The 110,106-nt window shown below is 60.6% G+C and carries 124 protein-coding genes and 9 pseudogenes (1 of these 133 cut by a window edge); 100 read left to right on the top strand and 33 right to left on the bottom strand.

The window, feature by feature from the left end; translation table 11 throughout:
• Positions 1 to 73 precede the first annotated feature (73 nt).
• A complete protein-coding gene (locus tag CJU94_RS37240; protein ID WP_095423593.1) occupies positions 74 to 1,129 on the bottom strand; it encodes a PRTRC system protein D in 1,056 nt (351 codons plus the stop codon).
• 1,513 nt (positions 1,130 to 2,642) lie between these two features.
• On the opposite strand from CJU94_RS37240, the gene CJU94_RS37245 reads away from it, so the two are divergent.
• From CJU94_RS37245 to CJU94_RS37255, 3 genes are all read left to right on the top strand, one after another.
• Positions 2,643 to 4,127 carry a phage integrase N-terminal domain-containing protein gene (locus tag CJU94_RS37245; protein ID WP_095423594.1) on the top strand — a complete coding sequence of 495 codons (1,485 nt, stop codon included), beginning with the start codon at positions 2,643 to 2,645 and terminating at the stop codon, positions 4,125 to 4,127.
• The gene (locus CJU94_RS37250; RefSeq protein ID WP_095423595.1) at positions 4,108 to 4,902 is read left to right on the top strand and encodes a hypothetical protein; all 795 of its coding nucleotides are present in this window, start codon (positions 4,108 to 4,110) and stop codon (positions 4,900 to 4,902) included. Before CJU94_RS37245 ends, CJU94_RS37250 begins: the two co-directional genes overlap by 20 nt.
• A gap of 297 nt (positions 4,903 to 5,199) precedes the next feature.
• Positions 5,200 to 5,766, top strand: coding sequence for a hypothetical protein (locus CJU94_RS37255; protein WP_095423596.1), 567 nt, complete (start codon positions 5,200 to 5,202; stop codon positions 5,764 to 5,766).
• Between the two features lie 42 nt (positions 5,767 to 5,808).
• Here the strand turns inward: CJU94_RS37255 and CJU94_RS37260 are convergent, their stop codons facing one another.
• Complete coding sequence (locus tag CJU94_RS37260) at positions 5,809 to 6,705, bottom strand: hypothetical protein (RefSeq protein ID WP_244221205.1); 897 nt, start codon at positions 6,703 to 6,705, stop codon at positions 5,809 to 5,811.
• A gap of 207 nt (positions 6,706 to 6,912) precedes the next feature.
• Here CJU94_RS37260 and CJU94_RS37265 point away from each other — a divergent pair, with 207 nt between their 5' ends.
• Complete coding sequence (locus CJU94_RS37265; RefSeq protein WP_095423597.1) at positions 6,913 to 7,482, top strand: hypothetical protein; 570 nt, start codon at positions 6,913 to 6,915, stop codon at positions 7,480 to 7,482.
• Between the two features lie 157 nt (positions 7,483 to 7,639).
• The gene (locus tag CJU94_RS37270; RefSeq protein WP_157763881.1) at positions 7,640 to 8,419 is read left to right on the top strand and encodes a hypothetical protein; all 780 of its coding nucleotides are present in this window, start codon (positions 7,640 to 7,642) and stop codon (positions 8,417 to 8,419) included.
• A gap of 143 nt (positions 8,420 to 8,562) precedes the next feature.
• Here CJU94_RS37270 and CJU94_RS37275 read toward each other — a convergent pair whose 3' ends face one another.
• From CJU94_RS37275 to CJU94_RS37285, 3 genes and pseudogenes are all read right to left on the bottom strand, one after another.
• Complete coding sequence (locus CJU94_RS37275; protein ID WP_095423599.1) at positions 8,563 to 8,925, bottom strand: hypothetical protein; 363 nt, start codon at positions 8,923 to 8,925, stop codon at positions 8,563 to 8,565.
• A 274-nt stretch (positions 8,926 to 9,199) separates the two neighbouring features.
• A protein-coding gene (locus CJU94_RS37280; RefSeq protein ID WP_095423477.1) for an IS5 family transposase occupies positions 9,200 to 10,017 on the bottom strand; the annotation gives its coding sequence in 2 pieces (ribosomal slippage) (positions 9,200 to 9,669 and positions 9,669 to 10,017; 819 coding nt in all).
• 88 nt (positions 10,018 to 10,105) lie between these two features.
• Positions 10,106 to 10,774: pseudogene (locus tag CJU94_RS37285) on the bottom strand (transposase); the annotation flags it as partial.
• A 107-nt stretch (positions 10,775 to 10,881) separates the two neighbouring features.
• Here CJU94_RS37285 and CJU94_RS37290 point away from each other — a divergent pair.
• Positions 10,882 to 11,910 (top strand): IS110 family RNA-guided transposase, encoded by a 1,029-nt coding sequence (locus CJU94_RS37290; RefSeq protein WP_095423600.1) that lies wholly within the window; start codon positions 10,882 to 10,884, stop codon positions 11,908 to 11,910.
• Positions 11,911 to 12,216: 306 nt separating this feature from the next.
• Here CJU94_RS37290 and CJU94_RS37295 read toward each other — a convergent pair.
• Positions 12,217 to 12,435, bottom strand: a pseudogene (locus tag CJU94_RS37295) (transposase); the annotation flags it as partial.
• A 235-nt stretch (positions 12,436 to 12,670) separates the two neighbouring features.
• Between CJU94_RS37295 and CJU94_RS37300 the strand changes: the two are divergent.
• Positions 12,671 to 13,042 (top strand): YciI family protein, encoded by a 372-nt coding sequence (locus CJU94_RS37300; RefSeq protein WP_095423601.1) that lies wholly within the window; start codon positions 12,671 to 12,673, stop codon positions 13,040 to 13,042.
• 366 nt (positions 13,043 to 13,408) lie between these two features.
• Here the strand turns inward: CJU94_RS37300 and CJU94_RS37305 are convergent, their stop codons facing one another.
• Positions 13,409 to 14,542 carry a TDT family transporter gene (locus CJU94_RS37305; RefSeq protein WP_095423602.1) on the bottom strand — a complete coding sequence of 378 codons (1,134 nt, stop codon included), beginning with the start codon at positions 14,540 to 14,542 and terminating at the stop codon, positions 13,409 to 13,411.
• A gap of 107 nt (positions 14,543 to 14,649) precedes the next feature.
• On the opposite strand from CJU94_RS37305, the gene CJU94_RS37310 reads away from it, so the two are divergent.
• On the top strand, positions 14,650 to 15,546 hold the full coding sequence (locus CJU94_RS37310) for a LysR family transcriptional regulator (RefSeq protein ID WP_095423603.1): 897 nt from the start codon (positions 14,650 to 14,652) through the stop codon (positions 15,544 to 15,546).
• A gap of 571 nt (positions 15,547 to 16,117) precedes the next feature.
• Here the strand turns inward: CJU94_RS37310 and CJU94_RS37320 are convergent.
• From CJU94_RS37320 to CJU94_RS37345, 6 genes are read right to left on the bottom strand one after another with little or no spacing between them, the layout of a single operon-like run.
• Entirely contained in the window at positions 16,118 to 16,552 is a 435-nt protein-coding gene (locus CJU94_RS37320) for a c-type cytochrome (protein WP_095423605.1), read from the bottom strand.
• A gap of 15 nt (positions 16,553 to 16,567) precedes the next feature.
• Positions 16,568 to 17,809, bottom strand: coding sequence for a molybdopterin-dependent oxidoreductase (locus CJU94_RS37325; protein WP_095423606.1), 1,242 nt, complete (start codon positions 17,807 to 17,809; stop codon positions 16,568 to 16,570).
• Between the two features lie 13 nt (positions 17,810 to 17,822).
• Positions 17,823 to 20,114, bottom strand: coding sequence for a heavy metal translocating P-type ATPase (locus tag CJU94_RS37330; protein WP_095423607.1), 2,292 nt, complete (start codon positions 20,112 to 20,114; stop codon positions 17,823 to 17,825).
• Between the two features lie 18 nt (positions 20,115 to 20,132).
• A complete protein-coding gene (locus tag CJU94_RS37335) occupies positions 20,133 to 20,720 on the bottom strand; it encodes a c-type cytochrome (RefSeq protein ID WP_095423608.1) in 588 nt (195 codons plus the stop codon).
• Positions 20,717 to 21,313, bottom strand: a complete 597-nt coding sequence (locus CJU94_RS37340) for a cbb3-type cytochrome c oxidase subunit II (protein ID WP_095423609.1) — start codon at positions 21,311 to 21,313, stop codon at positions 20,717 to 20,719. The genes CJU94_RS37335 and CJU94_RS37340 overlap by 4 nt, the downstream gene beginning before the upstream one ends.
• Before the next feature lie 2 nt (positions 21,314 to 21,315).
• Entirely contained in the window at positions 21,316 to 22,980 is a 1,665-nt protein-coding gene (locus CJU94_RS37345) for a cbb3-type cytochrome c oxidase subunit I (RefSeq protein ID WP_095423610.1), read from the bottom strand.
• 655 nt (positions 22,981 to 23,635) lie between these two features.
• On the opposite strand from CJU94_RS37345, the pseudogene CJU94_RS37350 reads away from it, so the two are divergent.
• Positions 23,636 to 23,854: pseudogene (locus CJU94_RS37350) on the top strand (transposase); the annotation flags it as partial.
• Between the two features lie 306 nt (positions 23,855 to 24,160).
• Here CJU94_RS37350 and CJU94_RS37355 read toward each other — a convergent pair.
• Positions 24,161 to 25,189 (bottom strand): IS110 family RNA-guided transposase, encoded by a 1,029-nt coding sequence (locus tag CJU94_RS37355; protein WP_095423600.1) that lies wholly within the window; start codon positions 25,187 to 25,189, stop codon positions 24,161 to 24,163.
• A gap of 107 nt (positions 25,190 to 25,296) precedes the next feature.
• Here CJU94_RS37355 and CJU94_RS37360 point away from each other — a divergent pair.
• Positions 25,297 to 26,523: pseudogene (locus tag CJU94_RS37360) on the top strand (IS1182 family transposase); the annotation flags it as partial.
• Between the two features lie 121 nt (positions 26,524 to 26,644).
• Here the strand turns inward: CJU94_RS37360 and CJU94_RS37365 are convergent.
• Positions 26,645 to 27,427, bottom strand: a pseudogene (locus CJU94_RS37365) (Mu transposase domain-containing protein); the annotation flags it as partial.
• A gap of 77 nt (positions 27,428 to 27,504) precedes the next feature.
• Positions 27,505 to 27,783 (bottom strand): hypothetical protein, encoded by a 279-nt coding sequence (locus CJU94_RS41520; protein ID WP_167397613.1) that lies wholly within the window; start codon positions 27,781 to 27,783, stop codon positions 27,505 to 27,507.
• Positions 27,784 to 28,047: 264 nt separating this feature from the next.
• On the opposite strand from CJU94_RS41520, the gene CJU94_RS37370 reads away from it, so the two are divergent.
• The 8 genes and pseudogenes from CJU94_RS37370 (at position 28,048) to CJU94_RS41150 (ending at position 37,152) form a co-directional block, all read left to right on the top strand.
• Positions 28,048 to 28,815 carry a site-specific integrase gene (locus CJU94_RS37370; protein WP_244221207.1) on the top strand — a complete coding sequence of 256 codons (768 nt, stop codon included), beginning with the start codon at positions 28,048 to 28,050 and terminating at the stop codon, positions 28,813 to 28,815.
• Positions 28,812 to 30,152 carry a tyrosine-type recombinase/integrase gene (locus CJU94_RS37375; RefSeq protein WP_095423611.1) on the top strand — a complete coding sequence of 447 codons (1,341 nt, stop codon included), beginning with the start codon at positions 28,812 to 28,814 and terminating at the stop codon, positions 30,150 to 30,152. The genes CJU94_RS37370 and CJU94_RS37375 overlap by 4 nt, the downstream gene beginning before the upstream one ends.
• Entirely contained in the window at positions 30,139 to 31,143 is a 1,005-nt protein-coding gene (locus CJU94_RS37380; RefSeq protein ID WP_095423612.1) for a tyrosine-type recombinase/integrase, read from the top strand. Before CJU94_RS37375 ends, CJU94_RS37380 begins: the two co-directional genes overlap by 14 nt.
• Before the next feature lie 96 nt (positions 31,144 to 31,239).
• Positions 31,240 to 32,160: pseudogene (locus CJU94_RS37385) on the top strand (Mu transposase domain-containing protein); the annotation flags it as partial.
• A gap of 18 nt (positions 32,161 to 32,178) precedes the next feature.
• Positions 32,179 to 32,937 carry an IS21-like element helper ATPase IstB gene (gene istB, locus CJU94_RS37390; protein WP_095423613.1) on the top strand — a complete coding sequence of 253 codons (759 nt, stop codon included), beginning with the start codon at positions 32,179 to 32,181 and terminating at the stop codon, positions 32,935 to 32,937.
• Between the two features lie 239 nt (positions 32,938 to 33,176).
• Entirely contained in the window at positions 33,177 to 35,501 is a 2,325-nt protein-coding gene (locus CJU94_RS37395) for a P-loop ATPase, Sll1717 family (RefSeq protein WP_095423614.1), read from the top strand.
• 599 nt (positions 35,502 to 36,100) lie between these two features.
• Complete coding sequence (locus CJU94_RS37400; protein WP_208645442.1) at positions 36,101 to 36,544, top strand: hypothetical protein; 444 nt, start codon at positions 36,101 to 36,103, stop codon at positions 36,542 to 36,544.
• A 377-nt stretch (positions 36,545 to 36,921) separates the two neighbouring features.
• A complete protein-coding gene (locus CJU94_RS41150) occupies positions 36,922 to 37,152 on the top strand; it encodes a hypothetical protein (protein WP_157763882.1) in 231 nt (76 codons plus the stop codon).
• Between the two features lie 82 nt (positions 37,153 to 37,234).
• On the opposite strand, the gene CJU94_RS37405 is transcribed toward CJU94_RS41150, so the two are convergent.
• The 3 genes from CJU94_RS37405 to CJU94_RS41155 form a co-directional block, all read right to left on the bottom strand.
• Positions 37,235 to 38,152: a hypothetical protein gene (locus tag CJU94_RS37405; protein ID WP_095423615.1), complete on the bottom strand. Its 918-nt coding sequence runs from the start codon at positions 38,150 to 38,152 to the stop codon at positions 37,235 to 37,237.
• Positions 38,153 to 39,265 carry a type IV toxin-antitoxin system AbiEi family antitoxin gene (locus CJU94_RS37410; RefSeq protein WP_095423616.1) on the bottom strand — a complete coding sequence of 371 codons (1,113 nt, stop codon included), beginning with the start codon at positions 39,263 to 39,265 and terminating at the stop codon, positions 38,153 to 38,155.
• Between the two features lie 512 nt (positions 39,266 to 39,777).
• Positions 39,778 to 39,927, bottom strand: a complete 150-nt coding sequence (locus CJU94_RS41155; RefSeq protein ID WP_157763883.1) for a hypothetical protein — start codon at positions 39,925 to 39,927, stop codon at positions 39,778 to 39,780.
• A gap of 35 nt (positions 39,928 to 39,962) precedes the next feature.
• Between CJU94_RS41155 and CJU94_RS37420 the strand changes: the two genes are divergently transcribed.
• The 8 genes from CJU94_RS37420 (at position 39,963) to CJU94_RS41160 (ending at position 45,368) form a co-directional block, all read left to right on the top strand.
• The gene (locus CJU94_RS37420) at positions 39,963 to 40,337 is read left to right on the top strand and encodes a hypothetical protein (RefSeq protein WP_095423618.1); all 375 of its coding nucleotides are present in this window, start codon (positions 39,963 to 39,965) and stop codon (positions 40,335 to 40,337) included.
• Between the two features lie 8 nt (positions 40,338 to 40,345).
• A complete protein-coding gene (locus CJU94_RS37425) occupies positions 40,346 to 40,918 on the top strand; it encodes a hypothetical protein (protein WP_157763884.1) in 573 nt (190 codons plus the stop codon).
• Between the two features lie 139 nt (positions 40,919 to 41,057).
• A complete protein-coding gene (locus CJU94_RS37430; protein ID WP_095423620.1) occupies positions 41,058 to 41,351 on the top strand; it encodes a hypothetical protein in 294 nt (97 codons plus the stop codon).
• A 1-nt stretch (position 41,352) separates the two neighbouring features.
• Entirely contained in the window at positions 41,353 to 41,991 is a 639-nt protein-coding gene (locus CJU94_RS37435) for a hypothetical protein (protein ID WP_095423621.1), read from the top strand.
• A gap of 20 nt (positions 41,992 to 42,011) precedes the next feature.
• The gene (flhC, locus tag CJU94_RS37440; RefSeq protein ID WP_095423793.1) at positions 42,012 to 42,551 is read left to right on the top strand and encodes a flagellar transcriptional regulator FlhC; all 540 of its coding nucleotides are present in this window, start codon (positions 42,012 to 42,014) and stop codon (positions 42,549 to 42,551) included.
• A 50-nt stretch (positions 42,552 to 42,601) separates the two neighbouring features.
• On the top strand, positions 42,602 to 44,023 hold the full coding sequence (locus CJU94_RS37445) for an Eco57I restriction-modification methylase domain-containing protein (protein ID WP_095423622.1): 1,422 nt from the start codon (positions 42,602 to 42,604) through the stop codon (positions 44,021 to 44,023).
• Between the two features lie 518 nt (positions 44,024 to 44,541).
• On the top strand, positions 44,542 to 45,186 hold the full coding sequence (locus CJU94_RS37450) for an ATP-dependent DNA ligase (RefSeq protein ID WP_244221165.1): 645 nt from the start codon (positions 44,542 to 44,544) through the stop codon (positions 45,184 to 45,186).
• Positions 45,187 to 45,197: 11 nt separating this feature from the next.
• Positions 45,198 to 45,368, top strand: coding sequence for a hypothetical protein (locus CJU94_RS41160; protein ID WP_157763885.1), 171 nt, complete (start codon positions 45,198 to 45,200; stop codon positions 45,366 to 45,368).
• Positions 45,369 to 45,563: 195 nt separating this feature from the next.
• Here the strand turns inward: CJU94_RS41160 and CJU94_RS37455 are convergent, their stop codons facing one another.
• From CJU94_RS37455 to CJU94_RS37465, 3 genes are all read right to left on the bottom strand, one after another.
• Entirely contained in the window at positions 45,564 to 45,809 is a 246-nt protein-coding gene (locus CJU94_RS37455) for a hypothetical protein (RefSeq protein ID WP_157763886.1), read from the bottom strand.
• 137 nt (positions 45,810 to 45,946) lie between these two features.
• Positions 45,947 to 46,189: a hypothetical protein gene (locus CJU94_RS37460; protein ID WP_244221166.1), complete on the bottom strand. Its 243-nt coding sequence runs from the start codon at positions 46,187 to 46,189 to the stop codon at positions 45,947 to 45,949.
• Between the two features lie 135 nt (positions 46,190 to 46,324).
• A complete protein-coding gene (locus CJU94_RS37465) occupies positions 46,325 to 47,284 on the bottom strand; it encodes an SOS response-associated peptidase family protein (RefSeq protein WP_095423625.1) in 960 nt (319 codons plus the stop codon).
• Positions 47,285 to 47,449: 165 nt separating this feature from the next.
• Here CJU94_RS37465 and CJU94_RS37470 point away from each other — a divergent pair, with 165 nt between their 5' ends.
• The 21 genes from CJU94_RS37470 (at position 47,450) to CJU94_RS37570 (ending at position 58,234) form a co-directional block, all read left to right on the top strand.
• Complete coding sequence (locus CJU94_RS37470) at positions 47,450 to 47,824, top strand: hypothetical protein (protein WP_095423626.1); 375 nt, start codon at positions 47,450 to 47,452, stop codon at positions 47,822 to 47,824.
• Between the two features lie 30 nt (positions 47,825 to 47,854).
• Complete coding sequence (locus tag CJU94_RS37475) at positions 47,855 to 48,436, top strand: hypothetical protein (protein ID WP_095423627.1); 582 nt, start codon at positions 47,855 to 47,857, stop codon at positions 48,434 to 48,436.
• Between the two features lie 92 nt (positions 48,437 to 48,528).
• On the top strand, positions 48,529 to 49,173 hold the full coding sequence (locus CJU94_RS37480; protein ID WP_095423628.1) for a hypothetical protein: 645 nt from the start codon (positions 48,529 to 48,531) through the stop codon (positions 49,171 to 49,173).
• A complete protein-coding gene (locus tag CJU94_RS37485) occupies positions 49,167 to 49,409 on the top strand; it encodes a hypothetical protein (protein WP_157763887.1) in 243 nt (80 codons plus the stop codon). The genes CJU94_RS37480 and CJU94_RS37485 overlap by 7 nt, the downstream gene beginning before the upstream one ends.
• Before the next feature lie 31 nt (positions 49,410 to 49,440).
• Positions 49,441 to 49,863 (top strand): hypothetical protein, encoded by a 423-nt coding sequence (locus CJU94_RS37490; RefSeq protein WP_157763888.1) that lies wholly within the window; start codon positions 49,441 to 49,443, stop codon positions 49,861 to 49,863.
• A complete protein-coding gene (locus tag CJU94_RS42650; RefSeq protein ID WP_095423631.1) occupies positions 49,860 to 50,015 on the top strand; it encodes a hypothetical protein in 156 nt (51 codons plus the stop codon). Before CJU94_RS37490 ends, CJU94_RS42650 begins: the two co-directional genes overlap by 4 nt.
• A gap of 16 nt (positions 50,016 to 50,031) precedes the next feature.
• Positions 50,032 to 50,340 (top strand): hypothetical protein, encoded by a 309-nt coding sequence (locus CJU94_RS37500; RefSeq protein ID WP_095423632.1) that lies wholly within the window; start codon positions 50,032 to 50,034, stop codon positions 50,338 to 50,340.
• Between the two features lie 22 nt (positions 50,341 to 50,362).
• The gene (locus CJU94_RS37505; protein WP_095423633.1) at positions 50,363 to 50,650 is read left to right on the top strand and encodes a hypothetical protein; all 288 of its coding nucleotides are present in this window, start codon (positions 50,363 to 50,365) and stop codon (positions 50,648 to 50,650) included.
• Between the two features lie 47 nt (positions 50,651 to 50,697).
• The gene (locus CJU94_RS37510; protein ID WP_095423634.1) at positions 50,698 to 51,120 is read left to right on the top strand and encodes a hypothetical protein; all 423 of its coding nucleotides are present in this window, start codon (positions 50,698 to 50,700) and stop codon (positions 51,118 to 51,120) included.
• A 91-nt stretch (positions 51,121 to 51,211) separates the two neighbouring features.
• Positions 51,212 to 51,535: a hypothetical protein gene (locus CJU94_RS37515; RefSeq protein ID WP_244221167.1), complete on the top strand. Its 324-nt coding sequence runs from the start codon at positions 51,212 to 51,214 to the stop codon at positions 51,533 to 51,535.
• An 18-nt stretch (positions 51,536 to 51,553) separates the two neighbouring features.
• The gene (locus tag CJU94_RS37520) at positions 51,554 to 51,880 is read left to right on the top strand and encodes a DUF4326 domain-containing protein (RefSeq protein ID WP_095423635.1); all 327 of its coding nucleotides are present in this window, start codon (positions 51,554 to 51,556) and stop codon (positions 51,878 to 51,880) included.
• Between the two features lie 56 nt (positions 51,881 to 51,936).
• Entirely contained in the window at positions 51,937 to 52,761 is an 825-nt protein-coding gene (locus tag CJU94_RS37525) for a hypothetical protein (protein ID WP_095423636.1), read from the top strand.
• A 4-nt stretch (positions 52,762 to 52,765) separates the two neighbouring features.
• Positions 52,766 to 53,380: an NADAR family protein gene (locus CJU94_RS37530; RefSeq protein ID WP_095423637.1), complete on the top strand. Its 615-nt coding sequence runs from the start codon at positions 52,766 to 52,768 to the stop codon at positions 53,378 to 53,380.
• Between the two features lie 112 nt (positions 53,381 to 53,492).
• The gene (locus tag CJU94_RS37535; RefSeq protein WP_095423638.1) at positions 53,493 to 53,840 is read left to right on the top strand and encodes a hypothetical protein; all 348 of its coding nucleotides are present in this window, start codon (positions 53,493 to 53,495) and stop codon (positions 53,838 to 53,840) included.
• A gap of 123 nt (positions 53,841 to 53,963) precedes the next feature.
• On the top strand, positions 53,964 to 54,176 hold the full coding sequence (locus CJU94_RS37540; protein WP_095423639.1) for a hypothetical protein: 213 nt from the start codon (positions 53,964 to 53,966) through the stop codon (positions 54,174 to 54,176).
• A 155-nt stretch (positions 54,177 to 54,331) separates the two neighbouring features.
• Entirely contained in the window at positions 54,332 to 54,694 is a 363-nt protein-coding gene (locus tag CJU94_RS37545) for a DUF7662 domain-containing protein (RefSeq protein ID WP_157763889.1), read from the top strand.
• A gap of 206 nt (positions 54,695 to 54,900) precedes the next feature.
• Entirely contained in the window at positions 54,901 to 55,341 is a 441-nt protein-coding gene (locus tag CJU94_RS41165; RefSeq protein ID WP_157763890.1) for a hypothetical protein, read from the top strand.
• Between the two features lie 15 nt (positions 55,342 to 55,356).
• Positions 55,357 to 55,560, top strand: a complete 204-nt coding sequence (locus CJU94_RS37555; RefSeq protein WP_157763891.1) for a hypothetical protein — start codon at positions 55,357 to 55,359, stop codon at positions 55,558 to 55,560.
• Positions 55,561 to 55,853: 293 nt separating this feature from the next.
• Positions 55,854 to 56,354, top strand: a complete 501-nt coding sequence (locus tag CJU94_RS37560) for a hypothetical protein (protein ID WP_095423643.1) — start codon at positions 55,854 to 55,856, stop codon at positions 56,352 to 56,354.
• Positions 56,355 to 56,575: 221 nt separating this feature from the next.
• Entirely contained in the window at positions 56,576 to 57,571 is a 996-nt protein-coding gene (locus CJU94_RS37565) for a hypothetical protein (protein ID WP_095423644.1), read from the top strand.
• Between the two features lie 270 nt (positions 57,572 to 57,841).
• Positions 57,842 to 58,234 (top strand): hypothetical protein, encoded by a 393-nt coding sequence (locus CJU94_RS37570; RefSeq protein ID WP_095423645.1) that lies wholly within the window; start codon positions 57,842 to 57,844, stop codon positions 58,232 to 58,234.
• A 179-nt stretch (positions 58,235 to 58,413) separates the two neighbouring features.
• Here the strand turns inward: CJU94_RS37570 and CJU94_RS37575 are convergent, their stop codons facing one another.
• Positions 58,414 to 59,745: a Y-family DNA polymerase gene (locus CJU94_RS37575; protein ID WP_095423646.1), complete on the bottom strand. Its 1,332-nt coding sequence runs from the start codon at positions 59,743 to 59,745 to the stop codon at positions 58,414 to 58,416.
• Positions 59,706 to 60,146: a LexA family protein gene (locus CJU94_RS37580; RefSeq protein WP_095423647.1), complete on the bottom strand. Its 441-nt coding sequence runs from the start codon at positions 60,144 to 60,146 to the stop codon at positions 59,706 to 59,708. Before CJU94_RS37580 ends, CJU94_RS37575 begins: the two co-directional genes overlap by 40 nt.
• A 202-nt stretch (positions 60,147 to 60,348) precedes the next feature.
• On the opposite strand from CJU94_RS37580, the gene CJU94_RS37585 reads away from it, so the two are divergent.
• From CJU94_RS37585 to CJU94_RS37615, 7 genes are all read left to right on the top strand, one after another.
• Entirely contained in the window at positions 60,349 to 60,984 is a 636-nt protein-coding gene (locus tag CJU94_RS37585) for a hypothetical protein (RefSeq protein WP_095423796.1), read from the top strand.
• Positions 60,984 to 61,622 (top strand): RES family NAD+ phosphorylase, encoded by a 639-nt coding sequence (locus CJU94_RS37590; RefSeq protein ID WP_095423648.1) that lies wholly within the window; start codon positions 60,984 to 60,986, stop codon positions 61,620 to 61,622. The genes CJU94_RS37585 and CJU94_RS37590 overlap by 1 nt, the downstream gene beginning before the upstream one ends.
• A 246-nt stretch (positions 61,623 to 61,868) precedes the next feature.
• Entirely contained in the window at positions 61,869 to 62,072 is a 204-nt protein-coding gene (locus tag CJU94_RS37595; protein WP_095423649.1) for a hypothetical protein, read from the top strand.
• Between the two features lie 13 nt (positions 62,073 to 62,085).
• Positions 62,086 to 62,568 (top strand): hypothetical protein, encoded by a 483-nt coding sequence (locus CJU94_RS37600; RefSeq protein ID WP_244221170.1) that lies wholly within the window; start codon positions 62,086 to 62,088, stop codon positions 62,566 to 62,568.
• A gap of 253 nt (positions 62,569 to 62,821) precedes the next feature.
• Entirely contained in the window at positions 62,822 to 63,334 is a 513-nt protein-coding gene (locus tag CJU94_RS37605) for a hypothetical protein (protein ID WP_095423650.1), read from the top strand.
• A 71-nt stretch (positions 63,335 to 63,405) separates the two neighbouring features.
• A complete protein-coding gene (locus CJU94_RS37610; protein ID WP_095423651.1) occupies positions 63,406 to 63,687 on the top strand; it encodes a hypothetical protein in 282 nt (93 codons plus the stop codon).
• An 80-nt stretch (positions 63,688 to 63,767) separates the two neighbouring features.
• Entirely contained in the window at positions 63,768 to 64,976 is a 1,209-nt protein-coding gene (locus CJU94_RS37615; protein WP_095423652.1) for a nuclease-related domain-containing protein, read from the top strand.
• Between the two features lie 222 nt (positions 64,977 to 65,198).
• On the opposite strand, the gene CJU94_RS37620 is transcribed toward CJU94_RS37615, so the two are convergent.
• Complete coding sequence (locus CJU94_RS37620; RefSeq protein WP_095423653.1) at positions 65,199 to 65,606, bottom strand: hypothetical protein; 408 nt, start codon at positions 65,604 to 65,606, stop codon at positions 65,199 to 65,201.
• Between the two features lie 617 nt (positions 65,607 to 66,223).
• On the opposite strand from CJU94_RS37620, the gene CJU94_RS37625 reads away from it, so the two are divergent.
• The 10 genes from CJU94_RS37625 to CJU94_RS37670 all read left to right on the top strand — a co-directional run bounded on the left by CJU94_RS37625 (position 66,224) and on the right by CJU94_RS37670 (position 70,799).
• Positions 66,224 to 66,493, top strand: coding sequence for a hypothetical protein (locus CJU94_RS37625; protein ID WP_095423654.1), 270 nt, complete (start codon positions 66,224 to 66,226; stop codon positions 66,491 to 66,493).
• A 35-nt stretch (positions 66,494 to 66,528) separates the two neighbouring features.
• On the top strand, positions 66,529 to 66,729 hold the full coding sequence (locus CJU94_RS37630) for a hypothetical protein (RefSeq protein WP_095423655.1): 201 nt from the start codon (positions 66,529 to 66,531) through the stop codon (positions 66,727 to 66,729).
• Between the two features lie 82 nt (positions 66,730 to 66,811).
• Positions 66,812 to 67,339, top strand: coding sequence for a hypothetical protein (locus CJU94_RS37635; protein ID WP_095423656.1), 528 nt, complete (start codon positions 66,812 to 66,814; stop codon positions 67,337 to 67,339).
• Between the two features lie 39 nt (positions 67,340 to 67,378).
• Positions 67,379 to 67,816 carry a hypothetical protein gene (locus CJU94_RS37640; protein WP_095423657.1) on the top strand — a complete coding sequence of 146 codons (438 nt, stop codon included), beginning with the start codon at positions 67,379 to 67,381 and terminating at the stop codon, positions 67,814 to 67,816.
• A gap of 38 nt (positions 67,817 to 67,854) precedes the next feature.
• Positions 67,855 to 68,457, top strand: coding sequence for a hypothetical protein (locus CJU94_RS37645; RefSeq protein WP_095423658.1), 603 nt, complete (start codon positions 67,855 to 67,857; stop codon positions 68,455 to 68,457).
• Between the two features lie 71 nt (positions 68,458 to 68,528).
• Positions 68,529 to 69,047 (top strand): hypothetical protein, encoded by a 519-nt coding sequence (locus CJU94_RS37650; RefSeq protein ID WP_157763892.1) that lies wholly within the window; start codon positions 68,529 to 68,531, stop codon positions 69,045 to 69,047.
• 37 nt (positions 69,048 to 69,084) lie between these two features.
• The gene (locus CJU94_RS37655) at positions 69,085 to 69,507 is read left to right on the top strand and encodes a hypothetical protein (protein WP_157763893.1); all 423 of its coding nucleotides are present in this window, start codon (positions 69,085 to 69,087) and stop codon (positions 69,505 to 69,507) included.
• A gap of 70 nt (positions 69,508 to 69,577) precedes the next feature.
• The gene (locus CJU94_RS37660) at positions 69,578 to 70,060 is read left to right on the top strand and encodes a hypothetical protein (RefSeq protein ID WP_095423661.1); all 483 of its coding nucleotides are present in this window, start codon (positions 69,578 to 69,580) and stop codon (positions 70,058 to 70,060) included.
• Positions 70,057 to 70,407: a hypothetical protein gene (locus CJU94_RS37665; protein WP_095423662.1), complete on the top strand. Its 351-nt coding sequence runs from the start codon at positions 70,057 to 70,059 to the stop codon at positions 70,405 to 70,407. The genes CJU94_RS37660 and CJU94_RS37665 overlap by 4 nt, the downstream gene beginning before the upstream one ends.
• A gap of 26 nt (positions 70,408 to 70,433) precedes the next feature.
• A complete protein-coding gene (locus tag CJU94_RS37670) occupies positions 70,434 to 70,799 on the top strand; it encodes a hypothetical protein (RefSeq protein ID WP_095423663.1) in 366 nt (121 codons plus the stop codon).
• Between the two features lie 270 nt (positions 70,800 to 71,069).
• On the opposite strand, the gene CJU94_RS37675 is transcribed toward CJU94_RS37670, so the two are convergent.
• Positions 71,070 to 71,887 (bottom strand): IS5-like element ISRme6 family transposase gene (locus CJU94_RS37675; RefSeq protein WP_095422244.1). Its coding sequence is split into 2 segments (ribosomal slippage): positions 71,070 to 71,539 and positions 71,539 to 71,887, totalling 819 coding nucleotides; the frame shifts between segments, so codons are not numbered across the junction.
• A gap of 143 nt (positions 71,888 to 72,030) precedes the next feature.
• Here CJU94_RS37675 and CJU94_RS37680 point away from each other — a divergent pair.
• From CJU94_RS37680 to CJU94_RS37690, 3 genes are all read left to right on the top strand, one after another.
• Positions 72,031 to 72,858: a hypothetical protein gene (locus tag CJU94_RS37680; RefSeq protein WP_095423664.1), complete on the top strand. Its 828-nt coding sequence runs from the start codon at positions 72,031 to 72,033 to the stop codon at positions 72,856 to 72,858.
• A gap of 171 nt (positions 72,859 to 73,029) precedes the next feature.
• Positions 73,030 to 73,284, top strand: coding sequence for a hypothetical protein (locus CJU94_RS37685; RefSeq protein WP_157763894.1), 255 nt, complete (start codon positions 73,030 to 73,032; stop codon positions 73,282 to 73,284).
• Positions 73,285 to 73,774: 490 nt separating this feature from the next.
• Positions 73,775 to 74,149 (top strand): VirB8 family type IV secretion system protein, encoded by a 375-nt coding sequence (locus CJU94_RS37690; protein ID WP_095423666.1) that lies wholly within the window; start codon positions 73,775 to 73,777, stop codon positions 74,147 to 74,149.
• A 493-nt stretch (positions 74,150 to 74,642) separates the two neighbouring features.
• On the opposite strand, the gene CJU94_RS37695 is transcribed toward CJU94_RS37690, so the two are convergent.
• Entirely contained in the window at positions 74,643 to 76,139 is a 1,497-nt protein-coding gene (locus CJU94_RS37695; RefSeq protein WP_095423667.1) for a hypothetical protein, read from the bottom strand.
• Positions 76,140 to 76,821: 682 nt separating this feature from the next.
• On the opposite strand from CJU94_RS37695, the gene CJU94_RS37705 reads away from it, so the two are divergent.
• Positions 76,822 to 77,022: a hypothetical protein gene (locus CJU94_RS37705; protein WP_095423669.1), complete on the top strand. Its 201-nt coding sequence runs from the start codon at positions 76,822 to 76,824 to the stop codon at positions 77,020 to 77,022.
• Positions 77,023 to 77,284: 262 nt separating this feature from the next.
• On the opposite strand, the pseudogene CJU94_RS42085 reads toward CJU94_RS37705, so the two are convergent.
• The 3 genes and pseudogenes from CJU94_RS42085 to CJU94_RS37715 form a co-directional block, all read right to left on the bottom strand.
• Positions 77,285 to 77,425 (bottom strand): annotated as a pseudogene (locus tag CJU94_RS42085) (spermidine synthase); the annotation flags it as partial.
• Positions 77,426 to 77,441: 16 nt separating this feature from the next.
• Positions 77,442 to 77,717, bottom strand: a pseudogene (locus CJU94_RS42365) (carboxymuconolactone decarboxylase family protein); the annotation flags it as partial.
• 59 nt (positions 77,718 to 77,776) lie between these two features.
• A complete protein-coding gene (locus tag CJU94_RS37715; RefSeq protein WP_208645443.1) occupies positions 77,777 to 78,592 on the bottom strand; it encodes a LytTR family DNA-binding domain-containing protein in 816 nt (271 codons plus the stop codon).
• A gap of 404 nt (positions 78,593 to 78,996) precedes the next feature.
• On the opposite strand from CJU94_RS37715, the gene CJU94_RS37720 reads away from it, so the two are divergent.
• The 11 genes from CJU94_RS37720 (at position 78,997) to CJU94_RS37770 (ending at position 89,852) form a co-directional block, all read left to right on the top strand.
• Positions 78,997 to 79,608 (top strand): OmpW/AlkL family protein, encoded by a 612-nt coding sequence (locus CJU94_RS37720; protein WP_082201373.1) that lies wholly within the window; start codon positions 78,997 to 78,999, stop codon positions 79,606 to 79,608.
• Between the two features lie 179 nt (positions 79,609 to 79,787).
• Positions 79,788 to 80,654, top strand: coding sequence for an FAD binding domain-containing protein (locus CJU94_RS37725; RefSeq protein WP_025496443.1), 867 nt, complete (start codon positions 79,788 to 79,790; stop codon positions 80,652 to 80,654).
• A gap of 26 nt (positions 80,655 to 80,680) precedes the next feature.
• Complete coding sequence (locus CJU94_RS37730; protein ID WP_025496442.1) at positions 80,681 to 81,202, top strand: (2Fe-2S)-binding protein; 522 nt, start codon at positions 80,681 to 80,683, stop codon at positions 81,200 to 81,202.
• 17 nt (positions 81,203 to 81,219) lie between these two features.
• Positions 81,220 to 83,631 (top strand): aerobic carbon-monoxide dehydrogenase large subunit, encoded by a 2,412-nt coding sequence (locus tag CJU94_RS37735; protein ID WP_025496441.1) that lies wholly within the window; start codon positions 81,220 to 81,222, stop codon positions 83,629 to 83,631.
• A gap of 58 nt (positions 83,632 to 83,689) precedes the next feature.
• Complete coding sequence (locus CJU94_RS37740) at positions 83,690 to 84,304, top strand: SRPBCC family protein (RefSeq protein ID WP_025496440.1); 615 nt, start codon at positions 83,690 to 83,692, stop codon at positions 84,302 to 84,304.
• 14 nt (positions 84,305 to 84,318) lie between these two features.
• Entirely contained in the window at positions 84,319 to 85,212 is an 894-nt protein-coding gene (locus CJU94_RS37745) for an AAA family ATPase (RefSeq protein ID WP_051223913.1), read from the top strand.
• Positions 85,206 to 86,408 (top strand): vWA domain-containing protein, encoded by a 1,203-nt coding sequence (locus tag CJU94_RS37750; RefSeq protein WP_025496829.1) that lies wholly within the window; start codon positions 85,206 to 85,208, stop codon positions 86,406 to 86,408. Before CJU94_RS37745 ends, CJU94_RS37750 begins: the two co-directional genes overlap by 7 nt.
• Positions 86,405 to 87,460 carry an XdhC family protein gene (locus CJU94_RS37755; protein ID WP_035477365.1) on the top strand — a complete coding sequence of 352 codons (1,056 nt, stop codon included), beginning with the start codon at positions 86,405 to 86,407 and terminating at the stop codon, positions 87,458 to 87,460. Before CJU94_RS37750 ends, CJU94_RS37755 begins: the two co-directional genes overlap by 4 nt.
• A gap of 53 nt (positions 87,461 to 87,513) precedes the next feature.
• Positions 87,514 to 88,128 (top strand): nucleotidyltransferase family protein, encoded by a 615-nt coding sequence (locus CJU94_RS37760; protein ID WP_244221171.1) that lies wholly within the window; start codon positions 87,514 to 87,516, stop codon positions 88,126 to 88,128.
• Positions 88,125 to 88,811, top strand: coding sequence for a hypothetical protein (locus CJU94_RS37765; RefSeq protein WP_025496592.1), 687 nt, complete (start codon positions 88,125 to 88,127; stop codon positions 88,809 to 88,811). The genes CJU94_RS37760 and CJU94_RS37765 overlap by 4 nt, the downstream gene beginning before the upstream one ends.
• A gap of 21 nt (positions 88,812 to 88,832) precedes the next feature.
• Complete coding sequence (locus tag CJU94_RS37770) at positions 88,833 to 89,852, top strand: XdhC family protein (protein ID WP_025496591.1); 1,020 nt, start codon at positions 88,833 to 88,835, stop codon at positions 89,850 to 89,852.
• A 131-nt stretch (positions 89,853 to 89,983) separates the two neighbouring features.
• Here CJU94_RS37770 and CJU94_RS37775 read toward each other — a convergent pair whose 3' ends face one another.
• Complete coding sequence (locus CJU94_RS37775) at positions 89,984 to 90,904, bottom strand: LysR family transcriptional regulator (RefSeq protein WP_025496590.1); 921 nt, start codon at positions 90,902 to 90,904, stop codon at positions 89,984 to 89,986.
• A 321-nt stretch (positions 90,905 to 91,225) separates the two neighbouring features.
• Here CJU94_RS37775 and CJU94_RS37780 point away from each other — a divergent pair, with 321 nt between their 5' ends.
• The 5 genes and pseudogenes from CJU94_RS37780 (at position 91,226) to gap (ending at position 94,763) form a co-directional block, all read left to right on the top strand.
• Positions 91,226 to 91,483 (top strand): hypothetical protein, encoded by a 258-nt coding sequence (locus CJU94_RS37780; RefSeq protein WP_025496589.1) that lies wholly within the window; start codon positions 91,226 to 91,228, stop codon positions 91,481 to 91,483.
• 3 nt (positions 91,484 to 91,486) lie between these two features.
• Positions 91,487 to 92,251, top strand: a complete 765-nt coding sequence (locus CJU94_RS37785) for an HAD family hydrolase (RefSeq protein ID WP_025496588.1) — start codon at positions 91,487 to 91,489, stop codon at positions 92,249 to 92,251.
• A gap of 22 nt (positions 92,252 to 92,273) precedes the next feature.
• Positions 92,274 to 93,041, top strand: a pseudogene (locus tag CJU94_RS37790) (transketolase-like TK C-terminal-containing protein); the annotation flags it as partial.
• Positions 93,028 to 93,756: a phosphoglycolate phosphatase gene (gene gph / locus CJU94_RS37795; protein WP_095423671.1), complete on the top strand. Its 729-nt coding sequence runs from the start codon at positions 93,028 to 93,030 to the stop codon at positions 93,754 to 93,756. The pseudogene CJU94_RS37790 and the gene gph, both read left to right, overlap by 14 nt.
• Positions 93,753 to 94,763, top strand: coding sequence for a type I glyceraldehyde-3-phosphate dehydrogenase (gene gap / locus CJU94_RS37800; RefSeq protein ID WP_095423672.1), 1,011 nt, complete (start codon positions 93,753 to 93,755; stop codon positions 94,761 to 94,763). The genes gph and gap overlap by 4 nt, the downstream gene beginning before the upstream one ends.
• A gap of 133 nt (positions 94,764 to 94,896) precedes the next feature.
• On the opposite strand, the gene CJU94_RS37805 is transcribed toward gap, so the two are convergent.
• Positions 94,897 to 96,111, bottom strand: coding sequence for an NAD(P)/FAD-dependent oxidoreductase (locus tag CJU94_RS37805; protein WP_167397616.1), 1,215 nt, complete (start codon positions 96,109 to 96,111; stop codon positions 94,897 to 94,899).
• Between the two features lie 250 nt (positions 96,112 to 96,361).
• The gene (locus CJU94_RS37810) at positions 96,362 to 97,087 is read right to left on the bottom strand and encodes an FCD domain-containing protein (protein ID WP_425272250.1); all 726 of its coding nucleotides are present in this window, start codon (positions 97,085 to 97,087) and stop codon (positions 96,362 to 96,364) included.
• A 140-nt stretch (positions 97,088 to 97,227) separates the two neighbouring features.
• On the opposite strand from CJU94_RS37810, the gene CJU94_RS37815 reads away from it, so the two are divergent.
• From CJU94_RS37815 to dmpH, 16 genes are all read left to right on the top strand, one after another.
• Positions 97,228 to 98,079 (top strand): alpha/beta fold hydrolase, encoded by an 852-nt coding sequence (locus CJU94_RS37815; RefSeq protein ID WP_095423674.1) that lies wholly within the window; start codon positions 97,228 to 97,230, stop codon positions 98,077 to 98,079.
• Positions 98,080 to 98,220: 141 nt separating this feature from the next.
• Positions 98,221 to 99,420 carry an aromatic ring-hydroxylating oxygenase subunit alpha gene (locus CJU94_RS37820; RefSeq protein ID WP_244221172.1) on the top strand — a complete coding sequence of 400 codons (1,200 nt, stop codon included), beginning with the start codon at positions 98,221 to 98,223 and terminating at the stop codon, positions 99,418 to 99,420.
• Positions 99,417 to 99,911, top strand: coding sequence for an aromatic-ring-hydroxylating dioxygenase subunit beta (locus CJU94_RS37825; protein ID WP_157763896.1), 495 nt, complete (start codon positions 99,417 to 99,419; stop codon positions 99,909 to 99,911). The genes CJU94_RS37820 and CJU94_RS37825 overlap by 4 nt, the downstream gene beginning before the upstream one ends.
• Positions 99,912 to 99,969: 58 nt before the next feature.
• A complete protein-coding gene (locus CJU94_RS41175) occupies positions 99,970 to 100,197 on the top strand; it encodes a hypothetical protein (protein ID WP_157763897.1) in 228 nt (75 codons plus the stop codon).
• A gap of 12 nt (positions 100,198 to 100,209) precedes the next feature.
• A complete protein-coding gene (locus CJU94_RS37830; RefSeq protein WP_095423676.1) occupies positions 100,210 to 100,581 on the top strand; it encodes a 2Fe-2S iron-sulfur cluster-binding protein in 372 nt (123 codons plus the stop codon).
• Positions 100,582 to 100,694: 113 nt separating this feature from the next.
• A complete protein-coding gene (locus tag CJU94_RS37835; RefSeq protein ID WP_095423677.1) occupies positions 100,695 to 101,639 on the top strand; it encodes a catechol 2,3-dioxygenase in 945 nt (314 codons plus the stop codon).
• A 77-nt stretch (positions 101,640 to 101,716) separates the two neighbouring features.
• Complete coding sequence (locus tag CJU94_RS37840) at positions 101,717 to 102,043, top strand: non-heme iron oxygenase ferredoxin subunit (RefSeq protein WP_095423678.1); 327 nt, start codon at positions 101,717 to 101,719, stop codon at positions 102,041 to 102,043.
• Positions 102,044 to 102,112: 69 nt separating this feature from the next.
• Complete coding sequence (locus tag CJU94_RS37845) at positions 102,113 to 103,366, top strand: aromatic ring-hydroxylating dioxygenase subunit alpha (protein WP_095423679.1); 1,254 nt, start codon at positions 102,113 to 102,115, stop codon at positions 103,364 to 103,366.
• Between the two features lie 10 nt (positions 103,367 to 103,376).
• On the top strand, positions 103,377 to 103,844 hold the full coding sequence (locus CJU94_RS37850; RefSeq protein ID WP_095423680.1) for an aromatic-ring-hydroxylating dioxygenase subunit beta: 468 nt from the start codon (positions 103,377 to 103,379) through the stop codon (positions 103,842 to 103,844).
• A gap of 153 nt (positions 103,845 to 103,997) precedes the next feature.
• A complete protein-coding gene (locus tag CJU94_RS37855; RefSeq protein ID WP_095423681.1) occupies positions 103,998 to 104,483 on the top strand; it encodes a bacteriohemerythrin in 486 nt (161 codons plus the stop codon).
• Between the two features lie 164 nt (positions 104,484 to 104,647).
• Positions 104,648 to 105,079, top strand: a complete 432-nt coding sequence (locus CJU94_RS37860) for a GlcG/HbpS family heme-binding protein (RefSeq protein ID WP_095423682.1) — start codon at positions 104,648 to 104,650, stop codon at positions 105,077 to 105,079.
• 18 nt (positions 105,080 to 105,097) lie between these two features.
• Positions 105,098 to 106,558, top strand: a complete 1,461-nt coding sequence (locus CJU94_RS37865; protein WP_095423683.1) for a 2-hydroxymuconic semialdehyde dehydrogenase — start codon at positions 105,098 to 105,100, stop codon at positions 106,556 to 106,558.
• A 2-nt stretch (positions 106,559 to 106,560) separates the two neighbouring features.
• Positions 106,561 to 107,343 carry a 2-oxopent-4-enoate hydratase gene (dmpE, locus tag CJU94_RS37870; RefSeq protein ID WP_095423684.1) on the top strand — a complete coding sequence of 261 codons (783 nt, stop codon included), beginning with the start codon at positions 106,561 to 106,563 and terminating at the stop codon, positions 107,341 to 107,343.
• A gap of 57 nt (positions 107,344 to 107,400) precedes the next feature.
• Positions 107,401 to 108,315: an acetaldehyde dehydrogenase (acetylating) gene (locus tag CJU94_RS37875; RefSeq protein WP_095423801.1), complete on the top strand. Its 915-nt coding sequence runs from the start codon at positions 107,401 to 107,403 to the stop codon at positions 108,313 to 108,315.
• Positions 108,316 to 108,334: 19 nt separating this feature from the next.
• Positions 108,335 to 109,381 carry a 4-hydroxy-2-oxovalerate aldolase gene (dmpG, locus tag CJU94_RS37880; protein ID WP_095423802.1) on the top strand — a complete coding sequence of 349 codons (1,047 nt, stop codon included), beginning with the start codon at positions 108,335 to 108,337 and terminating at the stop codon, positions 109,379 to 109,381.
• A protein-coding gene (gene dmpH, locus CJU94_RS37885) for a 2-oxo-3-hexenedioate decarboxylase (protein WP_095423685.1) crosses the window boundary here: on the top strand, positions 109,378 to 110,106 show its 5' portion. 60 nt of this gene lie beyond the right edge of the window; only the first 729 of its 789 coding nucleotides appear in the window; its start codon is at positions 109,378 to 109,380; the stop codon falls past the right edge of the window. The genes dmpG and dmpH overlap by 4 nt, the downstream gene beginning before the upstream one ends.

Raw genomic sequence — 110,106 nt, forward strand, 5'->3', positions numbered from 1 at the left:
AGAACGGCGTGATGCGCGGGAACCGTGATCCGAAGTCGCATGGCGGAAGGAGGGCGTGCCATGGTCCAGTTCCTCAGGCTGCAGCTCGGCTGCTCGCGTCTCGCGCCGCCCAGAATTCGCCGGCGTATTGGAATCCGCGGACGTTGCTATAGACCGGATCGGCATCGGTGTGGATTTGGCTGTGCGACTTGCCCAGCTCCTTCTTGACATAGTCCGCGAAGAGATGCGCGCCGCCACCGGTGATCAGGATGTTGTCGATGTCGGAAATGTTTCCGATCGACAGCAGCATTTCGTTGATCGCGTCTTCAACGATCTGCGTCACGATCGGGCGCATTGGCGTGATGTCCACCTGTTTGCCATTGATATTCAGCGGGGCGTTGACGCGGAGAGCGTTATCGATTCGCTGCATCGTCCGCGGGTTCAGCGTGAGATCCGGAGCAATGTGTTCGGCCACGGCGCTGATGACGGCCCACACTGATTTTGGCGTTGCGCTGCAGCGGCCGGTCAGCGGGCGGGCACCTTCGGTGACGAACCAGTCGAGCGTGCCGTAGCCGGCGTCGATGACCAGGTTCGTCTGATATTGCATCGTTTCCAACAGCTTGCGCGGGACCGCGTAGTTATAGAAGGCGCCGCTCGGCTGCGGGAAGACCTTCACGCGGCGCACGTCGACCTTGAGGTTCTGGTCGGGCTTGACGGGATTCGGGACTTCGTGAACACCGGTCAGGAGGCCCTTGAGTTCGTCGGCGTAGCGATCGTAAGTCGTCAGCGGGAGACCTACGACCATGTAGTCGACTGCCTGCAGGCGCATCTTCTGAAGAGCGCCGAGAAAGAGTGCGCGATAGATGCGGGTCGTCGAGTAGGCTGCGGCGACCTCGCGCTTATAGATACCCTTCGATTCCGCGAGGGCATCGGCGCCGACGGCATAACTCTCGCCGTCGACCGCGACGACGATCCGATCGGCCTTGCTCATCAGGCCACCGGTGAAATCAGATTGAGTGGCTCGCGGGGCGAGGGAAGGGAAGAGACCGACTTGGGCGTCGCTGTCGATGTTGCGCTGGGAGGTGGTGTACTTGGTGTTGCCGTAGCCGACGTCGATGGCACGAACAATGGGCGGGGTTGCCTTGCTCATATAGGTTCTCCACAAGAAGTACGCAAAGCATATGTGCTAATCAGCTTCGTGGCAAGAAGTTTGGCCAGAAATCGGCCAGTTATCGGCCACGTGTGGACGATACATGGCCTATATCCGGCCAATAAACGGCCGGAAACGTGGATTGAGAGACAGAGGAGAGCTTGAAAAGGCGGCGGTCTGGGCCAGAAATCGGCCACTTATCGGCCAAACGTGGCCGATTATCCGACGGTTGTTTGCGACGTTGGCGAGATGATCGACGATAACGGTGCGCCGCCCTCTCGTTTTTGTGTCGGCTTGAGATCGGTAGTGAAAAGAGAGTGTCCTGTCATGTGCGTGAGACACATGAGCACGTGGCTTTCGGCGTTTTTTTGGGATAGGTAAGGGGGTAGAGAAACGATTTAATTCTTGACAGGAAGCGTTGGCCTATCTAATCTGCGAACCATCGATCGCACCACACAGTGCGTTGATCGGCAGCTGGGCCGTATCTAGCCACCGACGCCAGGCACGTACGCAGCGTCGGAACCGGACGCGCAACGCGTCCAAAAGCAGGACAGTCGAGGCATCAGCCTCGCCCGAAATCCGATGAGGATCGCTCGGGCAAAACGCAACTCGTGTATCCCTCGCGGATTCACACGGCTCGCAAATCAGCGACGCCGGGCATCGCCCCCGCTAGGACCTTTCATCTCGACAACGACTTCTGATCGCACGAAGACCTCCTGCGCGAATTGCGCCGGCTTGGTCCGGCAAGCGTCACGCATCGAGCGTGCGATCAGCGTCAACGTCAGCACTGGAAGCCTCTGGCTCAACAAAAGCTCTCGCCGCTTACATTCCGTCAGGAAGCGTACGGCGTGACTTTCTCGCAATACGGAATCGGTACACACCACCGACCCCAAATGTGTGATTGCTCCGCATGGAGCAGCCCGCCAGCCGCCTGACACACGGGCGGAATCCACTGGCACGAAGCGCGTGCGCTTCTAGTCATTCCGATGACTCCCATTCCGCTGGACGCGGCTTCGTGCGAAACGCATGGAAGCCGACCTCCTCGTTTTCGAGCGCCCGTTGAGGCGTATCGCGGGCGGGCCGGGTATCTGGCAACTTGCTCGAACCTCGTCACGGGTTCGGAGGCCGCAAGGGGAAGGAATGGGAGTAACCAGATTCGTTTGGGAAGCGCTTGGGGCGCTAACCGAGAGTCAGGAGGAAGTCGTACCTCTCAAAAACGCGACAAAGGCTCCCCGCTTAGGACACAAGCGGGGATGGCGCGACAGCGCATCTGTACGGCCGAGGGATCGGTTGTGTGGGTCCAGTAGTTTCTAACGTATGGCACTGCTACCCCCGTCGCTCCGGAAGGCGACAAGAAGCACTCCGTAGGAAAAGAAGCAGAGATCCGGTCTCAAGCCTGGAGGGATTGGAACGCCTATGTACCGATTCCTGCGGGAATGAGACCGGTTGAAGGATCGACGCGCTCACTCACCGACCGTGAGAGCACACCAAGACAACAGTCAGGAGCACACGAATGACGGACCTCTTCGACAAGAACGGTAAGGTAGCAAACGTACCCAAGCACGGTGGGCACGCTTCAATTCGTCCTGGGAACTGGAAGAAGCAACTGGCTGACATTCTCAAGCAACGGGAGAACCTGCGGACGGTTCGCGGCGACCGCCGTGCAGCCGACAAGACGCGTGAAGCCCGTGCCAATATCCTCTATCAGGGCTTCCAAGATCTGCGCATCCTCGGATATCGGTTCGACACGATTACCAGCTTCCGGCAGAAGCACATGCAGGCGCTTGTTGATAAGTGGCTCGACGAGCGCAAGGCCGCTTCGACCATACAGAACAGGATCACGACCTTCCGTATCTTCTGCAACTGGATCGGTAAGCAGGGCCTTATCGGCCCGACCGCGCAGTACGTGAAAGACCCAAAGCGGGCCAAGCGCACGCTCTCTGCTCAGACGGACAAGAGCTGGTCGGGAAACGGCGTGGACGTAGACGATAAGTTGGCCGAGATTCGGCGGGCTGACGAGCGCGCCGGGCTGATGCTGCTCGCTGGCCGGACGTGGGGGCTGCGCCGCCTAGAGATGGTCTGTATCCGTCCATATGCGACCGTAGTAGTGGGAGGCACCACGAAAATCGTCGCATTCAGCGATGTGAAGGTGTCCCGCGAGGAACTGAAGGCCGCGATCGTCGCGAGCGGATCGGGTCTTCCCATCAAGAAAGGCACGAAGGGTGGCCGGTATCGCGTGCTCCCTCTCGATACGCCGGAAAAGCTCGACGTTTTGCGCCAGCTTCAAGCCGCGGTGCAAGACCATGACGGCTTTCTCGGCTGGCCAGGTGAGTCGCTCAAGACCAATGTCCGCCGCCTTGACTATATCGCCCAGAAGTTCGGGCTGACGAAGGCCAAACTGGGCGTCACGCTCCACGGACTGCGCCACGAGGTCGCCAATAACGAGTTCGAGCACCTGTCGGGTGTGCAGAGCGCAATCCGGGGCGGCAATAGCCCGCTGCGCGGCGAAACGCGCGTGGCGGCTCAACTGGTGGCGCAGCTTCTCGGTCACTCCCGAGTGTCGATCATCAGTGCCTACTGCGGTAGCGTGGTCAACATGGGCGAAATACAGAAGAACCGCGCGATCGCGGAGCTGGATGCGCTTCAGCCGCACCTTGATGCGATCCGCGAGGCGCTCGAGCGCCACGACTTCGTCAGCCTCTACATGGTCGGTGCCCGGGCAATGGGTAAGCGTCGCCCGCAGGACGCGGCCGTTCCGTACGAGTTCATGACATTCGGGGAGGCCGGCCAACCCACGTATGCGCTGCGTGCTGAACTCGAGGCGCTGCTTTCGACGCCTGTGTACGTCCGGATCATGTCCGAGGAAGGAGATGAGGCGAGCGCGACCTACCTGAACAACATGCTTCAGGTAATCGATGGCACGAACGGCGGGACGGACCAGAGCGGCGACGATTTCGGACTGGAAGATGGAGGAATCGATGCTGCTCTTGAGTCGTGATGGGGTCGGGGAGAACGCACGGGAGGTTGCCTCCGAATGGGCGCGTGACGGCCGGAACTGGGTTTGCCGCTCGGCCGAGCATCCGGTTCGCTGGATGCTCGGTCAGGAAGCAGGCGAGGTGAAGGCCAAGCTCGTTGCGGATGGCGTTGACTACCGCCTGGTGCGCAACGGCTCGCTGCTCGATTTTCTGGCGGAAATCCTGACTGGAGCGACCAGCGGCGTATATGGCACCGCGGCTATGCCGATTCCGGTCAGCGATCGCCTGATGGGCGCAACGGCTCGGGAGTTCCGCGACGAATTCGGTGTGGACCTCCCCGGTGCGTGGGCAACGGTCATGGCTTGGTGCGACGGGTTCCAGATCGGACGTGTCGAAGTCTTCGGCACCGGCGCCGGCAGGACGGGCTACGTCTCGGTGGATGCGCCGCGCGGGATCGTGGTTGCGAATCGCGCTCTCCGGTCTTCTGTTTCCGCCCGGGTGCTCTGGCTCGGCGCGATGGTTGGTGTCTCGTTCGGGATCGATCTCGAATCCGGGGTGACGGTGGGTGTCACGGATTCTGACCGGAGTGTGTGGATCGCCACGCGCCGGCCAAGCGAAATGCTCGCGTGGCTGCTCGGCCTCGTGACAATCCGCGAGGTTGCCTTCCTCAATCCGCTGACCGAAGGCCACTGGCCTTCCCATGTGGCTGACTTACTCGCTTCCCCCGATCCTGTGCCAGCCATTCCGGAGCGGCGCTTCCCTGGTCGCGCGGGCGAGCAGGGTCGGTTTGGACTGTAGGTAACCGGCTTCACGGCGCGGGCTGGTCTGGACAGCGACGAGTGGTGGTTTGTTGCGTATCACTCGGGGGAGCGGCGCGTAAGAACTCGCTAATGAATTGTTGTTTAGCGCAATCATCCGTCTCGGAATGCCGGTCTTTGGATGGATTCACGAAGTTTTGGCCCGGAAATGCTTCTTCAGGTCCTCGATTTTGGATGTTTTCAGGTATTTCCCCGGGATTTTCGAGACTACACGCCTCGAATGCTGATCCCGGCCCTGTAGAACTGGTCACCATTTGACGTTGAGAGAGGGTGTGTGATGGGTATCGAGCAAGGCGAGGGCGCCGCCGACGTGCTGCGCGAGGTTTTCGAGGTCAGCGATGTCCGGACGCTGGATGCGTTTCGTGAGTATCAGTCCGACTGGCAGTGCTTCGTCGATCCGAAGCGGATGACGGTTGTCCGGGTTCCGCGCGAAACAATGGCGAAGATCTTGATGGGCGGGAACACGTTCCAGATGTTCCAGTCCTTTGGCGGACTGGATCTCTGCTGGCTCGAAGTGGGCATGTACGGCATGGAGTGCTGCCGGCCATTCTCCCGGTCGGAATGCGAGCAGTTGATCAAGACCATGCGGGCCTGGCTCACATCCGATCAGGCCGAGCGTGAGATGCGCGCCGTTGGCACCGACCGCCGCTATGTGCAGGGCAAGCTGGACCAGTTGGCGAAGCTGCTGGCACCGGACCCGGAGCAAGCTCCAGACCACTTCTTCAATACGTGGCTCTTCCTGACGGTTGAGCGTTTCCTCGACGACGATCGTGGACTGAACGAGATGTGCGAGCTCGCCGACGACTACGCCGACCGCTACTGGGGCGAGTGCGCTGACCACTGACGAGGAAAGCTTGACGTGTGTCGTGAATCCTGACTGGATGAGTCAGAAGTGATGGAAGAGCCGCGCTGCTTCCACGCCAGCGATCAGCCAGATCGCAAGCGGCGCGAAGGCTCCAGCGAGCGAAGCCGCGAGGAACGGAATACGTGAGGCTCCGCGCGATGACGCGGCGTATGCCCGCGCCCGGTCGATCGCTCCACTGACCATGTTGCGCACCAGTTCGTCCGGTTCCGCCTGTACATCCCAGCCGGAATACCACGCCATGTCCGAGTTGTGGATCTCACCCACGAAAAGCGATACCTCGCTCGCGCCGGCCAGCCTCGCGCGCTCGACGGCGTATTCGAGCATGTGGACGCTTCGCAACGGAATGTTGATGTACGGCTCGATGCGCGCCAGCCAGAACCAGTCCGAGTCCGGAAAGACTGGCCCGGCAAACCGGCCCGCACGCCGGCGTCGGCGGCAGTTCTCGGCGAGGTATTCGTGGGGCGCCAGGAATCCGGCGATGCGGCGGCGCTCGTCCGGCGACAGCAGGTGAAATGCTGGGGAACCGCCGATGTCCTGTAGGCGGCGCACACCGCCGGCGCCGAAGCGGTCGGTCAGCGTGCGGCCTTCGCGTCTCGCCTGCCGAACGACGCTGGCCAACTGCCAGGGCATCAGCGACACCGCGATCTGCATCATGAATGCGTCCCGTGGCGGTATTTCGAGCCAGTCGTCCATCTCCACGTCGAGACCTTCGAACAGCCGCATGAATTGGGTCTCGCCGAACCGCAGACCGGGCGCGGCCTTGATCGTCCGATTGACGAACTCCCGGTATTGCTGGTTCGTTCCGCCCCTCAGACCGTGCAGCACGCCGTATACGTGGCACCGGATGTCCCGGTACGTGAAGCTGACGGCGTCGAGATGATCGGGCATCGGCTGCTCGCCGGAGAGCAGATCGTTCACGGCCACGTACTGTCCGGCCGGAGTGCGTTGCGGAAGGTGTGGATCGCGGTGCATGGTGGAGTGCGTTTGGGGGGATTCTGGCCCGTAGGCATATATACTTCCTGACAGGAAGCTAGAGGCGCAGGATACCCGATGTGTCTGCCGGATGGGGATGCGCGAGTTTCTTCGCTGCGCAGACGATTCCGGAACCGAAACTGCGGAGATCCCATGCCGACATCACCTGACAATCCGGTCTGTAACGACAGCCTGTTCTCGCTGGCGCTCAATGCGTGCGTCGAAGCCGTTCTGATGCGGTTGCTCGTCACGGCCGGCGACCTCCATACGGAAGCGTTCGATCGGCATCGCCGCCGCGCTTGGGAATTTGCCGACCGGGCAGGCCACCTGTATGCCGACGAGCTCATGCCGTATCTGCTCGGTGGCGATTCCGAGACGGTCGAGGGCTGGGCGCAGGGCGTCGAACGCCGGCGCAAAGAGCGGCAGGACACGGAAGAATGCGCCCGGCGCCAGGCGCGCGAGGCGCTGATCCGCGCAAAGGACTGGGCCGTGTTCGGGCTTCCCGCACCGGAGCAACTACTGGTTGACCTTCAGGACGGTGAGTCGCGCCTCATCTGCGGCCATCGACTGTTTCCGGATGGGAACTGCGTGCGCTTCGCCGATCCTTTCGGTGATCACGGCTTCTTTTTCCTCGGCGATCCGCGGGACATGACGGTTGCCGATATCGAGCCCTTCCTAACGGATATGGCCCGCGGCGAGGAATGGCACGCTGGCCTCTACTGATCCACCGGGCGCGGCAGCCTTGATCTGCCGCGCTGACCCGGTATGGTCTTTCCTGAACCACGGATTCCACGGATCAACACGAAGGAGTGACATGAACGGACAGGACAACGACGAGGAACCCGACTATCAGGACGCGTTCAAGCGTGCGTGCGCGGACATGGGCGCGATCAATGCGCTACTCGGCTTCGACGATCATCCCGGTATCGATTGCATCCTCCGCGCGATCACCGATCTCTACCTGGCCCGCAGGATCAGTTCGATTCCGGAAGGGTTGACGGCCGCACTGACGCGATACGATGCCCTGATGGCATCCGTGGATGGTTGCACAGACGGCGGCTGCGTCATTCGGGCACCGAAGGGGATGCACACCAACGGCGGATGCCGGTGCACACGCGCAGAGTACAAGATGCAACGCGCAATGTATGCGGCGAAGGAACTGCGTCGCGCCGTCGCCGCGCTCTCCGAGCAGCCGGCCGCCAGCGCGAGCTCTGCCGACTTGCCGGAAGCGGTGATTCTCGCGCCGTTCATCGAGAGCGGCGCATTCGACCGGGGCGCAGGTGGCGCGGTGGAAGGCGGGAAAATCAAGGGCTCCGACTACAGGGAAGAAATCTTGTCGAGCGTGCGTAAGCTGTTCGGCGTCGTTCAGCAACCGGTGGGCGGAACGAGCGACGCGCAGGCGGCCCGAGCGATCGAGATTGCCGACCAGAGCATGATCGAGCTGCTGCTTTCCCACGCGGTGCGCTTCGATGCGCTCACCCCCGCATTTGGTCTGTCGACTGAAGACGGCACCGAAGTGGAAACGCTCGAGGAAGCCGACCCTGCGATCCAGGAGGCGTTCGAGTGGCTTCAGTCGCGGGGCATGGCCGAACTCCTGGAAGAAGCCAGCGGTGCGTGCATCCTACTGAAGGGCCACGCGCTCGAATACCTGAACGTCTGACCAGACCCGACGCACTCATCCAAGCTGCAAGGCACCACAGAATGCGCCAGGCGCAACTTTACTGGGTGCGCGCGTTTCGCGGTCGATACGCCAGTGTCAATACCGAATGCAGCTTTAACCGTTTGTGTAGATCATCCCGGTCTTCATTCAAGGGTTTCGACGACATCGAAGATGCCGTCGAACTGATGCTTCGGAAATGCCGTACGCCACGCGTGCACCTCTCGCTCAAGTTCCTCTCGCGTGGGAACGGGCTCCCGTCGCTCACAATTCTGCGCGGCGATCATCGCCCGATAGGCTTCTGCGATCGCCGGGCCGAGTCCCGGGCAATGCATCGCCGCTCCGCCCGACATGCAGATCCGCACACCTTCGATCGCGCAGCCGTGTTTCGGTGCGACCTGGACGTACCAGTCGCCATTGCCGCCGGGAAAGATGACGAGCGCGCGCTGCTCATCGTCAGGCAGATCCCGATCGTCTGTCACGTACAGGGCCTTCACGATATCGGACATGGAAACCTCTTCGGTTCGCTTTTCTACTCCGGCGAGCCTGCGTGAATCCGATTGTGCCCGCCGAAGCAGTCACGGTGGTTAGGCGCTCGCCTTAGTACTACAGCCGTAACTATTTATCGCCTATATTAGTTAGTAATACTACTTATATAGCGCGATATGAAAACACTCGTGAGTACGTGGGAACGTGAGCTGGAAGCATTGCATGAGCGTCTCGCGGTCAATTTCAGTCGTTCGGAATCGCGGGAGCGGTCCCTTTCTTATCTAAGAGACTGTTTCATAAAGGCTGTTCGGTGCGCTGAAGAGTGTTCCAGCAAATCAGGCAGCAACCGAGTTTGAGGAACGCGCCGTGAATGTCGGCACGACGCTCGAAGCGAATACGGAGTCGACGGAAGTGATGCAACCAGGCATGCGTGCGTTCAACGACCCAGCGATGTTTGCCAAGGCCGCTGCCGTGTTCGGTACGGCGCCTGGCAATCACTGGCTCGATACCGCGATTGCGCAATGCTCTTCGATGTCGCTCGGAGTCGTAACCGCGATCGGCGTAGACAACGCGCGGTCTCTGCAGTGGGTGGCCACGCAATCCGCGAATCGGCGGAATCGCGTCGATCAGCGGCAGCAATTGCGTGACGTCGTGGACGTTGGCGCCAGTCAGGATCGCGGCGAGCGGCGTGCCGTTGGCGTCGGTGACGATATGGTGCTTGGAACCGGGTCGTGCGCGATCAGTGGGGTTTGGCCCAGTTTTTGGCCCGCCCCAACAGCACGAATCGATGAAGAGTCGACAGCGGCTCGCGAGAAATCGATCTGGTCTGCCGCACGCAGCTTCGCGAGCAGCAACACGTGCAACCGGTCCCACACGCCAGCAGCTTGCCAGTCGCGAAGCCGTCGCCAACATGTCACGCCCGAGCCGCAACCCATCTCGGCGGGCAAGTCGCGCCAGCGCAGTCCGGTCTTGAGCACGAACAAGATTCCGGTCAGCGCGGCGCGATCCGATACCGGCAGACGGCCCGGGTTCTTCTTGCGTCGAGGCTTGGGTGGCGGTAGTAACGGCTTGATCAGTGTCCACAATTCGTCGTCAATGATCGGCTTGCCCATCTCCTCGGCCTCGGTTGTTCCGATGCCTGAGGTTAACAGCTCGCCGCGAAAGTTAACAGCCCCTCAGGGCCTTTATGAAACCGTCTCTAAGTTTATCAACGCCCATTTCCGTACGCGCCAGCCTGGCCATCGACGTGAGTTGGTCTCGATCAATTCCATCATTGGTGACCTGGTGCGCGACGATCAAATGGTGCTTTGCATCGACCGCTACCTGGACGTTGTAGCCGACGACTCCGGTTCCCCGAGTCTTCATCGAACGCGCGTCCGGGTCCGTGAGCGACACCTGCTTGTCCGGTGCCGCGTCGAGCTTGACTTCGACCTGTTTGAGGATTTGCATCTGCTCCTTGAGAGCCGCAATCTTGTCTTGCAGCCGTTCTGTCTTCGCCTTCGCGATCGTCGGCTCCTGACGATCGGCGGTGTCCATTTCTACCAGATAACGGCTAATGCTTGCCTCGATATCCCGCATGCGGCGTTCCAGTTTCGCGCTCGTGAAGTTGCGATCGCGATGGTTCACAGCCTTAAACTTGCTGCCGTCTATCGCAACGAGCGCCTCGGAGAACAGGTTCAGGCGTTGGCACAGCACAACGAACTGGCGACAGACGCTGCGGATCGCCTTGCCATTATCTTTGCGGAACCTCGCAATGGTCTTGAAGTCGGGCACCAGACGACCCGTGAGCCACATCAATTCGACGTTGCGCTGTGCCTCGCGCTCAAGCCGTCGACTGGATTGAATTCGGTTCAGGTAGCCGTAGATGAATGAAAGGGACTTCCCCATCCCGATGTTTCGGCGGAAGCCGCGAACCAGCATCGGCGTACCATTGTTCGGTCCCGATCGTTTAACCGCATCGACATCAGGAGAAGTTCATGACCCTTGCTACGTTAGGAATCGATCTTGCAAAGAACGTCTTTGCCGTTCATGGTGTGGACAAGGCCGGCAAAGCCGTACTGATCAAGCCACGTGTCATGCGCGATCAATTGGCGGCACTTATCGCACAACTTCCGCCTTGTCTGATCGGTATGGAAGCCTGCTCAGGCGCACACCATTGGGCACGGATGTTCCAGCAACACGGGCACACGGTAAAGCTCATGGCGTCGAAACTGGTTGCGCCGTACCGGATGTCAGGCAAGCGGGGCAAGAACGATGCCGCTGACGCGGCTGCCATCTGTGAAGCTGTCACGCGGCCTAACATGCGGTTTGTGCCCCTTAAGGACGAACACCAACAGGCGGCCCTTTGCCTGCATCGCACGCGTCAGGGTTTTATCGAAGAGCGCACAGCGACCTATAACCGTGTGCGCGGCCTTCTGTCCGAGTTCGGCATTGTGTTGCCGCAGAGCCCGGGAAAGTTGCGCAGCAACATCGCGGTCCGTATGGATGATGCCTTGCCTGGCTGGGCAAATCGCTGCATTCGAGATCTGCTCGAACACATCAATCGGCTGGAAGAGCGTCTCGGCGAGTACGATCGTGCCATTGGTGAGCTTGCGCGCCAGGATGAGCGCAGCCGCAGGCTCATGGAATTGCGCGGGATAGGGCCCACCACGGCCAGCGCATTGCTCGCCACTCTCGGCGCCGCCCTCGACTTCAGGAACGGCCGGCAGGTAGCTGCATGGCTTGGATTGACGCCTTCGCAATATAGCAGTGGTGGCAAAGCCCGGCTCGGAGGCATAACCAAGGCTGGCGACGCCTACGTACGTACGCTACTGGTAAGCGGCGCACGCGCCGTGATGGCAAATCTGCGGGATAAGCAAGACCGGCTGAGCCGGTGGATCAGGAGCCTCGTTGAGCGGCGTGGATACTGGCGCGCGGCGGTCGCTATTGCCGCCAAGAATGCGCGGATGGCGTGGGCGGTTTTGAAGTACGGTGATGCTTTCCAACTAGAACCGGTGGAAGCCTGACCAGCACTGCCGCATTCTTCAATCGGACCTTCTCCACGGCGGTCAGAACCATGAATAGATAGAAGATCACTTTGCGCTGCCAACAGTGATGTGAAGTGGGTTGGACCCGCGCGGGGAGTACCTGGAAGATCTACTGGAGTATCCGTTCCCGATAGATGAATTAGGTCCTCGCGTGCGTCTTTCATCAGGGTCCGGGCGATTGGCCCGACATGACCGTTTGTAGTATCGCAGTCCTTCACCTTCTTAAACATTGCAGGCAACGCAACAGGCAACACCAGGGACTCCATCGGACTTGTGCTGAATGGGGAAGCCCTTGTAGTAGATCTTAAGCATCACATCCGGGTGATACGCAGGTCGTCCGGTAAGCGCTGGTTCGACGCCCTCAAATCCAAGCTGATGAAGATCCAGCTCATCGACAAAGACGTCGACTACGCGGACCGGATTGGTATCCGCTACATAGTCGTCGAGCGATTCAGGAAGAAGGATTGTTTGAGTACGATTGTCGCCTTGAACGAACCGCTTCATCTCGCTCGCCTCCGCTATCGGACGAGATATTTTAGCAATTCAAAAAGGTGTTTTGACACACTCTGGGCCGACCTCTGCCTCACGCGATCCGCATGTGCAGCACGAGCCCGGCGGTGGGCACCGCGCTACCCCAAAAGCGGACAGTCTGGCGAGACCCGCTACAAACTTTTCAGAAGATTGTCGATTTTCGATCATCAGCTTCGTCGTCAGGTTATTCACACCCAAAGGATCTCCCATGAAATACCTCGGCTTGGCCTACTTCACCCCCGATAAATTCGCCGCGATGGCGCCAGACGACGTCAAGAAATTGGTGAGCCAATGCCCCGCATTGGACGACAAGATGCGGGCTACCGGCAAGGTACTGATTTCCGCATCGCTTGGCGATCTGGACAACTGGAGGACGCTCCGCCCGCGCAGTGGCAAGACGCACGTCACCGATGGGCCCTATACCGAGTCGAAGGAAGTCGTGGGCGGCCTGTTCATCATCGAGGCGGATACCCATGACGAGGCGTTGCGCATCGCCTCCATGCACCCGGCGGCCACGCTGGGCGAAGAAGGTGGATGGGTCGTCGAGCTTATCCCCGTGGATTTCTACTGGTCCCGATGAGGGCTTGGACGCGTGTCTCAATTATGCGTTGGGGCTCTGTTCTCCTCAAACACCTTCACGGCTTCGTGAGTCATCGCGACGATGCTACTTCTGGGCCGAGCGGCGACGCCTGTGATCGACCCTCTCCGGCCGTTGGAGCTAGCGCGACGTGAACGGCGGCTTCCGAGGTCCAGCGGTCATTCGTGCACGCGTGCTGCCAGTGAAGTCATCGGCCATTTCGGTCCTTCGCGTCACGTCGAAAGCTGACGCTTCCAATGCCCGCTTTCGAGCATGAGTTTATCGCCTGCCGAGTCGCGAAACTATACGGCGAGGGTATTCGATGCGGCAGCCCCCTGACCCGGGCCCCGGCCGAAAATCGATAACTAGCTAGCGCGCGGTGGCAAGGCAAGGCGCGTAGAACAGGCGACCGCGTGCCACTTCCCGCAATGTCCACGACAGCACGACGCTCCAGAGTCCGCACAGCAGGATTGCGAACAGCACGGCGGCCACGGCGAACGCCTCGAACCCTGTCACCCGATACAGGCTCAGCGTCGCCGCGGTGTAGACGCCGAGCGGGAACGTGAAGCCCCACCAGCCGAGGTTGAACGGCAAGCCTTCGCGGCGGTAGCGCAATGTGAAGAGGAGCGCGACCGCAAACCACCACACACCCGCGCCCCACAGGATCAGCGAGCCGATCAGGCCGAAGTCGCGTGCCATGGCGGCAACGTTCGCGAGTGTAGTGCCGGCAAATGCGCTGGGCGCAGCCTGGCCCAGCGTAAGCAGTCCCAACGCGGCAGTGCCGATCGGGCCGAGAGTTAGCCAGCTGGATGGGCCCAGATCACGATGCGGTAGCTTGTGAATGACCAGCCGGAGGAAGACGACGGTCAGCACCGAGAAGGCGAGCGGCACCGAAATCGCCCACAGAAGATAGCCTGCGCCGACGACGAGCTGCGCGGTTCGTTCGACCAGGTGCGGGGCAAGCGCCGCGGCACTTGACGCCGCCACTTCGGGCGCCACAATCGGCAGCAGCAGCACGGCTGTAACGCGTTCGAAGGCATGGCTTTGCTCGGTGAACATCAGGTACGGCACTCCCACCGCGACAACGACTGCCAGCAGTGCGTCACAGCACCACAACGCATACGCGAGCGAGTAGGCACCTGCGCCGAAATGCGGTCCTGCGAACAGCACGACGCCGTTGATGATCGGCGCGAGACCCATTGGCAAGGTGCCCAGGAACATCGATTGAAGCGGGTGATGCAGCAGGGGTTTGATCGTTTCTGGATAGAAGATCCAGCGCGCAGCGAACATCGCCGTGAACACCGCATAGAGCACGATGTCCACGCACCACAACGAAACGGCGAGTGCATGCTGGCCCGGAAAGCTCAGGGGCAACGCGGCGAGCACGAGCGACACGATGCCGTTACCCATTGTCATCGCGAACCAGTTCGGCGTGAACTGGCGAATCTTGTCGGAGAAGTGTTGCAAGGACGTGGCCTCGTGTGCACCAATCTGGCTGGACATGGTCATCTCCACAGCGAAACGGAATGAACTGATTGTGCGGATTTGCTATCCATATTGAAAATACATCGTTAATATGGAATCAATGCCTATTTGATATACAGAAGACGATGAACTTCACCCATCTCGCAGCGTTTTTTTCTGTTGCGGAGACCGGCAGCGTCACCGCCGCGTCGGAGCGACTTCACGTTAGCCAGCCGGCGCTTACGCGCGAGATCCGCGAACTGGAGGAACGAGTCGGCGTGCCGTTGTTCGACCGGCTCCCGCGCGGCATGCAGCCCACTGAGGCAGGCCGTCTGCTTGCCGAATACGCCGCGCAGATTTTCTCGCTGGCGGACGCAGCCGAAACCGCGATCGGCGAGTTCGCGGGTTTGACGCGCGGGCACCTTGGGCTCGCCTCAAGCCGCACGATTGGCGTTTATCTGCTGCCTCCCGTTCTGGACGAGTTCCGGCGGTTATATCCAGGCATCACGGTCGACCTCGCGGTGTCGAACACCGAACATGTCGAGGAGACGGTGCTGGCGCATGAACGGCAGCTTGGGCTGATCGAAGGACCATACGACGCATCGGCGTTCGATGCGACCGTCATTGGTCGTGACGAACTGATTGCGGTCGCCGGCGCCAGCCACCCGCTGACGCGCAAGCGCCGCGTCAGCGCAGCGGAGGTCGGCAATGCCGAACTCGTGATGCGCGAACCCGGGTCCGGCACACGCATGGTGATCGAGGACGCGTATGCCCGGCACGGCTATGAGCTGTCGCCGAAGCTGTCGGTGGGCAGCGCGGAGGCGATCAAACGGATGCTGCGCCTTGGCAATGCGGTCGCTTGGGTGTCGCGCCAAACGGTCGCCGACGAACTCGCCACAGGCGTGCTGGTGCAGTTGCGGGTGCACGACCTGAAGATCGAGCGGGATCTGAACATGATCTGGCGTAAGGCGCGTGCGTTGAGCCCGAGCGCGCGCGCCTTTCGCACGCTCGCCGATCAGATGTTCGAACACATGATCGTCTAGCGGACGAGGGGGCGTCATCGTGGCGTCTCGCGTCGTCGTAACGGTCAATTGGCGCCCGTCGGCATGCTGCTAGCCGGACTGCGCCGGAGCCGCTTCCAGCGAACCGGGCGCCGATCCCGTTGACGTACGGGCGCGCACTCTGCGGGTAAGCCCAGCGTAGGTAAAGCTGGCTGCGAGCAAACCGAATCCCAGGCACCTGACGGGCAAGCAGTCCAGCAACCAGCCGGCAATGAGGAACGACCACGAAGCTGCCGTCCACAACCAGGCTCGATAGCGGCGCGTTCGCCGCGCCGCGAGCAGGCTGATGCACACGGCGAGCGTCGAGGACAGCGCTGCAAGCGACGCCCAGATCGGATGAATGTTCGTTGCGACGAACCAGCTTGCGTTAAAGAGGCCAGCGTAGGTGGTCCAGCAAAGCGCGCATTTCGGTGCGAAGATCTGCAACCCGACGGCGGCGAGTCGTGCGGCTGTCCCGGTACCAGGCCGCATGCGGATTGGCGGCATGCAAGCGTCGAGTCCTTGAGCAGGAACACACTCGCAGCCGCGCGTTCCCAGGTCCGATGCTTGTGCGTCAGCTGGCCTGGTTGTCGACACCGGAGGGGCCCGCTTCATTCTTCTTCCCATTGATAACGCCAAGATAGTGAGCAAGCTGGTCGACCTGATCGAGAGGAATCGGTGCGCCGAAGCCGTTGCGCATCTTCATGATCTCGGTCTTCCACTCGGGAGTGGTCAGCGGTGGCTGGCGCAGCACCATTCCGGTCGAATGACACATCACGCAATTGGCATTCGCGATCTCTGCGCCTTCGCCGGGTGGAAAGAGCGTGCTGCCAGCCGGCAAAGAAACGTCGAGCGGGGCGAAATGCACCGGAGGCACGAGGGCGGCCTGCCGCTGCGCCTGTCCGGCGATCGATTCAGGCAGGTAGTGACTGCCGGTCAGCGCGGCAATGGCACCGACGGCGACAGGGGCGGCCCAGACCGCCGCGATACGAAGCAGCTTCAAGTTCATGGTTTTCGCCTCGTGTCAGACTACGTTGATATCGACGGATTCAATGACGTTGCGCATGAAGCCCGCGCCGTTCCAGTTCGGTGTATTCGGCTGCGCCTGTCCAGTCGAGTCGATCGCGCGGACCATCAGTGTGCGGCTGCCCGTTTGCGGGAAACTGACCGTCGTCTGCCACTGCCGAAAACTGTAGCGGCCGTAATCGCGGCCCATCGCGGTGTCGGTCCAGTTGCGGCCGCCATCGGACGAAAACTGCACCTTGGCGAGCGCGTTGAGACCGCCGAACGCAATGCCACGTACGAGCATCGGCTGACCGCGTTGTACCGTGCCCGCAGAGCGCAGATTGGTGAAGAACGACCGGGGCAGCATTGTATTGATGGGCACCTGCTTGAAGTCCTTGTCGCCGGGATGCACGTTGGCAAAATGGTTATCGGGGACGAGGTAGGCCTTGGCAGTCCAGAAGTTGTCGTCGGGCTTGTCGAGCACCTCGATGTCGTGCAGCATCTTGACCCAATACGTTGCATACCAGCCGGGCACGACAAGCCGCAACGGATAGCCGTTGAGCAGCGGCAGCGGCTCTCCGTTCATCGCATAGGCGACCATCACTTCGCCGTCGAGCGCGTGGTCGATCGCGAGCGACTTCATGAATTTCGGCGTCTGCGGAATCACGCCGGTATCGAGGCCGTTCAAGCGCACCTGCACTGCGTTTGCGCCGACACCGGCATGCGTCAGCAAATCCTTCAGCCGCACGCCCGTCCATCGAGCGTTGCCCATCGCGCCGTTCGCCCATTGACCACCTGGCACGCGCGGACTAAAAAAGCCGCGGGAATTCCCCGAGCATTGATTGACTGCGGCAATTTCGAAGCGCGGGAATTTTTTCACAAGATCGTTCAGCGTCAGGCTGACGGTCCTGTTCACGTGACCCCGGATGTCCAGCCTGAACGCGGCCGGATCCACCGACGTTGGAATGTTCGCAAGGTGCCACCGCACATAGAAGCGGTCGTTTGGCGTAAAGACTCCCTGGTCGAACACCTCGAACGGCGTTTCGATTAACGGCGGCCGCGTTCTTTGCAGTATGACGTTGGACTTCTGCGGAAACGCGGACGTAAGCGGGCGTGCACCATTTTCGAAGGGCAGCATGATGTTATTGCCTGGTGCTGCCCTCCCCGTTATGGGATTCGTCAATGCCGCGAGCCCCAGCGCACCGAGGCCACCGAGCAGCCTGCGGCGCTGCTGGAAGATGTCGCGTTCATCGTTCTTCATGGTCATCCTTCTGTCAGGTGTTGAACATCGGCGCAGGTGGCCGCTGCAGATCCGGATCCTGTGTGCTGCGGTGATGTGCGGTGTCCGTGTCGAACGTGTCAGCAGTAGCGCTGTGCCGGTTAATTGCGCCGGCAGCGAGGCGGGACGAATTGAGCGTCACCGAAAGTGAGCTGGCGATCATCAACGCGGCTGCCATTGCTGGCGACACGACTCCGGATAACGCGAGCGGCACGGCAAGCAAGTTGTAGATGGCTGCGGCAATGAGGTTCTGGCGCATCACGCGCGCCGTGCGCCGTGCGATCGCCAGCGCGGCATTGAGCTGCTCGATGCCGCCCTCGACCAGTACGATCGATGCGGCGGCCACCGACGACGCCGTCGCGTTGGCGACGGCGATGCCGAGATCTGCCGCCGCGAGCGCGGGCGCGTCGTTGAGACCGTCACCGATGAACGCGACCTTCGTTCCCGCTGCCTGCGCAGCGACGATGCGACGGGCCTTCTCTTCCGGCGACTGGCCCGCGTACACGGCGCCGGAGTCAATGCCGACAGCCTCGGCGACGCACAAGCCGACGGCCGGCTCGTCGCCGGTCAGCATTGCGAGCGCCGCGCCAGTCGTCCGCAACGTGGCCAGCGCGCGGCGTGCACCGGCACGCGGCGCGTCCGCGAAATGCAGCGTGCCGCGCCACCGCCCATCGCGCGCGACATGTACCGTCGTATGCGTGGCTGCCGTGTCCGGAACCGGTACGCCGAGCCCGGCGAGAAAGGACGCACTGCCGGCGAGAATGCGAGAGGCGTCCGCGCCGATCCATTCCACCCCCGCCCCGGGCGTTGCGCGGGACGTTCCCGTCGCGCCGTCGACGGTTGCACGGCATGACGGCGGTACCAATGATTCGATGGCCTTTGCGAGCGGATGCTCGCTGCCGCGCTCGGCGATCGCCGCGTCGACGAACAGGTCGACGGTGCTCACGCTGTCGGCACATTGCGACTGGACGAGCCGAGGCGAGCCTTCGGTCAGTGTTCCGGTCTTGTCGAAGCAGAAGAGGGCGATGCGGCCGGCCTTCTCGATCGCCTCGACATCCCGGAACAGCACGCCCGCGCGCGCCGCTCGCCCCGCCCCAGCGGTAAGCGCGAGCGGAACGGCCATACCGAGCGCACAGGGGCAGGTAATGACGAGCACCGCCACGGCGCGTTCGAGCGCGGCGGCGATGGCAATACCCTCGGCTGCGTTCCACAGCAAGGCGAGCGTCGCGACCCCGCAGATGGCTGGCACGAGGTAGCGGGTGAACCGTTCGGCGAGTGCCTGGGTCGCCGTCTTGCGCGCGAGCATCTGCCGCACGCTATGCGCGATCAGATCCACGCGACGCTCGCCCCAGGCGCGCTCGACCAACACCACCAGTTCGCCGTCTCCATTGAGTGCACCGGCTTCGACCAGGTCGCCGGGTTCGACGGTGATGAACGCCGTTTCGCCCGTCAGCAGCGAGCGATCCAGCGACGACACGCCTTGCGTGATGACGCCGTCGAGCGGAACGCGCTCGCCAGGGCACACCCGAACCGCGCTGCCGCGTTCCACCCGCTTGGCAAGGACTTGCGTTTCGGCGCCGGATGCATCGATCACGTGCGCGGTTTCAGGCGGTAATTCGAGCAGGCTGCGTACGGCGTCGGCCGATTGGCTTCGCACGGTCGTTTCGAGCAGCCTGCCGGCCAACAGGAAGACCACGATCATTGCGGCGGAATCGAAATAGACGGTCGACTCGCCCCGTATCAACTGCCATACCGAAAGCAGGCAGGACCCACCGGCCCCGGTTGCGACGAGGACGTCCATGCCCGGCGCTCGAGCGCGCAGCGTGCGCCACGCCGCGCGGAAAAACGGCAGCGCACCGTAGCCGATCACCGGCATGGTGGCGAGCCCTGCAAACAGCGCCAGCCCAAATCGGGCGGCCGGCGAAAGACTGCCCTCGGGCGCAACGTACAGCGCCCATTGCGCCGGCATTACCCACATCGAAAAGAACACGGCAACCACGAGCCGGACCATCAGGTCATGGCGGATTTTCGCGAAATGCGCGCGCCGGTCGTGCCCCGCGCCTTCGGGGATGCACGCGTATCCGAGTTTGGCGGTGCGCTGCAGCAGGAGCTCAAGCGACGTCGCGAGCGGATCCCATTGCAGCGAGGCGGACTCAGCCGCGAAACTGACGCTCGCGGCGAGCACGCCGGGCTGGCGCCGCAGCATGGTTTCCAATGCGTTCGCGCAACTGGTGCACCACATGCCGCGCACATCCAGCAGCGCACTATCTGGAAGGTTGGATTGCATTTTGCGTTTCGTCCGGCTCTACGGCTGCTTCGAGAGTTCGTCGCCGCCTGCCCACGGCGTCGTCCGAGTGCCCAGAGCGGTTCGCTCGCCCTTCACAAGGTCGGCTGTCAGTGCAGCCGACTTGTTGCCGAAGCTCGCGCGAACGTGCGTGGCCACCGCCGCGATTTCCGCGTCGGAAAGGGTCGTGCCAAAGGCGGGCATCGTGCCGTTGAAGGTTGCGCCGGCAACGTCGATCTTGCCGTTGATGCCCAGTAGCAGGATGCGCGAGACGGTCTTCGCGTCGCCGTTCACCCATGCAGAGCCGGCCAGTGGTGGAAACACGCCAGGCAGGCCGGCGCCGTTTGCCTGATGGCAGGACGCACAGCGGCTCGCGAAAATCTGCGCGCCGTCGGCCGCGGCGGGTGCTGCGGCGCTCGTCACGGCGTCGCGGCTGGTGTCTTTGGCGCTGGCGGGCGCGAGGTCCGGATTGAGCAGGAAATAGCTGACGCCCCAGACTGCTAGCGATGCGCCGACGAGCCCAAGAAGCCAGGGCACCGGATTCGCCTGTTCGATGGGTTCCGCATACTCCCGTGTCTGGATCGTGTCGTGCTGCGTGTCGTGTTTCATTTCGTCACTCCGGATTCAGTGGCGGGAACGGGATACGTATGATTGAGTGCAGTCAGGTAAGCGACGAGATCGAGCGCCTCCTGCGTGGCGACGACCTGGCCGCCGGCTGGCGTGAATTGCGGCGGCAGCGTCACGACCTTGTCGTTCGGTCCAGGATGCGCGACCACCTTGAAGAGGAACGGGTACGACGGCATCACGCTTCCAGGCGTCACACTGCGTGGCTGGTACAGGTGAGCGAGATGCCAGTCGACGCTAGGCTGCCGTGCGCCGATGTTGAACAGATCCGGGCCGGTGCGCGACACGCCCAGCAGGTGCGGGTAGTCGTACGCATAGTCGGCCGATACCGACGGGCGGCCCCAGCCGCGCAATGCGTCCGGACCCAGGGTCGCCGCCAGCGGCTGCTGCGAGTGGCAATACACGCAACCCATGTTGACGTATGTGGCGCGGCCGCGCAGTTGTGCGATGGTGTACGGCTTTAGCTGTTCGGGCGGCGATTCGTCCTGCAACTCGCGATACGGCAATGCGACCAGCACGAGCGTGGCGATCGCCAGCATGATCAGCGCGCCGATGACGATGGTGAGAACCCGGTTCATGGTCAGACTCCTGTGGACGGCGCGCCGCCGATAAGCGCCTGGCCGGAGCGGATCGTCCCGCGGTCGAGTAGCATCGCGAAGAAGTGCCATGCGAATACGAGGTGCCCGGCGGTCATCAGCACGCCACCGAACGTTCTGGCTCGCAGGTAAGGCGCGAGCACGTTGACGGAATCCATGAAGGGCCGCGTGGCATCAAGCATTGCGATGCCCTGCAGAACACCGCCGATGCTCAAAAACACGAAGTAGATCGCGAAGCCGATCACAGCCAGCCAGAAATGGAGGGAAATCAACTTCGGATAGGGCCACTCCCGCTCCAGTACGCGTGGCATCACGAAATAGATCGAACCGAACATGATCATCGAGTAAAAGCCGTACAGGCCGAGGTGCGCATGCGCGACCTTGTACTGTGTGAAGTGCACGAGGCGATTGAAGAACGGCACGGCTTCGAGCGAGCCTTGCAGCGAAACGAGTGTGTACAGCGCGGCGCCCAGTACGACGAAGCGCAGCGTGGGCGAATATCGCAGCGTCGCGAAGCGCCCGACCACCGTCATGTGCTGATTGACGCCGACCGCGAGGACGGGGATCAGCATCATCACGCTTTGCACGACCGAAACGCTTTGCAGCCACGCTGGCACGGGGCCGCCGAGCAGATGGTGAATGCCGGCCTGGCTATAGAACATCGCCAGCGCCCAGAAGCCGACCAGCGAGAGGTTGTACGAGTAGATAGGACGGCCGAGCACCTTCGCGATGAAGTAATAGGCCGAAGCAAGACCGAACGGCGTAAGCCACAAGCCAAGCACGTTGTGTGCGAACCACCAGTTGACGATCGCCTGCTCCACGCCGAAATGCACGTATGGCACTTTCGCGACGACATACAGGATCGGAAACCAGAGCAGGGCCGCAGCGATGTACCAGACCGAAACGTACAGGTGGTCCACATTGCGGCGGGATAGCGTCAAAAATAGCGGCACGGCTGACAGTGCGCCGCCGATCGCCAGAAGAATGCCGATCTGCCACGGAATCTCGAGCCACTGCAGGCCGTCCGTCCAGCCCGCGAGTATCGCTACGACACCGGCCGCGACGCCGGCATTCCATAGACCGGCACCCGCGACGGCGTAGTGCTCGCCGACGAGACGGGTCTTCAGCAGCCGCGGCAGCATCCATAACGAGATGCCCAGTCCTGCCATCGATGCCCAGCCATAGATCACCATATTCAAGTGCGCGGTTCTGATGCGGCCGAACGTCAGCCAGGCCGATTGGACCAGAAAATCCGGCGACGTCAGCTTTTGCGAGGCGACCAGGCCGGCGAGCGAGCCAAGCACCAGCCACAGGATCGACGACGCGAGAAACGCGAACGCGGCGGTGCGGCTCGACCTGTCCTGCGCTTCGCGGGCCAGCAAATCAGGCCGCGTGTGCACGGCTCGTTGCGCGTCGCCGTGCGGCGTCGAAGCGTTGCCATTGCTTTCGGCCCTCTGCAGCGCGCTGCGTTGCGTCGACGAAATCGCGGGTTCTTCGACCGTGCCAAGTTCACCGGTTTCGAATATCACTTGTGCCGCCTCGGGGCCGGCCCGCATCAAACCCCGTGTCTGTGCCCATATGAACATGAAGAGCCCGAGCACGGAAATGAGAAACGACAGCGCGAGCAACGCGCCGAGTGTGAGCGTCATGGCTGTAAAGCCCCCATTTGTTCGAAGGAAATCGGTGGCGACATCGGTCACGCTTGTGCGACTCTGGGGAATCCCCGTGACTTATTTCGTCCACCACAATCGCCGTATGCAGACGGTTGTCGATCCCGGCACGTCGGCTGAAAAGCAGTATGGGACTCGCGCTCACATATGTAATATGCATTTTTGCGATGCGATTCATGCTTTATTGATATGCATCCGCGCCGCGGCGGCGCCTGTTCCGCTGGGCATGTCCCATGCACCCGTGGACCTGTCAAGTCGCGTTGCCTGCCAAACAACCAGCAGACGTCACTGTGATGTTTTTTCGAAAACGCATCGGCGCTGGCGTTGCATGACTGCGATGGGTGCGGATGCAGGTATTGACAGAACAGCGCGGCATATCCGTTTGGTATCCGAAGCAACATCTTCACGCTCGGAAGCAGACCTTCGCAAGGCGAGGCGGGGGGCCGACGCGAACGGCCGTTATGGCCGACGACTTTCTGGATCGAGTCTGTACCCGAATGTCCGGTACCTGGGCGTAGCCGACGCTCAAATGTCCGCGCGAAAGCGCGGCCCAACGGCCGTAGATGGCCCAGAGTGTGTCAAAACACCTTTTTGAATTGCTAAAATATCTCGTCCGATAGCGGAGGCGAGCGAGATGAAGCGGTTCGTTCAAGGCGACAATCGTACTCAAACAATCCTTCTTCCTGAATCGCTCGACGACTATGTAGCGGATACCAATCCGGTCCGCGTAGTCGACGTCTTTGTCGATGAGCTGGATCTTCATCAGCTTGGATTTGAGGGCGTCGAACCAGCGCTTACCGGACGACCTGCGTATCACCCGGATGTGATGCTTAAGATCTACTACAAGGGCTTCCCCATTCAGCACAAGTCCGATGGAGTCCCTGGTGTTGCCTGTTGCGTTGCCTGCAATGTTTAAGAAGGTGAAGGACTGCGATACTACAAACGGTCATGTCGGGCCAATCGCCCGGACCCTGATGAAAGACGCACGCGAGGACCTAATTCATCTATCGGGAACGGATACTCCAGTAGATCTTCCAGGTACTCCCCGCGCGGGTCCAACCCACTTCACATCACTGTTGGCAGCGCAAAGTGATCTTCTATCTATTCATGGTTCTGACCGCCGTGGAGAAGGTCCGATTGAAGAATGCGGCAGTGCTGGTCAGGCTTCCACCGGTTCTAGTTGGAAAGCATCACCGTACTTCAAAACCGCCCACGCCATCCGCGCATTCTTGGCGGCAATAGCGACCGCCGCGCGCCAGTATCCACGCCGCTCAACGAGGCTCCTGATCCACCGGCTCAGCCGGTCTTGCTTATCCCGCAGATTTGCCATCACGGCGCGTGCGCCGCTTACCAGTAGCGTACGTACGTAGGCGTCGCCAGCCTTGGTTATGCCTCCGAGCCGGGCTTTGCCACCACTGCTATATTGCGAAGGCGTCAATCCAAGCCATGCAGCTACCTGCCGGCCGTTCCTGAAGTCGAGGGCGGCGCCGAGAGTGGCGAGCAATGCGCTGGCCGTGGTGGGCCCTATCCCGCGCAATTCCATGAGCCTGCGGCTGCGCTCATCCTGGCGCGCAAGCTCACCAATGGCACGATCGTACTCGCCGAGACGCTCTTCCAGCCGATTGATGTGTTCGAGCAGATCTCGAATGCAGCGATTTGCCCAGCCAGGCAAGGCATCATCCATACGGACCGCGATGTTGCTGCGCAACTTTCCCGGGCTCTGCGGCAACACAATGCCGAACTCGGACAGAAGGCCGCGCACACGGTTATAGGTCGCTGTGCGCTCTTCGATAAAACCCTGACGCGTGCGATGCAGGCAAAGGGCCGCCTGTTGGTGTTCGTCCTTAAGGGGCACAAACCGCATGTTAGGCCGCGTGACAGCTTCACAGATGGCAGCCGCGTCAGCGGCATCGTTCTTGCCCCGCTTGCCTGACATCCGGTACGGCGCAACCAGTTTCGACGCCATGAGCTTTACCGTGTGCCCGTGTTGCTGGAACATCCGTGCCCAATGGTGTGCGCCTGAGCAGGCTTCCATACCGATCAGACAAGGCGGAAGTTGTGCGATAAGTGCCGCCAATTGATCGCGCATGACACGTGGCTTGATCAGTACGGCTTTGCCGGCCTTGTCCACACCATGAACGGCAAAGACGTTCTTTGCAAGATCGATTCCTAACGTAGCAAGGGTCATGAACTTCTCCTGATGTCGATGCGGTTAAACGATCGGGACCGAACAATGGTACGCCGATGCTGGTTCGCGGCTTCCGCCGAAACATCGGGATGGGGAAGTCCCTTTCATTCATCTACGGCTACCTGAACCGAATTCAATCCAGTCGACGGCTTGAGCGCGAGGCACAGCGCAACGTCGAATTGATGTGGCTCACGGGTCGTCTGGTGCCCGACTTCAAGACCATTGCGAGGTTCCGCAAAGATAATGGCAAGGCGATCCGCAGCGTCTGTCGCCAGTTCGTTGTGCTGTGCCAACGCCTGAACCTGTTCTCCGAGGCGCTCGTTGCGATAGACGGCAGCAAGTTTAAGGCTGTGAACCATCGCGATCGCAACTTCACGAGCGCGAAACTGGAACGCCGCATGCGGGATATCGAGGCAAGCATTAGCCGTTATCTGGTAGAAATGGACACCGCCGATCGTCAGGAGCCGACGATCGCGAAGGCGAAGACAGAACGGCTGCAAGACAAGATTGCGGCTCTCAAGGAGCAGATGCAAATCCTCAAACAGGTCGAAGTCAAGCTCGACGCGGCACCGGACAAGCAGGTGTCGCTCACGGACCCGGACGCGCGTTCGATGAAGACTCGGGGAACCGGAGTCGTCGGCTACAACGTCCAGGTAGCGGTCGATGCAAAGCACCATTTGATCGTCGCGCACCAGGTCACCAATGATGGAATTGATCGAGACCAACTCACGTCGATGGCCAGGCTGGCGCGTACGGAAATGGGCGTTGATAAACTTACGGCAGTTGCCGATCGCGGTTACTACAAGAGCGAAGAGATACTCGCATGCCACGAGGCCGGCATCACGGTGTTTGTTCCTAAGACAAAGACCTCGGGAGCGACCGCTGACGGCCGCTTCAGCAAAGACGATTTTATCTACGATGCCGAGAAGAACGAGTATCGATGTCCGGCAGGCGAGCGTCTCGTATGGCGCTATACAACAACCGAACGTAGCCTGAAGTTTGATCGCTACTGGAGTTCGCAGTGCCAACAGTGCTCGTTGAAAGACAAATGCACTCCGAGCACCGAACGCCGGGTAACGCGCTGGGAGCACGAAGGATTGCTCGAAGAGATGCAGGCCCGGCTTGATCTCGCCCCCGACATGATGCGTATCCGACGACAGACCGTCGAGCATCCCTTCGGCACGATCAAGGGCTGGATGGGCGCAACTCATTTCCTGACTCGCACTATCGAGCGGGTGAGCACCGAGATGAGCTTGCACGTGCTTGCCTACAACATGAAGCGGGTTATCAAGCTTCTCGGTTCAGAAACGGTTATGAAAGCGATGCGGGTGTGAAACCCGTATGTGACTCACCGTCTCCGCAATACATTCGGCACTGAATTGACGTTTGTCGTGCCACAATCGATACGCCCCAATCTACCAACGAGCCAGCGCGCCCTCAAATTTCCGCCGGCTGTGCGTTTTGACACACTCTGAGCCGTTCCTTGCCGTACTTGCGTGAGAGCGACAGCAGTCCGAGGCACGCGCGATATCCCATCTCGGGGTGCGGCCGGTTGGTCAGCAGGTGTTTGACGATCGCCTCGGCACCGGGACCGACGGAGGCGCCCCAGTTCAGCAATCTCCCGGGCGTCCATTCCATGTGGGCGCGGTGCGCCGCCGGCATGTGCTCGGGCAACGTCGTATGCTTGTTCCGGAGTCGGCTGCGGGCGTGGGCGGCAACGCGCTTGCCGCGGTGCAGGATCTCGACGCCGTGGCGGGTGACGCGCGCGTAGACCTCCTGACGTACGAGGCTGTGCGGGACGCTGTAATAGTGGTGATCGACTTCGACGTGGTAGTCGATATTGACGCGGCACTTCACGAAGGTCGCGATCTCGTAGCGGCGTGCCGGCAGGGGGCGCAGCGCTGGCCGATCAAGCCGCTCAAACCATTCGCGGCGATTGCCCTCGAGCTTCTTGAACGGTCGTTGGTTCAGGTCGACGATCAGCTTGTCAATCGCCTTGTTCAACTCGGCCAGACTGTAGAAGCGGTGGTTGCGCAGCCGCGCGAGGATCCAGCGCTCGACGATCTGTACGCCGACCTCGACCTTCGCCTTGTCCTGCGGCTTGCGCGGCCGCGCCGGCAACATGGCGGTCGCGTAGTGGTTCACGAAGTCCTGCGTGGTGTTGCCCAGCACCGGTTCGTAGCGATCCGCCTTGGCGATCAGCGCCTTCGGGTTGTCGGGCACCAGCAGTTCGGGTAATCAGCAGCTTCTCGTAATGCGCAGGAGTGACGCGGGATCGGCGCCGTTGCTGAATTCTGGTCGCCGGTTCCTTCACATTATCTCGATGGTGCCATGCTCGAGGTGCGACCAACCGCTTGAGGAGGCGCGCCATGTCCCATCAGCAAACAAAGCACGAGCTGCTGCTCTGCAAACTCGAGCGGCGTCTGGTAGGCGAGCGATACTGTGTGCAGATCAGGAATCGCTATCTGGTAGTCGCGGCAAACTTCCTTCGATTTCTCGATAGGCGACGAATACGTATTGAAGCTACGGGGCCAACAGACATCTCCGCGTATCTTCAATGTGAACTTCGGCGCTTCCGGCGTCACCACGGTCACTCGCCACTCTCCCTGCCGGGCTGGAGAGCGTCTCACACGACTGGCATTCATCAGCTGCTGCGCTTGGCTATTGGCAAGTGGCCGCCCGATTCGGTCCCTTCCAGTGTCAACGCAAGGTTTAATCGGAAACTGTGCACGGAGTACGGTCAATGGCTCCGGGAGTGGCGAGGGCTGGCCGACGAAACAGTCGACGGCCTTTTGGCCGAAGCACAACGATTCCTGTGTTCCGATGGTCGGTGCAAAGGCGCGCAAACGTTGATGCATATGACAGTGCCGGATATCGATTGCTATCTGCAACGCCGAGTTTCGTTGCTGCGTCGGGTATCGCGTAAAGGTATCGCGTCGGGGCTTCGCAGCTTCGTTCGCTACCTATATGAGACGGGGCGTACCGATCGCGATCTTTCTCGGTTCATCATTGTCCCAACAACGTATGCATACGAGTCTATTCCCTCGGCGCTACGCCCCGCCGATATCAGCGCGGTCTTGGGAGCCACGCGCCACGACCGTTCTCCGATAGGGCTACGCGACTACGCCATTCTGATGATGCTCTCGACGTACGGCTTACGTGCGGGAGAGGTAACGCGACTGCGTCTGGAAGATATCGATTGGAGAGCCGATCGATTTTACGTCCGTCATACCAAGACTGGATCGCAGTCAGTCTTGCCGTTGCTTCCGAGTGTCGGCGATGCTCTGCTTGACTACTTGCGACGAGGACGACCAGCCTCAGATGTGCGCGAGATATTTGTTCGCGCTCGGGCACCCTATCGCGGCTTTCGCAATGGTTCGAGCTTGTACACACCGGTGCGTCGACGGCTCGAAGCAGCCGGGATATATCCAGTTGGCAAATGCGGTCCGCACGCATTTCGACACGCCCGCGCTATCAGCCTGCTTCGCGCTGAAGTTTCGGTAAAAGGGATCGGGGACCTATTGGGACATCGATCTGCCGGGTCTATAGCTGCGTACCTGAAGTTGGCTACGGAGCATCTTCGCGGCGTAGCCCTTGACGTTCCGAACTCGGAGAGGCAGCCATGAAGCGACTCTGGCCTGATGCCGACGAAGGTTGCATCGAACGCTTTATCGTGGAATTGGGAGCCCGCAACGCAAAGACGCCCGTCGTTTACCGATGCATTCTTTCCGGCTTCCAACGGTTCGTCACGCAGTACGATCGCGGGCGATCACTCGATCAGCAAACAATCGAAGCGTGGTTGCGCGAGCGAATTGCACAATGGCCTTTGCACATTGTGTTTCATCGCGCGCGTCTCGTCGACCGGTTCCTCGATTTTCTCGAGACAGAAGGATCGATTGCGAGCAATCCGCTACACGAACTGCGGATGCAATACGGTCAGCGAACGACAACGCCCATAGTGCGTGCACTACTATCGTCTTCGTCAGAGACAGCGCTTGAAGCCCTACGTCCGCTTCCCCGCTTTGGAAGTTTTCTCGGTCCACTCATGCTCTACCATGTCACGTTAATGCGCGACATGGGCTACCGCTACGAGACGCCAGCAAATCGATTTTTATACTTCGATCGCTATCTGCAGAAGAATCCGCATCTGGACGGCCAACCTCTGGCCGTTCTTCTGCAAGAATGGCGAGCCATATGTCCGACGCCAGAGCACGCCTGGCAGTGCCAGGAGTTGGGGCGCGATGTCGCCAAGGCATGGCGACGCTTCGAGCCAATGATTTCCGTGCCCAAGCCTGACCTCCGACTCCGTCAGCAGTTGGAGCAACAGCGACGGCGTCCCCACATCTACACAGAGCAAGAGGTGCAGCTCCTGCTTGAAACTGCACGGCGATTTCCCTCTCCATACGCACCGCTTCGACCTCTGAGCCTGTACACAATGCTCGTTCTTGCATACTGCACTGGACTACGCTTGGGCGAGATCGATATTCGGGAGGTGAAGTTCTTTAAATCGAGGACATTACCGGTTCCCAAAAGCGTAGTGGTTGCACTGCGCGAATACCTACATGCGCGGCGACTGGCGGGCGGCCCACAGCAGGCAGAGTCAGGCCTGTTCTGGCATCAGCAACGGGCCGGGCGCTACTCCTATGTGATGACCGAGAAGCTTCTAGTACGAGTGCTGCGCCTCTCTGGCGTAAAGCCAGACAGAGGCCGGCTTGGGCCACGCATTCATGATCTTAGGCATACGTTCGTCGCAAATCGAATGCTTGCGTGGTATCGCGAGGGGGTCAACCCTCAGGCTCGCCTTCCTTATCTCGCCACGTATCTCGGCCACAGGGACATTAATTCGACTCTGGTCTATTTGACCATCACGAATGAACTGCTGCAACTGGCAGGCGCGCGCTTCCGTGCTTTCGGCGCACAAAGCCTGCACGTCGACGAAGGAGTGGACAATGAGACCGATTGATCCTTTGCCAAGATTGCTCCAGGAATTTTTCTACTCACACATGCTGGAACAGCGCAATCTTTCCGCCCATACGGTGCGATCATATCGCGATACCTGGAGACTATTCCTGCGGTTTTCGGCAACACGGCGCAAACGGTCCGTAGCCACACTCGTGCTGGGCGACCTTACCGCAGCCATGGCAGGAGCCTTCTTGCAGCAATGTGAGCAAGAACGCAAGGTTACGGTCGGTACTCGAAACTGCCGATTGGCCGCGCTGCACAGCTTTTTCTCGTTTGTCGCTGAACGGGAGCCCATATACGCGGCACAGTGCGCCGAAGTACTGCGCATTCCCACGAAGCGTGAAGCCATTCGCGCACCATTCTATCTTGAGCCGGACGAAGTCGATGCCATTATGTTGCAGCCGGACCGCACAAGACTTGAGGGCCTACGCGATCACGCGCTACTTTGTTTTCTCTACAACACCGGTGCACGCATCCAGGAAGCGCTCGATGTTAGCCCCCAACGTATTCGATTCGATCCACCGTCTTACGTGCGATTGATCGGCAAGGGTAAAAAAGAGCGGATTTGTCCTCTATGGCCAGAAACCGTCCTCGTGCTTAAAGCACTACTCAAGCGCCAACCGCGCGCGGACAACGATCCCATTTTTGTCAATCGCTATGGCGTACCTCTGGGAGCGTCTGGAGTTCGCTATAAGCTCGCACAGTACGTTCAGGCAGCCGCAAAGACAGTTCCTACCTTGTCCTTGAAGCGCGTATCTCCGCACAGTTTCAGGCACGCGGCTGCCGTCCACCTCGTAGCAGCGGGCGTAGACGTCACCGTGATCCGCAGCTGGCTCGGCCACGTGAGTTTGGACACTACCAATCACTATGCACAGGCAAATCTCGCTACGAAGCGCGCGGCACTCGAGCGTCTTGAGCCGGCCTCGAAGAGAAAGAGGCCGCCGCGATGGAAGCGCGACAATGATCTGCTTGCGTGGCTAGATTCCCTTTAAGCCCCTCTTAATGTGAAGGAACCGGCGACCAGAATTCAGCAACGGCGCCGGTCCCGCTCACTCCTGCGCATTACGAGAAGCTGCTGATTAGTCGAGGTCCTGGTGCCCGACAACCTGAAGTCCGGCGTGCGCAAGGCGAATTTCTACGAGCCAGATATCAACCCGACCTACCAGGAGATGGCCTCGCATTATTCCGTGGCCATCATTCCTGCACGTGTCAGAAAGCCCCGCGATAAGGCCAAAGCCGAGCTGTCGGTACTCCTGGCCCAGAGATGGATTCTCGCGAAGCTGCGCAACCAGCGCTTCTTCAGTCTGGACGCGGCCAACCGGGCCGTCGCCGCGTTGCTTGTCGAGCTGAACAACCGGCCGTTCAAGAAACTGCCGGGCTGTCGACGCAGCGCGTTCGAGGAGTTCGATCGTCCGGCGCTGCGGCCGCTTCCCGAGAAGCCATACCAGTACGCGGAGTGGATCGTGGCCCGCGTGGGTCCGGACTATCACATCGAGGTGGACGAGCACTACTACTCGGTGTCGTACCGGTACGCGCGTGAACAGGTCAATGTGCGCGTCACGGCCAACACCGTCGAGATCTTCCATCGCGGTCAGCGCATTGCCGCCCACGGCAAGAGCGCCCGCCGTCGTTTCCATACCACCATCGACGCGCACATGCCGCCGGAACATCAGGCCGTCGTGAAGGGCTGCGATCCACAGCGGCTGCGCAACTGGGCCACCGACATTGGTCCGCATACCGCGGCCGTTATCCAGCACCTGCTCGGCGCGCGCAAGCATCCGCAGCAGGCGTACCGCGCCTGCCTGGACGTGCTGCGCATGGGCAAGGACTACGGGCGCGACCGGCTCGAAGCCGCCTGCCGTCGCGCCATCGATCTGAAAGCGCCGAACTACAAGTTCATTGCCTCGACGCTGAAGAACGGCCTGGACCGGGAGCCCGAAGCGGCTGCTGCCCAGGCCGACCTGCCGCTCGTGCACGCCAACGTGCGTGGGCCTTCCTATTACCACTGAAATCAACAGGGAGTTCTTATGCTTGAACATCCGACCGTCGACAAACTGCACGCACTGCGTCTCACCGGCATGGCCGCCGCCCTTGCCGAACAGCAGGCCCAGGACGGCATCGACCGGCTGGGCTTCGAGGAACGTCTCGGGCTGCTGGTCGAGCGCGAAGCCAGCCAACGGGAGTCGCGACAAACAGCCGCGCGGCTGCGCCGCGCGAAACTGAAGTTCCCCGACGCATCGCCCGAGGACATCGACTATCGAACTGCGCGCGGCCTCGATCGTACGCTCACCGCTCGGCTGCTGACCTGTGAGTGGATTCGGGAGCGCCAGAACCTGATACTGGTCGCGCCGACCGGGCTCGGCAAGAGTTGGTTGGCCTGCGCGTTCGCCGTTCAGGCATGCAGGCAGGGCTTCTCCGTCTGCTACCTGCGCGTGCCCAAACTCAACGAGGAACTGGCCATCGCACACGGCAGCGGCCGCTACGCACGCTGGCTCGCGCAACTCGCCAAGACGGACATCGTCATCCTCGACGATCTGGCGATGGCTCCACTCACCGACTCCGCGCGACGTGATCTGCTCGAGGTCCTCGACGATCGTCACGGCAATCGCTCCACGCTGGCGACAAGCCAACTGCCAGTGGACCACTGGCATGACGCGATCGGCGAACCCACTGTTGCGGACGCGATCCTCGACCGGCTCGTACACAACGCTCATCGCATCACGCTCGCAGGTGAATCGATGCGCAAGACGCGAAGCCGGTTGACTGCGAAGTCGCAGTCCGAGTAAAAAGGCAAAGCTCCCGCGTCGCTGCGTCCTGTTTGTTCGCGATGGCGTGGAATCCCTGTTCGCTTTGCCGTGGAATCGGCGTTCGCTTTAGCCTGGAATGGATGTTCGTTTTGCGTGGAATACGCAACCAGCACACGGCCATTCGGCTGCCGGAGACTCTCTGACCAATCGCGCGACCGGTCGGACAGCATCCGTTGTGAGATGATATGAACAATCTCGCGACTACAGCGGCGTAATAAATGACCAAGCTTGCCTTCGTTGCCTATCCTTCCAAAGACCAGTCTCTGCTGGGGATTTTGCGCAGTGCCGTAAAGAAAGTGACGGCAAAAACGCAAGACGTCAGGTATGAGCGATGGGAATTCAATGATATCGCGGGCACACCATTGATTTCCCCCATCATTGAGAAAATAGACGAATCAGCTTTCATTGTCGCTGATATCACCTATCTAAACCTCAACGTGGTTTATGAAATTGGTTACGCGATCGGAAAATCAAAAAGGGTTTTCTTAATCAGGCATTCGAAGACAAAGGGCGACCGCGATATTGCAAAGCGAATTGGGATTTTCGACACGCTCGGGTTCTCCGAGTACGAAGACGATGAGTCTTTGGCGCACCGTTTGACGGGAGAGATAGGAGAAATCCCTCTGTCGATTCAGAACCCAATCGATACGAAGGCGCCGGCATATGTCGTAGAGCCCCCGCTGAAGGGCGCTGCAGCAACCATGATGACCTCGCGCCTAAAGAAAGCGCGCTATAAATACAGAAGCTTTAATCCCACAGAAGACTCGCGCCTTTCGGCCGTTGATGCTATCAAGCAAGTGGCCTCATCGGCCGGGGTACTCGTCTCCTTCGAACGGGAGGACAAGGATTGGGCGCAGATCCACAATGTTCGAACGATGTTCGTTGCGGGACTCGCGCATGGCATGGAGCGCCCGACGCTGATCTTAGCGCCCTCTGATTTTACCTCGCCACTGGATGTCCGGGACGATGTGAAAACTTATGGCCACCCAGACGATATTGCGGAACACATCGCCGGCTTGGTCTTGGATGTGACGGACTATCTTCAACAAGTCGAACCCCCGGCAAGAGGGGCGGACAGATCTCTTCAAAATCTGACATTTGGTGATCCGACCGCGGAAAACGAGATGACCACTCTGTCAGACTATTACATGCAGACCGATCAGTTTAATCGAGCGCTTCGAGGAGAAGTGAACTTAGTAGTAGGTCGAAAAGGATCGGGCAAAACGGCACTGTTTTTACAACTTCGGGACAGAATCAGGAGCGACAAACGTAACGTAATGGTCGACTTGAAACCCGAAGGATATCAGCTCATTAAACTCAAAGAAGATCTTCTTACATATCTGACAGAAGGGTCGCGCCAGCACCTTATTACTGCGTTCTGGGAATATTTGCTTCTGCTAGAAGTCGCCTACAAGGTATTAGAAAAAGACCGCGTCATACACAAGCACAATCACGATTTGTTCGACAAATATGTTCGATTGGAAGCAGCATATAAGGTTGAGAGCTTTTCGACAGAGGGGGACTTTTCCGAGCGCCTCCTCACGTTGTCGAATCGAATTGCGCTTGAATATCGATCACGCTACGGCGATAAATCGGACACCAGACTCTCGGTCGAGGACGTCACTTCTTTAGTATATTCGCATGATATCAGGGCGCTACGGCAGAGTCTGTCCGATTATCTGGATGAAAAGCAATCGGTCTGGATATTGTTTGACAATCTTGACAAGGGCTGGAATACCTCTGGTGTCGATGTTATAGATACCATTGTTCTTCGTTGCCTAGTAGAAGCCGGGCGTAAATTGGAGCGTGAGATGCGCAAGCACGAGCAACGCCTCTCGTGCCTAATATTCATCCGCAATGATGTGTATGAATTGTTGATGAAGGGGAGCGCGGACTACGGAAAAGACATGCGCGCAGTGTTGGATTGGACCGATCCCGACATGCTGAGAGAAATGTTGAGGCTTAGGCTGGTCGCGAATATCAAGGCGGCGGGCGGTGAGCGCGATTTTGAGAAGATCTGGCGACAGGTGTGTATCTCCCATTACCGGGGAGAGGAAACATCCGCCTATATGATAGAGCGCTCTTTGATGCGGCCGCGAAACTTGTTGAAAATATTTTCTCATAGTAAAGGATTCGCAAACAATTTCCTACACAGCCGGATTGAGGAGTCCGATATCGAAAAAGGGATCAAAGCTTATTCGCAAGATTTGCTAATCGAACTGGATCACGAATTATCGGACGTGTTCCCCGATACTCCGGACGTTCTTTATGGATTTCTCGATCATAAACCGGTTGCGAGCCGTTCTGAAATCGAGGAAACACTTCTGTCAGTAGGTGTTAGGCCCGACGCTACGAGTAAAGTGTTCTCCTTCCTGATTTACTATGGTGTTCTAGGTCTGCTTGTCGACGGAGAAGTGCAGTACATTTTCGACGTAAATTACGACTCTAAAATCCTCACTGCTCGAGCGCAGAAGCAGGGGGATAATGCACAGTTTGCGATAAACCCCGCGTTTCGAGACGCATTGGGAATCGCGCAACCGTAGTAGATATCGCCTGCGGTAGATGATCATTGAAACGGTGTGTTGCTGATTGCACCGTAGACCTGCTATGCGGGGGTCCCTGCGCGGCGCCAACAAACTCGCGGTTCGCGGGGCGGTTGGCCGTTGCAGCGTCGGCCGGGCGCATGACGCAAGAGGACCCGAACCACCAGGAAGTCTCGGTACAGTCAGCCGCTTCAGGAGCGCTCACCCGTCAGGAGCAACAGACAGACGGGATGCGGAACCGGCGACAACGCCGAATACGGAACGACCGACTCAACTTGCGTCAGTGGCGGTTGTAGCTCGCACAACGGCCGTAGCCAGCGCGGCGGCTCCAGTGGGCGACTCAGGTTCGATCGGCGCCGGTCGGGCCGACCGCACAAGCTGGTGGTTAATTGTTGCGATGCAGTATGCCGCATCAACCACCTAATAACGGATACCCCAATTTTCTCAAGGCGCGATCGTGCCGAGGAACTTCATGCCTGCTAAAGCCGCTTCTGGCACCTGCCGCAGCAAGCTCAGCTTGGACCCGACATAATGGTGGGCGCACGGCCGCTCGCGCTGATCGGGCACAATAGACGTTCCAACCCGTCCGAGGAGCGTTCATGCCCGCCCGAATCCCGCTTGATCCGAAGCTACCGCGCGGCTTCGATGACACGCCAAACGAGGATCGCACCAAAGAGGAACTGGATGCCTGGTGGGATCATCCTTTCGGCGTGACGCGATCTGACGGAAGCATTGAAGTCCGATGCCTGCACGGCGGCGCGTGGGACCGGTCATCGTCCCTTGGAATCGCCGAGGACTACGACAAGGCTTGCGCGCTGGCGGCCGAAAAGCTGGCGGAATGGTTGAACTACCCAGAGCGTCCGACGTTTTACCTCGACCTAAAGCCGAGCGTCGTGTTGATGCCGCAGCGGCCCGACGAAGAGATGCGGATTCTCGCGACATTCGAGACGGCCGAGGAAGCGAGCGCCTATATCCGCGAGCACTACCCGAAGGCGCTGGCGGGGTCCGGCACTACTGGGCCGATGGACGGCGAGCACGCTTGAGCGCGCCGCCCGGCCGTTGGTCACGCGCCGCCCGGGTTCAGGACGGCCCCCATGTTGCGCTCTAGAGATCGAGGATCTCGAGGCCGTCCTCGCCATCGTCCATCAGTAGCCTGACTCGCTCACACCTGGAGCCTCATACCGGGATGCCAGCAAGCCGTGCTGGCTCCCGCCTCGTTCCCGATTGGAATCTTCCAACTGGAGGCCGGACTGCTCCTTGACCAAGCAGTCGGGCAGTGAAACTGCCTCTCGTTATCCCCCGGCACTTCCCGAACGGAACCCCCTATACCCGGGCAAGCAGGCTCAGGTCTTGCGATGGCTTGAGACAGCGTGCGGTGTCGGTATAGTCAATTCAGACCGCACGCGCCGCTGAAGGCGTCATGGCTGGCGACTACTGGTTAGGCTACGTTTCTGTCTACGCAGTAGGTCGACTGCGCAACGAGTTCCTAATGCACCTGGGCACAACGATGAAATACTTCCGAATCCTCCTCGCCGATGGTGTCTACCACTACGCGACCGGCAACAGCGCGAAAGAGGTACGCACGAAGTTTGAACGCGACCACCTGAGCCTGCCGAAAGTCTCGCGCGTCAAGTTCCGCGGCTACGCCTAACACGCCGCCTGCCGCGTGCGGGTAGTCGGTCTCCGGCGTCGCCCGCCAGGTGCGGGCGATTCCCAGTAGAAAGTGAATGGCTTCAAGTCTTTGGCCGACGCTCCGTGAGCTTGGCGTTGAAGTCGTCTAGGAGCGCTTGAACAAGACCCGACGCGAAGCGCTGGTCTCGCACCAAGGCATCATCGTCGGCCTGGTAGTGGAACTTTGCATAGGCTACTGCTCCAGCCTTTTCGTATCCCTCGCCATGTTCGTCATCGCAGAAGCGGCGGTGCAAGGCCGAGAGTCCCGCTTCGATCGCGCCGGGGTGAGCCTGCGACAGCGCCCGCTGCACGAACAGTTCGCCAACCTCGTCGATTGTTCCCGCATACCGCAGCACGTGGATGAGGTCGGCGGCATCCTTGTTTTCCATACGGTCGTCCAGCGCCAAGGCCTTCAGAATGACGAAGGCAGGCACGTCGGCGAAGCGAACCACCTCAGTAGAGATACCTCCGCCGTCCAACAAGTGGCCCGTGACCTCGCGTTCCTGAAACCAATCGTGCACGATGCCGGCGTACTTCACGGCTAGCGCGGAGACGCGTTCACCGTCGACGTTCACCGCTCTCCCGGGCTGCGCATCGCCAGCGTCGCGAAGGAACTCAACGAGCACAAACATATGCTCGTCTACCCGCCGCTTCCACCGCCACGAAGACGCACTACCCACACCATTGACGTGGCGCTCGAATCCGCGCGCGGCAAGCTGGTCGGCCAACGCGGCGTAGCCATCGCCCTGGGCGATAACCTGAATGTTGAGGACGACGTCGACGTCAGACGTTCCAGCGTGTGCGGGCACGTTCGGCGGCACTTCAGGCGTAAGGTACCGTGGCACCAGACCGCCCACGAGACGCAGCGTGTTCTTGAGGCCGCCGAATGCGCCAAGCAGGGTGAGCAGGGTGCGCTCGCATGCGGCTGTAACGTCGGCATCGTAGCCTGCGGCGTTGGTCGGTTTGGCGCCATTGGCCATTTATAGCTCCAGTCGTTCGAGAACGTGTTGGGCCAGTTCCTTGTTTCTGCCGCGTCCGTCGAGCAGGTCGAGGTAGAGGATGAAGGGGCTGGCGAAATAAGACGGGTACTCGGGATGTACGTCGCGAAACAATAGGCTCGCGCCGCTGCGCTCGACCAGGGTGACGTTTGCGCCCTTGTCGGCCGGCTTGAGTTGCAGCGTCTTCGCAAGCTGCTCTGCGTGCCCCGGCGGGATAATGATCTCGGCGGTATCAACGCTGGTAAGCAATGGAGCGTAGACGTTGGCGGCGGCCGTGCCAGTGAATGCCAAGTCGAACGAGAACCCGCCCTTGTCGATCTTGTACGTCAAGTGCGTGAGCAGCAACTCGGGGCGATCCGCGAATAAGTACCAGCGGGTGCGTTGCTCCTTGCGCTTTGTCCAGTGCTCGGCCCAAGCGTCCAGCAGCTGCCTCGGCTTCGTCAGCCGCCGTCGAAGGGTGCGGCCAGCCCCGCTGGACTCGCACCATTCACGCCGCTCCAATTCCTGCAGCACCACGGAGCACGTATAGGACGAGCTCTGAGTCATATAGGCGAGTTCGCCCCCGGTAAGCCATTCGTTTCGGTGCACCAGCAGCGCGTGAACTACCATTTCGCGCGAGTCGGTGAACAGAGCGGTGGCTTCCTTCCTTGCCGACGCCTGCTCTGGGCGTTCAATGTTGATGAACCAATTGCGCCAACGCAGAAACAGGTTGCCATTCCTCTCGAAATAGCCGATCCCGCGCTTTCGGAGCAAATCCCTTGCGCCAGGGCTCAGCGACTCAGCGGCAACCAGGGTGATCAAATCCTGCTGGCGCTCGGAGGCGAGCTTGTATTCGTCGAGCTTCCACACTGCCTCCCGGATATCCCGCGGATAGGCGTGGCGAAGCGTTTCCACGGCGATATCGGCCGATTTGCCTCCGGCAAGAAGCGTGATCAGGCGGTCGAGCCGCAGTCCGTCTCCGGTCAGATGTTCGGCCTGCCGGGTAACGATCTGCCCGTCTGTGGCCTCTGCGAGAGCGGCGCAGAGCTCCTCCGCAACCTCGGCCTCGTAGGTGAGGCGGGCGGTCGCCTTCTGACTGTGAGCGGACTTTTCCATTGCGCGTTAGGCGGAAATGAGTAATTTTGCTGATCAGCATAGGATACAACAAAAGCTATGCTTTAGCAAAATCGGCTAGTTTAGCTGTTCAGCTAAGGATGATTGATCAGCTACGGAAATGTGTTGAAGTGGCCCCATTTCGTCGAAACACAGGCAAAGGCGGTATCTGTTTTTGCCGTTTCCGGAACAGATCCTACGCGTCGTCAGCGGCCAAGCGCGCGATGTGCAGGAGCCCTTTGCGCGATGACGACGTTCGCATTGTGCGAAACGTCTTGCGCACCGTTTTTGAGGACCATGAGCGGTATCTGCGAGGCGATCTTCTCCCACTCGGCAAGGAGGAGGGCGGGGTTCGGGTGCGTCTTGAAAGCACGCCCAACGCCTGGCTGGAGTTCTGGCACTCAGTACTTCATGCCGTTCAAGGACGAGGCGGAGGTGGTACGCACCGGCCGACGCGTGTGCCGATGGTCTGCCGGATCTGGTCGATCTGTTGCGAAAGCTCGATCCGGAGATGTTCAGTCCGCAGGCTGCGCGGCCATCGCCGCGTATGCGGAATCGAATGCGATGCCTTGGTCGGGCTCAGGCGGCGAGTCGGTGCTCGTAATCGAGCGAAACATGCCCGGATGGGCGCTCATTCGGGATTGCTGTCCGATCGCGCTCTCCATACCCTGCTTCCTGGTGCTTAACGCGAGAAGCGGTGATGAACATGGAAGTCCAGAGCGAGGTCCTGATCGAGGCGGGCCCGGAAAATAAACCGGTCCCCAGTTCCGAGGCGAAGCGTTTTGCCGAGGACATCCGCAAGGCCATCGAAGCCAGCTTGCCTGTCGGCCCCAGGAAAGTCTCGCTGATGCCGTATCGGTACGGCAGCGGCGAACTGCTCGGATTCGACTGGTCTGACGGCGAGAACAACGTTTTCGCCGTGACCTTCCATATCGCCGAGGCGCCGTCGCTCCCGAGTGCCGAGCATATTGGAGCGGTGAGCGTAGATGTGGGCGTGACCGACATGACGGATGCGCTTCATCTCGCGCGGCTGATCGTCCAGGCGGTCAACGGCAACACCGGCGTCGATCTGTAAGCGCAGACATGCCCACCGCGCGCTCCGGAGGGGACATGCCCCGGCCACTGGAAAATCCCGAACGGAAAGAGGACGAGAGCCTGTTCTCGCTGGCGCTGAACGCAAGGTGCGAGTCCGCGCTGATGTGGCTGTACGTGACCTCGGGTGACGTGGGAACGCCGGCGTTCAACCAGCACCGACGCAGGGCGTATGAGCTTGCCCGACGCGCCGGGTATCACTACGCGGACGAGCCGATTCCGCATCTACTGAGGGACGATGACGATCTCATCCAGGCATGGGAACACGGCATCCATGACCAGCAGGTCGAGCAACGCGAAGCGCAGGCGGTCGTCGAACGCGAGGGCATCAAGAAGCTGATTGCGGCGAAAGACTGGCCGGCACTCAAACTCCCGTTTCCGGAACAGATTCTCGAAACGCTTCGTGACAGGAAGCCCGTTCACGTCGAAGGCCACGGCCTTTATTCCGAAGAGGACTACATCTACTGCGTGAACCCGTACGGCATCGAACTCCTCGTGAGCCATGTCGCAGGATCTCACTCCCGACGATATCGAGCACTTCCTTGCGGATATGGTGCTCGGTGAGGAATGGGGCCCGGTACCGCATTGACGCTCGACACCTTGAATTCCGCGCTTCGTCCGGCACGATGGGATGACACCGTGGATTCCCCTGGGCTATCCACCGCGAATCACCCGCGAGCTATTTCGCAGGACCGAAGAGAAAATGACCGAATCGAAGAATACACCTCGCAAGCCTCGCCACCTGCCTGACCCGAACTTCGTTTCGACGACAGTGGATCAGTGGGGTGGAAGGCTCGTCGAATGCCGCGACCTATGGGACGGATACAGTCTGGACGATGCGGTCCTCGACAGTACGCCCCTGAAGAAGTGCCAGTGGGCGACGCTCTTTGCGTACATGCACCGGCGCTTCGGTCCGACGATGCCACCGGCCTCTCAACCTGATCCCGGTAGGAACTGGTTTTTCAACCCGAATGGGATGGTCAACACAAATGGCTGACATGGACACGAAAGCGATCGCGCAAGCCCCCAAGGATCTCGACTGGACGAGCGTGCCGGTGCGAAAGCGGGAAGCAATCGAGAAGGCGATCGCGGCGCTCGAGCACGGCGATCTGAATGCGCCGCCGATTCCGATGCTGCTGTTCTGCCCGGCATGTGGTCTGCAACACGTCGACGCGCCCGAGCCGGCGCGCGATGGCGTGAAGGCGTGGGATAACCCGCCGCATCGTTCGCACAAGTGCCATGCGTGTGCGACGGTATGGCGGCCGGCGGACGTGCCGACGGTCGGCGTGGCCAGCATCCAGACGTCCGGACAGGCGGATAACTGGGATCGTTCCGCTCACACCGTCGCGGCCGGCGCGGTACGAACGGTAACCATCGACGAGGTCGAAAAGAGCCTGCTGCGCAAGCTGCTCAGCTTTGCGCGGGAGATCGACATCAAGTGGCATCGCGACCGCAACGAAATCTGTCGCATCAAGCTGGACGTGCGCGATGGCGATTCGATGGCCCCACGCCTGATCGAGCATCGTGTCGATCTCATTCGGGAATTCGTGTCGACGGCCCGGAACGCATTTTCCCCCGGTGGCGGGGCGGGCGGCGAGCTCGTGACGCCGAATCAAACGACCGAGGCGGCGCGGTGAGTCAGGTAACGCGTAGACCGATCACCGGCGCGGCCCGAAAGAGCGTGCTCGGCGAGGTTAGGGAGGTCACCCTGGCGATCGAACTGATCGAGCTCGGTGCGCGGTTGCAACTGCTGGAGTCCGAGACCAGCCTGTCGCGCGAGCGTCTGACAAAGCTCTACAAGGAGATCAAGGGCGAGTCGCCACCGAAAGGCATGCTGCCGTTCTCGACCGACTGGTTCATGACGTGGCAGCCGAACATCCATTCCTCGCTGTTCTACAACATCTACCTCTTCATGCTGCGGGAGGCTCGCTGCGATTCGATCCAGGCGATGGTGAAGGGTTACCGGCTCTACCTGGAAAACGTCGAGCGGGACAACGACGAAGCGGTGCTGACTCTCACGCGCGCCTGGACGCTGGTGCGCTTCTTCGATTCGGGTTTGGTCACGATGGCGCCGTGCACGCGCTGCGGCGGGAAATTTGTCATGCACGCACACGATCCGCATCACGGCTACGTGTGCGGCCTTTGCGCGCCGCCGTCGCGGGCCGGCAAAACCCGCAAGGCAGCGGTGACGGCCTGAGGGCGACCAACCGGACTGATTCCAGACAAGAACCCTTCACAACCAAACCCATGCGCTATCAAACCCAATCCGCGAATTCTCAAGGCCTGCTCCTGTTCGAAGACGAAGAAACCGCCGCGCGGCGAGCCGCGATCGACGAGCTGCACGTCCGGACCGCGATCTACACCGCCAGCCCCGTCGTCGATGACCTGCTCAACCGCCTCGGCTGGCCGGACGGGAACGGCCGTCTCGTGGATCCGAGTTGCGGCGACGGCATGTTCCTCGCGCGTGCGCTCGACGCGCTGCTCGCCGCCAGGCCGGCAGGGTTCGATCCGAGAGGCCAGATCGAGGGGTGGGAGATTCACCCGGCGGCGTGCGTCGATGCGCGATCGCGCGTTGCGGTCGTTCTTGCCTCGCACGGCTGGTCACCAGCCCGCGCGGCGATGCTGGCCAACGACATGGTCCACAACCGGGATTTCCTGACGGACGGGCCGACGACGCCCCAGTGGGACATCGTGGCCGGCAACCCGCCGTATCTGCGCGCCGCCAACGTGCCCGATCTGCTCCGGAACGAATACAGCCGCCACGTGCCGGACTACGCGCGGGCCGACATGCTGCACAGCTTCCTCGAGCGTTGCAGCCGCACGGTGCGCCCGGCGGGCCGTATCGGGCTAGTGACGGCGGACAGGTGGATGGTCAACGCAGGAGCGAGCCGTCTGCGCGAGCGGCTCGGCCAGCGCCTGTCGCTCGCCCACGTGGAACGTCTGAGTGCCGAGACGGCGTTCTACCGGCCAAAACAGCGCCGCGCCGGCTCGCCGCCGCGCGTGCATCCGGTGGCCGTGGTGCTCGTATCCGACGACGGCGCCGGGCAGAACCTGAGCGGCAAGCCGATCCATCCGGGTGTGGATGAGTCCCGCTACGAGGACATGCAGCTGCTCGGTGACTTCGCGGACGTGCGCATCGCGCCGTGGCTCGGTACTGAAGGGGTGTTCGTGGTCGACGCTGCGACGGCTCGCAGCCTGCCACCCGAGTGCCTGGTGCCGGCCGTCGATACGGACGATATCCAGAACGGAAAGCTCGGCACGCCGACACGCTGGGCGATCCGCACGTACCCCGGCGAGGAACCCGCGCCGGAAGTTATGGCGCATCTGGCGAGCCGGATGCACCTGATGGCCAAACGCGGCCGGCAGGGCAAGGTATGGATGCCGCCGGAGTCCTTTCACACGTTCGATCTGTCGCGCGAGTCGCTGATCGTGCCGCGGATCGCGAAGACGCCCAAGGCCGTGCGCGTGCCGCCGGGCATCCTGCCGATCAATCACAATCTGAGCATCGTCGCCGGCGGCGCGGCCACGCTCGATGAGGTCGAGCAGGCGCTGGCGTCCCCAATCGCGGCAGAGTGGGCGCGGGACTACGCGCAGCGCCTTGAAGGCGGTTACCTGTCTCTTACGACGACGCTCCTGCGGCGCATGCCGATGGCGAATGTCCCGGCCTGACCGCGCATGGACGCGAGAGAAATTTGGTCAGGATTGTTGAGAAGGCCCCCAGTTGGTCTGCTGGCATGGATGTACCGTTTCAACGACGAGCAGTGCCAGTGAAGCAAGGAAAACGAATGCGCCCATCATCGAGTTGTGAGTATGGCACTCGAGAGTGGATATTCGCGACGTGTCGCGAAAGCGGATGCCCGATCGTGAAAGTTCAGAGCGACGATACTCGTGGCAAATGGTTGGAGAAATGTTTCCCACAGCTGAGCGATGCAGAAATCGTGCAGCACGCGCTCGCCGGCACCTGCGGTTTCTGTCAAGGAAATGCAGAGACCGATGTCGCCAGCGTCAACGGATAGACGAAGTGATAACGTAAACCATGGTCACCACTTGGCTGATTCAGCATGGAATGCTGGCGACGATGGCCTCCGAGCTTGCGGCATGCGGCGCTGCGGCGCTTATCCCCATAGCGATTTTGGTTTTCGCGGTCATGCCGCTCTCTATGCTAACTAGAGGCTGGTAGGGAAAATATGCCGCTGCCCGTCATTGAAGCATCCGACCTGATGCTTGCAACGGTCCGCAAGCAGCCATTCTCCGATGAGGAATGGCTTTTCGAACTGAAATATGACGGTTTTCGTTGCCTTGTGCGCAAGTCGAGCCGCACCGTCGATCTTGTGAGTAGGGCGGGTAATCCGCTGAACGTCTCGTTTCCCGAGATCGTGGAGGCAGTGGCGGCGGTTCGCGGCGAGTTCGTTATTGATGCGGAGCTTACCGTCGATGAAGAATCAGGGCGCTCGTCGTTCGACCGCTTGCAGAGGCGAGCGGTCACGAAGCGTGCGATAAGCGTTCGTGCGGCGATGCGCGAGAATCCGGCGCGGCTCTATGTATTCGACGTGCTGGCGTTGGGCAGCAACGATCTTCGCAAGTTGCCACTGTCCGAACGCATTCGCCATTTGCGTGATGCTTTTGAGAGCACCCAGACGATGCTCCACGCGAGTGGCATTGTAGGTGCAGGCGAGTGGGTTTTCGATCAAGTGCGCATGCGGGACCTGGAAGGGATGGTTGCAAAGAGGCTGGCGTCGCCGTACACACGTGGGCGGACTCGCGATTGGCTCAAGGTGAAGAATCCGGGCTACAGCCGCCGTGCCGCATTAGGGTTCGGCAAGGAAGCTTGACGGAAGAACGAGTGAAGAAGATTGAATTGCCCCAGACGGTTTCTGTTGCAGCTCTGGTGATCGTCGATGCCATTTCGGTGACCGGAGGGGCGTACGTCGGATTCGGCAAGGGTTACGAGCGCGGCAGCTTCGACGGCCACCAAGAGGCGACCCGTAACACTCCTCGGGGCTATCGGCGATGATGACGAGCGGGTTTTCGATTCGATCGACGGATGGCGTCGAAAAACACTACGTCCTCAAACCGGTCGAAGTTCAGCTTCACTGACCACGAAAAAGCGAGTTGCCAGGAATGAGCGGGGATCTTACGTCAATTCCCGGATGGATCTGGCACAACCACCGGGCGGACGGACGCCTGAGCACGCGGCCCGACCGGTGGGTCACGCGCCGCTCGGTCGACCGTCGTCAGCCGCCATGCGGGCTATGTGCAGAAGCCCCTGCGCTATGACGACGTTCGCGTTGTGCGAAACGTCTCGCGAACCGTTTTTTAGGACCATGAGCGGCATCTGCGAGGCGATCTTCTCCCACTCGGAAAGGAGAAGGGCGGGGTTCGGGTGCGTCTTGAACAGCACGCCCAACGCCGCGGTGAATACCGACGCCGGGTCGGCGCCGTCGGCTTGAGGCAAGTCAGTCTGAGGTAGGTCCGTCACGATGCTATCCGATAAGTGCGCTGAAGATGCCAACCGGTCAGGCTCGAAGTTCCCGAAGCGGGTAGCCGGCCTGCTGCGGTCGTGAGAGGCTCGCGCGCCCGGCCGCGGCGCGTTCAGTGCGGCTTGTCGAACGAGAGTGGCGGCGTGCCCGGTGTCCAGCGAGGCAGCTCTGTGAAGCCAAGTCCCAACAGGAACTCGCGAACTTCCGTCTCGTCCTTGAAGGGCATGAAATACTGAGTGCCGGAACTCCAGCCTGGCTGGAGGGTTTCAACGACAGGATACCGTCCATCCGTCGACATGCGCCCCATGCGAAAGACTGCGCCCGGCGCCGCGCGTTTGCCGATCTCATCGTTCATTGCGATCAGCCAGCCGTCCACCACTTCCCGAACTATTACCGTCATCATCATCCCGTCGAAAAGGGTTCGGCGCACGCGCCCATGAGCGGATTCTACCCGCGCCGTGTAGGCGGAATCGAATGCTGGCCCCCGGGTTCAGGCGGCGAGTCGGTGCTCATAATAGGGTCGGTCGCGGTCTTCAAGAATTGCGTACTGCGCCGCGAGGTTCGCCGGATCCGGGTTGAGCCAGGCGTCGACGTTCTCGGGCTTGATCGGGATGATGCACCGGTTGTGGCCGGCGGCCGCCACCTCGGGTGGGGGCTCGTCGGTGATGGCGGCGAAGGAGAGTAGGTCAGGATCCTTGCCGTTCGACCAGTGCGACCACAGGCAGGCAACAAGCATCCGATGCTGCGGATTCGGTGCGAACTCCAGCACCACGTTTTCTTCCTCTTCGCCCTCGGCGAGTTCCCGGTGCTCCAGATTGTGACGCTTCACGTTCTCGAAGAACTTGTCCACGATGAGGATGCCGTGCGTGTGGCCAAAGAGCGGCTTCCAGAAGCCCTCGAGGTTGTCGAGCCGCGAGTTATAAGTCCCGGGGAAGCGTACATCGTAATTGGCCGGCTTGCCCGCAATGCGGCAGAGATACCGCATCGGCTTGACGACGCGCCGTCCGTTCTCCATCACCATCACCGGCGCGTAGTGGCTGGGGAAGATACGCGAATCGCGGTCTTTCGGCGTGGTGCGGCGAAGATCCTCTAGCTGGCGTAGTGACCAGTCGATCTTGTTGGTCGCGATGCGCTTGTCTTCGGTGGCGGCCTTGGTCACCTTGGTTTGCAGCACGCGCTCTGCCTTGGCCAGTCGCTCGCGCTGCTTGAAGATGGCCTGCTCGAGCTTCGTCACCTGCTGCGCACGAAATTCGTCGATGAAAGTCTTCGCCTGGCGCTCCTTGTCCGTCGCCGGATGGGCGAACGCGTCCTCGACGCCTTTCGGCACCAGCACCTTGCTGCCCTGGACGCGCTCAAAGAAGAGGTGAGTGAACTCGTCGATGTCCAGGTCCGCGCCGAATTCCCTCACGTACTTCCGGTAATCCGCCTCAATCTGAGCCGAATAGCACACGGCAACCTCCGGTCTGTTGGGTTCACACGATGATAACGGACGCGACGGGGACGAGAGCGAGCTTGCAAATCGAGCGAAACGTGCCCGGATGGACGCTCATTCGGGATTGTTGCCCGGTCGAGCTCTCCCTACCCTGCATCCTGGCGCATAACGCGAGAAGCGGGGATGAACATGGAAGTCCAGAGCGAGGTCCTGATCGAGGCAGGCCCGGATAACAATCCGGTCCCCAGTTCCGAGGCGAAGCGTTTTGTCGAGGACATCCGTAAGGCCATCGAAATCAGCTTGCCTGTCGGGCCCCGGAAAGTCTCACTGATGCCGTATCGGTACGGCAGCGGCGAACTGCTCGGCTTCGACTGGTCGGACGGCGAGAACAACGTTTTCGCCGTGACATTCCATATCTCGGAGGCGCCGTCGCTCCCGAGTGCCGAGCATATTGGAGCGGTGAGCGTAGATGTGGGCGTGACCGACATGACGGATGCGCTGCTTCTCGCGCGGCTGATCGTCCAGGCGGTCAACGGCAACACCGGCGTCGATCTGTAAGCGCGGCCCGCCGCGCGCTCCGGAGAGGACATGCCCCGGCCACTGGAAAATCCCGAACGGAAAGGGGATGAAAGCTTGTTCGCACTGGCGCTGAACGCGCGGTGCGAGTACGCGCTGATGCGACTGCGCATCGTCGCGGACGAGATCGGCTCGCCGGCGTTCAACCACCACCAGGCCCAAGCAAACCGGCTCGCCGCACGCGCGGGCTACCTCTACGCCGGCGAGCCGATCCCGACCCTGCTGCGCGATGGCGAAGAGCTTGAGGACGCATGGAATGATGGCGTCAAGAAGCGTGAAGAGGAGCGCCGCGCGGCCGGCGAACAGATCCGCCGCCCCGATATCGAGAAGCTGATCGACGAGAAGGACTGGTATGCCCTTGGTCTGCCGTTTCCGGAACAGATTCTCTGGAGCCTTAAACGCGGAGATCGCGTTCGCATCCGGTGGCACTTCCTGACTCCGGACGTGAACAGCGTGACCTACGGCAACCCGTACGGGGAAGCCACGTTTTTCGGGACTCTCAACGAACTGTCGGTGGGGGATCTCGACGTGCTCCTGGCCGATATCGCACGAGGCCAGCCGTGGCGGCGCGTTCGGTACCGGAGCGGGGAGTGAGACCGTCCGGAGCCTTGAAACGAAGCGACGTTCCGGTACGGTGAAGCTTTGCCGGGACTGACCGATGGACAGAGTACAGCAGGGGTGCCGAGATGAGCGATGAATTCAGGATGCAGTTGGGCGGGATCGATGGGGTCGGCGATGATGGATTCACGATCAAGACGATCTGCGGGTGCCGGATCGTCTATGGGTCCGTGCCGCTGTCCTCATTCCCGATGCTGACTCACGGATTCAGCAAGAAGGCGCTGATGGCGACGGCTATTGCAGACCTCATCGGCGCGACATTCGTGATCGGCGAGCCGACCGCGCTCGACGAGCTGCGTCAGATGGATCTCCCGGTTTCGGCAAAGCGTCATGCTGACTATCTCGCCGCGATGAACCTCGGTCTGATTGCTGTCTCCATGTGGCTGCGCAGGGGCGAGCGCGGCAAGTCGTCGAACGCGATGTGCAAGGCCATCTACGGCGTGCCGGCGGACGCCGGAACGGAGTACCCCCACGATCCGGACGATCTGCGGCGCTGCCTGTTGTTCCTCGAGGCGACCGGCGCGCAGGACCAGTTGCAGAAGATGGCCGAGGTTTCCCCCGAATGGTCGCGACTCGTTTCCAGATGGGATGAACTGGCGGCGCGCTTTGCCGAAGAGACGGCAGCGGGCAAGCAGGCGCCGAAGACCTACGCGCTGATGCAGGAACTGGTCGGACAGACACGATCGGCCGGATGGGAGAGAGCAGGATGTTGACGCGAGACCAGGACACGTGCCCACACACCGAGCAGCGGCCCGTCGAGAACCGGTCGATTGGCCCGGATGGAAACGAGGTCGTCGACGTCGAGCGCGTTGAGTTCTCAACCATGGACGATATCGACCTGCACCGCGTGAAATGCCGGCTGTGCGGCAAGATCGGCTACTACTCGGGGGCCGCGCGGGCGTTCTACGAGGACGGCATCAAATCGCCGGGGATTTCCGGACTGGAGTAGGAGCTATGCGGAATACCGTGTGGAAATGACCATGACCGAGCAAGTTGAGAAAACGGAATTTCGTCTGGGGATCGTATCCGCTATGGCTGCCAATAGGCGCGATGAGCCAGCACTACGCAATCCGAGCGAGGTGCTTCGCCAGGTGTTCGGTGCCCACGGCCGACGGCGCTATGAGTTTGGAGCGGCAGAGTTCAACGGCGCTTGCGCCTTGATTCAGCCTTCGGAAGCCTTTGAACGAGAGTGCGCCTCGGGGGTGCCGGTTAGCGACCTTCACGGCCCGGGCGCCGTTTGGGCATGGTTCGTTGGCTCGCCGCGTGCGTTCACGTTCGGCTTCGTCGGCTCGTCGGGATGGGCGACTCGCAAGATGCGCTCGCAGCTGGCAGCGGAATACGAGGCTGTCACCAGCCGGCGGACCCGCGGGCTCGGTAGCGTGACACCGGAGAAGAGACCATGACTCCATATTCCGTTGCTTTAATCGCGGCGATTCTCTGCGCTGTTGCCGGGTATGTCATCCGGAAAAGACGAAAGGCACGTGCGCGTGCCGAGCAGGACTGGAAGCGTGCCGTCTACAATCCGCGCGAATTCAGACGGGATCGCCGTGGCTGACCAAGGAAACCTTCCGATGCTCACTGAACAACAGCCCCCGGAATTTGTGCTTGCTGGGTATGCCGGATCGAGCGATTACGAGCGCCTCGCCCGGGTAGCCCGCAAGGCCAGCATCATCTGTATCGTCGATTACGACATGCCTGGTGTCGGGACCGTTCGGGACATCGCGCGCACGCAATACACCCTGCATCGGGGAGAGGAAGTGTTCATGGTGTGCGCTCGAGGGATCTCATACATCCACGCGTTCGGCAAGGCCGATTTCATTGGGCTCTGCGAGCTTCGGCATGTCGAATTTATCGAGCCTCCGCACAGCGCGGCGGCTTAACGGGAAGTGAGAGGAAAGGAACATGGTCGTGGCGGTGATTGGTTTGAGCATGGTCTGTCTGCTGTTGAGTCTCGCCGTCTGGAGGCTTTTCCAGATCGTCGAGTCGGACATGCGTCATTTCGACGACCCGGCAAGACTCCCGTCCGTACTCGGGGCAATGGCGCGGCGGGTGAAGCAGGGCGGAGAGTGGAGTCAGCTGGAACTGATGCGCCACTACTTGCGTTTGGCGTTGCCAGACGTCGATCGCATGCGGCACGACGTCGGCGACCACAAGATGCGCGAATCGAAGCGGGCTGCGCAAGCCCACTGACATGCAGGAATAGAGTTCCGGGTGACCGGTCACGTTAGAGGATCCTGATGAACGAAACGCTGAAGGCCTTGTTCCGCTATATCAAGCGGGAAAACTGCGATCCGACGTGGCAGGGGATTCGCGACATCGTACTCGGCGCGATCTATCACCCGGAGATGCGATACGTCGAGGTGGTGAAAGTCCTTCTGACCGCGTACACGCAAGCGCTGATGGAACCGCGCTTCGAGTTACCCGGCCGGCACAACGCGGCCGAAGATTTGCTGCTCGCGCCGATCAAGGGTCACCACGCCATCGACTTCATGGGTCCGTCCTCGCTCGAGACGCGCTACTCGGTCGAGCAGTTCTACGGCGCGATGATCGAGAAAATGATGGGTGATCTTCGGAGCTGCAGGATCGACTGGTGCCGCGGTGAAATCTGGCCCGAAGAGAACGCGTCGGCTGTGGCTGCGCCGGCGCTGGAAAGCAGGTAGCCGGGGAAATTCGATGTGTGGATGCCGAACCGAGGGTGGCGTCCGAAGGATTGACATGATTTCAGAAGACCGAATCTTCTGGCTTGACCACATGCCAGAACCCGAAGCCCGCGAGAAGCTGGGCGGACAGTTTGCGTATGCGATCGCGTTGGGGCGAGCCTACTGCGTGCGCTGTGTGCAGGAAGCGCGGCTCGCGGACGATATTGAGCGGTACGCCGCCTACCAGACAGCCGTCCGCGTCGCCCGCCTGATCGAATGGATCAACGAGCACGATCGACCTGAGCCGACGCTTTTTAATGGCGACGGCACGCTGACCGTGGCGACGACTGCGGTCGAAGCCAGCGGCCGGACCTATGTCGAGCATGACGTGATTCCTGCGACGATGCGCGCGGCTCGCGATCTGCTCGGTTATTGACGGACAGCGGGTAATCGTATGCCTGAGCGCGTGCAGCTGAAGCGAACCAAGGGATGGCGCATGCCTCCGAATACCGTCAAGGTGGACCGCACAACGAAGTGGGGTAATCCATTCGTCGTCGGGAAAGAGGCTCCGTTTCTGCCGGGTTGCATCGTTCGGGATCGTCGGCACGCCTGGAGCCTGTACCTTGGCTTCGCGCCGCTGAATGAGCGGCTCGTCGCGGCGGCACGTGTCGAGCTCCGCGGGAAGAATCTCGGGTGCTGGTGCCCGAAACCCACGCAGCCATACGAGGACGATTGCTGCCACGCGAGCGTGCTGCTGAAGCTGGCGAACGAAAAAGCGTGATGAGGGCGAGAGAAAATATGAACGTGCATTCATTCGACTAGGAAAACGACTGCGTTATGGACAGTCTCAAAAAGTTCGCGGACGAGCTCCGCAAGATGGCGAAGCCGGGCGAGCAGCTGCGACCGTTTGTATGCGACGGATCGCCCCTCGACTGCAGCGTGTTCATCGTCGGCAGCAATCGGGCGACGAGGCTCGCAAGCGAGTTCTGGACGTATTGGAATGACGGTCGCGGGGTCGACAAGGCCCGCTTCCAGTCGGAATACGGTGACTATCGGCGATCGCGCGGAAAGCCCGAAATCGCCCACTCGCGCAACGCGCTCGAGGTGCTGGTGAAGAGCTGCGCGCCGCTCCGCTGCCTGGAGACCAACGTTTTCGGCGTGGCAACGGATACGCGGGACGAACTGCTCGCGGCACCGACGCAAGGGATCAGCATCCTCCCGTATCTCGTTGACACCATCAAGCCGCGTTGGATCATCGCACATGGCGTGATCGCCGGCAGGGCGGTATCGGCATACGAGACGAAAGCGACCATCGTCAGGTTGCCGGACCTGAGGAAGGTCGCACATGCGGATCTGAAGCGACTCGGGCGACGAATTGTCGACTCGATGCTCCAGGAGGGTACGAGTGGGCATCCCAAGCACGTTGCAACACTGGAGCGCGGCGACACCGAGCCGGAAAACGTGGATACTGCCGAACCCGGTTTGCCGGAAACTCGGCTCGGGGATGCGCTAGACATGCTGGGAAGCAGGGTTTCGGGCGATGCGGATTATCGAAACACCATCGTCCAGGCTATCCTGTCGGTTGCGCGGGTCTACAACGACGCCTCACTGGAAGCCGCGTGCGAACGCGAGATCGAGCGTAGCTGCGTATCGGCGGGGTGACGCGATGAAACAGGCGATCGAATTTTACCGAGCCAATGAAAAGCCTTACGGTGCGTTCAGCAACCTCTTTCGGCGCGAGATCGAGATCAACGATTCGCGATTCCCGACCGTTGAGCACGCGTACCAGTCACTTAAGCCACGCGATCCGCGCGTACGCGACTGGTTGATGTCCGCGCCGTCGCCGTCGCTCGTTGCACTCGCCGCCCACGTCCTGCCTTCAAACGATGCAGATCCTACCGAGATCATGGGGCGGACGGCCGATGCGCTGCTCGGCTTCCATACCCGTCCGGGCTGGTCGCGGCTGCGCTACCCGTGGATGCTTGCCTGTCTGCGTTCGAAGTTTATGCAGCATGCCGATCTGCGCGAGTTGCTGCTCGCAACAGGCGATACCCAGATTGTCGAGGCCGGCCGAATCGACGACGACGCCGGTCGTCGGTGGGGAATCGTCAATGGCCGTGGCCAGAATTATCTCGGACGGATGCTCATGCGCGTTCGCGCCGAGCTCGCTGGAACGGTCTTTCCGGACGCTGATCTGGATGCTCGCCTTCACGATGGCGCGGATCCCCTGCGTGCAGCGTTGAACATCTCGATCGCAACAGCTATTGCAAATGCAGCATGAAAATGATTCGGCAACCGCAAACCAGGATACGGGCTAACTCGTCGGCAACCAGACACGCGTAATTTCGGTAACCAGTCATCGCTTTGTAGTCACCAAACCAACAGGAGAAAATATGCCTCAAGCCGCCGCCCTCACTACTCTCGTCAATCAGATGCCGTTCACTCAGTTGATCGGTGGTCTGTATTCGTCCATCTGGATCAAGAAGAAGGCAGTCGAGTATGCCGTCTCCGGTCGGAGGAAGTCCGATGACGCCGTCGTGTCGCTTGCGGGTGCTGGCGCACCGGCCCTCGTGATCGATCTCGATGGAGTGCTGGGCGATGCGAAAACCGTCGATGTGGAAGTCGGCGGCGCGGCCTACGGTATCACGAAGATGGCGATCGTCGGTGGGACCGAATACGCCATGACGGAACATGCCCGGATCCCGCCGGCGGCCCGAGGCGTGCCGACCATCGTCATCTGACCGGGAATGCGCGTCGCGCGGAAGCGTCCCACTACGGCCGGTTGCCGTCCCAGCGCCGTAGCCGAAGCGGTCGCGGCGCCGGCGTCCGGCAAGCGCAAATAGATGCGAGGAAGACAAGAAAACATGGGCATTCTCGAAAGGGCGGCGCTCGTACCGCTAACAGCGAACGAGCTGACGCAGGCAAAACAGATCATCGCGTTCGATGGGGTGTGCGTGGCGCACATCCAGCGGCAATTGGGGATTGGCTGGAACAGGGCGGCTGACCTCGCAGAAGCGATCGTTGGAAGGGACGCCCTGCCGGATGTCGCGAAGAACCGCTACGCGCGGCGCTCGTGAAACCCTGAAGGAGTTGGGCGAGTTCCTGTAGGGAAGGGAACTCGCCGGCCGTGTCGTGCTAGCTCTGCGCTGCATGGGATATGCGCGAACCAACCTGGGCGTTCTGCCTGGCCGTCGCCCGCGTTCCCCATCGCTTCCAACGTGCGAGCAAGACAATGTCCAAATATGCCCCCCTCGCAGACTACCTCCGCAATCTTGACCGGAACGAAGTCACGCTCTCTTTCGACGAGATCGAACGGATCCTCGGCTTCTCCCTGCCTCCGACCGCCAGCCGGTTCCGGCCGTACTGGTCCAATTCCGGCGTGAAAGACGGACATCCGGGCCGGCTATGGCGCGACGCGGGTTGGCGCCAGGTCCGGATAGACCTCACTGGCCGGCATGTCTCCTTCCGTCGCGCCGATGCGATGACGTCCGACCTGGAAAGCAAGACCATTCCGGATCGGTCCGAGGACCAGCCATCGGCAACGGGCTTGACTCGCCGCCACGAGCGTTTTCTTGAAGCTGAACACAATCGCTAGTTGCGCCGCCGCTCGGAGCGCTTGGTGACGAGCGTGGATAGCTTCCTGACAGGAATTCGGGGTATATTAGAGGCTCATATTGACGGTAGCTGGGCCGCAAACCAGCCAGCGCGCTTTCTCGTGATTCAACGCACGTCAGTGCACTATCAACCCGCCGGGGCAGATTCCCGACGGGGGCCTGCTTCGGACTTCGACAGGAGCAGGCTATGCAATATCCCCAAGTTCAGATTCCAACGGACAGCAAGGTTCATCGGGACAGTAGGCAGTTTCCCGTTCTCTCCATTAACGGACGACTTTTTGGCCACCTTGATGAGGAGCCGGTTACTGGCGGCGCCGGTTTCTACCGGCACACGTCTCGCGGCATTACTCTCTACAAGGGAGATCGAATGCCATTTGCTTACGCAGTAGCCAACGATCGCCAGGGTTACTTCTTCGTGACGGCCCACATGACGAACGAAGGTGTGCGGTACATGTTCTCGACTTGCTCTAGCGACGCGAACTATCTGGGCATTCACGACATGTCGTGCCGAGAAGAGAGCGAACTCGCCAGCGGACTACGGAAGCAGATCGAATCATTCGAACGCGGTCGTGCCGTGATGAAGGCCGTCGGCGAGCTGCAGAACCGGCCGCAGCCGGGATCGAAATGACTGAGGATGACGATCATGGAGTTCGTCTTTGTTGAGGGCGATGAACAGGGGAGCCCTAGGTTCTTTGTGCCCGCGCTCGCGCTAGAGCGCTGTGAGGTGCTGCGCGAGGAGCACGGCGACAATGTCGACATCATCCCGAATGGCAACGGCTGGGAGATCCTATGCATGGGCCGAGAGACCGTCGCGGACGTGCGTGAATTTCTCGCATCAACTTGCTAGATGACGCGCCGGCGCCCAGCCGACAGTCGCTCTACACGCAACGCTCACCCGCCGCGCTTCCCTCAGCAGAGGGGGCCGGCGGGTTTTTTTGCCTTGTGGCTCCGTGGAAACCGCATTCAGCGCGCAGGTGTTCCTGATGGGAAGTATTCGCGGTATGATTGGCGGACATTACCACCGGTAGCTGGACCGTTAGCCAGCCTGTGCGGCATCCGCCGCGAGTCAATCACCCTTGCGGGGCTTGTGTCCCGCTAATGGGGGCACCTGCTTCGCGTTTCCACACAGGAGCAGGTACCATGAATCAAGTTCATCCCCAGCGTTATCGAACCACTACCTGGGAGCGGGCGCGTGTTGCACATCTGCGGGGGCGCCCGGATTTCGCGCGGCACCTTCGCGGGATAGCTCGCCCAATGCAGATCAGCTATCAACGACTCATGCAGGCATACAACGGCGAACCCGTTGGCGTCGAGTGTCGCGAGCGGGAGCGCGATGCGTGGGCATTCGTTGTTCCAGAAATGTCCGGTTCCGGGCGTTGGCGCATCCAGCGATTCGATCTGGACGGGTTCGTTGGCCATATGTGCTTCGACACTCTCGCGATAGCTGTCGAGAACATGTTGCAGGAGGGCTATCGCATCCTGGACGCCGGCGCGCTCGACAGAGTTGCCGCGACGAACCGTTGGGCGAAGGGGATCAAGCGTGCTGCTGTAGTCCAGCGGTGCCAGGAAGGACTGATCACCTACGCGCAGATGCTCGACGAGCTGCGGCGTATGCAGGAGGAAGCAACAGCCGGTTCCTGACCGGAGGCTCTCATCGTCGCAGCCACCTCAGTGCGCCGAGGCGGACAAGGGTGTCTGTGTTTGGATCTTGCGGTTCCCAGCCCGCTATGCTCGAGGGCAAGTAGTCGACTCGATATCCGTTTCCCCCTAGAGGGGCAACGGGCCTGAATTGAGTTTTTAAACCCTCGCGGGGACGCTCCCCGCTGGGGAGCGCTTCTCGCAATCAACTTTGGAGAAGCAACATGAATCAAGTGAAAATGCCGGAAATCATCTGGGCGTTCAACGGTTTCGCTACGGAAATCGCCAAGGTGGACGAAGTTGCGATCGGTCACGTAGCGCTCCGCGGCCGTCCGGATTCCGACGACGCTTACGAGGTGGTTCTCTACAACTCGGAAGGCGAAAAGAACTCGTGGTCCGGGAAGCCGGAGCCGGCTGCAACCGCCCATGTGGGCCCCGAGCAGGACAAGGCGACATTCCTAAAGATGGTTGAAGAGGCGCTGGAACGCGGCACACCCAGCGACGTTTTGACGATCATGAAAAGGAACCTGCAGCGCAATGGTTCCTTCCCGGAGCGCGTGCGATTCAACTGGGGCTTTCACGATGGCACTGCAGAAGCGGAGCGTGCGGCGGTCAGGGACATGGAGGTTCATCAGGATCGCGCCTATGCACACGGCTATGTCCGTGGCGTACTGGCATGGAAGAACCTGGGATACCGTCCCGAGACGAGCGATGAAGCATGGTCAGCCTACCAGAACCATCCCATCGGGGGACATGCAACGGGGAAACTGCCGGAAGTCTCGGTGGCAACACCCGTGAGTTCGCCAAAGGCCTACCGCGTCGAAGTGAGTGGCGGCGGCGATCTGGATAAGTCGCCTGGTGTCGCGATCTTCGAGGTAAGTGAGGAGTCGGCCCGGAATATCGTCAAGCTGTCCTCGGTGGTCAGGGCAAACGACCTGTCCAAGGTCGAGAAGTACGACTGTCGCGCTCAGTATCTTCAGTACGATCCGGAGACTGATCCTGATGACGCGCTGGATGCGGGCGAAGAGAACGCCGTCCGTTCCGAGTGCGACATGCTGGTGGTTACCGATGACGCGTTTTACTTTCGAGCCTATGTGAAGCACACGGACGTTGCAGTCGAGTGCGCGTCACAATCGATCGCGGAACTGGCGGCGCACTTCGCCATTCCGTTCGAAGACCCGAGGCACAAGCGGGGCAATTCGTCTTTCCCCACCATGTAATCCGTCAACATGAAGTCCGCCCGCCGTGTGCTCCCGAAAGGAGCACCGGCGGGTTTTTTTATTGGGGCGTCCGATTTGCGAAATTGCGAAATTTCGCAAGTTTTGTGTGGGGAACTTCCGAGCCGCCCTCGCGGAGGTCAGAAAGAGGCCCGAATAGGCGCTCATTCCGGATTCCTGCGCGGACTCGGCATCAATAGAATTTTGGTCAGGGGATCCTGCCGCTACCTTGAACAGCGACACGCCCATATCGGATAACTGACAGGAGCTCGAATGCAACCGGAACACCTTTGGAACATGCTCGTGGGGACCACCATCATGGATTCCGCGACGTCGGGGTACGCGACTCGCGTCGGACGGCGGCCCATGCCGCAAAAGCTGAAAGATCTCCTGGAACTCCGCAATCTCCCGCCCGACAGCTGGACTGACAACGACCGCGCGCTCGTGGAAAGCGTGCGCGGTCTGGCGAAGGTACTGATGAACGGACCGCTCCTGCAGGAAGACGTGGCCTCGATGGGTATCGGCCTCGGCGTCTCGAAGGAACTGATGGTCTGTCTCGCCGCATTCGCAGAACCCGCGGGAGCCGCAAGAGAAGGTGAGGGCGGAACGGGCCGGCCGACGCAGAACACCCGTGACGTCATGCTCTCGAGTCTCCGAGTACTCTGACTAACATCAAATAAAAAACAGCTTCCCAATAAGAAGCTGTTGTGACATACTGAAGCTCTCTCAGGTTCTAGCACGGCCCTCGAAATGGCTAGAACACTTTTGAAGCGTCGCCCTGGAAAGTGCGACGCTTTTTTTTATTCACGTGTCTCCGGCGTCACCGCCTGTCCGGGTCGTGCAGCCTAAGCACGTACGATCGGCAGTTGGTTCCAATCGGTCGTATAGGCTGGTGTTAGCCGCTCCGGTCGGTGCCGCCACTCCTGCGCGAGTCCAGCGCCGGCTAACTTCACGGTGCCGCGACCAAAGCGCGCGTTCAGTGCGTCGATCGTCTGCATCAGCGCTTGCGGATCTCGGCCATTGCCCGTCATTGGCTCGTCGGCCCCGAACAGCTCCAGTTGCTCGACATCGACCGAACTGAGGTCGAACAGCATCACGCCCGCTTTCGCATAGCGGACCCCTTGCCTGAAAATTCCGCGTAGCGCGTATCGTGCGGCTTGGACGATCTGCCGGGTGTCTTGGGTTGCCGGTGTCAGTCGGATCGAGGTCGCGGCGGAGAAAGGCGCTTCCCGCTCCCGAAACGGGCTGTTGCGGATGAAGACCTGCAGCGCGCCCGCACGCGAGCGCTGCGCGCGCAGACGGTGCGCAGCGCGCTCAGCAAATTCCGCGATCGCCTCGGCGAGTTCGGCTTGATCGAGCACGACGCGGCCGAACGAGCGCGACGTCATGATCTGCTTGCGCGGCGCAGTGTCCGCGCCCAGGTCGATGCAGGGCGTGCCGCGCAGCTCGCGAACAGTCCGGGCAAGGACCACCGAAAACTCGCCCGCAATCGCCTCGGGGGCGGCGCGTGCGAGGTCGAGTGCTGACGCGATGCCCAGTTCGCGCAGCCGCGGCGCTAAGCGCGGCCCTACACCCCATACGTTGCCGACGTCGACTTCCCTCATCAGGGTCGCCAGCGCACCGCGCGGCATCGCAGTGAGGTCGCACACGCCGTTCCAGTGCGGCCGCTTCTTGGCTACATGATTGGCGAGCTTAGCCTGGGTGTAGGTTGAGCCGATGCCTACGCACGTTGGGATGCCGACCCATTGCAGCACGCGAGCGCGCATCTGTTGCGCGTAGTCGGTCAGGTTGTCACGAATGCCGTCGACGAACAGAAACGACTCGTCGATGCTGTAAATATGCTGGTCAGGCCCGAACTGCCCGATGATGGCCATCATGCGATCGCTGATGTCCGCGTACAGTTCGAAATTCGCGGAGAGTGCGACGAGGCCTGCGTCGCGCTCCAGGTGGCGAATCTCGAACCAAGGCTGGCCCATCTTGATCCCAAGTGCCTTGGCTTCTGCCGTGCGTGCGATCGCGCAGCCGTCGTTGTTTGACAGAACGATTAGCGGCCTGCCGACGAGCGCCGGGCGGAACACCCGTTCGCACGAGCAATAGAAACTGTTGCCGTCGATCAGCGCGACGGGGCGCGACGTCTTCACGGCAACGCCTTGATGCAAAACGTCGCCACGCCCCATATTTCGAGCACGTTACCGTCACGTGGGCGGAGGTCCGGGAACGTGGGATTGGCGGCCTCCAGTTTGACGATGCCGCCGCGTTGATAGAGCCGCTTGACGGTCAGTTCACCGTCGACCACCGCCACGACGATATCGCCGTGGCTCGGTCGCACCGCGCGATCGACGATCAGGCGATCGCCGTCGTCGATTCCCGCGTCGCGCATCGACGGGCCGCTGACGGTCAGGAAATAGGTCGCGAGCTGGTGGCGGATCAGGACCTGATTCAGGTCGATACGTGAAACTGCGTGGTCCTGCGCGGGTGATGGGAAGCCCGCCGGAACGCGCGCGAGAACTTCGGCCACGTGCACGGGCTTGCCGCAGTCGATCTGTGGCGCGGCGTTGGGGTCCGGGGTGGCGGACATGGCGAATCCTTGGACCTGTACAAAAATACAGTATTCTGCACCAACGAACTCCGGGCGCGAACTTTCGCATGTTCACACGCAGCATTTTTTGGCGATTTGCCTACACGGTTGAGTTCGCTGCTAGTACCCCCAGCCCTCGAATCTTGCGATTTTGACGACGACAACTATAATGTCGGCAGAGTCGCAAATTTCGGAGGGCGTCATGATTCAAGTCCATGAAGACTCAAACGCGGACGTAGTGTTGAGCCTGCCGCTCCCGCGCGGCACAGATCCGGTCGTCGCTTCCTCGCTGCAAAAGGGGATCGAAGAGTTGCTGGTTGTCCTTCTGGCCACGCCTCAATGGGAAACAGGGCTTTTCCAGCGCGCGGATGAAATCGCCCGGGCTTTCTCGGGCCTGTCGGCGCCGGCGGCACCGTTGATCGAGGAGCGTATCCGGCGCCAGAAGACCATGCGTGAGGTTTTCGCGCGGGGCGACTGGCTTACGGCAGAGCAGATCAATGCGCTGCAGGCGACGCCGCCCGCCAACAAGGCTCAACCCGCGAGTGACTGGAAGCGGCGAGGGCGTGTCTTTGGTGTGGCGTTCAATGGCAAGGAATACTTCGCGGGCTACCAGTTCGACGCGATGTGCCAGCCGCTGCCTGTGATCAAAGACCTCCTCGAGGCGCTTGGGCCAGTGGAGGATTCGTGGAAGATCGCGGCGTGGTTCCATTTCCCGAACGGATGGATTGCCGGGCGTGGCGTACATGAGGCCGAACCGGTTGCGCCGCGGGACGCACTCGACCGTCGTGATGACGTCGTTGAAGCCGCCCATCATCTGCACGGGGAGTATGTCGCCTGATGACCGGCCTGCACGCACCTGGTGCGGCGGAGCCGTTCACCGTCCTGCCCATTTCCAGAGAGGATGTACCGGCTTGGTATCACGCATATTGCACCCACCCTCACGGCACGGCGTCGACCACGTTCTCCGAAGGCTGGGGCAATACGCGGTTCGCGCCGATCAATCTCCCGGACGGTTCGCCCGTCCACACGTGGTACGCGGCGAGCTCGTTCGAGTGCGCCATCATGGAGTCGCTTTTCCACGATGTGACGCTCAATCCGCCTGGGGTGTTCTATCTCGACCGGTTGACGAATTACCGGATCGCGAAGGTGCTTCTGCCTGACCCGATCCATTGCGTCAGCTTCCATACGCCGTATCTGCCCGCCCTGGAACTGGCGCGGGCCGATCTGATCGATAGCATCCCGGCCAAGTATCCGCAGACCCGCCAGTGGTCGCAAGCCGCGCACGATCAATGCCCCACGGCGGAGGGGATCGCGTACGGCTCCCGCAGGAATGACGCCGGCCGGTGCGTCATGCTTTTCGGGCAGAGGCTGTCATCACCCGGTCTCTACGTTCTCGGCGATGACTCACTGGCGGTCGATCCGCTCCGGAGTAAGGTATTGCAGCTGGCGGACAGCCTGAAGATCTCCGTCATCTGACCGAAGGCGCTCGCATTGGCACTCTTTCGAAGTTCCGGACGGAGCGAAGGGAGACGGTCCGTGCAAGTCGTTGATCTCGTCGCAAGAGCTTGATCAAGGCTCGCTGTTAGGTACAGTGTTGATTCGATACGCGATAGGCGAAGAAGGAAAAGGCGATGACGCTTCCCATCAAACCGCAGAAACTATGGCTGGGCTGCATACACACGCCGTCGAGAAATCGACACCCTTAAGCCGGAAATAACGCCAATGAGTCGCTACATTCAGATCGCTCCCGGCGTCCTGTTCGCTGCCGAGGTGCTGAGCGCCGAATGGGGTCGCGAACATCGACAGTATCCACCCGCTGCGCAGCCTACGTCTGTCACGCAATCCACGCGGCGAGCGACCAGCGCAGTCTCCGAAGACAAGCGCGACGCACGAGAAGTCAACATCGGTCAGATGGAACTGTTGTGAAGGAAAAGCCAAGATGCGTGAAATGACCATGGCCGACGCGATGCGCCTAGCCATCAATTTGCTTCGGGATTCTGCGGAATCCCGAAAGATGCCATCCGGAGAACCGCTTGGCGACGATGCAACTGCGGTTCATGCAGCTGCCGCGGACGAATTGAGTGCGTTGTTGTCGCCTCGGCCAGGGGAGCGCGACGCCGCTTTTCCCGTCGAGTTGGACCCATCGTTCATTCGAGTGAGTATGGACATGTGGCGCAAGGCGACGGACATGCAGATCCCATTGCACGATGCGTTCAAGATTCATTTCATGGAGCGGCGTAAATCGCTCCTTGAAGGTTTCGAGAAGACGGGAAAAGCATGGCTCGCCATGTTGCGGGCCATGAAACCCACATCAAATGCGAGTGAGCTCGTGGCTCTACGCGCCGACATCGAGGAGTTCGTGAGGTGGGCTGAGGACGGCCTCGAAACGCTAGCGCGTCTCGGAAGCGGTCACGACGCCTGACCACCCGTTCGGTTGGCTACTAGAAGGTCGTCCAGTTCGGAATCTGACCGGAAAGACGCCCGCATGGGCACTCTTTCGAGATTCCGGACAGGAAGCGTTCTCCCTACAATCGCTTGCACTGGCCGCAAGAGAGTGATCTAGGCGCGGGGTTCGCAGGCTGTCTTGGCGCAGTGCTGTCTGCGCGGCACCGATTGGCCGCTTCCTGACCGGATATGACAAACGCGCATTACGGTCTAAACGCCAAGGAACACACATGATGGTAGCGAGCGGGATGGACACTCAGAGCTTCATCCCTGGTGACCGGGTCTTTCTGGTGATTGCCGAGCCAGCGACCGGCAGCGCGTCGGTCTGGGTCGGCGCGACCCACGAAGAGGTGATGAGCGCATTGAAAGCGGTCGGCAAATCGGTGTTGCGGATCATCAACCTGACGGAACTGGAGAGCTGGATGGAGAAGGCGGTCGCGACCATTCTCAATCACAAGGCTCAGGCCCTACCGGCAGGCACCGCGAGCAGCATGAATGATCTCATTCGTGACGGCATGGATGGCTATTTCGTAGCGTTCGGCGAGCACGTCAAGGGTGCTGTCGATGCCGCGCTCGGCAAGGCCACGAGTGAAGCGGATCGTGGCCGAGTAGTTGGGAAGATGCTGGCTGCCGGCCGCACGGTGACTCTGGCCGTGCCGTTCGACCTATTGAACGTCACGATGCAAAGAATGTTGGCGGTGCAATCGGGCCAAGCAGATCCCGATCGAGTTATCTGCCACTAACCGAACGGAAAACACTTGGCGCGCAAGTGCCCCTCAGGTCGGCCGGTAGCCGAAGATACGAGTGATCTGGAATGACAACAGTTTCCCTGATCGAAGAAATCCGGAACTACGCGGAAGGCCGAAAGAGTGACGTTGCTCGCGGCGCCGAGACGCCCGCGTTGGCTGCGCTCATGGTCGAGAAGTACGGCGAGGGCCTTGCGAAGGCGGTACATCTGATGGGCGCAGACAATGGCGACGTGATGCGCGAGCTCGACCGCTTGGTACGCGAGATTGACCCGCAATATCCAAAGCATCGGCAATACCGCTTTGAAGCGCGTCCTGCCGGCCTTGCGATCAACGACGAAGTCTACTGAGAGCCGATCCATCGGCTGACGGGCCAGCGGCATAACGAGGGAACAATCCTCCCCACAACAAATCCACCAGCACCCCCACTATGCTAATCAAGTCTGCTGATGACAAAGAGGCTTTGATCAGAACGCTCGAAGCAATCAAGAGGGTTCCTGGCCTGTCGGCCCACAAACGAATGTTGGTGGAGCAGGAGCTTCGAACGACGATAGCGGGGGTGAGAGGCGAAGCCGACACTGCCTATGAAATCGAGTTCTATTTGGGAGAGAGCCAGAACACGATGATCCTTCATGATCTGCGCTTCGAACTGGAAGATGGCCGTTCAGTGCAGATTGATCATCTGCTGATCCACCGTACCGGGAAGATCTGGGTTCTGGAAAGCAAGCGTGTTGCGAAGGGGATCAAGATCACCGAGGACGGCGAGTTTCTTCGCTGGAATGGCCGGACTTACGATGGGATGGCGTCGCCCCTCGAGCAAAATAGGCGACACGTCGAGGTGTTGCGTGCAGTGCTTCGTCATGTGAAGTCTTCGTTCGAAATCAGGAGCATTCACTCGTACGTGGTCGTGTCATCCAAGGCTCGGATCGATCGCCCGCGGAAAGGAAAGTTTGACACCGCGCTCATCGTCAAGGCCGATCTCCTTTTGCAGAACTTTGACAAGGACCTCGACAAGTTAGGCTTCTTCGACGTGGTCGGCGCGATCTTCGCCAGTGGCGGGCACAAGGACCTGGCACAGGAGCTAGTTACGCTTCACCGTCCGATCGAGTTCGATTATGCGGCCCGCTTCGATGTACCCCGCGAGGCTATCGAGCGTCAGCTCAATCCCACTCCTGCGACGATTGTTTCGCCTGCCGCGACAGACAAACAGGCCGAGTCCGCTGCGGCGCCGAAAGTCGCTGCTGCACCTAAATCCTCCCCCGATTCGATGTCGTGGCCCGACGGCTACGGTCCCGACATCCCTGCGGACAAATGGGTACCACCGAGCGTGCGTGGCACCTTCGCGGGGCAGTCTTCTCCCGCAGAATCCGTCATGACCGCGCAACGTGCCAGCAGCGAGGCAGGTCCACAATCGAGTGGCGATCATCGGTGTCGACACTGTCGGTCCACTGCACTTATGGTGACGTACGGCCAGTACGGATACTACTTCAAGTGCCAGGACTGCGAAGGGAACACCCCGATCAAGGTCAGTTGCGGACATGATGGGCATAAAGAGCGCATTCGGAAAGAAGGTGAGAAGTTTTACCGAGAATGCGCAGCTTGCGATACGAGTCGCCTGTTTTACGTCAATGGCCGATGATGGCCATGCTTCATGGTGGGGAACCAAAGAAGTCACACACGCCGAGGCGTGGTTGCCGGAACCAGCGGGGCGCCGGTGTACCGGGTAGTCGACGGGAACTGAGACTCCGATAGTTTCAGTATCTCGCCGCGCGAATCACTCGAGGCGATCGCGGATAGCCTGAGCCGATCAAAGCAAACGGACCGCTGCGTGCTACCGCGAGGAGTGCCAGTCTATGGGCGCTTATTGCGGCCGTGTAGCGGGCTGCACCAGCGCGTAGTCCTTGAAGTCGTGCGGGCCGAGAGAGGATCGGAAAACGGTCTTGTTGCCGTCCTGGATGGGCGAGGCAAGTTCCTTCTCTGCCGAGTAGGCGTTGGCCCAGTCGACATAGATGCTCCCGTTGTTGCTCACGGTTCGGATGACACCGTGGACCTTCGGATCGTGAACATTGAAGATCTCGCGGCCGCGCATCGTTTCGACGTACCACGGAAGCTGATCGAGATGGATGTTCCCGGCGTCTCGGGACGCCTTGATGGTCTTCGCCCGTGCGGCGTCGAATACTGCGCTATCGAAGGGAGTATTCGGGGCGGCCGGCGGCGTGCTCACGTGCGGCTGATCGGGCAGGACGGTTTCGTATGCGACGTCGGTCATGGGCTGGCGCTCCGGTGAGGAGAGGCCAGAGTGCCATGCCAGCGCGCCATTGCAAGACGGTACGTGGTGGACCACGTTTGGCTTTCGGCGGTACATCTTCTTCCCACGGTTGGCGTGGCGAAAGATGAGGCACGCACCCATTTACCGGCCTCGTTGCCCTGCAATACGTCGCCGGGTTTCGAGATCCACCGACAGCCACTTCGACGGGAATCGGAGGTGATTTCGAGCGTCGTCATTCCCGTTTCCGCAACAGGCCGACCGTCGATCAGTTTGCGTGTCACAGCATCGATCACGACTACGGCCGTTGGTGCGACCGGGCGAATTGCCACCTCGGCCTCGGCAATCCATTGCTGGCGTTGCCCGCGCGATCGCGCTCGCCGCCTGACACGCAGGCCGATTCTTCCGAGCCTCGATCGCGATCTTGCCGGTCTTATCCGGCGATATCGTATGGCACCGTGCGCATGGCGCGGAACGCCGAGACCTGGCTGTGCTTGACGCGGCCCAAGGACGATTGGGCGCAAATCCCACGGAAAGACATACCTGATAGGTCACGATTCAAGATTCCTGACAAGAATCGATCTCCCTAGAATGTTCGGCTACAAGGCAGAGAAGGGTCTATGGCCAGCCTGCCGCGTCGTTTGCGCGCTCGTGCGCCGACGTGTTCAGCCGTGGGGCGCATCATGCCGGAAATTTCCCGTCAGGAATTGAGGCGGGCGTGGGGCGGGATCATCCAGCCGATTGAGCCTGCCTACATCTATGAGCAGGCCAACCAGCTGGCGATGGAAGCATTCGAAGCGGCGATCGAGGAACTGACCGCCGCGCTCGAGGAACTTCCGGCGGGAGTCTGTGCGCAATTCGACGTGGCTGAGGCGGAAGGGGAGGTCTGACCTTCTGGCTGGCCCGCGAGCGCAAGCCGAAGCTGATGTGGGCGTTTGGCCCGCGTGAGGCGGTTTTCGAGGATGCGATCGATCCGGGGCATTTCGAGGGGATCAGCATGCACGACGCAAAGGTCGCCACGCACCTGATCCGTGTCTGGCTCGAATCTGCCGACCGAAAGATCGCTTCCTACCCGGTCGCGACGCTGAGCGATACGCGCGAGCGACTGGCAACCGAACAGCAGTGATGCTGTATGGAGGCGCCAGCGAGTCCCTGCCTGATGTTATGAAGGGCTAGCGGGCGCAAGTTTGGATCTTTCGGAGAAGTCGATGACCCGTAACGAACGTATCAAGGAACTGCATCTCGAGCGCCGTAACCTCGCCGCGGCACTCACATGGCCGGAGAGCACCCCATTTCTGCTCAATCCGGATCCGGCTCAGCGAAAACGGCTTAAGGCTATTGGATGGATGATCGCCTTGCTTGTATTCGGCGTTCTCGCTCCGTTCAAGGGGCCGATCGACTCCTGGTCGAAGTCGTACGAAAACCGGCAAATGCGTCCCGCGATGGAGACCGCGATGCAGGCAGGCAACCGCGCTGCCGGCACGTGGCTCGCGCTGCACTTCCGCAAGGACTATCCGGGCCTGCTCCAGCAGGAAGTCGACGCAGGCGAGCCGACGGCGATGTTCCTGGTCGGCCGCCTGATGAGCGGATCCGACCATCCCGAGCGCGTGATCAAGATTGACCCGTCGATGTCGGCTTCCCAGGTGAAGGCGAAGGGCTTCGAGCTCATGCGTCGCGCAGCAGCGGCCGGCAATCAGGACGCGCTGAAGTACCTGATTCAGAACGGCGGCCTGTAAGCGGCCCCCCGAAACTCCATCCGAAGCGGAGACACGACCATGACCAAGAAGATCAACGAGCAGATCACAGACTCGGCGCGTGAAAACGTCTGGCGGTTCGAAGGGATTTTCCACCTTGGCGCGATCGTCCAGCACGACTCGCTGCCGCCCGCATTCCGCGATGCGATCGACGAAGAACTGGTCGAGATCGCGAAGGCCGTGGGCGTTCCCGGCAAGAAGGCGCTTCGGATGGAGACGGATGAATTCGTCGAATACGTGCTGGACAAGAACCTGACGGGGCTACTCCTCAATGTCGCCACGCCGGTGCGTGAGTACTTCGAAGGCGACGACAGCTGCAGCTACGGTTTCAGCTGGGGCTATTACGGAACGGAATGGTTGTACGGCGAGGATCTGGCCGCGCTGCTGCCGAAGATCGAAGCATGGGTCAGGGAGCGGAGCGACGAGGACCGTCGCAAGTCGGCCCGCAAGGCGGCGTAGCCGGCCTTGTGCCACCAATCACAAGAAAGAGAAATCACATGCACAACTTCTGGACCATCCTGATCCAAGGGCCGCACCTGCTGGCGTTGGATGTCCCTGTCGTCATCATGATGATGCTTGGGCCGTTTCTCGCATACGCACTGCTGCTCAAGCGGGCTCCGTCGATGTCCTCGGCAACGAAGCGACGCGCCGGCATCGCTTACCTCGCATCCGTTGCGCTGTTTCTCGGCGTGTATGTGGATTGCAACGCGACGGTCGCGGTTCCGCGCATCACGGTACCGACCGTATTCCGGGAACTCCAGACGCTCACGGACTACCAGGTCGTGTGCCGCTGGAACGTTGACCAGAGCGATCATATGGCGTGGTCCGTCGCTCACGATCGCCTGCTCGCCGACGACGTGAAATGGCGCACCTCATATCTGGACATGACGCCGCATGCGCGGACGGGCAAGGACGTTCCGTGTAAAGAGACGCCGGTGCCGATCAGGATCGACCAGGTCCAGACGGATCTGCATGCGGTCAACGTGTGGATGATCATCGGAAAGATCATCTGGCTGCTGGGATGCGCAGGCATCGGCTGGAGCCTGTTCACTGGGCTGGTGAGCGAGACCCGCCTGTCCGAGCGCAAGCCGTCAGCTTAATCGGCGATCCTCAGAGCCATTCATTCAACCCATCCGATCAGGAAATCAAATCCATGAAGAGGAGTCTCATCTTGGCGCTGCTGGCGGTGGTGGGCGTTGCGAATGCCGAACCGGTCAAGCGCATGGCTGGCCAGCCGATCCCGCAGATTTTCGCGATCGCCGGCGCCGACGAGCTGCGTCCGAACGCGGTCACGAGCCCCGACGGCAGCATCCATCTCGTCTTCGGTCACGGCCCCATCCTTCCGCGCCCGCAGGTGCTGCTCCAGGACGAGGATGGCAAGAATCGCCTGGCGCTCTTCCAGGAAGTGGCACAGAAGGACCACATGGAGTATGTCCTGTACCGCACGCCCGCTGATGCGCCGATCGTCATCATCCTGAAGGAAGGTCAGCGCCAAGCCGTCATCGTAACCGGCCCGAAGGCTTCGGACGTGACTGCCACCGCCGGCGTGGCCGGCGCGGCAATTGCCGTCAGCGCGCCCGTGGCCAAGGTCGTCGGCGCGAACCGCGCCGTGGCCGGTACCGAGCGGCAAAGGTGCTCGATCGACGGCGTGAAGATAGAAGGCTCCGCCCGCATTACCTGCGCTGAGTGACCGTCCGACACTCGTCCTCGCTAGCGGAGCAATGACCATGAACCACGTCATGCACAACTTCAGCCCACGCGTTATTGCGCGGCGCGTCGCGCTCGGCCGGTGGGACTACTCGACCGAGCACATCCTCGGGTTGCAGTTCACGATCAATTTCCTGGGGAAAGGGTTCGGACTCAAGGAGGCGCCTGCAAGCTTCCTGAGTCTGCGCCGCTGGCTGCTGACACGCGAGACCCCGCAGCACTTCAGCCAGATCGTCGAGATCTCGACCGGCAAGGACGGGCTCGTTGCGACCGGCTATGCCATGTATCCAGGCGGCTGGCTCTGCCAAGTGTACGAGAAGGATCTTCATGTCCCGGACGAAGACACCGAGGACACGAGGTTGAGCGGCGACAACAATGCGCGGCTCCTGCTCGACCAGATGAAAGAGCACCTCGAAACCGTGGCGACCAGCCGCAATCGATAAACCACGAACGGCGTGGCCACGGTGACTCACGACAAGCCATGACTGGCGGCACGATCTGATGGAGGTTCCGATGTTGAATGCAGAAGCAAGCAATGGAATGGAAACGAACGGCCTGCCCGCTGGTGCGCATCTCATGCCGTCATGGGGGCTCACGCGGACCGGGGTGATCCGTTCCGACGTTGACGCCCAGAAGATGGCGCTGCGCGACTTCGGCGCAAAACCGGGCGATTCAGCCGAATTTGATTTCGGCGCGGGGTTTTCGCGTGGCGTCCAGTTCGGTCGCGCGACGGCCAGCGCCGACGTGCCTGCGTTCGCCTGGACGAAGGAACCGCCGAAAGAGCAGGGCCTGTACTGGCATTGGACCGGCGACCTCGACGCCCGGCCGGTGCCGCTGTCCGTGCTCTGGTCCGGAAGCACCAAGAAGTGCTTCGTCAGCATCGGCCAATACGGCATCACTACCGCGATCGACTGCGATGCCTACGGCGGTTACTGGCAACCGGTCATCGAACCGAAGATGGACGTGTCGATCGGCTACTACGGGAGCGACGCATGAATCGGAGCGCGGAGCAATCCATTCCGGAACAGAGTCTCGACGAACTCGTTGCCGAGCGCAACCGGCTCAACATGGCAATCCGTGCAAAGCTGACCGATCCATGCACAGACCTGACCGCTGAACAGTTGAATCGCCTGTTCGAGCACCCGGGCATGCCGACGGTTCTTGCCTGCTTCTATCGTGGGCGCAGCTTCAACAAGGACGATGGGACCGGGTACACGACGATCTTCGCGGCCGACGGCAGCGAGGTCACTTCCATCGGCGCAGACGTGGCGGAGGTCGACGAGGCTTATTACTCACTGATCGGCCTCGAAAACCTGGCCGAACACGACGTGTTCGCCGTCTGAAGCAATTTTCCATCAGGAGGTCGGGCATGTTACGAGAAGTAGCAATGTGGGGACTGCTGGAGGCTATCGTCACGTTCGGTTTTGCCACGTACATGGGGCATTCCGCAAAATCCGCACTGGAAATTACTGGTGCTTTACTCATCGGCCCGCTGGTGCTCTTCCTCCTGATTGGAATCTTGGCGAGGCCGGTTGTTACCTTCATGGCGATTCGCGCCGAGCGGCGCCGCATCTCTATTGAAGCGCGGTATCCGCGCACGCGCGTCACGGCGCTGTCCAGCGGCAATTGGCTGGTCACGGACCTCGACACCGGAAAGACCCGGTGTGAACTCGAACGAGACGGCGTGACAATCGCCGACCGAAAACCCCGCCAAGCTGTGGCGGCGCGGTCGTAAGACAAGGATCGGATAATCGCTGGGACTTGAACCGGAAGGCTCGTTCGGTAGAGTGGTGGCAAAACGGGGCAATCCCGCCGCCCCGCAAGGAATCCCATGTCGAACAGTAACATCGTGACGCTGCTCGCCGAGGCGCGCAGCGCGTTGTACGCAATCGCCAAGACTTACGACGATCACGAGCTGCGCGCCCGCGCGCTCGAAGTCTACGAGAGCACCACGCCGGAGACGATCCACGAAGATGCAGGCCGCGTGGCGAGCTTAGAGGCCAGTTCAAAAAGGCTGCTCCGTACGCCTGAAGATGTTCCAGCAGACGAGGGCGCAGCCGAATTTCAAGAATGCTTCGTGAATGTCAGCTCGACGATCGAAGCGTATGCGAAGACGACGGAAGTTGTGGAGCCACGAGTGAGTCCGTTCAACGACCCAACGGAATTTGCCCAGACCACTGCCATGTTCAGTGCGGCGCCTGGCGATCACCGGTTTGATGCCGCGTTCGCGCAATCGTTGACGATGCGGATCGGAATCGTAACCACGATCGGCATAGATGACTTTGGGTCTCTGAAGTGGTCGGCCGCGCGTGCCGCGGATCGGGGGAATCGCGTCGACGAGCGGCAGCAACTGGGTGACGTCGTTGCGGTTCGCGCCGGTCAGGATGGCGCTGATGGGAACGCCATTGGCGTCTACGAGGATGTGGTGCTTGGAACCGGGTCGCGAGCGATCCGTGGGGTTCGGGCCAGTTTTTCGCCCGCCCCAACGGCTCGTACCGACGAGGAATCGACGGCAGCGTATGAAAGATCGATCTGCCCGGCCTCGCGCAACTTGTCGAGCAGCAGTTCGTGTAGTCGATCCCATACTCCTGCTTTGCGCCAGTCGTTCAGTCGTCGCCAGCAGGTCGCGCCGGAGCCAAAGCCCAATACGGTCGGCAGGTAGTTCCATCGCAGACCGGTTTTCAACACGAACAGAATGCCATTCAACGCCGCCCGATCCGATACGCGCGGGCGACCAGGATGCTCTTTGCGCCGGGGCTTGGGCGGCGGCAGTAACGGTTCGATCAGTGTCCACAATTCGTCATCAATGATCGGCGCTTCCATCCCTTGGGTTCCATTGTTCAGGCATCCAAGGTTAACAGCTTGCCGAGAAAGTAAACAGCCCCCTCAGGGGTTTTTGAACTGGCCTCTTAGGATGGTATCGCCTGACGGATAGCCTCCCGGACCCCGACAGGTATCCCCGCGTATTGATCTATACCGAGGGCGTGGACTTCAACGGTGAGCAGTTTTTCGATGTGAAAGCGGACTCGCTCAACGAGAACTCCTACGAATCGCCAGACGACCAGCCGGAAATCTGCCGGGCGGCGACGCACTGGATGCCGCGTCCGTTCGTCGACCCTAATGCGCAGATGGCAGCACAGGCAGGCCAGTGGGTGCATTGTTCCCCGGCTCTGCTCAAGGCGGGCGTGAGCTGCGCTCACACACCGCGGCGTCCGTGCCAATGCCGGCCCGAAAACGGCGGGCACGATCACTTCATTGCGTTCAACGTCACCGAAGCCTCGCGGGCTACTGCCCAAACTGAGTTAATGCGAGATCGTTCAATGGACAAATACCGCTTCTTCTATCGCATCGACGGGCTGGATCTGGTGCCGGGCAACAAGACGGCCGGATTCTGCTTTTCCGTCTTGACCCAGGCATTGGCCGATCTGATTCAGATTCAGGTCCCGTCCATCGAGATCGAGCGCCTGATGTCGGACGTCCACCAGCGAATCGCGAGGGTAGGCGGTTCCGTGTATGAAGCGGGACAGCAGGCCCAGATCCTGTTCGTCGAGGGAACGGCATGCCCGAGGGCCTTCATTGCGGATCCCCTGTTTGGCGGGAGTCTGGGCGCCGATCCTGAGACATTCGGCCGGCTGCACAGACCCGATCGGCTCGACTGGATCGGTCCCGAGGTGGAATACACTCCCCACAACTGCGATACGCCGGATCAGGCCATTATTTTGGTCGTGCTGGTGCAGGCCTGGGCCGAGTACGCGCGGGCCAAGCTGCGAGACAGATCGCGGCAGCTTGAATAAGTGCGTCCTCTGGGTATAGTGGGTTAAGAATCGGGCAGTCGCGGCCGTTAACACCTAGGGCAAAACGATCACCCAAACCGATGCCTTTGCAACTACGCAGGCTGCGCCCACGAATTTCGACCCAGGATTCCAAGCAAAGCGGCGAGCGGTGGGGAAAAAACAGGGATAAACGTGAAGAAAATTGCACTTCATCGAATAAGCCTGATCGCCGGCTTAGCGATCGTGGCCGCCACGTCCGCGGTGAGCAGCGCAAGTGTCGCCTTTTACAAAGGGTATCAGCGCGGCAGCGACGACGGGAAACTGGAAGCTGCCCGTAATTCGGCCTCGGCTTTGACACGCATAATGACGAGCGGAATCAATGTGCGCCAGTTGGACGGCACCGACAAGCGCTACATCTTGACGCCGGTTGAAGCGCAACCGCGTTGAGCGGGTGCAAGACACGATTTTGAGGTTGATTTAGAACGGGTCGGTGAACGACATGGCGAGAACAATTTGGAACAGGCTGAAGGGACTGCTTCTGATGGCATTTTGTGCCGGCACTTTGGCATGGATGCTGGGATGGCTCGCGAAACCGCTTCCACCCGGTAGTCTCAAAGACGCGCCAATGACAGCCGCGTGGTTGGCTCCAGGCGTGATGGGCTTCCCGGCACTCGCGTCGCAATCATCGCTGGCATTGCTGGGCTGCTTTACATGACGGGCGTCTTCCCGTCGTTGAGGCGACTCAACATCGAAGTCGGTTCTCCGCCAGTGATGATGCCCATCAGGTTGTTCGTCATGGTCATTCCGCCGGTTACAGGGCCTTTGAAAAGCCCTTGCGTGCGACTAAATGGATGGGCCTGCCGCAAGCAAGGCCAAAGCAATTCGGCGCTCGAGCGCCCCGCACGAACGGCCGGTAGCCGGAACTTGGAAGGCCAAGATGAGGAAATTCGCGATCGCCTCCTTCGTTGCCGCTCTGCTCACGAGCCCGGCTTTCGCCGCGAACGTCGGGGGCGTAGTCGACCTGACTGCATACGACGCGGCACTTGCTCAAAATGAGCAAGCCGCTGTGCCGATTGAAAAGAGGCTGGTGAAGGAAGAAGTAGTGAAGCGCGAGCACGCCAAAGTTGATCGAGTCGATATTGTCTCGCCTGGCGTGGCAAGTGCCGTTTTTGCGGGTGGGATCGCAACTGTGAGGTTTGGCTTCAAGTCGCCCATGGACTGTCCCGTAAACGACGACCGCCAGTGTGAAAAGAAGTTTGAGGCCAATCCGCTCGGATTCGAAGTTTTGTCCTATAAGTCGCATCGCAATTGAGCACACCAGAAAACAGGATACGACGGCATGCGCACGCGCGTCTCTCATACACACCCGATCGGAAACGAGTCTTTGGCCACCGCACGTGTTGATGGCCTTACCGCGGCACGGCGGGCACGCCCGATCCAACATGTGCGGCCAGCAGCCACGCCTCGGCCGAACTGTCACGATGCCGTCGACGCGTGGGTGGCCACTCATACGGGCACTCAGGCCGTGCGCGGTTGGCTCGCACTCGAACTGGACGGCGCGTCGGTGCGCTTCGTTGCGCATTCAATCGTACGCAATGTTGACGGCATACTGTTGGACCCGACCTTCTCGGAGGGCGAGCCGGCTCTCCCGTTTGTGCCACATCCGCGTGCGACCGGAGGATTCTTCTCGCTGTTATGTCGGCCCGGAGCGCCCTATGAGCTGATGGTGTTCACCCGTAACGATGATGTCTTGCCTGACTAGATTCCTTGACTGAATTGATCTTGTAGTAGTCGAGTCAAGTTTTCTACGCGGCGATTTTGACCTGGTCGCACCAGGTGTTGATGGCCTGCTCGGCGGTGCGGAAGCTGTGCTGCAAAGACGCTGGCGAGGCCGCGGGCGCCTGAGGGCTGACCAATGCAAGGCCTGGGCGCAAGATGCGCGAGTACACGCGTGTGTAGAAGAGTGCCGTTTGCAGCCCCAGGTTGGTGAGCCGATAGCGGTGGGTCTTGGACACGCGCTCGATCAGGCCATGCAAGCGCAGGCGTCGCAGCTCGTAGCTCATGCGCCCCGGGCCGATTTCGCCGGGACGCAGGCCCGGCAGCACGGCGTAGGCTTGCCGCAGGTCCTGATTGGTAAAGCCGCGTGCGACGAACACGAACATCACCAGCGCATGCAGGAGCGCTTGGACGTTCGGCTCGGCAAAGCGCAGCGCCGGTGCACGCTGCCCGTCAACATGACACGGACGCTGCAGGTCCTGGAACGCATCCTCGCCCAATGCACAGTCGTGGCTGATCTGCTCGATCTCGAGCATGCGCCGGTTGGCGGCAAAGCCGATGCGGCGCAACTCGGGCAAGTTGTGCAGCAGCCGTCCCACGCCGAAGTCGCGGGTGTCGTTGATGGTGGTTTCGGTACGCAGCGCCTGGCCCTCCTTGTGGTACTGCTTGATGCGTGAACGCTTGTAGTCGACATGCAGCGAAGGGGTGACCCCTTCGGTAATCACCCGGGTCCGAAAGCGCCCCGGGGTGCGCCGGTTGACGCGGCGATCGAAGATCAGTTGCACCTGGCCCGGGCGTCCGATGTCCAGGTTCTCGCGGATGACCTGCTCGAAGAAGATGCGGCCCGTCACGGGTCGATCGAGCACCTGGGTCAGGGCGAACTCGGCCTGCAGGATCGACAGCGCGTAGCGGTAGCCGGCGGCTCGATCGTGGCGCTCGAACGGATGCGGTAGCCGCGCGAGCCACTTGCGGAGCAGCCGATCAATCTTGCGCTCATCTCCGTTGATGCACAGCCTGGCGTTGTAGGGAAAGTAGGAACAGAACTTCAGGAAGAACGGGCCGAAGTCGTCGTCCACGCAGTAGAAGTAGTAGTGGTTCACCATCGCGCTGCCCTCGACCACCCACGGATAGCTCATGCCGGTGCGTGCACAACGGCGTCGCTCGGTGCGCACCACGCGCGCCTTCTCCTGGGCGCGGCCCACATACAGAATTCCTTCGTCGGCGTCGAAGCGCTGCAGATACTGCTGGGTGAGGTCGTCCTTGCGCTGGTGCTTGCTGAAGCTCACCAGATCCACACTCTGCCGGGCCACAAACCTCTCGATGTTGGCCACGAAGGCCTCGGTCTTGGGCGCCACCGTCGCGGTCGAGGCGAAGCGCTGACCGAGATGACCGCGCAGGTACCACACCACGCCACCTATGCGCTGCAACTGCGGCACATAAACGTTCAGGTACATCCGGTGGATGCACTCGCTCTCGAACACGACGTGATCGCGCAGAACTTCGCACACACTCTGTGATAACGTCATGTCTGGCTCCGGTCGTCCACGGGGTCTTCGGACCCCATTGAGCTTCGAGCTCGTACATCTCTGGGCTTGTCCCAGCCGGCTCGACCGGAGCCACCTTACACCACCAGCGCTCCGCAGTCACCCGTACCACTCGTCGGTCTGAGGCGGAGCCTCGTTAGGACTATGGGAAACCAACTTGAGGTCGAGCGGAACCTCGCCGACCTGGAAACTGCACGTGCAAACCTGACGAATCTTCGCCGGATCGTTGACACTATTGCTCGCTATGTCGATAAATGCCGCGACCTGCATTTGACTGATCGGCTAGCCCTCGACTGAGGAAAACAACCGGCGCCAGCGGCGCCCCGTGTCCGGCCGGTAGCCGGCGCCATGGACAGGAACGCAATGTACAAAGAGATTACGCCGTCGAACGATTGGTTCTTCGTGCATGACGGTCACAGTGAAAATGCACCGCCCGTTCTCTGGCACGTGGCCGCGTGGGGACCTGACCGAAGAAGGGGAAGTGGTCGGCCTCATCGGTGCTTTCGGTCGGGAGGACGGGAGTAAAGGGAGGACACCTCGCCTGATCCAGGTACCGGCCGTCCCCGGAAGTTATCTGCACCTCCGTCAGTTGACGGCTGCGGAGCTCGAGTTGGCGACGAAGAGATCCCGGCAACAGTCCGACGCGTAAAGACGGGAAAGGGCTATGACACTGCGCTTTCAAGTATTCACTCAACGCGACGCGGCGAAGCCCAAGTTTTCCGCGCCCTGGTATTGGGTCGCATCCATGTATTCGACGTTCTTCTGCGGCCATGGCGACTATTGTCGAATCATGGACACCAAGCGCGGCGAGACGATGATGGAATGGGGCCGCGCGACGGGCACTAAAACACGTTACGACAGGTAGGAAAACATCGGCGCGATCGCGCCCCCCGCACGGTCGGCCGCCGTGAAAACGAACGAAGAGAATCATGAGCACTCCCGTAGTCACCATTTCCGTAGAAACGATCAGCGACTCCCTTACTAAACAAGGGAATCCTGCTCTCTTTGAAACGCACATCGTTGGACTGCTCAACGAGGGCTATACGGTCGGCATCAGCAATGAAGGTGCGCTGACGAAGGTTTTCACCGACGCCGCTGAATTCGCTGCATGGTTCAACAACTTGCGCCTCATCATCGGGCGGAATGTGAAACGTGTCGCGCAACGCGATCACCGCGGGATCGATCTCGATGGCCACTATCCTTGTATCCGGAAGATGCCGGTAGCAGTACTTGGCCAGCGATCCCCCGCCTAAGCCGATCACTGAAATTCATCTCGCCGACGCAGCCGCCCATCGTCGAGGCGACCGCAAGCACTTCGCCCAACTCCTGCTCGGTCGCACCCAACTTCACCGCCTGCTGCACGTAGAACTTGAAACACGGCTCGCAGCGGGCCGAGATCGCCCACAGCATCGCGGCCAGCGCCTTCAGAGGGGCCGGTAACGCGCCGTCGCTGAAGATGGCTTCCTGCCGCATCTGGTTGATGTGGTGGGCGGTGTTCTTTGTCAGCTTGCCGAACTCGGCCATCAGCCCCAAGGCCGGATCTATGTCGGTCAGTTGCATGTTGTCTTCCTCACGGTTGCACGGTGGATGGATCTCTCCAGATATTCCGCACCTATCAGTTAGATCACACCCAGCAGTTCCTTCAATTTCACTGCTTTCGATCGACTTACCGGAACTACGGTGCGCTCTGCATCAGCCATGACAAGATTTACGCTTTCATCAAATTTAATAAGCTCTACTGCATAACTAAGGCTAACGATGTGGCTACGGTGTACTCGCAAGTAGATGCTGTCGTCCAGTCGTAGTTCAAGATCTGACAGCGAAAAATTAGAGAGGTAGCGATCGTCTTTTGTGACAATTGTCGTGTAGTGGCCGTCGCCTTGGAAACGCACGATATCCTTGAGGTCGATCAGAATCATCCGATTCTTTCGATAGACGGGAAGTTTGAATAGGCGTCTCGGCGACGGGGCGTTGCTGGAGTTGCCGCTTGGACTTTGCCTAGGAGGTTCGGTTGTGATATCGGTCACGTCATAAAAAATCATACATGTGCCGCACATCCCTTGTAAACCTGCCATCCGGGAAACCTTGATCATCAATATTCTGTCAGGAATGTTGATCATCATCGCGAGCGGTGGCGGGGACTTCGCCGGACAACCGCCAGCATCTCTCGACTGCAGGAGAAAGCGGAGCTTGTCGCGGCTCTTCTCAGGGTGCAACTGCACCACGTCTATGCCGAATAGCTTGTCCTGCATTACACCTAGCGATTGTTGGGCAGCCGGTCCAAGGATCTGCAACGCGACATCATTAAACGCCGTCACATGTCCCTCTGCACTGAGCCAAACCACCCCTGGATTGAACTGCTCAAGCTTATGGTGGAACGTCTCGTTGCGACGCGGATCCGTCGTCAGCATTGCAGGTTGCGCAAGCGGGTCCATTCAATGTCTCCATGCCCACGTGGGGGCCTTCCACGCTCCAGGCGGTCTATTTTCGTTGTATGTCTTTTCCGACATTCGCGCAAGTTTTCCTGGAATTGATGCAGATAAAGCCGACATTCAGGAAATTGCTTTGAATTGCTGCGCTGCGTTGTGAAATCCTCGGTCCACTACGTGGCCTGACTGGCCCGCACAACGTGCACATTGTCCCAAGGCTGCGTAGCGCTGACAAGTGGCACCTACTGCTCGTCCAATGGCCGGACGGTGAGTCGAAGATCGGCGATGCCTCCGGGTGTGCAATGTGTTGGTATGGCCCTAGCACGGCCACGGATACATCGTTCGCGCTGCCGTCGTGTGTAGCGTCGGGCGCTGTAAAAAAAACTGAAGTTAGCCAATGGGGGGAGGAAATGAAGCGCTGGTCACTCGGGAAATGGATTGTTGCTGCTGTGGCAGCGGCAGGCGCGACTTGCGCGCAAGCTGACCAAGGTGATGTGCTAGCGCGCTTCAGAGTATTGAGCATCGAGCCTGACGTGTCGACGTCGGGAACGTTATCGACGCTCAATATGGGGGTCAACAATTCCATCGTTCCGGAAGTCGATTTCACGTACATGGTAACGGGAAATCTCGGGGTCGAATTGATTCTCGGTATGACGCGCCATACGGTTACGTCAAGCCTGGGTGGGCTGGGCCGGGTCAGCCTTCTGCCGCCAACCCTCACGCTGGCCTGGCATTTCAATCCGCAAGGGAAGATACGCCCCTATCTCGGCGCCGGATTCAACTATACGTTGTTCTACAACAGTTCTTTGCAGGCGGGCGGTACGAGCGTTGGCGTGCACAACCATAGCTTCGGCCCGGCGTTGCAGGCCGGCATCGACGTGCAAGTGACCAAGAAGATTTTCGTCAACGCGGACGTCAAAAAGCTGTTCATCAAGACGGATGCCACGCTCGACGGTGCCCCAATCGGAACCCTGAAGATTAATCCGTGGGTGGTCGGGATCGGTTTCGGCGTCAAATTCTGATTTCTCAGCCATGCTCGTGTTTGCACCGCGTCCGCTTAACGTACGGTTGCCGACGATTCGTGCACGTATTCGACCGTTCGAGAAATCGAGTTGAATTGCTGCGCTACGTAATGAAATACTCGACAACAATAGACCGATGACGCTCCCCTTCACAGGCGGATGATAACAAGGAGACATGTGTGATACCCCGGCCATTCGAATACCACGTTCCCCGGACCTTGCCAGAGGCAATCTCGCTGTTGAACGAGCATGGCGACGACGCGAAGCTCCTTGCCGGCGGACACAGTCTGTTGCCGATGATGAAGCTTCGCTTTGCCGATCCAGGTCATCTGATCGATCTGGGAAAGCTCGCCGAGCTCAAGGGTATCCGAGAAATCGGCAATGAAATCCGCATCGGGGCGATGACGACCGAGAACGAACTGATCTGGTCCGAGCTGCTGCAAAGGAAATGCCCGTTGATCGTCGAAGGCGCGCGCCTGATTTCGGATCCGCAAGTGCGCTATAGAGGCACGATCGGCGGCGACATCTCGCATGGCGATCCGGGTAACGACCACCCGGCGTTGATGATGGCGCTGGATGCTTCGTTCGTGCTCGCCGGCCCGCAGGGCGAACGCGTCGTTCCGGCCGACGGATATTTTCTCGGCACTTACCTGACGCTGCTCGAGCCGGGCGAGATCATGACCGAGATCCGCATTCCGATTTCCGCGGAGGGCACCGGCTATTGCTACGCAAAACTGAAGCGCAAGACCGGTGACTTCGCGACTGCCGCCGCGGCGGTGACGCTGCGCATGAGCGGGGAGACCGTGAGCGACGTGCGCATCGCCCTCACCAACGTCGCGCCGGCGGCCATCAGGGCGACCGACGCGGAGCAATGCCTGCGCGGCAAGCCGCTCGACGACGAACGCATTGCCGAGGCGGTGCGCCTGGCGATGAGCATCTGCGAGCCGGTTGCCGATCTGCGCGGCGATATCGAGTACAAGACGGCGATGGCGGGCGAGATGACGCGGCGAGCGCTGCTCACGGCCTATCAGCGAGCAAAGCGTTGAAAGACGGATCTACCCGGAGACATGTGATGAGCAACAAGGTCATGGTGTCGTTCAAGCTGAACGGCAAGCAAACGGATGTGGTGGTTGAGCCGCGCGAGCTGCTGATCCACACGCTGAGGGAAAAGTGCCTGCACACAGGGCCGCATATCGGCTGCGAGACGTCCCATTGCGGCGCCTGCACCGTCGATGTGAACGGTATGTCGGTCAAGTCCTGCACGATGTTGACGGTGCAGGCCGACGGCGCCGAGCTGTTGACGGTCGAAGGATTCGCGCAAGACGGGCAGTTGCACGCACTGCAGGAAGGCTTCATGCAAGAGCACGGTTTGCAATGCGGCTTCTGCACCCCGGGCATGATCACCCGTGCTTACCGGCTTCTAAAGGAGAATCCGTCTCCGACCGAAGAAGAGATCCGCTACTGGATGGCGGGCAATCTCTGCCGCTGCACGGGCTATCAGAACATCGTGAAGGCGGTGCAGTACGCCGCCCGCAAGCTGCGCGGCGAGGCGGTCGAGACATCGCATCCGCTGCTGGAAGCCAGCGCGCACTGACCGACGGGAGACACGCAATGGGAAATATCGACGCGAATCTCGAGCGGCTTGCGGCACTGGAGGGAATGGGCTGCTCCCGCAAGCGGCGCGAGGACCCGCGCTTCATCCAGGGAAAGGGAAATTATGTCGACGACGTCAAGATGCCGGGCATGCTGTTCGGCGTGATGGTGCGCAGTCCTTATGCGCATGCGCGCATCAAGAAGATCGACAAGACGCGCGCGCTCGCGCACCCTGGTGTGCATGCGGTGCTGACCGCCGAGGACCTGAAGCCGCTCAAGCTGCACTGGATGCCGACGCTCGCGGGCGACGTGCAGGCGGTGCTGGCGGATGAGAAGGTCTGCTTCCAGAACCAGGAGGTGGCATTCGTCGTCGCCGACGACCGCTATGTCGCGGCCGATGCGGCGGAGCTGGTCGAAGTCGAATACGAGGAGCTGCCCGCGGTGGTCGACCCGCTGCAGGCGCTTGCCCCGGATGCGCCGGTGATTCGCGAGGACATTCGCGAGAAGCTGGTCGGCGCGCACGGCGCGCGCAAGCACCCGAATCACATTTTTACGTGGAACGTCGGCGACAAGGACAAGACCGCGCGCGCATTCGAAAACGCGGATGTCACGGTCGTGCAGGACATGCTGTATCCGCGCGTGCACCCATGTCCGCTGGAAACTTGCGGCTGCGTCGCGTCCTTCGACAAGGCGCGCGGGGACCTGACGGTCTACATCACGTCGCAGGCTCCGCACGTCGTGCGAACCGTGGTCGGCATGCTGTCGACCATTCCGGAGTCGAAGATCCGCATCATCTCGCCGGATATCGGCGGCGGCTTCGGTAACAAGGTTGGCGTGTATCCCGGGTATGTCGTGGCCATCGTCGCGTCGATCGTGCTGGGGCGGCCCGTCAAGTGGATCGAGTCGCGTGCCGAGAACCTGAGCACCACCGCGTTCGCGCGCGACTATCACATGACCGGAGAGCTGGCCGCGGATCGCGACGGCCGGATCAAGGCACTGCGCGTGCACGTCACCGCGGATCACGGCGCGTTCGACGCATGTGCGGATCCGAGCAAGTGGCCGGCAGGCATGTTCCACGTCTGTACCGGCTCCTACGACATACCGAACGCGTTCGTGTCGGTCGACGGCGTCTACACCAACAAGTGTCCGGGCGGTGTCGCTTACCGATGCTCGTTCAGGGTGACGGAGGCGGTCTATCTGATCGAGCGGATGATCGACGTGCTCGCGCAAAAGCTCGGCATGGACAAGGCCGAAATACGTTTCAGGAATTTCATCCGCAAGGACAAGTTCCCGTATGCGACGCCGCTCGGGCTCGAATACGATTCGGGCGATTACGAAACCGCGCTCAGGAAGGTACTCGACGCCGTCGACTATCCGGCGCTGCGCGCCGAGCAGGCCGCGCGGCGCGCGGACCCCAACGCCGAGTGGTTAATGGGCATCGGCATCGTGACCTTCACCGAAATCGTCGGGGCGGGACCGTCGAAGATGTGCGACATCCTCGGCGTTGGCATGTTCGATTCGTGCGAGATCCGGGTTCACCCGGATGGTTCGGCGATCGCCCGCATGGGCACGATCACGCAGGGACAGGGCCACCAGACCACCTATGCCCAGATCATCGCGTCCGAGGCCGGGATTCCCGCATCCATGATCCAGGTCGAGGAGGGCGATACCGCAAGCGCTCCGTACGGTCTCGGTACCTACGGGTCGCGCTCCACGCCGGTTGCGGGTGCGGCGGTCGCGCGGGCGTCGCGGAAGATTCGCGAAAAGGCCCGGAAAATCGCCGCGCACCTGCTCGAAGTCAGCCCGGACGATGTCGAATTCGATGTCGACCGGTTCGTGCTCAAGGGGTCGGCCGATCAGTTCAAGACCCTGAAGGAAGTGGCCTGGGCCGCGTACAACAATGTCCCCGAAGGCATGGAGATGGGGCTGGAGGCGGTCGATTATTACGATCCGCCGAACTTCACCTTTCCGTTCGGCGCCTATGTGTGCGTGGTCGATGTCAACCGCTATTCGGGCGAGACGCGGATTCGCCGGTTCTATGCGCTCGACGACTGCGGCACGCGCATCAATCCGATGATCATCGAAGGGCAGATCCACGGCGGCCTGACGGAGGGCTTCGCGGTCGCGATGGGGCAGGAGCTTCCATATGACGAGGCCGGCAATCTGCTGGGCGGCACGCTGATGGACTACTTCGTGCCGACCGCTGTCGAAACGCCCCATTGGGAGACCGATTTCACCGTGACGCCGTCTCCCCATCATCCGATTGGCGCAAAGGGCGTCGCCGAATCGCCGCACGTCGGATCGATCCCGTGCTTTACCGCGGCGGTGGTCGATGCGTTCGCGCACCTTGGCATCACCCACATGAACATGCCCCACAACGCGTACCGCGTGTGGCAGCAAAGCCGTTCGCTCGGGCTGACGAGGCAGTAACGCATTGCGATCGAACCGCAACTCGCGGCAACCCAAGCATTCCTTCTAAGGTGGGCTGATGAAAGTCGTACTTGAAAAAGTGTTTCCCGTGGCGGCGAGCGCGGATGCCGCATGGCAGTTCCTGCAAGATATCGAGGCGGTGGCCGGGTGCATGCCGGGCGCGAAGATAACCGAGCGCGTGGACGCCACGCATTACAAAGGCACGATCGGCGTGCGGCTCGGTCCGGCCTCGATGTCGTTCAAGGGCGATATCGAGGTGCCGACGATCGACGCGGCGGGTCGCACGTTGCATCTGATTGGCAAGGGCTCGGATTCGACCGGCACGTCTGGTGCATCGATGGACCTGGTCGCGACCGTGCGGGCCACCGGCGAGACTTGCGAGCTGGTCGGCAAGAGCGAGGTGGCGATGAGCGGAAAGGCCGCCGCGTTCGGCGGCCGGATGATGGACACGGTTGCCGACCAGATACTCAAACAGTTCGCGGCCAACTTTGCCGCGCGAGTCCAGGCATCGGAAGCGCAGCGCAATGCGGCGCCGTCCGGCGCGCCGGACGGCTCCCCGGCGGCGCCGGCGGCTGCCGCTGCCATGCCGCATACCGAACTGAACGGTTTGGCGCTGGCGTGGGCGGTCCTGCGCAGTTGGCTGCGCGGGATTTTCTCTCGCAAGACGGCCTGATTTCCGGGGGGGCCATGTTTACGGACCGCATGACCGACGTGGTGAGCCTCCAGGAGAGCCTCGAGCGCCATGGATTCATTGCCGAGCGCAGCCTCGCGGCGACCCTGCTGTTGACGATGGAAATGCGGCGGCCGTTGCTGCTGGAAGGAGAGGCGGGTGTCGGGAAGACGGAGGTCGCGAAAGCGCTCGCTCGGCTGTCGAATACGCGCCTGATCAGACTCCAGTGCTACGAAGGTCTCGATACGCACTCGGCGTTGTATGAATGGAACTACCAGCGGCAGTTGCTTGCGATCAAATTGCTCGAACAGGACGCGCGGCCGGTTTCGGACAAGGAGCAGGATATTTTTTCCGAACGATATCTGCTCAAGCGTCCGCTGCTCGAAGCGATAACGACGATGCCCGCGCCGGTCCTGCTGATCGACGAAGTCGACCGCACCGACGAGGCGTTTGAAGCGTATCTGCTCGAGCTGCTGTCCGACTTCCAGATGTCGATTCCGGAACTCGGGGTCATACGCGCGTCCGAGCGGCCTCTCGTGATCCTGACCTCGAACGGCACGCGCGAGATCTCCGATGCGCTGCGTCGCCGGTGCCTGTATCAGTACGTCGATTATCCGAGCTTCGACAAGGAACTGTTGATTGTCCGCACGCGGGCTCCGGATGTGCCGGCGAAACTGGCGCTTCAGGTCGTCGAGTTTGTCCAGGCGGTCCGGCAAATGGACATTCAGAAAAAGCCGGGCATTGCCGAGACGCTCGACTGGGCGTCTGCTTTGCTCCGTTTGGGCGTGAGCGCGATCGAGCCGAACGGTGCCGAGCGGATCGTGGATTCGCTGTCCGCTCTCGTCAAGACGCGCGAGGACCGGGCCGGCCTTACCCGTCCGGTCGTCGAGAAATTGGCAGCCGCATGTTGACCGACATCCGTTGCGCCGATCACCGGGCGCCGCCGCCGAGCCTCGAAGAGGCACTCGTTTCCCGATACGTCGGGTTCGCGAGATGGCTGCGCGCATACGGCTTTCACGTCACCAGTGCCGATGTGGCCGCGGCGATGGAGGTCGCGCAGCGCGTGGGCCAGTTCGATGGCCTGTTGTTGCGCTGGACCCTGCGCGCATTGGTCTGTTCGCGCGCCGAGGAGTGGCGGCGCTTCGATGAACTATTCGATGCGTATTTCAAGGTGCCGAATCGCCGGGCGCTGGTCGAAACGCGTGCGGGCGGTGCCCTGCGGATCGTGCGGGAATGCGACGGCACCCGGCGTGACGATAGCGAAGGCATGCCGCTGTCGCTGGCCGGGCGCGGCGCCGATGCGGCGCACCCGGACGGCGGCGCAGCCGAGCGCGGCGTCACCGGCGAATCGTCGCTCGCGCACGCGGACTTTCGTCACCTGAACCAGCCGGACGAATTGTTCGCCATCGATGATGCGATACGGCGCTTCGCGCAGCGGCTGCGAGGTATCCAGGTACGCCGCGAACATCGCGCGGAGTCCGGCCGCGTGATCGACATGGCGGGTACGATCCGGCGCAGCGTGTCGCGCGGCGGGCTGCCGCTGGAACTGGTATGGCGCCGCAAGCGGCGCCTGCGGCCGCGCATCGTGCTGCTGCTGGACGTCAGCCGCTCGATGAACCTGTACAGCTATTTCTATCTGCGGCTCGCACGTGTGTTGAGCGCGCGGGTTTCCGACGTGCATTGCTTCATCTTTCACACGCGGCTCGTGGGTGTTACGCAGGCATTGCGCGACCCGGATCCGTGGCGCTCGCAGGAACGGCTGCAGTTGCTGTCGCTCGGATGGGCGGGCGGCACGCGCATCGGCGAGAGTCTTGGCGAATTCAACCGGCAGCATGCGGCGACGCTGCTTCACTCGCGTACCGCGGTCGTGATCGTCAGCGACGGCTACGATGCCGGCGAGCCGGAACTCTTGCGGCAAGCGCTGCGCGCGATCCGGCGCCGCTGCCGGAGTCTGGTCTGGCTCAACCCGCTAGCGAGCCGGGCCGGTTTCACGCTGACCAGCGTCGGGATGTCGGCGGCGCTGCCTTATATCGATCTGCTGGCTGGCGCAGCCGATCTCGCGAGTCTCGAGCGGGTGCTGCCGCAAGTGTTGTCCGTACTGCAATGAACGACGATACCCTCGTGCAACTGGAACAACGGCTGATTGAACAGGCGCGCCCGTTCGCCGTGGCCACGGTGATTCGCGCAGTGCCGCCGACCTCCACGTGGGTCGGTGCGCAAGCGCTGGTTGAAGGCGACGGGACGCTGCACGGCTGGATTGGCGGCGGCTGCTCGCGGGCGATCGTGGTTCAGGCCGCGCAGGAAGCGATGAAGTCGGGACAGCCGAAAATGGTTCGCATCAGCAATGAACATGCGACGCCGGAGGCCGACGTGGAGGATCACGCGATGCCGTGCGCGAGCAACGGCACGATCCAGCTCTTCATTCAGCCCACGGTACCCGCGCCATCGGTGCTCGTGCTCGGATCGACGCCGACAGCGCTCGAAGCATGCGTGCTGGCTCGCCGGATCGGGTTGAGAGTCTGCGCCGCAGCCAGCGTAACGGCGCCGCTCGCGGAGCTCGGCCTGCAACGGGTCATCGAGGGTTTCGACACCGGCGCGCTCGACCGGCTCAAGCCGCAGTTCGTTCTGGTCGCCACGCAGGGCGACGGCGACGAGGACGCGCTCGAAGCTGCTTTGCGCAGTTCGGCGGCGGCAGTGTTGATGGTCGCCAGCAAGCGCAAAGCAGAAAAGCTGCGCGCGGCGATGCGCGCGCGCGGCATCGCTCCTGAGCGGCTCGCCGCGCTGCATGCGCCGGCCGGACCCGATATCAACGCGCGCACGCCGCAGGAGATCGCGCTTGGGGCAGTCGCGGGTCTGGTGACGCTGCGCCGTCTGCTGGAGCAAACGTCGGCCGCTGCGCCGGACCCGCACGCCGTCGGTGCCGACGCGCTGCCCGTCGCGCCTTCGCGCGAATCTACGGCATCGGCCGAGCCGGCGGCCGCCCGCTACGTCAATCCGGTGTGCGGAATGGAGATCGATATTGCATCGGCTCGGCACGTCGTCGCATTCGGCGGACAGCGCCACTATTTCTGCTGCGACGGTTGCAAGCTCGAGTTCGAGCGTTCGCCCGATAAATATCTTGCGATCGCGCAGGGCGCGCGGCAACGGGAGGTGACATGAATGGGGGGAGGGACGCTGCGGCGCCGCGGAGTCCTGTGCGGTTCTCGGCGGTCGTGCTGGCCGCGGGCATGTCGTCCAGGATGGCGGGCAAGCATAAGTTGCTGCTGCCGATCGGCGGACAGCCGGCAGTCAGGCGCACCGTCAGCGCGCTGGCCGCCGCCGGCCCGGAAGAACTCGTGGTCGTCACGGGCTTCAATGGCCGTGACGTCATCGATGCGCTCGACGGGTTGCCTGTCAGGTTTCAGGGCAACCCGCGCTACGAAGAAGGGCAGATGACGTCGGTTGCCGCCGGCGTGGCCGCGCTCCGCATGCCGTGCAGCGTCGTGCTGGTCTGCCTGGCCGACCAGGTCCTGCTGGATGCCGGCGACTACCGGGAACTGGTCGACGCGTTCGGCGCGATGCCATACGGGTCGATCCTGATTCCGGCATTCAACGGGCAACGCGGCAATCCGGTGGCGTTTTCCGCGAGTTATGTGCCGGAGGTCGTGACCGGACGCCTGAATCCAGGGTGCAGGAAACTGATTGCCGAGCATCCCGATGAAGTCTTCGTCCATGAGGCCGCGCACGATCGTTTCACGGTCGACATGGACACGCCGGAGGATTACGCGCGCATCCTGGCGCGATTGGGCATTTCGCCCGATGCCGTTGCTGAAACGGGGCTGGTATGAAGCACCTTTCACTCGCGAAACCGGCCATGGTCGGGGACGGCCGGCCGCATCCGCATCTTGCTGCCGCGGCGATGGTGGCCGGCCCTTGGGCGGCGCAGGTGGCGCTCTTGCGCAGTGTGTCCGAGCTGTCCTGGCTGGCACTCGCCGCGTGTCTGATCCTCGCGGGCCTCGCTGCACTGGAACGGCTACAGCCTGCCGGGCGGGCAGCCGAAGCGTCGCAGGCCACGCTGCTGCTGGGCATGCTGGGGATGCTATCCGGGCTGACGCTGGACGCGCGCGGCCCCGGTCTGGATCTGATGACCTCGCTATGCGGTGCAGGCGGGCTAGACGATTTCCTCTTTGCTTCGTACCTGCACTGGTCGTGGTTGCCCGCGATGCACGCCGGAATGCTGGCCGGCGGGAGCGCTGCGTTGCCGCTTGCGCGGATAACGCGACGGCGCGCGCACTCGTCATGGCAAACGGATATTCTGCGGCACGCCGCCTGCTCCGGCTGGATGCTCGCCGGCATGACCTTTGGCGTGCTGGCCTGCCAGCGCGCGGCGGCGTGGTTTCCCGCAGGCGCGGCCCCAGGCACCGGCCCGGCATCGATGCTTGGCGGCATGTTCGCGGGAATGGTCTGGGGGATGGTCGCAAGTGCGGTTTTCAATCGTGCCTGCTCGCGCTTGGCACGGGTAGCGATTTAATTTAGTCGACGGGATGCCTACATGGATAGTACCGATCACTCCGTCCTGAAAACCTGCATCGACTGGCTGGCCGCCGGCCACAGGGTTGCGCTTGCCACCGTCGTGCAGACGTGGGGCTCCGCGCCAAGGCCCCTGGGCGCATGGGTGGCGATTCGCGACGATGGTCAACTGGTCGGCTCGGTGTCGGGCGGATGCGTGGAGGACGATCTGATCGATCGCGTGAAAAGAGACATCCTGACCCAGGCGTTGCCACAGAGCGTCCTCTACGGTGTCTCCCGCGACGAAGCGGCACGGTTCGGTTTGCCCTGCGGCGGGACGCTGCGTCTGGTTGTCGAGCCGCATCCCGAGGCCGACGTTCTGCGCAGGCTGCTCGAACGCACGACGGAGAAGAAGCTTACCGCGCGCGTGCTGGACATGAGCACCGGCAAGTCGACGTTGCACGACGCGGATCGTTCCGACACGCTCACGTTCGATGGACGCACGATGCGGGCAATCCATGGCCCACGCTGGCGGCTGGTGGTGGTCGGGGCGGGTCAACTGTCGCAATATGTCGCACAGATGGCGTTGGGTGCGGATTACGAGGTCGTCGTGATCGATCCACGGGAGGAATTCGCCGCGGGATTTGGTGTGCCGGGCGTGACGTTTTCGCGCGGCATGCCGGACGATGTCATCGCGGAATTGGGCATCGACATCCATACGGCGATCGTCGGCCTCACCCATGACCCTAAGCTGGACGACATGGCCTTGCTCGAGGCATTGAAGTCGCCGGCCTTCTACATAGGCGCATTGGGCAGCCGCGTGAATACGGCAAAGCGCAAGGAGAGGCTTTTGGAGTTCGATCTGACGAGCGAGCAGATCGATCGGTTGCAGGGGCCCGTCGGCCTTTTCATCGGTTCCCGTACGCCGGCGGAAATGGCGATTTCCATCCTGGCGGAAATCACCGCCGCGAAGTATCGGGTGCCGGTTTTGCAACGGCGATCGATTCCCGTCCCGCAACTCATCGAGCGCGCCAGGTCGATCGACGTGCTGACGACGGCATAGGGCGATCTTTCCGACGCGACGCAGCCCGGATGCGTTTCAGGGCGCGCCGCATGCCGGTTCGCCGCTCGTCGGACCTCGGGGCGTTTTCCGGTTGCGGGCTTCATCCCGGCCGGACGCAAACCATTCGTGGTTCAGACCTCGCCAAACTGGTCCGCCAGATGCTGTTCCCCATGTTCGAGCATGAAGTAGCGGAACGCCTCGGCGGGGGGAGAAAGAACCTTCGACAGCATGTTGACGATATGCCAGCGGCGAAATACCGGCGTTTCTTCGACATCCACGACTGCGATGCGGCGGCTGGCCAGCTCGAGCCCGATGGTGTGCAAGGACAGCAGGCTGATTCCCATGTTTGCCATCACTGCCTGCTTGATTGCTTCGTTGCTCGGCATTTCCATCGCGATCCTCGGGGTGATCCCGTGGCGCCGGAAGTATTCCTCCAGTACCGCGCGCGTGCCGGAGCCCGGCTCACGCACGATGAAGCCGTATGCCGCTATTGCCAGCGGGGGAACATGGCCCAGCTTGATCAGCGGGTGTTCCGGCGCGGCCACGACCACGTGCGGGTGGGCTGCGAAAGGCTCGGCCCGCGTGGCCATTTCCTTAGGGGGGCGCCCCATGACGGCCAGGTCCACCTCGTTGCGCCGCAGCTGTTCGACGAGCGACTGCCGGTTCGCCACCGAAAGGCTCACCTCGACACCCGGATGGTCATCGCAGAAACGGGCGAGCAGGGGCGGCAGGAAATACTGTGCCGTGCTGACCATGCCGATGACAAGGCGGCCCGACTCGACTTTCTTGAAACGGGCCACCATATCTTCCGCATCCTTGAGCACGCCGAGAATCTTGCGCGCGTGAACGAGAAAGTATTCGCCGGTGATGGTCAGCGAGACCTTCCTGCCATCGCGGTCGAACAACGGCAAGCCGATCTGCTCCTCGAGCTCGCGGATCTGCATCGAGACCGCCGGCGGCGTGAGGCTCAACATCTCGGCGGCCCTGGCGAAACTTAAATGGCGCGCGACGGCGACAAAGACACGAAGCTGGCGAAGCGTGACGCCCTTCATTAAGAAAACCTGAAGTGAGGAGAAAGAAGAAATGAATTTTCCTCAAGCATTTCATTTTTTAAGCTTCATGTCCATAAAGTCCAGCACTACAGGACAGGAGGAGGGGTGATAAGCGGGTCTGCCGAAAGCAGCGCGATCACCGATGCCGGAAGGCGTTACAGGCCGTGGTTCTCAAGTACGAGGAAATGGTTGCTGGCAGCGCGCGGGTTGACGCGAGGTGCGCCGAGTCTGCACATGAGCTCCGGAAAACCAGCGTGACCATTACGGCCATGAAACCATCGAAATCCTGTGGCAGGGGATGGAAAGCAACCGGGAAGACCGATGGTGATCGTGGCCGGCTACAAAGACCGCATGGCGCTTTGGGGGAATCCAGCCCAGGCATGTGCTCGCGCATCGCGCAACCGCGTTTCGCCAATGTCCGCGGCATGGTCGATGACGCCGGAGCGCACGCGGCCGCGCCATGCATCGCGCCTGCTCAACGGCACTGGAACGGCCGCCGACGAGCAGTCCCTGATCACCGTTATCGCTTCCGCTCTGCTTGCCGGCCAAGTGCTCGCGCAGGCACCGGACAAGGAGTGAGCCATGAAAGCCCTCATTTTTGATGTCGATGGCACGCTTGCCGATACCGAGACCGCCCACCGGGAGGCCTTCAATGCCGCCTTCGCGGAGGTGGGCCTCGACTGGTTCTGGGACGAGGCCCTGTACACCCGCCTGCTCAAGGTGGCGGGCGGCAAGGAGCGCCTCATGCACTACTGGCGCATGGTCGACCTGGAAGAAGCGAGCGGCAGCAAGGTGAAAGAAGTCATTGACGCGGTGCATGCGGTAAAGACCCGCCACTACACCGAGCGGGTCGGCGGCGGCGGGCTGCCGCTACGGCCGGGCATCGCCCGTCTGATAGACGAGGCGGCCGAGGCCGGGATTCCGGTTGCGATTGCCACGACCACGACGCCGGCCAATCTCGACGCGCTGCTGCAGGCGCCGTTTGGCAAGAGCTGGCGCAAGCGCTTTGCCGCGATTTGTGACGCCGGTACCACGCAGGTGAAAAAGCCCGCTCCCGACGTCTACCTCGCGGTGCTGCAGCAACTCGGCCTGAAGGCGGACGACTGCATCGCTTTCGAGGATTCCGCAAACGGTCTGCGCGCCGCGCAGACCGCCGGCATCTCCACCATCGTCACGCCGACCGCGTACACCGCGCTGGACGACTTTGACGGCGCGCTTGTCGTGCTGCCTCACCTGGGCGACCCGGAGCAGCCGATGCAGCAGCACGTTCCCGGCGCGGACCACCGCTGGGTCGACCTGGCCGCATTACGCCGCTGGCATCGGGGCCAGCTTTTCGAGGCGGCCTGACTTGTGCGCGAACCTGGCCCGCATGGCGGCCGTGATCAACAGCATGGCCCTGCATCGTGGGTCAATTCCCTATGACGACACCTTCATGACGTTTTCCGACTATTCGCGCGACGCTATCCGTACGAGTGCTTTCGAGCAGCAACGCGTGATACATGTCCTCGCCCATGATTCGATCGGGCTCGGCGAGGACGGTCTTACGCATCGGCCGGTCGAACACCCGGCCAGCCTCCGCCTGATCCCGAACAACCATGTATGGCGTCCCTGCGACAGCGTCGAAACCGCGGTTGCCTACCTGGCGGCGCTACAGCGCGGGAGCGGGCCGAGTTGCCTGGTGCTGTCCCGTCAGCCGCAGGCTCCATTCGGACGGGATAGCGAACGGATAGAGGCGATCAAGCGCGGGGGGTACGTGCTGCATGACGTACCGGCGCCCGACGTGGTGCTGATTGCCACGGGTTCCGAGGTCGAGATCGCGATGTGCGCGGCCGGCCAGCTGGCCGAAAGCGGCATTGGCGCGCGCGTGGTGTCGATGCCCTGCGTCGAGGTCTTCCGCGCGCAGGATGCGGCCTATCGCGAAGCGGTGCTGCCGGCGGCCGTACCGCGCGTCAGCGTGGAAGCCGGCGTGACGTGGTTCTGGAAGGCCGTGGTGGGCGAACGCGGCGCAACGGTAGGCATCGACACCTTCGGCGAATCGGCACCAGCCGATGCGCGGGGCCGGCACTTCGGCCTGACACCGGCCAAGGTGGCAGAAGCAGCGCGTTCGCTGCTGGAGCGTGATTATGAACACGCGTAGCGAAACGGTGCTGTTCGACCTGGACGGCACCCTGGTCGACACCGCGCCAGACATCGTGATGGCCGCGAACCACATGTTGGACGAGTTCGGCGCAGCTGCGCTGCCGTTCGAGACGGTCAGCGGTTTCATCGGCAAGGGCGTACCCAATCTCGTGCGGCGCACGCTGGAGGCGGCCGGGCTGAATCACAGGGTCGATGCGGAATCCGCCGAAGCCATATTTCATCGCCACTATTCCGAAGGCAACGGCCACTTCTCCCAGGTGTATCCGGGCGTGGAAAAAGGGTTGTCCGAACTGGCGCGGCAGGGTTACCGGCTTGCCTGCGTGACCAACAAGCCCGTGGCGCCGGCGGCACGGTTGCTCGCGCTTACGGGGCTGGCCGGCTATTTCGAGGTGCTGGTCGGCGGCGACTCGCTCGCACAGATGAAGCCGGACCCCGAGCCCCTGCGGCATGCTTGCCGGCTGCTCGAGGTCGAAGTGGAGCAGAGCGTCATGGTCGGCGATTCGCCGATCGATGTGGCGGCGGCTCGCGCGGCCGGCATTCCAGTCTACGTCGTACGCTACGGCTACGCCGGCCCGGACGGGGCTGAGGCGCTGACCTGCGACGGCCTGATCGATTCCTGCGCGGTTTTGCCGACGTTGCTGGCGTCTGCGACGCAGCGGCGCAGACACCGCGAGACAATATCTATTAACCATACGGAGGCACGGATTTCATGACCATCAGGGTTGCAATCAACGGCTACGGCCGCATCGGCCGCAACACGCTGCGGGCCCACTACGAGGGCGGCAAGAAGCACGACATCGAGATCGTCGCGATCAACGACCTCGGCGATGCCAAGACAAATGCGCATCTGACGCAGTACGACACCGCGCATGGCCGGTTCCCGGGCGAAGTGTCGGTCGACGGCGAGCATCTCGTCGTGAACGGCGACAAGATCCGCGTGCTTGCGAACCGCAATCCGGCGGAATTGCCGTGGGGCGAGTTGGGCGTCGACGTGGTGATGGAGTGCACCGGCTTCTTCACGACGAAGGAAAAGGCGAGCGCGCACCTGAAGGGCGGCGCGAAGAAGGTCATCATCTCGGCGCCGGGCGGCAAGGACGTCGACGCGACGATCGTCTACGGCGTGAACCACCACACGCTGAAAGCGCAGCACACGGTGATTTCGAATGCGTCGTGCACGACGAACTGCCTCGCGCCGCTCGTCAAGCCGCTGAACGACAAGATCGGCGTCGAAAACGGGCTGATGACGACGATCCACGCGTACACGAACGACCAGGTGCTGACCGACGTGTATCACGAGGACCTGCGCCGCGCGCGCTCGGCGACGCACAGCCAGATCCCGACCAAGACCGGCGCGGCTTCGGCCGTCGGCCTCGTGCTGCCGGAACTGAACGGCAAGCTCGACGGTTACGCGATCCGCGTCCCGACGATCAACGTGTCGGTCGTCGACCTGTCGTTCATCGCGAAGCGCGACACGACGGTCGAGGAAGTCAACGCGATCATGAAGGAAGCATCGGAAGGGGCGCTGAAGGGCATCCTCGGCTACAGCTCGGCGCCGCTCGTGTCGATCGACTTCAACCACAACCCGGCGTCGTCGACGTTCGACGCGACGCTGACGAAGGTGTCGGGCCGCCTCGTGAAGGTGTCGAGCTGGTACGACAACGAGTGGGGCTTCTCGAACCGCATGCTCGACACGGCCGTCGCGCTCGCGAACGCTCGCTAAAAAGCTTTACCCTCTGTGCGACGCGTGTCGCCGTCCGCCGGACGTAAATCGGCAATGCAGTGGATGGCAAAGCTCTTCTCTGCCCGCGCCGAAGCCGCGCCGGACGCGATACCGCTGCTTCCGTACTCCGGAATTATTGCTGGTCATCATCGGCAAGCTTGCGTATATCTAAATCGATGTCGATCATCTTCTTTCGATCGGGCGTTTTCCCACTCGCGATCAACCGTCTTAGTGGTGCGACCGCTTTGGGCTGGTTGATGCAGGTGGCCCCGACCAGCCGGTCGCGCAAGAGATGGAAGACGATAAAAGCGTTGTTACCGGCGTTGCCACGAACCAGTTCTTCGTCTCCTTGAGGAATCCCAAGAACCTGGATGCGCTGATCGTACTGGTCTGACCAATAGTAAGGAATTTCATCGTACGGTGCGGCTGTCGGATCCAGTAAACAGCGTGCCACTGCCATAGCCTGATTTTGGGCGTTCGTCCATGTCTCAATGCGCTCGAAATGCCCACTCACCGGGTTTCGCTGGCGTGTGACGTCGCCAACGGCATACACCTGGGGACACGTAGTGCGGCCATAGCGATCGACAAAAATTCCATCGTCACATGCAATCTCGGCCGAACGTGCCAACCCGTCATTGGCGCTGACGCCTATACCAACGACAACAAAATCGGCAGGCACGGTGGTGCCATCATTGAGAAGCACGCCTTGCAGTGAACAACCTATAACCTGCTTGCCGAGCCACAATTCGACACCATTCTGTGCATGCTGTGCGGCAACGAACGAAGCGAGTACGTCGCCGGCGCAGCGGTTCATGAGACGAGGCAATGCTTCCACGACACTGACTGACACCCCCATCCTGCTGGCAGTGGATGCAAGTTCCAGTCCAATTATGCCGCCTCCAATAACGACCATGCGTGCACCGGCAACAAGTCGCGCCCTGATGCCACGGGCGTCGCCGAGCGTGCGCAAGGTGAAAGACGGGAGTTCCACATTGGCGAGCGCGGCAAGGGGCCGCGGTTTCGCACCGGTCGCCAGGACCAGTGCAGAGTACGGGAGACTTCGGCCGTCGGCGAGGTGCACCCGTCGTTGCCTCCCGTCGATCGAGATAGCTGCGACGCCGTGCAGCCATTCGACGTTGGTTGCGCGGCTTGTATCGAGCCGAACCGCATCCCCTCCTTCGGACATGAACGTTTTTGATAGGGGGGGCCGATCGTATGCGAGTTCAGGCTCGTCGCTTACCGCGATGATTGAACCGTTAAATCCCCCTGCGCGTAACGCGCAAGCAAAGGAGACCGCGGCAACACCGCCGCCGATTATAGCTACGGTTTCAAGGTTCACTGCAGGCATGAGCGTGAGCCCCTGTAGCAGGATTGCGGAGTGCATCGGTTTACGCCGGTCGCGACGCTGTCACCGAGGTAAGCATACGCAACGACGCTACTGTTGAGAAGAGAAGTGGGGTAAAGCTTAATGTCAGATGCTGGATGAAGTTTCGTTATATTCATGTTTGTCCGCTAACGATAAAATTGCCGTGTACGCAACGTTCCCCGACCATGATTGGACTTAAAAAATCGCGCTGCCGCGCAAACTCCTGCTAGATCTAGCGATCCAGCAAATGGTTTAGCTTTGTCACGCTGACTGCCCTGCCGATGTGGTGTTCCAGCGCCTCGGAGGCGCTTCCCACGTCGCGAGCAAGGGCCGCCTCATATATCGCGCGGTGCTCATCGTGAACCGAGGTCGGCGGGGGACCATAAACCGCAGACAGACGGCGATACCGCTCAGCCTGTTGGTAGAGAATGCTGCGCATATGTTTAAGCCAGCGCGACGGGCAAGCGGCTAGTAGCGCTTCGTGGAATTGCCTGTTGCGATCTTCCCAATCATTGAACGCGATTGCCGGGTTCTTGACGAGTCGCTCTTCCGCAAGTGTCAGCTTGTGAAACGCGCTTACCAGATTAGCCTCCCAGTCATCGTCACCGAGTGCGATGCTTTGCTTCAGGGCTTCTATTTCCAGGAGAGATCGGGTGCGTGTCAGGTCTTTAAGGTCTTCCATGGACACCGGAGCGACGCGAAACCCTTTCTGCTCCTGCGCCACGACCAGCGAATCGGAAAGGAGCAACGCCATCGCCTCCCGAAGCGTTCCAGCCCCTACCTGGTACTGCGATTTGAGATGTTCAACGCGCAGCTTTGAGCCTGGGGGAAGCAACCCGTCCAAGATATCGCGGCGCAGTCGCCGATAGGCGAGTTCAATACGAGTACGTGGTTCGGGCTCCGCGCCATTAACGTCGGAGCCGCCACCGACAATATCAAGGGAAAAGGCTTCTGACACATGTACCCCATCGTGTAAATATTCTCACCAAGTATATCGCCAAAATTGTCGAGATTCCTCGGTACAACCACCTATAGCAGAATATCGAGATTTGGCTAATCTATCGAAACTATGATTCTTCCAAGAAAAACGGAACGCAAATGGACATTCAAGCAAATCCTGAAGTCGCCGATTCCGTGGTCGCTGCCGGCATACGGACGAACGTGCACGACAGGGGGCGGGGCTTCCCGGTTGTACTAGTCCATGGTTCGGGTCCCGGGGTAAGTGCATGGGCCAACTGGCGCACAGTTATTCCCGGACTTGCTTCCAGTCGGCGCGTTATCGCTCCCGATATGCTTGGGTTCGGCTTTACAGATCGGCCCGACGGTGCCACTTATACGATGGACGCCTGGTTGAAGCATCTAACCGGGTTGCTGGACGCCCTTGACCTAGCTCAGGTTGATCTTGTGGGTAATTCATTCGGTGGGGCGCTGTCGCTCGCATTCTCCATTAGATATCCGGAACGGGTGCGGCGTCTTGTGTTGATGGGTTCGGCGGGCGTCGAATTCGCGCTGACCCCAGCGCTGGACGCGGTCTGGGGTTATGAACCGTCCTTCGAAAACATGCGTCGCGTAATGGACCATTTCGCATATGACCGCAACCTGGTGACAGACGAGCTGGCGAAATTGCGTTACGAAGCGAGCATCTTGCCGGGTTTCCAGGAGTCGTTTTCCGCGATGTTTCCTGCGCCTCGCCAGCGCTGGGTAACTTCTCTGGCCAGCCGCGAGGACGACATTCGCGCGCTCCCACATGAAACACTGCTAGTCCATGGGCGTGACGACAAGGTGATTCCGTTGTCCAATTCTCTGACGTTGGCCCAATGGATTGAGCGCTCGCAGTTGCATGTGTTCGGCCGATGCGGACACTGGACACAAATAGAGCACGCACAGCGATTTGTCCAGTTGGTCGGGAATTTTCTTGCTGAAGCCGACGTGCAAACAGCTGGCCGCTGAGGCGATTGCCGACGAGGCAAAACCGGTGAGCGTCACTTTGCAGTTGGCCTACCGGTCGGCCGGTCGTAGAGTTTTTTCGTCCAGAGCGGGATGAATCAATTGCAAAATGAAAGCAGCAGGACGATCTCGGAGCGATAGATCATGAGTGCGAATGAAAGCAGTCGGGCGATCTCCAAGGATTTGATGTGGCCGAATCACATAAACAAGATTCCGAAGGAGATTTTCGGGGATCCCGCAATCTTCGACATGGAGCTTGACCGGATCTTCTACGGTCCAGAGTGGCACATGGTGGGCCACCTGGCGGAGTTGCCGGAGAGGGGCGATTTCAAGACATTCGACCTAGGTCGGCGTCCGATTCTGATCGCGCGAGGTGAGGATGGCCGGGTACGAACGTTTTACAACGCGTGTACGCATCGCGGGACGCAGGTGGAGACCTCGGTCTGCGGCAATCGGAAGAGTTTCGAGTGTCCCTACCATCAGTGGAGTTTCGATACAGATGGCGCGCTCGTTGGCTGTCCGGGAGCAAAGGAGTTCACCCCGGGCTTCGACAAGGCGAACTACGGTCTCCGGGAACTGCGTATGGAGGAGTTTCGCGGATTGATTTTCGTCACCTCTTCTAGCGATACTCAGCCATTGCAGGAGTGGCTAGGGGAGATCGCTGCTCCGCTTACGGACATCCTGGGCGGGGACGAGAAACTCAGACTCTTGGGCTACCACAAGGTGATTTACGCATCGAACTGGAAGGCATACAACGACAACGACGGCTATCACGCACCTTTGTTACACAGTGCCTTCCGGGTGCTGAACTGGCAGGGAGGAAAGGGCCGCCAGATTGCGACGCAGAACGGGCATAACGCGATCGAGGCGGAACTGTCGGTGCCGAAGGGCAACAGTTTTTTGAGTGATCCCTCGCTGATTGAGTTCAAGGGGGAGGACCCCAAGCAAGGCTCACGGGTGGTGCAACTTTTCCCCCTGGCCGTGGCAACCAAGCATCTGGACACGATTAATCTGCGGTTTGCGATCCCGCGGAGCGTGGACTCGACAGAGGTTCATTACGCCTACTTCGGCTTGGAATCAGATTCGCAGGAGATGCTTCACCATCGAGTACGGCAGAGTTCGAATCTGCTGGGCCCGTGCGGCATGATCTCGATGGAGGATGCTTCTATCTTTCAGCGTGTTCATCTGGGGACCTTCACGCCGGGGAATGTGGAGTTCCAGAAAGGTGTGAAGCGCACTGACGAGTTTTGGTTCGATTTTAAACAGAACGACGAGGCCAGCTTTCTGCTGAAATGGGAGCACTACCGAAAGGTCATGGACTTCGAAAGGAGGCAGGAAGCATGAGCGTAGCATTGGATCGTTTTGAGGTACTGGAGCGGATTGATTCGTTGCAGCAGGCCTACGTGCAGGCGTTGGACTCGGCGAAGATGGAGGATTGGCTCAATTGCTTCTCGCAACAGCAGGCCTCGTATGTTTGCATCTCTGACGAAAACGAGAAGCGAGGCCTCCCAATCGCGTTGATGCTGGACGACTGTCGCGAGCGTATCAAAGACCGGGTCTCATTTGTGACCAAGATATGGGCGGGGACTTTTGAGCCGTACCGTACGACCCACTTCGTGCAGCGGCTGGGGGTGGAGAAGATCGCCACGGACACTTATCGTCAAGTTAGCAACTTCTCCATCATGATTTCCCCAGAGATGGGCTCGAGCTATGTGCTGGCCACTGGGCGTTACCACGACCTTGTGGCCGTGGAGCACGGCAAAGCTGTGTTCCGGGAAAAGCGTGCCATCTACGACACCAGAATTCTGCCGCGGTATGTCGTCTACCCCTTCTGACATTGGATCTGCACCTTTGACTTGAGTGGCCCGCGCCTCCAATCAACGAGACGCGGCAATGTGGGGAAAGCTGCCCGTGGCTAATCGCGAGAATGAACATCAGGAAGTAACTCGGATTGCCCAGCACGATCGATTCGAGGGCAAATCGATTTTGCGATTGGAAGTTGCTGCGCAACCGGTGCGGCTGCTGTATGACAGCGTCGACACAACGGGGCGCGATGGTACGACGCCGATCGCTTCCCCTCCGCTGCCGTGCCAGCCATCTTGCCGAGCAAATTCTTTTTGAGGGAGCGGCAGTATGACCTGCAAACAAGCGGGGTTCACGCAAGGTGATGCCGACCCACGCGGGTCGACAACAGAGTCTTATACGATTCGTTTTTCGGAAACGGGCGAGATATATCGCTGCGGTTCAGCAGAGACGCTTTTGCAGGGCATGGCACGGCTTGGCCGGAGGGGTATCCCGGCGGGTTGTCTGAACGGAGGATGCGGAGTGTGCAAGGTCGAAGTGAGTCGCGGCTGCGTGCGTAAAACCGGAGCTATGAGTCGCGCGCACGTCTCTGCGCAAGAAGAGAAGCAAGGGGTCGTACTGGCTTGCCGCGTGGCGCCGCGTAGCGATGTTGAGCTTCGGGTAGTCGGCAAGATGAGGAAGGCTGTTGTCCGCGATCCGTGAGCGTCACGGGTACCTGACCGCAACTGAACGGTCGCCTGTTGGTGCTGAGCAGAACGGGTCCGTAACAAGTCCATCAGACAGATGAATGTCCGTAAACTATCAAGGAGACTGGGATGGGAATCATGCGAATCGGCCACATTAGTATCAGGGTAATGGATATCGACGCTGCAGCTACTCATTACCAGAGAGTAGTGGGAATGACGATCACCCACCGCGACGCGCAAGGCAACGTGTATCTGAAGTGCTGGGATGAATGGGATAAATACTCAGTGGTTCTCACCCCGTCTGACCGGGCGGGCATGAATCATGTCGCGTATAAGGTACGGGCGAATGCCGATCTTGACGAGTTGAAAAGTCGCATCGAGAAGTACGGCATTCAAGTGGAATTGATGGCCGCAGGCTGGATGCCCTTCGTTGGCCGTGCGCTGCAATTTAAGCTGCCCAGTGGCCATGACATGTATCTCTACGCTGAGAAGGAGTGCGTAGGGACAGAAGTCGGTTCGACCAACCCGGACCCATGGCCTGACAATGTTCATGGTGCAGGCGCGCACTGGCTGGACCATTGCCTGCTCATGTGCGAGATGAATCCCGAAAAGGGAGTCAATAAGGTCGCGGAAAACACGCGGTTTTTCATCGAAGCGTTGGATTTCTTCCAGACCGAGCAGGTAACGGTGGGCCCGGGCGGCATGATACAAATGGGGTCTTTCCTCTCCTGCTCCAGCAAGCCTCACGACATCGCTTTTGTGGGCGCCGACCGTTCGGGGCTTCACCATCTCTCGTTCTTTCTGGACTCCTGGCATGACATCCTTAAGGCGGCCGACGTGATGGCGAAGAACAAGGTTCGCATCGATGTTGCTCCGACACGCCACGGTCTGACGCGGGGCGAGACCATTTACTTTTTCGATCCATCGGGTAACCGCAACGAAACATTCGCGGGCTTGGGATACCAGGCGCAGCGCGACAAGCCGGTTATCACGTGGACGGAAGATCAGGCAGCGCGCGGGATCTTTTATCACACTGGGGTGATGGCGGAGTCTTTTACCACCGTATACACATAATAAGATGCAGTGTCGGGCTATGGCGATCGATTATAGGGATGACTGAATATTAACCAAATTGCAATGAGGAGTGGCCTGTGCAAGAGTCTGCATTATTTATCGGCAACCTGACCGATATCGCCGACCAAGACGTCTCTCGTTTCAATGTTCACGGGGTAGACATTGCAGTATATCGCGTGGGTGATGAAGTTTTCGCGACGTCCAATATATGTACGCACGGCAAGGCGTTCTTGTCCGATGGATATTTTGAGAATTTCGAAATCGAATGCCCGCTACACCAGGGGCGATTCGACGTTCGAAGCGGCGCGGCTTTGTGCAAACCTCTGACCGAAGACCTTGCAACCTACCGCGTCGAGATCGTCGAAGGGCATGTGTATCTGGAATTTCCGTGCAGCAATAACTGAACGGGTGCCTGCTATTGATTTCAACGCAAGCGTCGTTTGTGGATGAAGTATTCGAATCTGAGGTGAAATATGGCAAGCGTGTCCGTAGGGACAGGTTACTCCGAATGGGAGGAAGGGGCGGTAAGTCGCATTCCGTACAAGATGTATTTCGATGAGTCGGTGTACGAACAGGAGCAGGAGAAGATCTACCGCGGCCCACTTTGGCACTTCCTTGGCATGGAGGCTGAAGTGCCGCAGATCAACGATTTCAAGTCGACGTTTGTCGGCGAAACACCGGTCGTTCTGACAAGGACGGAAACTGGAGGCGTTGCCGCCTGGATTAATCGCTGTGCTCATCGCGGCGCAATTGTCACTCGGGAGCGAAGAGGGAACAAAGAGAGCCACCAATGCGTTTATCATCAGTGGGCCTTTGACAGTTATGGCGATCTCGTCGGCGTACCGTTCCGGCGTGGTATTGCTGGAAAGGGAGGTTACCCGAAAGATTTCAATCTCAAGGAGAATGGCCTCACGAAATTGCGCGTCGAGGCGATCAACGGCGTCGTCTTCGCGACGTTCGACGACAGCGCACCCACGCTTAGAGAATTTCTCGGTGACTCCGTGTGCGCAATGATGAACCGCATATGCGGCAAGCCTCTCAAGCTACTCGGCTATCACCGCCAGCATCTACATGGCAATTGGAAGCTGTATCTGGATAACACGCGTGACCCTTATCACGCAAGCTTGCTGCATCTTTTCCACGCCACCTTCGGGCTTTATCGCAGTTCGCAAGAAGGCTTCAGTCATGTGGATGGAGCAGAAGGCATGCACAGTATCCTGTGCGCAAAGACCGGTACGGATGACAGTGCTAGCAATGCGGAAGCATATTCGAACATGCGCAGCTTCCAGCCCGATACATTCACGCTCCAGGACCCGTCTATCCTGAAAGGTCGCAAGGAATTCAATGACGACATCAGCTTGACTATCATGAGCGTTTTTCCGAGTCTGGTTGTCCAGCAGATCGCGAATTCGCTATGCCTACGGCAGGTGATCCCGTCCAGAAATGATGAGACGGAATTGATCTGGCATTTCTTCGGTTATCAGGATGACGATGAAGAAATGGATCAGATCCGCCTCAAACAGATGAACCTCGCCGGTCCTGGCGGCCTCATTTCCATGGAGGACGGCGAGGCCGTCGAACTTGTGAATCGCGCCATGCGGCGTGACGGTGATAGGTGCACGGTCTTGGAGATGGGTGGGCGAACTGCAGAAGGTGCGGAACACCTCGTTACGGAAGGGAGCATTCGCTCGATGTGGGCTGCATACCGGAAAGTAATGGGTATTTAAAGGGCGCAAAATGAACCAGGAAATCTTTTTTGAAGTATGCGACTTGCAGGAGAACTATGTTCAAGCCATCGACAATGACAGACTCGAAGAGTGGCCGGAGTTCTTTGTTGAAGAATGCAGGTACAAGATCATCCCGCGGGAAAACCTTGACGAAAACCTGCCGGCAACGCTGTTGAACTGTGATAGCAAGGGGATGCTGGTCGACAGGGTCGTTTCCTATCGGCATGCGAACGTATTCAACGTTCACTACACGCGCCATGTGGTTGGGATGCCCCGGATTATTTCGGGAGACGACTCCATCCGGGCACAGACCAACTACTGCGTATTCCAGACTCAACTCAATGGCGTGAGTACGATCTTCCAGGTGGGCACCTATCTGGACGAGATTGTCCGGGTTGGAGGAAAGCTGAAGTTTAAGTCAAAAGAGTGTGTAGCCGATACCTTTAGCGTTGATCGTCTCCTCGCTACGCCCGTATAAAAATTCGGCTACACATTGCCGTGGGACTGGACAATGTGAGTTGAGGGGCAGGCGTTGCATTTTTGTTTGCATGGGCGCTGGGTGAGGCGTGAGCCTTCTTGATATGAAGATTGCTCGTTTGGTCCACAAAGAAAAGGTACTCGACACGTGAAAATGGAAAGCTTTACCGGTTCTGAACCCGTCGCACCGATCAAATGGAGCGATTCTTTTTTGTTGGGCTACGACGCAATGGACTCCGTGCATAGGGAGTTCGTCGATATCGTGCACACGTTGCAAAGCTCGCCGGATGAGAATCTTGCACGCTGCCTGGAAGCGATCGCGGTACATGCCCAATCTCACTTTGAATGCGAAGATCGCTGGATGGTTGAGTCAGATTTCCCCGCCCGTGGATGCCATATCGACGAGCATGCAGCTGTACTGGCCTCTGTGGAGCAGGTCCGGCTACTTCTAGCTGAAGGCAATGTTGATCCATGTCGGCGCCTTGGAGACGAGTTGGCGCGCTGGTTTCCCAGCCACGCCGATCATCTTGATTCCGCGTTATCGCACTGGATGTGCAAGCAGAACTACGGTGGCAAGCCTGTCGTGTTTCGCCGTGATATGAAATTTTCAGGGGAGCTAACGGGCATGATCGATCGGTGAGAAGAGGTGATGAATGACCCCGGTTGTAGTGGCGATTAACTTCGTGGCTTGAATGCGTGCAATTGACCAAGACGCGAAAGGTGGCACAAGCGCCATCAATGCATTGATATGTCTGCGAAAGTGAGAGCTGGGCGAGGAATAAGCGTGATGATCCGGAGGCAAGTGTGGGCGAGCAAGATCAGACGAGGCCATTGAAATGGGAAGCTGCTCGAAGTGCGGTGGAGGGCGCGGTTCGCAAGGCGTTGGAGTTGGAAGTACGGATTTGCGCGGCTGTGGTGGATGTGGGAGGCAATCCGCTAGCGTTCCTGCGGATGCCCGGCGCACCGCTGCATTCAGTCAGCATCAGTGAAGACAAGGCTTATACCGCGGTGAGCTTTGGAATGCCGACCAGCCGGTGGCATGACGAGCTTAAAACTCAATCGGAGGCCGTTCGGCAAGGGCTGCCGTCGCGGCCACGGTTTGTTGCGTTCGGCGGTGGCCTGCCAATTTGTGTAGCGGGTGAAGTAATCGGCGGTATTGGCGTTTCAGGCGCCTCGGAAGAGCAGGACGAGGCGTGCGCGCGGGCAGCTCTGGGAGCTACGGGTCTGCTTCGGTAGCGAGATTTTGGGGAAACTGTGAAAGCGAGAGATATCAGGAATTTCATCGACGGCGAGTACATCGATACGGGACGGTGGTTCGACAAGCGTGCGCCGTACGATGGACAGGTGATCGCGCGTGTTGCGGAGGCGGGAAAGGCGGAGGTGGACGCGGCTGTGCGTGCGGCGCGCGAAGCGCTGGTGGGCCCGTGGGGCAAACTAGCGGTGGCCGATCGCGTCGACATGTTGTACGCCATTGCCAACGAGATTGATCGACGCTTTGAAGATTTCGTCGAGGCGGAGATGACGGACATGGGTCAGCCTGGTCAATTTATTAGGCATGTGGACGTGCCGCGCGGGGCGGCGAATTTCAAGATCTTCGCCGACGTGATCAAAAATGTGTCGACGGAATTCTTTGAAATGGCTACGCCTGATGGCCGCGGAGCGTTGAATTACTCGGTACGAAAGCCTCTGGGCGTGGTGGCAGTGATCTGTCCGTGGAACCTGCCTTTTCTGCTGATGACCTGGAAGGTGGGACCTGCGCTAGCCTGCGGCAACACTGTGGTCGTGAAGCCCTCGGAAGAAACCCCACAGGCCGCCGCATTACTTGGGGAAGTGATGAACGCTGTTGGCGTGCCCAAGGGCGTGTTCAACGTGGTCCATGGGTTTGGTCCTGATGCGGCGGGGGAGTTTTTGACGACACACCCGCAGGTCAGTGCCATCACTTTCACCGGCGAAACGCGTACGGGCGCGGCAATCATGCGAGCTGCGGCTGACGGTGCGCGCCCCGTGAGTCTGGAGATGGGCGGCAAGAACGCTGCCATCGTGTTTGCCGATTGCGACTTCGACGCCGCCATTGAAGGCACGCTGCGCTCGTGCTTCGCCAACTGTGGCCAGGTCTGCCTGGGTACGGAGCGGGTATATGTCGAGCGCCCTATCTTTGATCGTTTTGTCTCCGCGCTCAAAAAAGGCGCTGAAGGCATGCAGCTCGGCCGCCCGGAAGATCCGGCCACCGGCATGGGCCCGCTGATTTCGCAAGAGCATCGTGACAAGGTGCTGTCGTATTACAAGAAGGCGGTTGAAGCGGGCGCGACGGTGGTGGCGGGCGGCGGTGTACCCGATATGCCGGACGCGCTCAAAGGCGGCGCGTGGGTACAGCCCACCATCTGGACGGGCTTGGGCGACGACTCGGTGATTGCCCGCGAGGAGATCTTCGGCCCTTGCGCGCTGGTCATGCCATTCGACAGCGAAGAAGAGGTGATCCGCCGTGCCAACGATAACGACTACGGCCTGGCCACGGCGATCTGGACCACCAATCTGTCGCGTGCGCACCGCGTGGCGGGGGCCATCGAGGTCGGCATTGCGTGGGTGAACTCCTGGTTCCTGCGCGATTTGCGCACGCCGTTCGGCGGGGCCAAGCAGTCGGGTATCGGGCGCGAGGGCGGAGTCCACTCGCTGGAGTTCTACACGGAACTCAAAAACGTTTGCATCAAATTGTGATCATGGACAAAACTCAAATCACCGAGCTTGGCGACGCCCTGTATCAGGCACTGACCACGCGAACCGTGCTCGATCCGCTGACCGAGCGCCACCCCGATATGACGATCGAGGACGCCTATCACATCCAGCAGCGCATGATCGAGCGTCGTGTGCAGGCTGGTGAAACCATCATCGGCAAGAAGATCGGCGTGACGTCGGCGGCCGTGATGAACATGCTTGGCGTGTATCAGCCGGATTTCGGCTACATGCTCGACGGCATGATCTACAACGAAGGGCAGTCGATCGAGATCGGCACGCTGATTCAGCCCAAGGCCGAAGGCGAGATCGCGTTCATCCTCAAGAAAGACCTGATGGGGCCGGGGGTGACCAACGTGGACGTGCTGGCGGCGACCGAATGCGTGATGCCGTGCTTTGAAATTGTCGATTCGCGCATCCGCGACTGGAAGATCAAGATTCAGGACACCGTGGCGGACAACGCTTCGTGCGGCGTGTTTGTGCTGGGTGACTGCGCTGTTGACCCTCGCCGGCTTGATCTTGCGCTCTGCGGCATGGTGCTGGAGCGCAACGGGGAAATTATTGCGACCGGATGTGGTGCGGCGGCGCTGGGCTCGCCGGTCAACGCCGTGGCCTGGCTGGCCAATACGCTGGGGCCTCTGGGCATCCCGCTTAAAGCGGGCGAGGTGATCCTGTCGGGCGCGCTGGCGGCGATGTTTCCAGTCAAGGCGGGTGACAGTTTCCGCGTCAGTATTGGCGGTCTGGGAAGCTGTTCGGTGCGTTTTCATTAGGCGTGTCAGGCCCACGGCCCGGTGGTCGTGGGAACGTTATCTCTTTATGAAGGGCGGATCATGAAAAAGATCAGATGTGCAGTGATCGGGCCAGGCAACATCGGCACCGATCTGCTGGCCAAACTGCAGCGAAGCGCGGTGCTGGAGCCGGTGTGGATGGTGGGCATCGACCCGGAGTCTGACGGGCTGAAGCGGGCGCGTGATCTCGGTATCAGGACGACAGCAGAGGGGGTTGACGGGCTGCTGCCGCATGTAGTGGCCGACGGCGTGCAGATCGCCTTTGATGCCACCAGTGCGTATGTTCACGCGGAGAACTCGCGCAAGCTTAACGCGCTGGGCGTGATGATGATCGATCTGACGCCGGCGGCAATTGGCCCGTACTGCGTGCCGCCGGTGAATCTTAAAGAGCACGTGGGCAAGCGCGAGATGAACGTGAACATGGTGACCTGCGGCGGACAGGCCACCATTCCGATGGTCGCGGCTGTTTCACGCGTGCAGCCGGTCGCTTACGGAGAAATCGTGGCGACCGTATCGAGCCGCTCGGTGGGGCCCGGCACGCGTAAAAACATTGACGAATTCACGCGAACGACGGCTGGCGCGGTGGAGCGGGTCGGGGGCGCGGAAAAGGGCAAGGCCATCATCGTGATCAACCCGGCGGAGCCGCCGCTGATGATGCGCGACACGATTCATTGCCTGACCGAAAGTGAGCCGGATCAGGAGAGGATTACCGAGTCGATCCACGCGATGATCAGGGAAGTCCAGAAGTATGTGCCCGGTTACAAGCTGGTCAACGGACCCGTATTCGACGGCAAGCGCGTGACTATGTTCATGGAGGTCGCGGGTCTTGGGGACTATCTGCCGACCTACGCCGGCAATCTCGACATCATGACCGCTGCTGCAGCACGCACGGCGGAAATGTTCGCCGAAGAGATGATCGCCGGCAGGCTTGAACTCGAACCCGTTGTGGCCTGAACCGTCCAGGAGAATGAAGATGAACCTGCAAGGAAAGAAGATCACTGTCCACGACATGACGTTGCGTGACGGGATGCATCCCAAGCGTCATCAGATGACGCTGGATCAGATGAAAGATATCGCCTGTGGCCTGGACGCGGCGGGCATTCCATTGATTGAAGTTACACATGGCGATGGCCTCGGCGGCTCGTCAGTGAATTACGGATTCCCGGCACACAGCGACGAAGAATATCTGGGTGCCGTGATCCCGCTCATGAAGCAGGCCAAGGTGTCGGCCTTACTGTTGCCGGGCATCGGCACCGTCGATCATCTGAGGATGGCCAGGGACCTTGGCGTGCACACCATCCGGGTGGCCACCCACTGTACCGAGGCCGATGTGTCGGAGCAGCACATCGCGCTGGCGCGCAAGCTTGAGATGGACACGGTGGGCTTCCTGATGATGGCGCATATGAGCAGCCCCGAAGGGCTGGTCAGGCAGGCAAAGCTGATGGAATCGTACGGCGCCAACTGCGTCTACATCACCGATTCGGCAGGATATATGCTGCCCGACGATGTCAGGGTTCGTCTGGGGGCGGTGCGCGAGGCGCTCAAGCCGGAGACGGAACTGGGCTTCCACGGACACCACAATCTGGCGATGGGTATCGCCAACTCCATCGCGGCCGTAGAGTGTGGCGCCGGCCGTATCGACGCGGCAGCGGCCGGCCTTGGCGCGGGGGCGGGCAACACGCCGATGGAGGTGCTGGTTGCCGTATGCGATCGCATGGGGATTCAGACAGGCGTGGACGTGTGGGCGATCCAGGACGTGGCCGAAGACCTGGTGGTGCCGATCATGGACTTCCCCATCCGGATTGACCGCGACTCGCTCACCCTGGGTTATGCCGGGGTCTATGGGTCGTTCCTGCTGTTTGCCAAACGTGCCGCACAAAAGTATGGCGTGCCGGCGCGCGAGATTCTGGTCGAGCTTGGGCGCCGGGGCATGGTCGGAGGCCAGGAGGACATGATCGAAGACACGGCCATGACCCTGGCCAGAGCACACACAGTGCAGGCGCAAAAGGCGGCGGTATGAAACTCGACAAGTCGACGATTGCGCGCCTTGCCGAGCACCTTGAGAACTGTGAACTGCGCGCAGAGGATACGCTCAAGATTACCGACGAGCATCCCGAGATGGACTGGGAGGACGCTTACGCCATCCAGGACGAGATCCGCCGCCGCAAGATCGGCCGCGGCGGGAAAATCGTTGGGTTCAAGGCTGGGCTGACCTCGCACGTCAAGATGAAGCAGATGGGGGTGGATAGTCCATGTTTCGGTTTCCTCGCTGACTACTTCTCTGTACCCGATGGCGGCACGTGCAAGACTGCAGAGCTGATCCATCCGAAGGTTGAGCCGGAAATCGCTTTCGTGACCAAAGCGCCACTCAGAGGCCCGGGCTGTCATATCGGGGCAGTGCTGGCGACGACCGACTTCGTGATACCAGGCATCGAAGTGATTGACTCGCGCTACCGCGACTTCAAGTTCGATCTCAAGAGTGTAGTAGCGGATAACACGTCGGCCGCACGCTTCGTGGTGGGTGGGCGCGCGCTGCCGGTGTCTGAAGTGGATCTGTGTAGCGTTGGCGTCGTGCTGGAAAAAAACGGTGAGCCGGTTGCGTTCGGAGCGGGTGCGGCGGTGCTGGGCCACCCGGCCGCGGCGATTGCGATGCTGGCCAATCATCTGGGCTCGCGTGGGGAGGAGATTCCGGCGGGCAGCCTGATTCTCTCGGGGGGGATTACGGAAGCCATCGCTGTCCAGGCG

Source organism: Paraburkholderia aromaticivorans, from assembly GCF_002278075.1.
GTDB lineage: Bacteria > Pseudomonadota > Gammaproteobacteria > Burkholderiales > Burkholderiaceae > Paraburkholderia > Paraburkholderia aromaticivorans.

Excerpts from the sequence above, each read along its gene's own strand:
- CJU94_RS37575 (WP_095423646.1), bottom strand. The coding sequence starts at position 59,745 with ATGGGGCGTGGCGACGTTTTGCATCAAGGCGTTGCCGTGAAGACGTCG.
- CJU94_RS37500 (WP_095423632.1), top strand. The coding sequence starts at position 50,032 with ATGCTCACTGAACAACAGCCCCCGGAATTTGTGCTTGCTGGGTATGCC.
- CJU94_RS37375 (WP_095423611.1), top strand. The coding sequence starts at position 28,812 with ATGAAGCGACTCTGGCCTGATGCCGACGAAGGTTGCATCGAACGCTTT.
- CJU94_RS37370 (WP_244221207.1), top strand. The coding sequence starts at position 28,048 with ATGACAGTGCCGGATATCGATTGCTATCTGCAACGCCGAGTTTCGTTG.
- CJU94_RS37400 (WP_208645442.1), top strand. The coding sequence starts at position 36,101 with ATGCCCGCCCGAATCCCGCTTGATCCGAAGCTACCGCGCGGCTTCGAT.
- CJU94_RS37335 (WP_095423608.1), bottom strand. The coding sequence starts at position 20,720 with ATGAAACACGACACGCAGCACGACACGATCCAGACACGGGAGTATGCG.
- CJU94_RS37305 (WP_095423602.1), bottom strand. The coding sequence starts at position 14,542 with ATGTCCAGCCAGATTGGTGCACACGAGGCCACGTCCTTGCAACACTTC.
- CJU94_RS37510 (WP_095423634.1), top strand. The coding sequence starts at position 50,698 with ATGAACGAAACGCTGAAGGCCTTGTTCCGCTATATCAAGCGGGAAAAC.
- istB (WP_095423613.1), top strand. The coding sequence starts at position 32,179 with ATGCTTGAACATCCGACCGTCGACAAACTGCACGCACTGCGTCTCACC.
- CJU94_RS37730 (WP_025496442.1), top strand. The coding sequence starts at position 80,681 with ATGAGCAACAAGGTCATGGTGTCGTTCAAGCTGAACGGCAAGCAAACG.
- CJU94_RS37240 (WP_095423593.1), bottom strand. The coding sequence starts at position 1,129 with ATGAGCAAGGCAACCCCGCCCATTGTTCGTGCCATCGACGTCGGCTAC.
- CJU94_RS37530 (WP_095423637.1), top strand. The coding sequence starts at position 52,766 with ATGAAACAGGCGATCGAATTTTACCGAGCCAATGAAAAGCCTTACGGT.
- CJU94_RS41155 (WP_157763883.1), bottom strand. The coding sequence starts at position 39,927 with ATGGAGAGCGCGATCGGACAGCAATCCCGAATGAGCGCCCATCCGGGC.
- CJU94_RS37830 (WP_095423676.1), top strand. The coding sequence starts at position 100,210 with ATGACCTGCAAACAAGCGGGGTTCACGCAAGGTGATGCCGACCCACGC.
- CJU94_RS41165 (WP_157763890.1), top strand. The coding sequence starts at position 54,901 with ATGCAATATCCCCAAGTTCAGATTCCAACGGACAGCAAGGTTCATCGG.
- CJU94_RS37590 (WP_095423648.1), top strand. The coding sequence starts at position 60,984 with ATGACCGGCCTGCACGCACCTGGTGCGGCGGAGCCGTTCACCGTCCTG.
- CJU94_RS37645 (WP_095423658.1), top strand. The coding sequence starts at position 67,855 with ATGCACAACTTCTGGACCATCCTGATCCAAGGGCCGCACCTGCTGGCG.
- CJU94_RS37330 (WP_095423607.1), bottom strand. The coding sequence starts at position 20,114 with ATGCAATCCAACCTTCCAGATAGTGCGCTGCTGGATGTGCGCGGCATG.
- CJU94_RS37250 (WP_095423595.1), top strand. The coding sequence starts at position 4,108 with ATGCTGCTCTTGAGTCGTGATGGGGTCGGGGAGAACGCACGGGAGGTT.
- CJU94_RS37485 (WP_157763887.1), top strand. The coding sequence starts at position 49,167 with ATGTTGACGCGAGACCAGGACACGTGCCCACACACCGAGCAGCGGCCC.
- CJU94_RS37805 (WP_167397616.1), bottom strand. The coding sequence starts at position 96,111 with ATGCCTGCAGTGAACCTTGAAACCGTAGCTATAATCGGCGGCGGTGTT.
- CJU94_RS37355 (WP_095423600.1), bottom strand. The coding sequence starts at position 25,189 with ATGACCCTTGCTACGTTAGGAATCGATCTTGCAAAGAACGTCTTTGCC.
- CJU94_RS37825 (WP_157763896.1), top strand. The coding sequence starts at position 99,417 with ATGAGCGTAGCATTGGATCGTTTTGAGGTACTGGAGCGGATTGATTCG.
- CJU94_RS37425 (WP_157763884.1), top strand. The coding sequence starts at position 40,346 with ATGCCCACCGCGCGCTCCGGAGGGGACATGCCCCGGCCACTGGAAAAT.
- CJU94_RS37325 (WP_095423606.1), bottom strand. The coding sequence starts at position 17,809 with ATGAAGAACGATGAACGCGACATCTTCCAGCAGCGCCGCAGGCTGCTC.
- CJU94_RS37570 (WP_095423645.1), top strand. The coding sequence starts at position 57,842 with ATGCAACCGGAACACCTTTGGAACATGCTCGTGGGGACCACCATCATG.
- CJU94_RS37560 (WP_095423643.1), top strand. The coding sequence starts at position 55,854 with ATGAATCAAGTTCATCCCCAGCGTTATCGAACCACTACCTGGGAGCGG.
- CJU94_RS37765 (WP_025496592.1), top strand. The coding sequence starts at position 88,125 with ATGAAGCACCTTTCACTCGCGAAACCGGCCATGGTCGGGGACGGCCGG.
- CJU94_RS37740 (WP_025496440.1), top strand. The coding sequence starts at position 83,690 with ATGAAAGTCGTACTTGAAAAAGTGTTTCCCGTGGCGGCGAGCGCGGAT.
- CJU94_RS37600 (WP_244221170.1), top strand. The coding sequence starts at position 62,086 with ATGCGTGAAATGACCATGGCCGACGCGATGCGCCTAGCCATCAATTTG.
- dmpE (WP_095423684.1), top strand. The coding sequence starts at position 106,561 with ATGGACAAAACTCAAATCACCGAGCTTGGCGACGCCCTGTATCAGGCA.
- CJU94_RS37780 (WP_025496589.1), top strand. The coding sequence starts at position 91,226 with ATGGTGATCGTGGCCGGCTACAAAGACCGCATGGCGCTTTGGGGGAAT.
- CJU94_RS37595 (WP_095423649.1), top strand. The coding sequence starts at position 61,869 with ATGAGTCGCTACATTCAGATCGCTCCCGGCGTCCTGTTCGCTGCCGAG.
- CJU94_RS37450 (WP_244221165.1), top strand. The coding sequence starts at position 44,542 with ATGCCGCTGCCCGTCATTGAAGCATCCGACCTGATGCTTGCAACGGTC.
- CJU94_RS37475 (WP_095423627.1), top strand. The coding sequence starts at position 47,855 with ATGCCCCGGCCACTGGAAAATCCCGAACGGAAAGGGGATGAAAGCTTG.
- CJU94_RS37670 (WP_095423663.1), top strand. The coding sequence starts at position 70,434 with ATGTTACGAGAAGTAGCAATGTGGGGACTGCTGGAGGCTATCGTCACG.
- CJU94_RS37750 (WP_025496829.1), top strand. The coding sequence starts at position 85,206 with ATGTTGACCGACATCCGTTGCGCCGATCACCGGGCGCCGCCGCCGAGC.
- CJU94_RS42650 (WP_095423631.1), top strand. The coding sequence starts at position 49,860 with ATGACTCCATATTCCGTTGCTTTAATCGCGGCGATTCTCTGCGCTGTT.
- CJU94_RS37435 (WP_095423621.1), top strand. The coding sequence starts at position 41,353 with ATGGACACGAAAGCGATCGCGCAAGCCCCCAAGGATCTCGACTGGACG.
- CJU94_RS37535 (WP_095423638.1), top strand. The coding sequence starts at position 53,493 with ATGCCTCAAGCCGCCGCCCTCACTACTCTCGTCAATCAGATGCCGTTC.
- CJU94_RS37290 (WP_095423600.1), top strand. The coding sequence starts at position 10,882 with ATGACCCTTGCTACGTTAGGAATCGATCTTGCAAAGAACGTCTTTGCC.
- CJU94_RS37625 (WP_095423654.1), top strand. The coding sequence starts at position 66,224 with ATGGCCAGCCTGCCGCGTCGTTTGCGCGCTCGTGCGCCGACGTGTTCA.
- dmpG (WP_095423802.1), top strand. The coding sequence starts at position 108,335 with ATGAACCTGCAAGGAAAGAAGATCACTGTCCACGACATGACGTTGCGT.
- CJU94_RS37380 (WP_095423612.1), top strand. The coding sequence starts at position 30,139 with ATGAGACCGATTGATCCTTTGCCAAGATTGCTCCAGGAATTTTTCTAC.
- CJU94_RS37835 (WP_095423677.1), top strand. The coding sequence starts at position 100,695 with ATGGGAATCATGCGAATCGGCCACATTAGTATCAGGGTAATGGATATC.
- CJU94_RS37610 (WP_095423651.1), top strand. The coding sequence starts at position 63,406 with ATGACAACAGTTTCCCTGATCGAAGAAATCCGGAACTACGCGGAAGGC.
- CJU94_RS37660 (WP_095423661.1), top strand. The coding sequence starts at position 69,578 with ATGTTGAATGCAGAAGCAAGCAATGGAATGGAAACGAACGGCCTGCCC.
- gap (WP_095423672.1), top strand. The coding sequence starts at position 93,753 with ATGACCATCAGGGTTGCAATCAACGGCTACGGCCGCATCGGCCGCAAC.
- CJU94_RS37255 (WP_095423596.1), top strand. The coding sequence starts at position 5,200 with ATGGGTATCGAGCAAGGCGAGGGCGCCGCCGACGTGCTGCGCGAGGTT.
- CJU94_RS37695 (WP_095423667.1), bottom strand. The coding sequence starts at position 76,139 with ATGACGTTATCACAGAGTGTGTGCGAAGTTCTGCGCGATCACGTCGTG.
- CJU94_RS37320 (WP_095423605.1), bottom strand. The coding sequence starts at position 16,552 with ATGAACTTGAAGCTGCTTCGTATCGCGGCGGTCTGGGCCGCCCCTGTC.
- CJU94_RS37635 (WP_095423656.1), top strand. The coding sequence starts at position 66,812 with ATGACCCGTAACGAACGTATCAAGGAACTGCATCTCGAGCGCCGTAAC.
- gph (WP_095423671.1), top strand. The coding sequence starts at position 93,028 with ATGAACACGCGTAGCGAAACGGTGCTGTTCGACCTGGACGGCACCCTG.
- CJU94_RS37430 (WP_095423620.1), top strand. The coding sequence starts at position 41,058 with ATGACCGAATCGAAGAATACACCTCGCAAGCCTCGCCACCTGCCTGAC.
- CJU94_RS37850 (WP_095423680.1), top strand. The coding sequence starts at position 103,377 with ATGAACCAGGAAATCTTTTTTGAAGTATGCGACTTGCAGGAGAACTAT.
- CJU94_RS37275 (WP_095423599.1), bottom strand. The coding sequence starts at position 8,925 with ATGTCCGATATCGTGAAGGCCCTGTACGTGACAGACGATCGGGATCTG.
- CJU94_RS37445 (WP_095423622.1), top strand. The coding sequence starts at position 42,602 with ATGCGCTATCAAACCCAATCCGCGAATTCTCAAGGCCTGCTCCTGTTC.
- CJU94_RS37855 (WP_095423681.1), top strand. The coding sequence starts at position 103,998 with ATGGAAAGCTTTACCGGTTCTGAACCCGTCGCACCGATCAAATGGAGC.
- CJU94_RS37555 (WP_157763891.1), top strand. The coding sequence starts at position 55,357 with ATGGAGTTCGTCTTTGTTGAGGGCGATGAACAGGGGAGCCCTAGGTTC.
- CJU94_RS37490 (WP_157763888.1), top strand. The coding sequence starts at position 49,441 with ATGACCGAGCAAGTTGAGAAAACGGAATTTCGTCTGGGGATCGTATCC.
- CJU94_RS37470 (WP_095423626.1), top strand. The coding sequence starts at position 47,450 with ATGAACATGGAAGTCCAGAGCGAGGTCCTGATCGAGGCAGGCCCGGAT.
- CJU94_RS37405 (WP_095423615.1), bottom strand. The coding sequence starts at position 38,152 with ATGGCCAATGGCGCCAAACCGACCAACGCCGCAGGCTACGATGCCGAC.
- CJU94_RS37545 (WP_157763889.1), top strand. The coding sequence starts at position 54,332 with ATGTCCAAATATGCCCCCCTCGCAGACTACCTCCGCAATCTTGACCGG.
- CJU94_RS37395 (WP_095423614.1), top strand. The coding sequence starts at position 33,177 with ATGACCAAGCTTGCCTTCGTTGCCTATCCTTCCAAAGACCAGTCTCTG.
- CJU94_RS41150 (WP_157763882.1), top strand. The coding sequence starts at position 36,922 with ATGGCTGGCGACTACTGGTTAGGCTACGTTTCTGTCTACGCAGTAGGT.
- CJU94_RS37755 (WP_035477365.1), top strand. The coding sequence starts at position 86,405 with ATGAACGACGATACCCTCGTGCAACTGGAACAACGGCTGATTGAACAG.
- CJU94_RS37245 (WP_095423594.1), top strand. The coding sequence starts at position 2,643 with ATGACGGACCTCTTCGACAAGAACGGTAAGGTAGCAAACGTACCCAAG.
- CJU94_RS37665 (WP_095423662.1), top strand. The coding sequence starts at position 70,057 with ATGAATCGGAGCGCGGAGCAATCCATTCCGGAACAGAGTCTCGACGAA.
- CJU94_RS37585 (WP_095423796.1), top strand. The coding sequence starts at position 60,349 with ATGATTCAAGTCCATGAAGACTCAAACGCGGACGTAGTGTTGAGCCTG.
- CJU94_RS37620 (WP_095423653.1), bottom strand. The coding sequence starts at position 65,606 with ATGACCGACGTCGCATACGAAACCGTCCTGCCCGATCAGCCGCACGTG.
- CJU94_RS37505 (WP_095423633.1), top strand. The coding sequence starts at position 50,363 with ATGGTCGTGGCGGTGATTGGTTTGAGCATGGTCTGTCTGCTGTTGAGT.
- CJU94_RS37565 (WP_095423644.1), top strand. The coding sequence starts at position 56,576 with ATGAATCAAGTGAAAATGCCGGAAATCATCTGGGCGTTCAACGGTTTC.
- CJU94_RS37735 (WP_025496441.1), top strand. The coding sequence starts at position 81,220 with ATGGGAAATATCGACGCGAATCTCGAGCGGCTTGCGGCACTGGAGGGA.
- CJU94_RS37525 (WP_095423636.1), top strand. The coding sequence starts at position 51,937 with ATGGACAGTCTCAAAAAGTTCGCGGACGAGCTCCGCAAGATGGCGAAG.
- CJU94_RS37705 (WP_095423669.1), top strand. The coding sequence starts at position 76,822 with ATGACACTGCGCTTTCAAGTATTCACTCAACGCGACGCGGCGAAGCCC.
- CJU94_RS37605 (WP_095423650.1), top strand. The coding sequence starts at position 62,822 with ATGATGGTAGCGAGCGGGATGGACACTCAGAGCTTCATCCCTGGTGAC.
- CJU94_RS37640 (WP_095423657.1), top strand. The coding sequence starts at position 67,379 with ATGACCAAGAAGATCAACGAGCAGATCACAGACTCGGCGCGTGAAAAC.
- CJU94_RS37265 (WP_095423597.1), top strand. The coding sequence starts at position 6,913 with ATGCCGACATCACCTGACAATCCGGTCTGTAACGACAGCCTGTTCTCG.
- CJU94_RS37580 (WP_095423647.1), bottom strand. The coding sequence starts at position 60,146 with ATGTCCGCCACCCCGGACCCCAACGCCGCGCCACAGATCGACTGCGGC.
- CJU94_RS37345 (WP_095423610.1), bottom strand. The coding sequence starts at position 22,980 with ATGACGCTCACACTCGGCGCGTTGCTCGCGCTGTCGTTTCTCATTTCC.
- CJU94_RS37310 (WP_095423603.1), top strand. The coding sequence starts at position 14,650 with ATGAACTTCACCCATCTCGCAGCGTTTTTTTCTGTTGCGGAGACCGGC.
- CJU94_RS37460 (WP_244221166.1), bottom strand. The coding sequence starts at position 46,189 with ATGAACGATGAGATCGGCAAACGCGCGGCGCCGGGCGCAGTCTTTCGC.
- CJU94_RS37480 (WP_095423628.1), top strand. The coding sequence starts at position 48,529 with ATGAGCGATGAATTCAGGATGCAGTTGGGCGGGATCGATGGGGTCGGC.
- CJU94_RS37410 (WP_095423616.1), bottom strand. The coding sequence starts at position 39,265 with ATGGAAAAGTCCGCTCACAGTCAGAAGGCGACCGCCCGCCTCACCTAC.
- CJU94_RS41175 (WP_157763897.1), top strand. The coding sequence starts at position 99,970 with ATGTGGGGAAAGCTGCCCGTGGCTAATCGCGAGAATGAACATCAGGAA.
- CJU94_RS37820 (WP_244221172.1), top strand. The coding sequence starts at position 98,221 with ATGAGTGCGAATGAAAGCAGTCGGGCGATCTCCAAGGATTTGATGTGG.
- CJU94_RS37845 (WP_095423679.1), top strand. The coding sequence starts at position 102,113 with ATGGCAAGCGTGTCCGTAGGGACAGGTTACTCCGAATGGGAGGAAGGG.
- CJU94_RS37340 (WP_095423609.1), bottom strand. The coding sequence starts at position 21,313 with ATGAACCGGGTTCTCACCATCGTCATCGGCGCGCTGATCATGCTGGCG.
- CJU94_RS37515 (WP_244221167.1), top strand. The coding sequence starts at position 51,212 with ATGCCAGAACCCGAAGCCCGCGAGAAGCTGGGCGGACAGTTTGCGTAT.
- CJU94_RS37540 (WP_095423639.1), top strand. The coding sequence starts at position 53,964 with ATGGGCATTCTCGAAAGGGCGGCGCTCGTACCGCTAACAGCGAACGAG.
- CJU94_RS37715 (WP_208645443.1), bottom strand. The coding sequence starts at position 78,592 with ATGGACCCGCTTGCGCAACCTGCAATGCTGACGACGGATCCGCGTCGC.
- CJU94_RS37815 (WP_095423674.1), top strand. The coding sequence starts at position 97,228 with ATGGACATTCAAGCAAATCCTGAAGTCGCCGATTCCGTGGTCGCTGCC.
- CJU94_RS37630 (WP_095423655.1), top strand. The coding sequence starts at position 66,529 with ATGTGGGCGTTTGGCCCGCGTGAGGCGGTTTTCGAGGATGCGATCGAT.
- CJU94_RS37520 (WP_095423635.1), top strand. The coding sequence starts at position 51,554 with ATGCCTGAGCGCGTGCAGCTGAAGCGAACCAAGGGATGGCGCATGCCT.
- CJU94_RS37720 (WP_082201373.1), top strand. The coding sequence starts at position 78,997 with ATGAAGCGCTGGTCACTCGGGAAATGGATTGTTGCTGCTGTGGCAGCG.
- CJU94_RS37745 (WP_051223913.1), top strand. The coding sequence starts at position 84,319 with ATGTTTACGGACCGCATGACCGACGTGGTGAGCCTCCAGGAGAGCCTC.
- CJU94_RS37775 (WP_025496590.1), bottom strand. The coding sequence starts at position 90,904 with ATGAAGGGCGTCACGCTTCGCCAGCTTCGTGTCTTTGTCGCCGTCGCG.
- CJU94_RS37770 (WP_025496591.1), top strand. The coding sequence starts at position 88,833 with ATGGATAGTACCGATCACTCCGTCCTGAAAACCTGCATCGACTGGCTG.
- CJU94_RS37655 (WP_157763893.1), top strand. The coding sequence starts at position 69,085 with ATGAACCACGTCATGCACAACTTCAGCCCACGCGTTATTGCGCGGCGC.
- CJU94_RS37615 (WP_095423652.1), top strand. The coding sequence starts at position 63,768 with ATGCTAATCAAGTCTGCTGATGACAAAGAGGCTTTGATCAGAACGCTC.
- CJU94_RS37300 (WP_095423601.1), top strand. The coding sequence starts at position 12,671 with ATGAAATACCTCGGCTTGGCCTACTTCACCCCCGATAAATTCGCCGCG.
- CJU94_RS37785 (WP_025496588.1), top strand. The coding sequence starts at position 91,487 with ATGAAAGCCCTCATTTTTGATGTCGATGGCACGCTTGCCGATACCGAG.
- CJU94_RS37690 (WP_095423666.1), top strand. The coding sequence starts at position 73,775 with ATGAGGAAATTCGCGATCGCCTCCTTCGTTGCCGCTCTGCTCACGAGC.
- CJU94_RS37270 (WP_157763881.1), top strand. The coding sequence starts at position 7,640 with ATGGGCGCGATCAATGCGCTACTCGGCTTCGACGATCATCCCGGTATC.
- CJU94_RS37420 (WP_095423618.1), top strand. The coding sequence starts at position 39,963 with ATGAACATGGAAGTCCAGAGCGAGGTCCTGATCGAGGCGGGCCCGGAA.